We start from the raw sequence: 100,687 nt of genomic DNA, 5'->3' as shown, positions 1-100,687 counted from the left end.
GTCTCGAGTTTAAGAAGCAGAGATCTTTGGCAAAGATCCCGTATTCAGAGAGATCCACTCACCACTTAGCGCTGCAGGTAAAAGATCATGAGTAGGGCATCAACAAAAAAACCGCCGCAGCGGTTTTTTTCATAAGGTATAGCCTTCCTACTTGGCGTTGCAGCTCCAAGTAGGAAGGCTATATAACGATAAACGGGAAGAGCTACTTCGCACTCCATTGATAAAATAGCGTCGCGAGCGGCGGCACACTCAATAGCAGCGATTGATCCAAACCTTCACTGCTGATCGCTTCCGTACTCACATCCTGCAATACCGGATAATCACTGCCGTTGTACTGCTTGGCATCGGTATTGAGCAACAAGCGGTACTTCCCTGTTTTAGGAACACCTAAGCGAAATGCCTGCTGTGGAACAGGCGTGAAGTTGGTGATCACTAACACACGATTACCGGCTTCATCCATCCGTTCATGGGCGATCACGCTGAGATCGGCATTATCTTGTAAGCGCCATTCGAAGCCGCGCGGATCGCAATCAAGCTGATGCAACGCGGTTTGGGCTTGGTAAAGATGGTTCAAATCACGCACCAAACGCTGGATCCCGGCATGGCGCTCAAATTGCGTTAAGAACCACTGCAACTGACCATCGTGATCCCACTCCGCAGTCTGTCCTAACTCGGTACCCATAAAGTTGAGTTTTTTGCCCGGCTGTCCATACATATAACCCAAGTAGGCGCGTAAGTTGGCGGTTTGCTGCCACTCATCACCCGGCATTTTGTACATAAGTGAGCGCTTACCATACACCACTTCATCGTGTGATAAAGAGAGCACATAGTTTTCACTAAACGCGTAAATCAGCGGGAAAGTCAGGGTATTGTGGTGGTATTTGCGATGCACCGGATCCTCTTTGATGTACGACAAGCTATCGTGCATCCAGCCCATGTTCCACTTAAAACCAAACCCGAGGCCGCCCATAAAGGTCGGTGCAGAAACACCGGGAAACGCGGTCGACTCTTCGGCAATCGTCATCGCATTCGGGAAGTGTTTGTACACCTCCTCGTTCATCCATTTGAAGGTAGCAATCGCATCGTAGTTTTCGCGTCCACCATCAACATTCGGGATCCATTGATCATGGCTACGCGAATAATCGAGATAGAGCATCGATGCGACCGCATCAACACGAATGCCATCGATATGGAACATCTCAAACCAATACAGCGCATTAGCGACTAAGAAACGGCGCACATGCTCGCGACCAAGATCGTAGATGTAAGAGTTCCAGTCTTGATGCCAACCGCGACGTGGATCCGGATCATGGAATAAGGGCGTGCCATCAAAATTGGCCAGACCGTGAGAATCCGACGGGAAGTGCGCAGGCACCCAATCGAGCACCACACCAATCCCCGCTTGGTGGCACAAATCGACAAAATATTTGAAATCATCCGGCGAGCCGTAACGGCTAGTGGGCGCAAACAGACCAACCGGTTGATAGCCCCAAGAACCATAAAATGGGTGCTCAGCGACAGGCATTAACTCAACATGGGTATAACCCATCTCAACCAGATAAGGCACCAATTGATCGGCCAATTCACGATAATTGAGGAATTCACCGTTTTCGCCTCGCTTCCATGAGCCAACGTGCAGCTCATAAAACGAGAGCGCTTGTTTACGCTTTTCAGTCACAGGGCGCTGCTGCCAAGCCGTATCTTGCCACTGATAACGACGATGATCATAAGTCACAGAAGCAAAAGAAGGGTATTGCTCAGCATAAAAACCCCACGGATCCGCTTTATGCGGCAGACCTTCTCCATGTGGACCTTTCAGCTCAAATTTGTATTGCGTGCCTTCCGGCAAGCCGGGGATAAAAATTCCCCAAATACCGTAATCGAGACGCTGCATCGGATGGCGACGCCCATCCCAATGGTTAAAAGCGCCAATCAAACTGCACGCCGCCGCGTGAGGGGCATACACTAGAAAACGTACGCCAGAGACCATTTTTCCATCACGCTCTAGGGTGACAAACTGCGCCCCCATATGGTGATACATCTGCTTTGGCGTATGCAGATCTTCATATTCAGCGTAGAGGCCGTGATATTGATACGGATCATCGAGTAACTGCTCGGTACCCGCCCAATCGACAGCCAATTGGTAGTGCGTAAAACGCAGATTACGGCCATCTTTCAGCACAAAGCCGCCCTCGCCTTCACGCTCTAACGCCACACGAGCTTGCCCTTCAACCACCAACGCGACGTTGTCAGCACCCGGCATCCACACTCGCAGCGCACCTTGTTCAGCGGGAATGTAAGGGCCTAGAAATGAAAAGGGATCAGCAAACGCTGCACGCGCCAACTGATCATAAAATTGTTGAACCTTGGATGGTTTTTTTGTGATCTTCAAACCTAACTCCTAACCTAACTAGCGAATATCCCCTTCCGGCTTAAAGATCGGCGTGTTAGCGCCTCTTCAAGGTATTTGGGTATAACAGAAAGCCCGCAAGGCGCGGGCAAAGCGTGTGTCCATCTTACCGGACTTAGCAAGGAGGAAAGAGTGACCAACCCGAAACTTCTTTTGGTCATAGTTAAGAAATTGGTCACTGATTTCCTTATTGGCTGGCTTTGCTGCGCACTTCGGTCAGACGTGCCGCAATGCGGTTCACTTCTTCACGCGCAAAAATCTCGTCCAGATTCATCGATAACTTACGTCGCCAGTTCGGGTATTCGTTGACCGTTCCCGGAATATTGACCGGCTTATCCATCTCTAGCCAATCTTCCAACTGCACGCTCAGTAACGCGGAAGAGCCTGCCGCCACATGCAATTGCAGTGCTTCGCTCAAGTAGGAATCCATCGGAACCTGAGTCGCATCACGTCCAACGCCATCCGGCAAATAGCCGTGCCACGCCACTGAATCGAGAATGCCCTGTTTGGATTTCAGGCGATCATCAAACAAACCTTGCAGCTGCTCTTCATCGGGATAGAGGCCTATTTCACGTCCCATTTTAAGATCATCACAGTGCCAGAAGCCGCGCAGGGTTGGCATATCATGAGTACAGAGTGCGGCCATGGATTGCTCTGCGTAATGCGCCGGAGAAACGTAACCGCCATCTTCCTTAGACGTTTCGAAGAAGAACACTTTGTACGAATGCACGCCCGCATCGCGCAGCAGCTCAACAATTTCATCCGGTACGGTTCCCAGATCTTCGCCAATTACGCTGCACTGGTGACGGTGAGATTCGAGCGCCAAAATCGCCAACATATCTTTGACTGGGTAGTAAATGTACGCGCCTTTCGTCGCGTTTTCGCCTTTCGGGATCCACCATAAACGCAGCAAACCCAGTACATGGTCGATGCGCAAGGCTCCGCAGTGCTTCATGTTGGCACGTAGAAGTTTGATGTACGCGTCATACGCCGTGGCTTGAAGCGCCTGTGGGTTGAGAGGCGGTAAGCCCCAGTTTTGACCCAAAGGCCCCAATACATCCGGCGGTGCACCAATGCTGACATCTTGCAACAAGTTACCGTGATCGGCCCACGTTTCACTACCAGAATCAGCGACGCCAACGGCGAGATCGCGGTATAAGCCAACTGCCATACCTTTTTCTTCGGCCAGTGATTGCACTTCGTGGATCTGTGTATCGGCAATCCACTGTAAGTACATGTAGATGTGCACCGCATCTTGATGATCTTCAATAAATTTTTGTACCGCACTGTTATCAAAACGGCGATATTTCTCTGGGAAAACAGGCCAGCCCCACACCGACGCATCTTGTGCATGTAAATCGGCATGCAGCGCATCAAACGCCGCTTGATGCAGCAAGCTTTCTCCGCCCTCTTCCACAAACTTTAAGAACGCGTGCGCACGATCGGTCTGCTTATCCAGATGACGTTTTTTAAATTCGGCAAACAGCAGAGGTAAGACGCTCATTTTAAGCTCAGCCACTTCGCTGTAGTTTACCCAATGGGCATCACGCACTTTTTGTAGGCGCTGCTGGAATTCTGGGCTACCCACTTTTTGCTGCGCTTCGGCGCTGAGTGCAAATTCAGGTACTGAGCTCACATCAATGTACAGAATGTTGAGCCAACGACGAGAGGATGGGCTGTACGGGCTTGCGCCCTCTGGGTTGGCTGGAAACAGCGCATGGATCGGGTTTAAGCCAACAAAATCGCCGCCGCGTGATGCAATATCCGCCACGAGTTGTTTCAAATCACCAAAGTCTCCCATACCCCAGTTGTGCTGGGTACGCAGGGTATAAAGTTGAACGCTCGGTCCCCACAGCTTTTTGCCTTGTGCCAAGGCTGGTTGCTTGTAGCAAGCTTGTGGCGTGACAATCAGGGTCATTTCGTACGGTGCTTTGCGACGCTTACGGGCAATCAATAAGGTGTGATAACCGAGCGGCAGATCATTCGGCAACGCAAACACCAGTGGGCCGCCTTCGGCACGTTCATCACGTACAATTTGTGATTGCAGATAGCCTTCCAGTACCTCGCCTTGCTCGGTCTGCAAGCGCCAATCAAATTCGCTTTCGCGCGCACTCACGCCAAGGTAGAGCGGGACTTCGATCGCCGAACCTTGGTGAACCACGAGTACCGGATCCACCACATCTTTTTTGTGTTTCTTCTCTGCCGATTGCAGCAAGGCTTCATCGCTACTGGTGTCATAGCCAAGAGACGCCAAAAGACGACGGATCGTGTCGTCTTCCACTTGAGCTTCACTGCCCCACGCGCTGACATATCGATCGGCAATTTTTGCCATTGCAGCGACTTGTTTTAATGCATTGTCTTGATTCATCGCTCTCTCCGAAGGGACTGCTTTCCCCTTCCGTGTAGGGTATGTAAAAAAGGTGAGCCAGAGGGGTCTGACTCACCAAAGGGGCTTAACGCTGTACAGCGCTCAGTTTCCAAATGTTATTCACGTAGTCGCGGATACTGCGGTCGGAGCTGAATTTGCCCACTAACGCGGTATTAAGGATGGCTTTTTTCGCCCAGCCCGCTTGGTCACGATACTGTTTGTCGATCGCTTCATGCGCTTTCACGTAAGAGGCGAAATCTGCCAGCACCAGATATGGGTCACCGCCATCGAGCAAGCTGTCATAGGTCGCGCGCAGTTTGCCCGGAGCACCCGGCGTAAACTCTTCACCCACCAGCAGATCCAGCGATGCTTTGAGGAGCGGATCAGCATGATAGAAATCGTATGGGTTATAACCACGCGCTTTCAGTGCTTCTACGCCATCCACTTCAAGACCGAAGATGTAGATGTTGTCATCGCCCACTTCTTCACGGATCTCGACGTTCGCGCCATCCATCGTACCTATGGTCAGCGCACCGTTGAGCGCCATCTTCATGTTGCCGGTACCGGATGCTTCTTTACCTGCGGTCGAGATCTGCTCAGACACATCTGCCGCTGGAATGATGATTTCGGCCATGCTGACGCGATAGTCAGGGATGAATACCACTTTCAGCTTGTTGCCGACCCGCGGATCGTTATTGACTTTCTGCGCGATCATGTTGATGGCATAGATGATCTCTTTCGCCAAGTGGTAGCCCGGCGCCGCTTTTGCCGCGAAGAATACCACTCGTGGATGCATGTCAAAGCTTGGATCATTGATGAGGCGGTGATAGAGCGACAAAATGTGCAGCATATTGAGATGCTGACGCTTGTACTCATGCAGACGTTTGATCTGCACATCAAAAATCGCATTGGTATCGAGCTCGATGCCCATGTGATCTTTCACCCACTCAGCCAGACGCGCTTTGTTGGCTTTTTTCACTTCCATAAAACGTTTTTGGAACGCCGCATCTTCGGCGTACTGCGCCACTTTGGTCAGTTGATCCAGCTTCGCAGGCCACTCATGGCCAATCTTCTCTGAAATCAGCGCCGATAAACCTGGGTTACAGAACTTCAGCCAGCGACGTGGGGTGATACCGTTAGTCACGTTCTGGATTTTGCCCGGATAGAGCTCAACAAATTCAGGGAATAGGTCACGCTTCACCAATTCTGAGTGCAGCGCCGCTACACCGTTCACCGCATAAGAGCCGACCACACACAGGTTGGCCATGCGCACCATGCGGTGGAAGCCTTCTTCGATGATCGAGAGCTTTTGCTGTTTCGCGACATCACCCGGCCATTTGGCACGCACTTGTTGCAAGAAACGGTGGTTGATCTCGTAGATGATCTCCATGTGACGTGGCAGCAGGCGTTGGATCAGCGACTCACTCCACGTTTCCAGTGCTTCTGGCAGCAGAGTGTGGTTGGTGTAAGCAAAAGTGTGCGAACAGATCGCCCACGCCGCTTCCCACGACATCAGCTTTTCATCTATCAGAATGCGCATCAGCTCAGGAATCGCGATGGTTGGGTGCGTATCGTTAAGCTGAATGGTTTCGTATTTCGGCAGATCCGCCAACGCGTGCCCAGCAGCCTCGTGGCGACGCAGAATATCGCGCACCGACGCTGCACTGTGGAAATACTGCTGCATCAAACGCAGGGTTTTGCCTTTTTCGTGGTTGTCATTCGGATACAGGACTTTGGTGATGTTGCCTGCATCGATCAGCGCGTGCTGCGCTTCAAAGTAGTTACCGTTATTGAAGCTTTCTAACGAGAAAGGCGCGATTGCGCGACACTCCCACAAACGCAGCGGGTAAACCGTATCACTTTGGTAGCCGACAATCGGCAGATCCCACGGCATCGCTTGCACCAGCATGCCCGGTACCCAACGACGACGCTCTTTGCCATTTTCATTGACGACTTCAACGTGGCCGTAGAAACCGATTTCTTGTTTAAGCTCAGGACGCGCGACTTCCCACGGGTAGCCTTCGACTCCACACCATGCATCCGGCGCTTCTTTTTGACGGCCTTCTTCAAAAGACTGTTTAAACAAACCATATTCGTAATGCAGACCGTAACCCACGGTCGGGTATTCTTGCGCCGCGCAAGAATCCATAAAACAGGCGGCAAGACGGCCTAAACCACCGTTACCTAATGATGGGTCGCGCTCTTCTTCCAGCAAGTCGCTCAGGTTCTGGCCAAGCTCTTCCATCGCTTCTGCAACCGCTTCATACACGCCCATGCTGATCAAGTTATTGCCCGTTAAGCGGCCAATCAAAAACTCCAGCGATAGGTAGTTCAGGCTTTTGCTATTGAGGATGCGTTCATCCTGTTCGGTTTCCAGCAAATCAAACGTTGTAAATTCAGCAAGGGCACGTCCCATCGCCAAATACCAAGCACGCGCCGAAGCGTGCTCTACTGTTGTGGCATAAGTTGCGGTCAAATGACGCTTTATGTTTTCTTGGAACAACTTCTTGTCAAACTGTTTCTGTTGAGTAGGTTTCATTGTGAACTCTCACTGTTTGGTTCTAATCCATCTGAGCCCTATCCTGCCTCTACGACTTTTGCAAAACATCCTCCCACTTTTCTCATCAATTGGGAGGAGGAGCCAAGGCGTAGAGGCACAGGAGTCTGGTAGTGAGTGATCTAGCTCCCATCAATGCGCCGTTCAGCCAGAGATAGCAGTGATTCGGATCACACCACCTGCCGATTAACCATAGCTAGGCTTTATGAAAAGTCAGAAAACGAGCCATCACTCATTTGTCCACTCTGCTAAATAGATCACAATAATTTCGCAGTTGTTACCCATTTTTCACTAAATGGCGTAGAGGCTTGAACAATATCGTCCGTTTTATAAAGATTGATTAGTGATAAACATCACAAATATAGGGCGTAGTAACGTGCGAAACGTGAAGAAGACAAAAAACTCAGTATGGATCAATAAACGCACAGAATGACTTCAAGTAACATTCGCCCATCTGAGTGTGATGCGCCTCGCGTATTCACCTCCCCTTAGGCTTGGAACTTGCGTTTCAAGTTAAAAGAGCATGAGGCTCTGACTGGAATAGACGAGAGAAAGAAGATGTGGATCCCTTCGAAACTGACTCGCCCGGGACGTTTGCATAACGCCATCGTCCGCCCCCGTGTGCTGGATTTATTGCAGCACGCCACCTGTTATAAATTGGTGCTGTTTCGTTCCCCCGCCGGCTATGGCAAAACCACCATGGCCGCGCAGTGGCTTGCCGACAAGCCTAATCTGGGGTGGTACAGCATTGATGATAGCGATAACGATCCGTTCCGCTTTATGAACTATCTGCTGCAAGCGATTAATAAAGCAACCCATAACGCCTGCCCCAATGCGCAAAAATTGGCAGAGAAGCGTCAGTTTTCGTCATTGCATTCGCTGTTTAGTGAAGTGTTTGCCGAGATGGCCGACTACCACGGCGAATGTTATGTGGTGCTGGACGATTACCACCTGATCCATGATGAAACCATTCACGAAGCGATGCGCTTTTTCTTAAAGCACATGCCCGATAACTTAACCTTGGTGGTCACCAGCCGTTCAACTCCACCTTTGGGTACGGCTAACCTGCGCGTGCGTGATTTAATGATTGAGATCGGCAATGAGCTTTTGGCTTTTGATACCGAAGAGACGACCCGCTTTTTCAACCAACGCGTTTCCGATGGGATTGATGCGCTGACGGCGAATCACCTACGCGATTATGTGGAAGGTTGGCCTTCTGCGATGCAGCTCATCGCTCTCCAAGCGCAGCATCAGCACCGCACGCTCGCTCAAACCATCGAATCAGTTTCGCACTTTAACCATGCGCATCTTTGGGATTATCTGGTCGAAGAAGTGTTTGATCTGCTCGACGATGAAACCCGCTATTTCTTGATGCAGTGTTCGGTACTCGATCATTTTGACGATGCATTAGTCAGCAGCTTAACAGGGCGCGATGATGCACTGGCAATGATTGAGTCACTTAACCGCTTCGGGCTATTTATCTCACCGCTGGAAGGGGAAACTAACTGGTATCGCTTCCACAATCTGTTTGCTGAATTTTTAGCGCACCAACGTCAAGCGCGCATTCCGCAGCAAGAGCAAGATTTGCAACGCGCCGCCGCCAAAGCGTGGTTAGAAGCCGCGGCACCTCATCAAGCACTGCGTCATGCTCATTTAGCACAAGACACTGAGCTGCTGGCGAGCATTTTGAGCCAATATGGTTGGAAAATGTTTAACCAAGGCGAACTCGAAGTGTTGGAAGCGGCGATCAATCAACTCTCGCCGACCCAACTGTACCGCGAGCCTAAATTGTGCATGTTGCAAGCTTGGCTGGCGCAGAGCCAGCATAGATACAATGATGTCGGCGCACTGCTTGCCAAAGCGGCGAAAGAGATGAAAGCGCTCAACGTTGAACTCTCCACCAAAGAGCAAGGCGAATTTAACGCGCTGCGTGCCCAAGTCGCGATTAACCAAAACGAACCAGAAAAAGCGCTGGAACTGGCTGAACTCGCGTTAAGCCAGTTGGATCACACGACCTATCGCAGCCGCATTGTCGCGACCTCTGTCGTCGGTGAAGTGAACCACGTATTAGGTCATCTCAGCCGTGCGCTCTCCATGATGCAGCAGACCGAGAAACTGGCACGCCAATATCAGGTGTATCACCAAGCTTTATGGGCACTACTGCAACAGAGCGAAATTCTACTGGCGCAAGGGTATGTGCAAGCGGCTTACGAAGTTCAGGATAACGCGTTTAAGTTGATTGAAGAGCAGCAACTGCATCAAGTACCGCTGCATGAATTTTTGCTGCGGATTCGCGCGCAAATTTTATGGTGCTGGAACCGCTTAGATGAAGCCGAACAAGCCGCTTATAAGGGGCTGAGCGTGCTAGAAAACCATTCGCAAAGTAAGCACCTGCACTGTTATTCGATGCTGGCTAGAATTGCGATTGGCCGAGGTGAGCTGGATAAAGCCGGACGCTTTATTGAACAGATACAGCATCTACTCAAACAATCGACTTACCATGTGGATTGGACGGCGAATGCTTCGCTCTCTTTGCTGCTGTACTGGCAAGTCAAAGAAAACAGCACCGAGATCCGTCAGTGGCTACAGTCCAGCACTCGACCAGATAAAGCGTGCAACCACTTCTCCCAATTGCAGTGGCGTAATATCGCGCGCGCGCAGATCCAACTCGGTCAACTCAGCGAAGCACGCCATACCTTGAACTTTATTCAAGAGCAGGCGCAAAAATATCAACTCGTCACCGACACCAATCGCAATTTGATTGTGGAAGCGCTGCTGGCCATTACTGAAGGAGATGATCTGCACGCCTGCGACAAGCTCAAACAAGCACTGCGCCTCACCAACCAAACTGGCATGATTGGTAATTTCTTAATTGATGGCAGCAAGATTGGTTATCTGCTTGAAAAGCTGGTGCAAAGAGGTGAGCTAGGGGATTTGGAACGCCATCGTGCCCACCTGCTGCTCAAGGAGATCTCCACCACTCAGCGCAGCCGATCCATTCATTTTGATGAAGAGTTTGTCGAAAAGCTGGTGAATCACCCCAACATTCCAGAGTTAGTGCGCACTAGCCCACTCACGCAGCGTGAATGGCAAGTGCTTGGGCTCATCTACTCCGGTTTCAGTAATGAGCAGATTGCCCATGAGTTGGATGTGGCAGGTACCACCATCAAAACCCACATTCGTAATCTGTATCAGAAGCTCAATATCGCCAACCGTAAAGAAGCGGTCCAAACGGCCGAGCAGCTATTGCAGCTGATGGGCTACTAAATTGACCTGACAAACGCAAAAGAGCCAGCAAACGCTGGCTCTTTTCATCGCTATGCTTTGCCTAATTAGAAAGGCTTAGGCGCAAACCCAGTCATCACTTCGACACGCAATGCTTTGCCGATTTTGGTGGTCGGATGCACGATCACTAACCCTTTCACCGACTTTTTCAGCTTACCTAAATCCGCTTGCTCAAGCTTAGTCAGCTCACGAGAGAAAGGCATATCAGCAATGGTTTTACGCATTTTATTGAGATCGTAATCTTGCTTGCCTTTCACGCTATTCAAACGCTTAGTCAAGGCTTCTAATTCATCGGTAAACTTGCTGACCATCTCTGAATCGGCACGACTTTTTGCGGCATCCAACTTACGGCGGCAAGTATCGATGCGATTGTTGAGTTGTTGAATATCGGTTTTAAGGTTCATGATGGTCGCTCTATCGAACTGAAAGGGCGCAGAGTATAGCACGCTCTCTTTGCTTATACTCAAACATCTTCCGTCACTCACTACACAATATCCCTTTTTGGACTAGGATTATTAATAAAGTTCTCATATACCCAAACGACTTGGAGTTGCAGATAGGTGGCAAGCAAGTTGATCCCCATGAGCATAAGCAGACGATGTGATTGGGGTAAACGGACGTAGCCAACACCGCTACCGCTTCAAAGAGGAAGGGGACAACAACTAACGAAGTGAGCCACGACTATGAGCCTGACGATTCGACAACGCCTGTACATCCTTTCTTTGGTGCCTTTACTCACCATAGCATTAAGTATGATGTACGTTACCTTCAATGCAACCAGCAAACTTAGCCAGGAGCAGATGCGCAATACCCGTGAAGCCATGATGGAAATGAAGCAAACTGAGCTGAAATCCTATTTGCAAATCGCGGATACCGCGCTGAACGCTTTAAAATCACGCCAAGCACCTCTAGAAGAAGCATTAGCTATCCTTCGCGAGATCGAATTCGCCAATAGTGGCTATCTATTTGGTTATGATTCAAAAGGTACTCGCCTGTTATTAGGTAAAGCGACAAATGGCTTAGGCGATAACTTTATGAACATGCAAGACACCCAAGGCAACTATCTGATTCAAGATTTGCTGAAAAACGCCAAATTAAACCAATTCACAACCTATTATTTCCCCAAACCCGGCGAACAGACGCCCTTACCTAAACTGAGTTATTCGGTCTATCTCCCGCAGTGGGATCTCACTATAGGGACCGGTTTTTACACTGACGATGTCGATGCTGAAATTGCAGAGATGGAAGCGCGCGCAGAAGAGCAGCTCGAACAAGGACTATATACACTGGCTGGCATTACGCTGCTTATTGTCATTCTGGTTAGCGTGATGGCAATAATGATTAACCGAAGCATCATGCGCCCACTGGAGCTGTTTGATAATTCCATTAGTTCATTTGCCAGTGGCGATGCGGATTTAACCGCACGCATGGAAAAATTCAGTGTTCCTGAATTTCATAAATTGAGCCACAACTTCAACCGTTTTGTAGAGAGCTTGCAAAACATCATTAAACGGGTCAATCAAGTTGGGCAGCAAGTGGTTGAAGAGACCAATGCTATGAGCCAACGGGCGACTCAAGTTGACCATTTAGCGTCGAATCAAAGAGAAGAGACCGAACAAGTGGCCACTGCGATGACCGAGATGACAACGACCGCTCAAGAGATCTCTAACAACGCGAATAATGCCGCCCAGTCAGCCAAAGATGCTGAAGATAACGCGACCGACGTTCATAACATCGTTAACGCTGCGGCTCGCTCAGTCCAAGCTTTGGCCGAAGAAGTGGCCGATGCCAGCAGCGTCATTGCCAAACTTGAAGGCGATGTCAATAACATCACTAGCTCATTGGCCGTGATCCAAGATATTGCCGAACAGACTAACCTCCTCGCCCTCAACGCGGCAATTGAAGCCGCGCGTGCCGGAGAGCAAGGCCGCGGTTTTGCCGTGGTCGCCGATGAAGTCCGCAAGCTTGCTAGCCGTACCCAAGAAAGTACTCAGCAAATTCACACAATGATCCAACAGTTGAAAGCGGGCTCAGACGCAGCCGTAAAAGCCATGGAATCGAGCCAACAGCGCAGTATTACTACCGTGCGTGAAGCCAACGCGGCGGCCGAAGCGCTCCAAAAAATCCAAGCGTCAATTGGCACTATTATGGATATGAACGCCTTAATCGCGACAGCGACTGAAGAGCAGAGCATTGTCGGACAAGAGATCTCACAGCGTATTGTGGTAATTTCTGACCAAAGTAGCGAATCGGCGGATTTAGCGAACCAGAACCGTCAAGGTAGCCAGACATTAAATGGACGAGCTCACGAACTGTATGAGCTGGTGGCGCGCTTTAAAGTGTGAGTTGTTTACAGTGTAAATTGAACCGCTATACCACGAACTGCACCAAGGTCACTGATGACCCAAAGCGCCTCTTACACTGAGGCGCTTTTTGTGGTCAGCATGGCTATTTCTTAGCAGCTTCTTTTACCGCTTGAATCAGTACGGAAGTATCCATACGACCTAACCCCTGCGCAGAAAGGCGCTGGTAAGCGGTCATCGTGTTTTCTGTCATCGGTAATCTCAGGCCTAACTGCGCGGCTTCATCTAGGCAAAAACCCAAATCTTTGATCATCCAATCAATCGCAAAGCCAAAATCAAACTTCTCTTGGCTCATGGTGAGCGCGCGATTTTCCATCTGCCAAGAGCCAGCCGCCCCATTTTTCAAACACGCCACCAGATTCGGGATATCCAAACCGGCTTGCTCTGCCAACATCAGTCCTTCAGAGAGACCATTCAGCACACCGGCAATACAGATCTGATTGACCATCTTAGCGCGCTGGCCCTGCCCTGCCGCCCCCATCAAAACCGAAGATCGCCCGTAAGCGGCAAAGATAGGTTGCATCTTGGCAAAGAGTGCTTCGTCGCCACCACACATAATGGTCAAGACGCCATTTTCAGCGCCAGCCTGACCACCAGAAACAGGAGCATCCATAAAATGCAAACCCGCTTGCTGCGCCGCTGCCGACAATTCTTCAGCCAATAGTGCAGAGGTCGTGGTGTGATCGATCAATACTGCGCCCGGTTTCATCGCGGGAATAGCGCCAGTAGCTGCCGTGGTCATGCTGCGTACATCATCGTCATTACCTACGCAAGTGAGCACCACATCGGCGTTCTTGACACATTCTGCTACCGTTTCAGCATACTGCCCGCCAAACTGTTTCGCCCACGCCACCGCTTTCGCCTGAGTACGATTAAAAACCGTGACGTCAAAACCGGCTTTTTGTAGATGTCCCGCCATGGGATACCCCATCACGCCTAATCCAATAAAGCTGACTCTCATCTTGTTCTCCTTATGATTTTTGTTTTTATACCCAAACGACTTGGCGCTGAAGGTAGGACGCTGATATCCCAAAATGAAAAAGCCGAGCTTTCGCTCGGCTTTTTCAGATAACGATTATTCGATATCCGCGTTGTGGTAAACCTGCTGCACATCGTCGCAGTCATCCAGCATATCGAGGAACTTCTGGAATTTCTCTGCGTCTTCACCGCTTACAACAGTGCGGTTTTGTGGAACGAAAGTGATCTCTTCCACATCCAGAGTCAGATCTGGGAATGCTTCGTTCAGAGCAGTTTTCACTTTGAAGAATTCGGTGTTAGGTGCAAATACAGTGATCACACCATCTTCATGCTCGATGTCTGTCACTTCCGCGTCAGCCATCATCAGCGCTTCAAGAATCGCTTCTTCATCATCGCCTTGGAATTGGAAAACCGCTTGGTGATCAAACATGTGCGCAACCACACCTGGAGTACCAATTTTTGCGCCCGTTTTGACGAAGCATTGGCGCACGTCTTGGTAGGTACGGTTACCGTTGTCCGTTAGACAGTCAACGATCACGCTCGCGCCACCAGGGCCAAAACCTTCGTAACGTGCTGGTTGGTAATCTTCACCTGCACCACCGCTGGCTTTATCCAGTGCTTTTTCGATAACGTGTGCGGGTACTTGGTCTTTTTTCGCTTTCGTGATCAGATGACGCAGCGATAAGTTCATATCAGGGTCAGTACCGCCGTTTTTCGCACAAACGTAAATCTCTTTACCGTATTTTGAGTAAACCTTAATCTTTGCGCCTTGAGTTTTCGCCATTGAGGCTTTGCGCACTTCAAAACTTCTTCCCATTGGGATGTTCTCTCTAATTCAATGTGTTGCGACGGATTTTAGCAGAAGGCTTGCTGTTTGCAATTTGCCACCTGCTGAGCATAGACGCTACGCAACGCCCATCACTCTTTTGTACTTCTCTATCGACTGTTGAAACCACTGTTTTTCGCTTTCAGAAGCAATCTTGGCCATCTGCTTAGTGATCTCTTCCGGTCCCGCTTTTGCTTGCTTAAGTCGCCAAACAAGGTAAGAAGCTTGTTTATCAAGTTCTACTCTGTTTTTTTCTGCCGCAGTCAGTAATGCAAGGTTGAAAGACATTAGTAAGCCCACAGTCAATAAAATCGTGGGGCGAAATATAACATAGGAATGCGGAAAATTAAGAGTCAAAATGTTGCTTTGGGTGCTTCAAATCAACTAAAGCAATAAAAATAAGTAAGGGTGACCTAAGTCACCCTTCATCGATATCTCTGATACCAAAGGCTAGTGCAACAAACCCAGCTCTTTAGCTTCCTCGATAGTCAGGCCGCTTTCGCGTATCTCACGTAGCGTTTCAATACGGCGTCGAGCTTCCGCTGACTTCAAGTTCTTTGTTGGTCGCTGGGATTCAATTTCTTCAATTGAATCCCACTTGTTGGCAATGTTCGTCATGTCATCATGGTCAATAGAATTAATGGACATAGATACCTCCGAAAAACCATGCTAGGAACAGCTAATCTGTAGCAAAGGCACTGTGCTTTGTTAAGTAGATTTAATCCATATTGTGATTATGGCAATACTTCAGAAATCCTATCAATAAAACTATAGATATTCTTTTTGCTAATACCCAAACTCACCGCTAAATTAGCGCGTTATTTCGCAGTACAACGCCTCTCTTCTCGATCATTTTATTGATCTTCCCCTTTTCCTATCAAGAGTATATGGCAAACATTGCCTTCGTGAACCACACTACAGGAATGAAAGCGTGGCATCCGCCATATGGTTTGCTTCAGATCGTTGATCTTATGGGATCAACTCTTTTTTTGATGATCGAGACTTACGGTATGAATGAACTACAGCACTGGTTACACACCATTCATCACTGGTATCAACATAACGATTGTGCTGCCGTCGCTGAATTACAACCTTTGATTTTTGGCGCACCGCAAGCACTCTGGCAGCCTGAGCTCAATTCCACTCAAAGCAAAGCGATTGCCTGCTGGCTTGATGCCTGTTTGCGTCAATTTGAGTTTTATCGCGAGACGGATACCGAGAAGGCCTTGCAATATCTCAATTTGGCTTACGGTCGATTCCAGCTCTGCGCCGCTCAACCTGAGTGTGACTTGGAGTTGAAATCTTGGTGCTTGCTACGGATGCAACAGCTGATGGTGCTGAGTCTTGAACATCTCAACCATCAAGTGGGTGGAGAATCTCAATCTCACGCATTGATCGATGCGCATGTACGTTTTATGGCGTTTCATGCTTGGAACGATGATCAAGGAACTCGAGATCCGATGCGTGGATAGTCGGGATCGAAAGCACTGAGTCGGGATTTTGCCAAATCGTAGGCAAAAAAAGAGCGAGCTATTTAAACTCGCTTAAAACATATGAGCCAATCTACAATTCATCAGATAGGACAAAAGGTTGTCTATTCGTGAAGCAGTGTATCGGTGGTTATTCGGTTCAATGTCAGACTGTTGTCAGGTTTAAGTCACAAAACCAACGCCCAGCCTAATCCGTTTTGGTTAGGCTCCCGCGGCCATCTCATCTAAGGCTCGATACACCGTCTCGTCAATGTGCCCATCTTGAACCAATTTACAGACTTTACGGCGTACCGCTAAACCTGCGATCAATTTTTCGATCGACAGATGTTTACTCTCATTTTGGCTGTTGTAGAGCTCAAGCAGCTTGCTCAAGGTCGGGTATTGGATCACATCGTTTTCAACACGCAGCCAATCTAGCTTGTCTATGAGCTCTACACACTCTTCTTTGATTGATGAAGGGGCATGTCCAGTCATAGCCGCTAAAGCCGTTATACTGCGTTCTAGCGCTTCTGGAGAGGTATAACGCGATAGAGTAATGGTGATTTCATCAGCATTGATTTCGACCAGATGTTTACGTAGCTTCACGCGTCGACCTAAGCGGCCTCTCGGCGAAGGAGCTTTGCGCTGGATTGGTTCAAATTCACCATCGATGATGCTCGATAACTCAGCCAGTTTCTGCTTGGAAACCAGCTCGTTACGTAAAGGGTTAGGCAAGGTTGGAGCCATATTGCGTTTACCCGCGTTGGTGGTTTTGGCTCGTGAATAGCGCAGTACCTCTTCCACATCACATTTGATATCGACTTGGTAATCCACCACTTTGCCTTTCTCTCCGATACTTTTCACCGTCAAGTGGTAACCCCAGAGATTGACCACAAACAGATCTTCACTCCCCTTCCCTTCGGAGAGACGACGAAGTTCGCGGATCAGATCCATAGAAAACCGTCGCCATTCGATGTTTCTGGCCAATTTTTGGTTGAGTTCACTCAGCATCATTACATCGGTATGGCGACGAGACATTCGACTACGGAAATAGGAGTAGAGCTGAAATACCAAGGTATGTTGTTTCAAGATCTCCGGTGGAAACAGGAAGAAATAATCTCGCGTCAATAACTCTTCAAAAAACGAAGGCTCCCAAACCAAAATGTACAGATTGGGTTTGATGCGGATCTCGCCATCACTGCCTTCCACAGGTGCCTCTTCGGAAGCGGTGATGGTGCGCGCTAAAAAGCGAAAACGATCGCTTTTAAAGCCTTCAGGCATATTCTCACTGAGCCAACGACCCGTCAGTTCATGCAACTGAAAATCGGTAAATTCAATACGATCAATACTGTCACGGATCGAGTCACGTGCAGGGCCGCTGTCTTTTTTGCCACGTAAAGAGAGAATGTCGGTGATATACAGCGGCGTTTTGTTTGGTGCTTGTTTAGCATTGAAATGGTAATCATCTTGGTGATGATCATGGTACTGCACTGTTAAAGTGAATAAGGCAAACAAAGTCATCAGATCGTCGACCGTCATGATGTTTTTAGACGATCGTGTTTCAATCACAGCACGAGTACCCGATATCGAAACCATAGACTTTTGGTAGCTCTTGCGGGTTCTGGGTGGCGCTAACGCTTGATCAATGATCCCTGCCCAGTTAGTCGGTGAGACCACAAACTGATCCGCCTCATCTTTCATGGCTGGCGGTGTATTTAAACCATGCTCATGCAGTAAACGTTGATTGACTTGCGTCTGCGCTAATGCTTTTGAGCGCTTTTGCTTTTCATTTTGTTTAACCGATTCAGTGACTAAGCTGGTTGAGCCGAGTACCGAGATCAATTGGTTGGGGTTAATGAAACGATGGAGCATGGTTTTGCCAGCCAGCCCCTCTTCAAAACGCACTGGGATTTGTTTGAACAATCCAACAGCTACCGCTGCTCTCAACCGCTGCTGGATGGCTGCACGCGTCAGCTGCCCATCGGTTGCATCAATCAGTTCTGTGGTTGAAACTAAGCCATCTTTACTGCGTAATCCACGCAGTGAGATCAGATTCAAAAGTTCAACAATGCTTTTCGTGACACCTTTAAAGTGTTGATACTGTTCAATCCAGTCAATCGCGGCTTCAGAGACTTCAAAAAGATGACCATCTTTGTGAGTTCTTGGCAATTTGATCAATCGTTTTTCTTCTGAGCTCATGGTTAGATCCGTATCACACTTACCGTAATATCACTATAGTTCCAAGAGAATAAAGAAAAAGAGATCATAAATAAAGAAAAATTTGTTGTTTTTAAATAACTGATCTTTCTGATTTAAATGATTAAATATGATTAGAGTGATCTAATGATCTGTGACGATTTTTAGTTCTAATTTATTGTAATTAAAAGAGATTATTTTTAGCCATTCAGAAGCATGATCATGTATTGATGGAAACCATGATCAATACAAGATCGAAAGCATGATCATTTGTTCCTCTAAGCATGATCATCAGTCAACAGAATCAATGATCAACGTAAGCTTCTAAGCATGATCAAGGTGCTCACACAGTTTATCCACAACCTGAGTGGATGACATCAAAATAGGTCGTTGTATCTCCTTCCTCTCGTACTCTCATGACCACGGAAAGATGATCAAGAGAGGATGATTTCTTGACCATATCGCAATGAATACTTGTGACTTGTGCTTCCAATTGACATCTTAAGCGCCATATTGCGCTGGCTAAGGTGACGGAGCGGGATTACGAAAGCATGATCATGGCAGTTGTTCTGCTTATCTTGTTTTGATTGAGACTTGTTAGGATAGGCGGTTTTTCATCACTGACTAGCCAAAGCCTTACTCTGCCTGACATCGACCGTAAATTGATAATGAATTTACATGCTTCCGCGACGATTTGCCTCTTGATCATCGATCCGATTGAAGATCTTCAATTGTTAATTATCTTGCCTCGACTGATAGCCATTATGAGCTCTTGATCATGTTTCCTTAACCCCCTATTTTTTACGGAAGAATGATCAAGCTGCTGTTCTTGATCATCGTTTCGGTGATACCTATTCTCTGGAGGAAAGATAGGCATTTTCTCATCTTGCTTGAATCCTGCGCATCATTTCAATCAGAATGGCATTCACCGTAACTTAGTGGCTCGGTTTAATCGTTCCGCTTACTGCTCGCTTTTATTTATTCATCATCACTTCAAAACGTGGCTTTACATTGTAAATAAGTGACACTGTAATATTTAAAATGTTTTCTTCTTATCGAAGAATGTGTGGGTTATTTAAACGCGGTTTTATACCTAACTTTGTTTATTTGGTATCAATTTTCTGTTAATACTCCAATATGTGTGATTTTGATTCATTGTTTTTTGTTCACCTTTTTGTTGTTTTAAATAAACTATGCTGTACAATCTGTTTAAAGCCCTAATAACGGAAATTGGCAATGAAAAGAGAACAAACGATAGAGAATCTCTACCAGCTTGCACAACTTACCCAACAAGTGCAGGCCGATCGAATTGAGATTGTATTAGAGGAGCGCCGTGATGAGCATTTTCCTCCAATGTCTAAAGCCCTTATGGAAACTCGTTCAGGCTTAACACGTCGCAAGCTTGATGAAGCTATCGCTAAGATGGAAGAAGCGGGACATCAATTTACCAAAAATAACGCGAATCACTACTCTATCTCTCTTTCCGAAGCGCATATGTTGATGGATGCCGCTGGCGTGCCTAAATTCCATGAGCGCAAAAAAAATAATGAGAATAAACCGTGGATCATCAACGTGCAGAACCAAAAGGGTGGTACGGGGAAATCAATGACCGCGGTACACCTTGCCGCTTGTTTAGCGCTCAATTTGGATAAGCGTTACCGCATCTGCTTGATTGACTTAGACCCACAAGGTTCATTGCGCCTATTCTTGAATCCACAAATCAGTCTGGCTGAGCATACGAATATCTATTCCGCGGTTGATATCATGCTGGATAATGTGCCAGATGGGGTGCAAGTGGACACTGAGTTTTTGCGCAAAAACGTGATGTTGCCAACTCAATATCCGAATTTGAAAACCATTTCTGCGTTTCCTGAAGATGCGATGTTTAACGCAGAGGCGTGGCAATATCTCTCACAAAATCAATCATTAGATATTGTTCGCTTACTCAAAGAGAAGCTGATCGATAAAATTGCCAGCGATTTTGACATCATCATGATTGATACTGGTCCACACGTTGATCCACTGGTATGGAACGCGATGTATGCCTCGAATGCCTTACTGATCCCTTGTGCGGCGAAGCGACTGGACTGGGCTTCCACGGTCAATTTCTTCCAACATTTGCCCACGGTGTACGAGATGTTCCCTGAAGATTGGAAAGGGCTCGAATTTGTACGCCTGATGCCAACCATGTTTGAGGATGACAACAAGAAGCAGGTGTCGGTACTGACCGAAATGAATTATTTGTTGGGCGATCAAGTCATGATGGCCACGATCCCACGCAGCCGTGCGTTTGAAACCTGTGCGGATACTTACAGTACCGTCTTTGATTTGACCGTTAACGATTTCGAGGGCGGTAAAAAAACCTTGGCGACCGCTCAGGATGCGGTACAAAAAAGTGCTTTAGAGCTAGAGCGCGTACTTCATTCACATTGGTCTTCACTGAATCAGGGGTAAGTAACTTATGGCAATTAAAACTTCTGAACTGAACGCAAAGCTGTTTGGAAAGGCGGATAAGCGCCGTGCAACGACGCCTGCAGAAGCGCAATCTGCGGTGAAAGCACAAGCGCAGATGATTGAGTTGGCTGTAGCGGGTGAAGAGGTAGTGACCTTTGAACTGATGCGAATTCCGGCTGATGAAGTCGCGGAAAAAACTGTGGTGTTTGCTCAAAATGCCCGTGAACAGGCGTTTTTAACCGAACATGCCTTGGCTGATGTTCTGACCACATTGCGTGAGCGTGGACAGCAATACCCAGCCGTTGGCCGTAAAACCGCAGATGGCAAAATCGAAGTGCTCGATGGTAGCCGTCGTCGCATGTCTTGTATCTTGGCGGGCAAAGAGTTTTTGGTGTATGTGGCTGAAAATATCAATGCTGAGCACGCTAAGTTTTTGTCTGATGTCGCGAATGCGCATAAACCTCTTTCTCTGTATGAGAAAGGTAAAGAGATGCAAGCCAAGCTCGATAGTGGTGAAGCGGAAGACCAAAAAGCGCTTGCCAAAATGTTCCAGTGCAGCGAGGCATTGGTCAGTGGTGCCTTAAAAGCCGCCGCTTTACCGCTAGAGCTTTTGCAGGCGTATCCGAGTGTTGTCGAGCTGGGCCGCCCTACTATCGTTAAATTACATAAACAGTTTAACGAGCTGAATGAGGCTCAGCGTGAGCAATTATTAGCGAAATGCCATCAAGAAAATGGTTTTGTGTGGCAGCAATCTCAAGCTCAAGGGGTGGCGCGTATTACCAAAGAAGTCACGGAAACTATCGAAAGCTGGATTCAAGATGTGTTACCTCCTAAGCGCACCGAAACACCGAAGGTGGAGCTCATCAAAGGCCGCGCCAGCTATGCTCGTAAAGGCAATAATTTGGTGCTGAATTTGAAGAAAATTGATGATGAGCTGATGCAAGATATTCTTGATTTTGTGCAGCGTAAGCTAAACTGAGTCGACTCAAATAACAAAGCCCGCTGATGCGGGCTTTATGCGTTTTAGGGGGCTTAGCCTTATTGGTTTCTTAGGCGCTGCCAGTACTTTTCATAAATCGCCAGCGTTTCTGGGCCGACATCGTTGATGAACTCGCCTTTTTTCATATCTTCATCCGATGGGAAGATAGTCGGGTTATCACGTAGTTCTGCCGGTAGCAGCGCTCGACCGCCTTTGGTGGCAGAGGCATAACCTAAGCTTTGTACAATCTCAGCTTGGTTTTCTGGTTGGTACATAAAGTTAATAAACTTGTGCGCCAACGGAATGTTCTTGCTGCCTGAAGGAATGGTGAAGTTATCCATCCACAGTACCGCGCCTTCTTCTGGCATAACGAATTTCAGCTCAGGCATTTCCACTTGGCCTTGGTAGGCGTTGCCGTTCCACTGCATACCCAGTGTGGCTTCGCCAGAAACGTAAGGCACGTGTGGCGCATCTGAGTTATACAGCAATACGTTTTTCTTCAGTGCCACCAGAGATTCGTACGCTTTCTTGATTTCCTCTTCATTTTTGGTGTTGATGCTAAAGCCGTTAAGCTTTAGAGCCATACCAAACACGTCGCGGATATCGTCAATCAGCATGACTTGCTGTTCGTATTGCTTATCCCACAGATCTGCCCATTTTGTGATGCCGTTAGGCAGGGTAGACGAGTTGTAGTACAGACCCGTAATCCCCCAAATGTAAGGGAGTGAGAATTTGTTTTGAGGATCGTGCGCCAGTCCTAATACGGTTGGCATTGCATCTTTCATGTTCGGGATTTGGTTATGATCGATTTCTGCCAGTAGCCCTTCACGGCCCATCTTTTCGATAAAATAAGCGGACGCAAACACGACATCGTAACCAGTGCCTTTCAGAAGTTTGAGTTTGGTATACATTGACTCATTATTCTCAAAGGTTGAATAGTTAATAGTAACGCCTTCTTGTTGTTCAAAAGCTTTCAGCGACTTCTCTGGCAGATAGCCACCCCACGCATACACGTTTAGGGTTTGCTCTGCATAAACCTGAGAAGAGGCAACGACTGCAGAAAGTACCAATCCTTTAATGAAAGTTTTCATTGCATTTTGATTCCTTTTTAGCCCAGCCCAATGCCGGGGTTCGAGTGCATAATTAGTGAATTTTTTGCTGTGATAAAGCAAATATAATTTGTCGTTAAGAAAAAATATTTTAGCCTTCTGTTAACAAATGTTTCCTCCTTCTTACGATGCCTTTCAAGGCGTTACAGCGATCGGTTGGGCTTGTGCTAACATGGCGCATCATTTTTGAATATCGCTCGTTATGACTCAGCCAATCACCTATTTATTGCAACTTCAGCAGCTCGCCAAGCAAGGACAGACTCGCTTTGGCTGTTGGCTGCGTGGTGATGCACAGTGGCAGCATCACTTATTGAAAACACTTGTTCCGCACTTTGCCAAACAACCGATATTGATGTTAGGACAAACTGAGCTAGAGGGTGTGACTTGTGTCGACTATCGCCAAGGTCAGCAATGGTTAGGGCGAGAATGCCAACTCCTGATCGTAGATTTAACGCAAGGTTGGGATGCCAATAGCTTTAATGCGGTGCTGGGTACCTTGGTGGGCGGTGGATTACTGTTGGTGGTTGGCGAACCGACTACGCTCAACCATTGTGCACGAGTCTGGCTAGAGCGCGCTTGTCATCGCTTGCTTGTGATTACGCCACAAACGGTGCCGGCTTTACCCCATTCGGCTTCGGTTACGCGAACGAATACCGGACAAACTTATACCGAACAAAGATTGGCGATCGACAGCATCATTAAAGTCGTGACTGGGCATCGCAAGCGTCCTTTAGTGCTGACTGCCGATCGCGGGCGTGGAAAAACCAGCGCACTGGGATTGGCGGCCGCAGAGCTGATGTCATCGCGCTCTATGCATATTGTGGTGACTGCGCCTACTTTGGCTGCCGTGGAGCCGCTGTTTGTGCATGCCCAGCGCACATTACCGCAAGCCCATCGCCAGCGCGGTGAGGTGCAAACGGCACAGTCAAGCTTACGTTTTATGGCTCCGGATGAGCTACTGCGCACTCAACCTGAGTGTGATTTATTGTTGGTTGATGAAGCCGCTGCGCTGCCGTTGCCATTTTTAAAACGTTGGGTGGAGCGCTATCACCGCGTGGTATTTTCTTCGACCATTCATGGTTACGAAGGGTGTGGGCGTGGTTTTTCTCTAAAATTTCAGAGTTGGTTGCAAGTACAGCGCCCACAGATGCGCTCACTGCATCTTGAGCAGCCGATCCGCTGGGCGGCGGGAGATGCGCTGGAACAGTGGCAAAATCAGGTATTTCTTCTACAAAGTGAGTTGCCTGAAGTTGCCCTAGAGCAGGCGAGAGAACCGCTGTCTTTTTCTTTATTCAGTCAGCCTGAGTGTGTGGAGCAACCTGAGCGATTAGCACAAGTGTTTGCACTTTTGGTCAATGCGCATTATCAAACCTCGCCCAACGATCTCTTTGCTTTACTGCAAGATGAAGCGATGACGTTGTTCGTCGCTTATCAAGGAGAGGTGTGCGTCGGTTGCGTTTTGGCGGTCCGTGAAGGGGAGTTAGACGCGCCGACGATTGAGGCGATTCAACTGGGAACGCGGCGTCCGAAAGGGCATTTAACCCCTGTGACTTTGGCGAATCAATTAGGAATTAGCCAAGCGGCGCGCCAATCTTGCTGGCGAATATTACGCATTGCCGTCCATCCCGACTGCCAACGCCAAGGTATGGGTAGCCAATTGTTGACCCATTTTATTGCGCAGCATCACGCGGATTATTACGCCACCAGCTTCGGGGTGAGTGAAGATTTGTTGCCATTTTGGCTAGCTAACCACTTCGTACCAATAAAACTCGGTTCGCATCGAGATCAGGCGAGTGGTTGTTACTCTCTGTTGATGGTGCGCGGAGAGCATCTCGATTGGTTGGAGCAAGCCAAACAGCAGTTTAGTGCACATTGGATTTTTGAACTCAGTGATTCTCTGCAAGCGTTGGAGCCACAAATCATCCAACAGCTTTTACCTAGCACTGTCGCCTTGCCTCAACCTCAGATCCCTTTGGATTTGATCGAGCGTTACGCGCGAGGTGGAGCAAATTACGAAAGCGTGGCGGTGTGGCTTTATGCTTGGCTACTGGCAACGGCTCCATCACTAGAGAGCCCATCCCCTTTGTTGATCAGTAAAATTCTGCAGCGTAAAAGTTGGGCGGCCTGTGCCGAGCAGTTTCAGTTAAGTGGGAAGCGGCAAGTCGAGCAAGCGGTGCGAACGGAAATCTTGGCTTTGCTAGCGAATTTACAGTGTAAATATACTCTTCCTACTTGAAGCTGCAGCGGGGCTGGCTAGGTGTGTTTGCCTCAAGCATCGAACTTGTCTCTGCTCATCAGGATGAATGTACTGGCTGGCGAGCTGACACTTTAAGTCGTTTCGGTATATTAAGGGATTCTTAAGTTAGGTGGATTACTTTTGACTTACAGAGTAAGCAAAGGGAAACACCAATGAAACCTCTACCTTGTCTAGCCGATTTGACACTGGAAGTCATTACACCCACGCATCCACGTTGGAATGAGGCGATCAAACTGGTTGATGAGCGCTATCAACAAGCGTTTGATGCCCACCTCACCGCTTATATGCCAGCTTATTTAGCGCTACTTGATAAACAGGTCATGAAGTCTGTTTGTGGATACCGGATTGCAGAGCAAGAGCCGCTGTTTCTTGAACAATATCTCGATGAGCCTGCCGATCGTCTTCTTGCACAACGTTTTGCATGTCCGATACCTCGTGGCAAGTTGATTGAATTTGGCCATCTTGCTTCTTTTGGTCGCGGGCTTTCAGCGTTTCACTTTCGTTTGATGGCACAGCAGTTGGTCGCCATGGGGTTTGAGTGGTGCATTTTTACTGCAACCGATCCTCTGCATGCCCTGATGCGTCGTTTTGGCCTGCAACCCACCTTGATTGCCCAAGCTTCTCCAGCTCGTATTCCCAATGCTTCTCAAATCTGGGGAACTTACTATCAGCACCGTCCGCGTATTTTGGCGGGCAATTTAGTGCATGGTTGCACCCATCTCAATCAATTACACCTTAATCAAAAGCAAGCGTGAGTAGTCAAAGATGAATCGAATTCTCGCTGCGCTGCAGCAGCATGCCTTGCACCAACCGCAGAAAATGGCTTTTGTTGGCCATAACGCTCAGCAAGAGAGGATAGCTCTCAATTATTCTCAACTGTTAGAGCGAGTCGAGCTGATCGCCAATCAGCTGCAGCGGTTATCCGCAAACTGCATCGCATTACGTGCACAAAACAGTGTCGACTGGGTTGCGCTCGATTTAGCCGCGATGTGGTCACACATCGTTATAGTTCCTGTCCCGACCTTTTTTACATCAGAACAAGTCGCTCATTTACTGAATGAGGCGAATGTTGAACTCTGTGTTGGTGATTGGCCTGAGTTGGGTTCGCCTTCACTGACAGTCGGTGGCTTTGACGCTTGGCACTATCAGGGCAATAAACCGAGGAATAGACCCAATCGCGTTTTGGCGGGTACACAAAAAATCACGTTCACCTCTGGCTCAACAGGCACTCCGAAAGGGGTTTGTTTGAGTGAAGAAAATCTAGAGCGCGTTACGCTGGCCATCGCAGAGCAGATGAGCGCGCAAGTTGAGCAGCATTTGGTGATGTTGCCGCTCGCCACGCTGCTGGAAAATATCACAGGAATTTACGTGCCTTTATTGCTCGGGGTGACTTCAAGCGTACTGTTTGGTGAATCGGTAGGGCTGTCTGGCTCTAGTCAATTTTCTCCCACTCAGTTTGCCAACGTATTGAGCGTTTATCAGCCATCCAGTTTGGTTCTTACCCCAGCGTTATTGATGGCGCTGATTCAGGTGGTGAAACAGGCTCCCGAGTTGGCGAAGTCGCTGCAATGGGTGGCGGTAGGGGGCGCGCGCGTTGCGGCTGAACTTATCCATAGCGCACGAGCCCTGGGCATTCCTGCTTATGAAGGCTATGGACTTTCTGAATGCGCTTCGGTGGTTAGCATGAATACGCCGCAACATGACCAGCCCGGTAGTTGCGGCAAGCCGCTGAGCCATCTACAAATCCAATTGGCTGAAGATGGTGAGTTGTGGGTTCGTGGCAATAGTGCGCTGGGTTATATCGGCGAGCCATTGACCGACGAATGGCTTGCCACAGGTGATCTGGCGACACTCGATGAGCAGGGGTTTCTTTGTATCGTAGGGCGCAAAAAAAATCTCATCATTACTCCCTTTGGGCGCAACATCGCACCGGAATGGATTGAGTCTCACGCGCAAGTTTGGTTACCGCAATGTCGTTTCGTGGTGGTCGGCGATGATGAGGTGGGGTTAGTGGCGGTGATTGATCGCCTAATGCCCGATCTAGAGCAACGTGTGCAACAAATAAATCATCAGTTACCCGACTACGCACAGATCCAACAACTGCTTTTCGTCAATCAACCGAGCGCATGGCAGGCTTGGTTGACAGCCAATGGCCGACCCAAGCGAGCGTTGATTGAGAACGCGCAGCACACTTTTCGTCGAGTGCGTAATGCGCCCGACCTCAATTGGCAATACCTGTATCCCCTTCCGGCAAGAAGCGGTAGCGGTATTGGCGACATTTCACGGTAAGTCGTTCGGGCCTCTTTGAGGCTCACGATGAGGAGAACTCTCATGACAGGATTTTTTCAACGTTTACAAAAAGAGACGCAAGCGGCTCAGCAACAGATGTTACAAGCTCCAGTATTTGCAGCTTGTGCTCGCGGCGAGATCACGCTTGACATGTACTTAAGCTTTTTGACCCAAGCCTACCATCACGTCAAACATACCGTACCACTGTTAATGGCGTGTGGGGGACGATTGAGTGATCGTTATGAGTGGGTGCGTATTGCCATTGCCGACTATATCGATGAGGAAAAAGGTCACCAAGAATGGATCCTCAATGATATTCGAGTTTGTGGTGGTGATGCTCAAGCGGTGCGAAATAACCAAGGGGTGGGTCAAGTCAGTACACCGATTGAATTGATGGTCGCTTATCTCTACCACCAGATTGATCGAGCCAATCCGCTCGCGTTGTTTGGTATGGTCTGGGTGCTCGAAGGGACGAGTGTGGGCGTGGGCGGCAACATAGCGCGCTTGGTCAAACAGCAGCTCAATTTACCTGCTAAAGCCATGAGCTATCTCACCTCACACAGTGAACTGGATCAAGACCACATTCGCTTCTTCGAATCCTTAATGGACAAAATTACCGCGGAAGAGGATCAGCAAGCGATTATCCACTCGGCGAATCAGGTGTTTTATCTGTATGGGCAGATGTTGCGTGAATTACTGCCCCAGACCCAGCAACAGGCAGCTTAGGAAGCGTTTATGGACATTCATCAACAATATGTGTTGTTAACGGGCGCTTCAGGTGGCATTGGCGAGCCTATCGCTCATACTTTAGCGGCGCGTGGTGCGCGGTTAATCTTGTTAGCGCGTGATGCGCAAAAACTTGAAGCATTGCGTCAATCACTCCCCAAGCCAGAGCAGCATCGGGTTGTGAGCGCAGATTTAACCAGTGAAGCGGGAATGGAGCAACTGCAGGCTTTGGTGGAAGAATTAAACCGCGCCCAGCAGCGCATCGCCGTCGTGATCAATAATGCAGGGACCAATCAGTTCTGTTTACTGGCGCGTCGTTCGATGGAGTCGGTGCAGCGTGAGTTAGCTCTGAATTTAATGACGCCAATCCAAATCATGCACCACGTTTTGCAATGGAGCCATAAACCGCAGATGGTCATCAATATTGGTTCCAGTCTCGGGGCGATAGGGTATCCGGGCTATGCCAGCTATTGTGCCGCGAAAGCGGGATTGCACCGTTTTAGCGAAGCGATGAACCGAGAGCTCGCGGGGACGGGAATGAAAGTGCTCTATTTAGCGCCACGAGCCACCAATACTTCGCTCAACAGTGAGGCCGTTCAACAGCTCAATCGAGCATTGGGGAATCGCAGTGATGAGCCTTCCTTGGTTGCTGCGCAGGTGGCCAAAATGATTGAAACGGAGCAAAACGTCATGTGGATCGGTTGGCCGGAGAAACTTCTGGTGCGCCTTAACCAACTACTGCCGAGCTTGGTTTCTCGGGCAATTAGAAAGCAACAACCCGTCTTATTGTCATTTTTAAATCGCTAAAGCGTGATAATTCAAGGAGAAGAGTTTATGAACATTATGCTTAAATGGATGAGTCTTAGCGCACTGTTGCTCGGGTATGCCCACTCAAGTTACGCGATTACGCCTTTAGAACAAGTGCAGGCTGATTGGGCAAAATGCCAATACCGTACCGCTTCTGCTAAGGAGCAAGAGCGCTGTTTTGAACGCACGATCGCGCGTAATCGACTGGAGTTAACGATTTCGGGCGATAACCCTGAGTTGAAAGTGTGGCTGGCCATCAACCAATCTTCTTTAGCGGGAGTGAGGGGCGGATTGGGGGCTTTATCGCTGGTGAAAGAGGCCAAAAGTTTATTTGAAGAGGTCATTGCGCAAGCGCCAAATACTCTGGAAGGCTCCGCGTTGACCAGTTTGGGCACGCTATACTATAAAGTGCCGGGTTGGCCTGTCGCCTTTGGGGATAAAGAAAAAGCAGAGCAGCTGCTTAAACAAGCCTTGACCGTGAATCCCAATGGCATTGATGCCAACTATTTCTACGGAGATTTTTTGCTGCAAGAAGGCCGTAGCGCAGAGGCAAAGCGCTATTTGCTGCAAGCTCAGCATGCACCCGCAAGACCGAAACGAGAAATTGCGGATGCGGGACGTCAGGAAGAGATTGCGCACTTATTGGAGAGCATCAAGTAACCTTATGCGTTTATTATTAGTTGAAGATGACACGTTGCTCGGTGAATCAATGCAAGTAGCGTTAAGCCGACAAGGCTATACGGTTGACTGGCTGGAGCGGGGTGGTGGCGTCGTGACCGCCCTGAAAACCGAGCAATTTACAGCACTGATTTTGGACCTCACCTTGCCAGATATGGATGGCTTGGAAGTCCTGCGCCAAATTCGGCGAGCGGGTTACACATTGCCTGTCATGATACTCACGGCACGGGATGATATCAGTGATCGGGTCAAAGGGTTGGATGGCGGTGCAGATGAGTACATAGGTAAGCCGTTTGCGCTCGAAGAGCTGCTCGCACGTTTACGCTTGATCATTCGTCGTAGCTCAGGGAGCGCAGAGGAGCTCATCTCCGTGGGGGATCTTGACCTTTCGCTCTCTAAACAAGAAATTTACTACGCTCAGCAAGCTCTGAAATTAACGAGGAATGAGTACAAAATCCTCGCCAGTTTAATGACCCAAGCAGGAAGAGTGATGAGTAAAGAGCTTTTGCAGCAAGCATTGCACGGCTGGGAGGAAGGCAGCAGTGATAACGCAATCGAAGTACATATTCATAATCTGCGCAAAAAATTGCCGGATAATCTGGTTAAAAATGTACGAGGTGTGGGGTATATGATTGAAAAATAATCCTCTTTTTTCCATTAAACGCCGACTTACCCTGACTTCTGTTTTGCTGAGTACCGGTTTGATGCTGGTCTCGTTTGGGTTCAGTTATTCCAACGCCAAACATGAAGTAGGAGAAGTGTACGATGCCCGTCTTGGGCAGTCCGCCAAATTATTACTGATCGCCACTTCTGTTTCGGCCAATGAATTTGCAGATCGTAATCAGCATGAGCAGTTCAATCTGTGGATGCAGCATATTCAGCGCCTTTCCAAATCCAATGATGATGTCGCCACGCTCTTTGGCCACCCGTATGAACAGTATTTATTATTCCAGTTTTATCGAGATGGCGATCTTCTCTTTAGCTCTGATACTCACTTGCCTGCGCTGAGTCTTGGCCGTGATGCGAATGGTTTTAGTGATATCACGCTCAACGGCGAAAGCTGGCGTTATTTCCAGTTGAGTCTCCCTGATCAAGAAAAAGGTAAACAGTATGTTTTGGTTGCAGAAAAGCAAAGCATTCGTGATGAAGCGATTAATGAGATCGCTTTATCCACCGCACTTCCGCAATTAATTTTAATTCTGTGCTTGATTGTGGTTTTGGTGGTGCTGATTGAACGTAGCTTTCAGCCAATCCAAGCGCTGAAAGCAGCGATTGCTCTACGCAGCATCCATAAGCTAGATCGAATTTATGTCGAAAAACCCACGGTGGAACTTTTGCCTTTGGTGGAGACGTTGAATCAACTGCTCAATGAGCTAGAGCAAGCATGGCAGCGTGAGAAACGTTTTACTCGAATGGCGGCACATGAGTTAAAAACCCCGCTGACCGTTTTAAGATTGAATGCCGAAAATGCCCTGCGTAGCACCAATCCGGAACAGTTAAAGCAAGATTTAGAACGTATTTTCAAAGGTATAGAGCGCACCGATAGATTGATTCATCAGCTCTTAATGCTGGCCAAAGTAGAAAGTACACAAACCTTAGCGAAACAGCCGGTTGAGCTGGCAAACGTCATTAAACAAGTGATAGCGGATTTAGCACCTATCGCTTTTAAGCAGGATCAGCAGCTGAGTTTTCATGGCGAAAGTTCGCGTTTATGGGGAGATGAGTTACTCCTAGGCATTTTATTTAAAAATCTGCTGGATAATGCCATTCGTTATTCCGGCCACTCTAGCCAGATAGCGGTAGAGCTTAGCGACCACGATGGTGAGATTGAAGTGCGTGTGTCGGATACGGGGTCTGCGATTGACGATCTGACTCGTGAAAAAATGTTTGATAACTTCTATCGTGCCAACAGCCAAAAAGGCGATGGCGCAGGGCTTGGCATGTCGATTTGTCGTGATATTGCAGCGCTTCATGGCGGTCAAGTACTCTTGCTGCCACGTACTGATGAGCGCAATACCTTTGTTGTTCGTTTTCGCAATTGCGAATAACGTCCTAACTTATCATGTGACTTTATCCCCTTCCTGCTTAACGTTGTCGCGGTGTTGGCTACGTTCGTTTACCCCAAGCCATAGAGCTTGCCTATGCTCTTGGGGATGCACTCATTTGCCCGCTACCTAAGGCTAAGTTGTTTGGGTATGGCTAAGATTGGCTGGTTCTACACTTCGCAAACAGATCCAAATTGGCTTGGTACGCTTTGGTTGATACATCCATCACGCCGAGCAGTGAGTGAAACAGATTCTGGTGCGCATAAGGTAATTCACTGTTGCTGCGCAGGCATTCAACATTAATCCCTTTACTTTGGCTAAACCCAGAGGACATCCAGATGAGGAGAGGGACTCGAGTCTGGTACTCAGGCGCTAGGCTATAGGGCATGCCATGCAAAAACAGGCCATTTTCACCTAATGATTCACCATGATCGGAGATATAAATCAGCGCGGTATTATATCGGTCTTGCAGTGAGTCGAGCTTGGCGAGGAGTTGTGACATCACATAGTCGCTGTAGCGAATGGTGTTGTCATACGTGTTTACGATCTGCTCGACGCTACAGTTTTCAATATCTGCTCTTGGGCAGTCAGGCTGGTAAACTGCCATCTCTTTTGGGTAGCGTTTAAAGTAAGTGGGGCCGTGGCTACCGATGAAATGCATGAAAATCATTCGGTTGCCCTGCTGCGTGGCGATCTCCTGATCTAAATTCTCTAACATCGCAATGTCGTAACAGGTGTCGCCATCGCAAAGCCCTTCTCGGTTATCTCTAGCTAACTCTTTAAGCGGGATATTCTTCGCGACATTTTTATCGCCACCGTCATTTTCCTTCCAGAGCAGACTGATGCCCGCACGCTGCAGAATATCCAGCACATTGTCTTGGTTGTCCGCTCGAGAGCGATCAAAATTTTGGCGATTCATGTTGGAGAACATACAAGGCACAGAAACGGCGGTTGCTGTACCGCAACTCGCCACATCTTTAAAAAAGATCGGCTGGAAAGGGGCGGTATAAGCATTGGTATCGCGTGGATAACCAAAGTATTGGTAGTTTTGTACTCGTGCGGTTTCACCTAACACAAAAAACACTAAGGTCGGCTTTTGGGTTGCCTGACGAACGGCGCTTGGCTTTTGCTGCGCATCCTGACCGATCTCCTGATACACCATTGGCTCCGTGAAATAGCGCTGTTTGACTAACCCAAAGCTGCTGTAGAGAAAATGGGTCGGGATGATCATTTTTTTGAGTGAGCTGTTGTTGCGTCCAACGGACGAGTAATTCTGATAATAAAGCCCTGCGATCACGCCAATCACGACAACGGAAACCAGCATGGATAGCCCCTTTTTCATCAAAAAACGCAGGGCACTTTTTTCTGGGCGGATTGGGGTAAAAAGCAGAGCTAGCGCAGGCACGAGGCCAAACCCGAGCAACCAAAGTACAGAATAGATTGTGAGATAAGATCCCGCTTCGCCGCGGTCGGTTTCCAACACATTCACTAACATATCTTGATCGACAATCACACCGTATTGAAAGCCAGCGAAGCTGATTAAGGCCGACAGCACAAGTAACACAGCAAAAAAGGGCTTGAACAAGTAAGGCCAACTGAAAATCTGAAAGATAAAATTCAGCGCAAACAGGAAAAAAAGCGGAATAGAGAGGGCGAATCCCCAATCAAGGGACGTAGATTGGTTGAAAATATGCGCTAATTGAGCGTAAACCGGAAGATTGAGTGGCAGCGCAAAATAGGCAGCCAGCAAAAAGACTAATTGGAGATAGGAGAATGGCTTAATGTTGAATGTCGGCATGATGACCACGCTAAATTCTGTGAACGTTAAGCCATTTATAAATGGGGTTTCTTAATACTCGCTTAAGAAAACGGTATGAGATAAACCAAAGGGTTAATCCATGTGGATTATCGGTTTACCTGCACCATTGACTGTGTATCCCTTCCTATTTGCTGATTATCAGCCACTTTAAGTTGCTTGGGGTAATCGTATTTACACTGTAAACGAGGGTGAAACAAACGAATTCATGAGGCCATTCGGCCCCATGAATGACAAAGCTCATCTTACAAAGAGAGTACACGATGGCAGGTTTTCTCAAGGGCGAGCTTGTCGTGACTGATCAAGACCAAAGCGCAGCCGATCTCTTGAGTCAACTCGATGATTAATTGCAAGGTACTGGCCGCAGTGATGGGGTCAAGTCGCGAAGTTGGCTCATCGGCGACTAAGAGGGTTGGCCGCGTCAGTAAAGCGCGCAGAATTGCAAAACGTTGTAATTCTCCGCCTGAAACTTGATTGGCTTTGCGTGACAGTAAGCTGGGTGACAAAGCGAGGCGTTCCAGTAAACGAGGAATTTGGCGGCGTTCGACCGTATGCTGACGACACACATCTTCCAATAGTGTCTGTAAAGTGACGCTTTTTGCCAAGGCACTGGGCGGATCTTGATAGAGTTTCAGTGCCTTACCGAGAGGGATCGCTTGTGGGCGATGAATACGGCCTTGGCTGGGTTTAAGTAACCCGAGTAATAGATCGGCAAGAGTAGATTTTCCGCAGCCGCTATCACCACTGATGCCAAGAATTTCTCCGGCGCTGAGGGTGAAACTCAGCGAATCAAACAAGCACTTCTCCCCGCGATGCATGGCGATATTGTCCACGGTCAACAGGGGCTCTCCTGTTTTACTCTGCGGTGTTGTTGGCCAATATCTGGGGTCAGCGTTAATCAGCGCCTTGGTGTAATCTGATTGAGGATGACTCAGCACTTGTTGGGCTGGCCCTTGCTCTTGAATAACACCTTTGCGCATCACAATGATGGTTCCACCGAGCTTTTCGGCAACTTCGATATCGTGAGTGATGGTTAACAACGCGCCATGAGTTAATTGTGCTTGCAATAAGGCAATGATTTGATCGCGGCGGCTGGCATCTAAACCTTTGGTTGGTTCATCGGCGATAAGCAAAGGCGCCTGCGTTTGGGTGGCACACAAATAGGCGACGCGCTGCGCCATACCGCCAGAGAGCTGATGTGGGTACTTGCTCTGATCCTGATGAAGCGCCACTTGCTGAAAAGCGGAGTCGGTTAATGCTGCGCTAGCGGCGTGATTGCCCATCACCAAGCGATGCACCTCCGCCACTTGTTCGCCCGCGCGCATGATTGGGTTGAGTGCATGCCAAGGCTCTTGGGGCAAGACGGCAAGTTGTTTTCCCCATAGCGCTTCACGTTCTGCTTGAGTTCGCTGATGTTGATATTGGCCAAATAACGCAATCTTACCTTGGCTACGCAGCCCAGCGGGCAAATTGCCAATAATCGCGTTCGCCAACAAGCTTTTGCCCGAGCCCGTTTCACCTAATATCGTCAGCGCTTGGTGAGCATGCAGTTCAAAGGACAAGCTTTCAACTAAGGTTTCTTGCGCAGTAGAAATCGCGAGTTGTTGTACAGAGAGGAGCGCGGTCACGATATTTTTCCTTTGGCCAGCAGTTGAAAACTTAACACTAAAATAAACACCACTAAGATAGGTTGGGCGAGTACCCAAGGGGCTTGGTGATAGTAGCGAAAGAGCTCCACCATCATCATGCCTAATTCCGCTTGGGGTGGCTTAAGTCCAACATAAAGAAAACCGATGGAGGCGAGCGCTAAAATCGCGTTACCCGCACCAAAACAGGCCAGCGTGAAGAGATCTTCCCTTAGCTCAGGCCAAAGATGTCGGCGAAATAGATACCAAGCATTGAAGCCATACAATCGTGAGGCTTCAATTTGTGGCTGTTCAAGTAATGAGAGGGTTTTGCTGCGCACTACGCGGAAAAATTCCACCCATAACATTAAGGCAATAGCGAGATAGAGGATGAAAAAAGAGCCCGGTACCATAGCGCCAAACAGTAACACCAAGATTAAACCGGGCATGGCCAGCAACATGTTGAGTAGCCAAGAAAAGCCTCTATCCCACCAACCGCGTTTCCATGCTGCGACCACGCCAGTGACTAACCCCAGTAACGCGGAACTGCTTACGCAAGCGACGGCCATGGTTAACGAGGTCGCAATTGCAGAGCTTAAACGTGCGAAGTTACTGCGCCCATAGTGATCGGTACCCAGCGGTTCACCCCAACTGGGGGCGGCTAAAGCGCGATTGAGATCTTGTTTGGCCGGATCGCCGCCATACAGCAGATGTTCGATCAGCACGAGCATTACGAGCAAAATCAGCAGGCTCACTCCAAGCCATTGTGGTTTCGATAAGTGCAGTTTCATGTTAGGCCTCTGGTTGAACATGTCGGCTTAAACGTAGGCGAGGGTCTAATGCGTATTGGGCTAAGTCGACCAGCGTATTGAGCGCGACAAACAATAATCCCATCACCAGTGCAGAGCCTTGGATCATTGGAATATCGCGTTGGAAAATCGCATGTGACAAGGCATGTCCCACACCGGGCCAAGAGAACAGGGATTCAATCATCACTATCCCTTCTACTAAGCTCACCGCCTGAATGCCGACAAACGCCATAACAGGAAGGGCGATATTACGCTGTGCGTGGCGCTGAAAAGCTTGCTCGTGATTCAAACCTTTCAAACGCGCGAAAGTGTAATAAGGGGATTGCAGCACTTGTGCGGTCGAGTTACGGATCATGCGACTCGACATCGCTGCCATACCTAGTGCTAAAGCCAGCGCAGGCAGAATAAGGAATTTGGGATGACCATATCCAGCAACAGGCAACCAATTCAGTTGTAAGGCAAACAGGATGACAAGCCCCAGACCAATCAAAAATACTGGCTGCGCTTTAATCATGATTGAGGCGAGCAGGGCAAGGTTGTCTGCCCACCGATCTGTACGTTTGCCGCAATAGACCCCAATTGGGATCGCGATAAAGAGCGAGAGCAGTGTCGCAGCGCCCGCAAGTAAAAGGCTGTGTCCGAGATTATGCATAATCACATCAATGACGGGTTCACTGCTGACCAGAGAATGGCCTAAATTGAGATGCAGTAAATCCCATAGCCATTGCAAGTAAAGCTCAAAAGCGGAGCGATCCAGCCCTAGCTCAGCACGCACTGCAAGCGCGGCGTCGGCATTGACATAATCATAGCCATAGCGACCTGCTGCAATGCGATAAGCCACATCACCCGGAATAAAGCGCATCAAAATAAAGGTCAGTGTGCCAACGGACCAGGCCACAAAGAGGGCCTGGTAAAAACGGTGAACAAGAATCTTAGTCATTGAAACTCATCTGCGCGACGCGGTAGTTAATTTCAAAGGGATCAAACGAAAACCCAGCGATTCGTTTATTGACCGACACAATCTGGCGGTAATAAGTCACAGGGATGAGCGGCATCTCATCGGCCAGTAATTGAGAGGCTTGGGCGGCCAATTGCTGATAACGCGCATTGTCAGATTCGGTCGAAAGCTCAGCCAGTAGTTGGCTAAATTGAGGTGATGACCAATTGGTTGGGCCCCAATCCGATCCTTGATGCGTTGCAAAATCACTCAAAAGCAGTGGCAGCGGATCGGCAATCGTGCCGAAGTTGCGGGCAATCAAGGCCATTTCTAGGGTGCCATCATGATGTTTGGCGGGGATGGAACTTGAGTTATCAATCGCAATATCCACTTGAATGCCAATCTCTTTGAGCTGAGCTTGTAGCGCGGTGGCGATCAAAGGTAGTTCAGGGCGATCAGCATAAGTCAGCAATTGAACTCGGAACGCTTGGCCTTCTCGCTCCAGTAAACCTTGGTCATTGAGCGTCCAGCCTTGATTGGCTAGCAGGGTTTGCGCGGTGGTTAAATTACGTTGCGGCTGTGTTTTTCCTGCTAAGTACCAAGATCCGAGTGCGGGAGAAAAGAGTTGATACGCTTCTGATCCCGGTAACTTAAGTACCGATTGAGCAATACCTTCACGATGGATTGCCAAACTGATTGCTTGACGAACATCGGCGTGATTAAGCAAAGGGTGTTGGTTATTGAGTTTGATCAGAACCGTACGCGGCATCGACTCAATGTAGAGATCCAGATTGTGGCTCTGTTGCAAACTCGGGATGCTAATAGGGTCAAGGGTGTAGACCAGATCGGCTTGCCCAGTTTGTGCTAACAAAGCGCGGCTTTCTGAGCGGTGGCCTGCCAGATAATTGATGGTTTCGATACTGGCAGGTTTACCCCAGTAAGCGTTAAAGCGGGTAACACTGGCTTTATGAGGCGTTTGCAACTGTGCGATTTGATAAGGCCCTGTGCCTAAGAGCTGAATCACGTTACCACTGGCATCATAAGAGCTGGGGGAGGCAATCGCGAGCGAGTAGTGAGCAAGCACCGCCGCGAGCGGGCGATAGGCAGTATTAAGTTCAATCACTACCTGGTCGTTTTGCGCGGTAATCGCCTTGATCGGCACTTGTTTTATTACTCCCGGCTTACCTAGCGCATGATTAAGAGCCGTCGCCGCTGCTTGTGCCGTCAATTGGCTGCCATCGTGAAATTGTACTTCGGGACGTATTTGGAAACGCCAGACTAATCCATCATCACTTACCGTCCAGCTTTTGGCCAGCAAAGGGTATGGTTGTGAGTTCTCATTGATGCCAACCAAGGATTCAACCACTTGTAGACGCGAAAACAGGAATCCGTCCTTGGCTAAATCTTGGCTGTTAAACTCAAAGGGGCCTGAAATCTCCAGCGAACTCGTTGCAGGCTCCGTTTTCGTCAACCAAATCCCTGCGCCTCCTAGCGCTAAAATCAAACCGAATAACAACCTTTTTTTCATCAAAATGTCCTTAATTAAAACGTTATAACATAACATTTAATTAAAGCATGAGAATAAAAATCATGTCTATATGTGTCTGGTTGAAAAAATAAACAATCTTGAAACTCGGGATCCACTGGTATTTGTCGATTACTGCAGGCAGAGCACACGACGACTTTGGTGAGAGATATCCTTGTTGCATTTGATAATTGGCTGATCCCTCCTAAACTCAAAAACGGGAAGTAAGAAAATGGTTGACTATTCATTTCATCTTAAAGGTTTGGATTTCCATGTTGATACTGAATGAAGTTCTGGACATTGCGCATGTACAAGAGTGCAAGCAGCAGTTTTTGCCGTGGATGAGCCAAGAAGCACCGATAGTGATTGATGGTAGTTCCGTTGCTCGAGTGGATGCCGCGGGTGTTCAACTCTTAGCTTCCTTGTTTATCACCGCACAGCACAATGGGCAGCAGATCCATTTTGAACAATTATCTGACGTGTTAGCAGAAGGACTTGCCCTACTGGGGATGGCAGACCTGATGCAACTAAAGAGTGAATGAGGGAAACACTATGGCAAAAGTTTTGGCAGTAGATGATTCAATTTCGATTCGACAAATGGTTTCTCATACTTTGAAGGATGCGGGCTATGAGGTTGAAACAGCAGCCGATGGGCGTGAAGCTTTAGACAAAGCCCAGAAGTCTCGTTTTGACGTCATCATCTCTGATGTCAACATGCCAGTGATGACAGGTTTTGAGTTTGTGAAAGCGGTGCGCATGCAAAGCCAGTACAAGTTCACTCCCATTTTGATGTTAACCACTGAAACCAGCCCAGAAAAAAAACAAGAGGGCAAAGCAGTCGGTGCAACAGGATGGCTAGTTAAACCCTTCAACCCAGAAACCCTGCTAAAAACTTTGCAGCGGGTTTTGTAAAAAGCTGAACTCTAAAATAATCAAAACTAGTCAGTGGGCGGGTGAGTTATGGCTTTAGATATGGAACAACTGCGCAAGATTTTTCATGTTGAATGCCGTGAAAATCTTGAGACTTTGGAAGGGGAATTGTTGCAACTGGATCCTTCTCAGGTCGATCTTGAGGTGCTCAATACGATTTTTCGTGCGGCTCACTCGATCAAAGGGGGAGCCGGCACCTTCAATTTGCATGAGATCAGCGAATTTACTCATGCGGTCGAAACCTACCTCGATTTAATCCGCAACCAGAAAAAACAGCTCACCGCACAAGGCGTTGATACCTTGCTCAAAAGCTGCGATGTGATACGTAACATGCTGGATAGTCGGGAACAAGAGACAGCGATTGACGAAGCCTTGAAACAGCAAGTCGGGGCTGAACTGCAAGCCTTGTTAGCGGATCAGGGAGCCGATAGGGCAATGAGTCAAGCGCAGCCCGTATCATCCAATACGCACGCATCCAATACGCACGCCGATGCTATTGCAACCCCAGATGCGACGGCACAAGGCTGGCGCATCCGTTTTGTTCCTCATCAAACACTGTTTTATAGCGGTAATGACCCGCTGCGTATCTTACGTGAGCTGCGTGAGTTAGGTTCTGAATATCAAATAGAGCTAGACCATCAAGCCCTACCAGAGTTAGCCGAAATCGATCCTGAACTCTGTTATCTGAGTTGGACGATCCGGTTAACAGGAGATGTGTCGGAAAACGATGTGCGTGAGTTGTTCGACTGGGTTGAAGATGAGTGTGATTTGCACATCGCCCCAATACTCAGTGATGAGGCTAGCGCTCATGTAGAGGATGAGCAGGCTGCTCCTGCAGCGACGCTTCAAAGCAACCCCCAAACTCAGGTCGAGCCTGTTGCCATCGTTGACTTACCTGCGGTAGAACCGCCGGTTGCAACTGTCGCTCCTGTCATCGCTAACCCCAAAGAGTCCGCGACTAACAAGCCTGCGAAAACGGACTCAAGTGTCTCCTCTATCCGCGTCGATATCGAGAAAGTCGATAACCTGATTAATTTGGTCGGCGAGTTAGTGATTACCCAATCCATGCTCACCGAACTCGGTAATGACTTTTCAATGGACAAATTGGACAAGTTAAAAGCCGGTTTAGCGCAGCTGCTGCAAAACAGTAAAGATCTGCAAGAAAACGTACTCAATATTCGCATGCTACCGATGAGTTTTGCGTTTAGTCGTTTTCCCCGTTTAGTTCGGGATTTGTGTGGTCGTTTGGGGAAAAAAGTCGATTTACAAATCCAAGGTGAACAAACGGAGCTGGATAAAACTGTGCTCGAACGGATTGTGGATCCTCTCGTGCATTTGGTGCGCAACGGTATCGATCATGGTGTTGAAATGCCGGATGTCCGCCTTGCCAAAGGTAAGCCTGAAACGGGAGTGATCACGTTAAAAGCCTTTCATCAAGGTGGCTCGATCATTGTCGAAATCAGTGACGATGGGGCAGGGATTGATTGCGACAAGCTTTGGCGCAAAGCGGTGGAAAAGGGGGTGTTAGAGCCTCAGACCCAACGTAGCGATCTGACCGATAAACAGATCATCAGTTTAATTTTTGCCCCCGGGTTTTCTACCGCCGAGCAAGTCTCAGACATCTCAGGCCGTGGTGTCGGTATGGATGTGGTGAGACGCAACATTGAAGAGCTCGGTGGACAGATTGAAGTCGATTCCGAATTAGGCCGAGGAAGCCGTTTTACCATCAGTCTGCCTCTGACACTGGCGATTTTGGACGGTCAGTTGGTCAAAGTGGCCGATCAGGTTTATGTCATCCCGCTGCTGACGATCGTCGAATCGATTCAGATCAACACTGCTAGTGTCAAACATGCTGCAGGCGGGATCGAACTCTACCGATTGCGCGAAGAAAATATCCCAATTTTACGTTTGCAAGATGAGCTTGCGATGGGGCGCAGTGGCAGTTTAGAGAAACGCTTGATCTGTTTTGTCGAATCAGCAGGACATAGGGTAGGTTTGCTGGTGGATGATCTGCTTGATCAGCAGCAAGTGGTGATCAAAAGCCTAGAATCCAATTATGCGAAAGTGGCTGGGATCTCAGGAGCCACGATTTTGGGTGACGGCTCCGTCTCTTTGATCCTCGATATTCCTGGCTTGATCGCCCACTTTATGAAGCGCAGTTCATCTTCCACGACCAAAGGCAAAGCGGCATAGGAGCAGGTATGAATTCAGCGAATTTGACCACATCATCCAGTGCCGCTCTTGAGCCAATCTTGTCGATGGATATGGGGCTGACTGGGGGCGCAGATTTTTTAAGTTTTATGCTCGGAACTGAGCTTTACGGGGTGACCTTATCTCATGTCGAAGAGATCCGCGTTTGGGAAAAACCTACGCCGATCCCGAGAGCGCCGCATTTTGTTAAAGGCGTGATCAACTTGCGCGGCATGATTGTTCCCATTATCGATTTACGCCAACGCTTTGGACTCACCCAATACGAGTATTTGCCAACAACGGTTGTCTTGATCTTGAGTGCTCGCGAACAAGAGCAAAAACGCCTGATGGGTTTAGTGGTTGATTCCGTCAGCGATGTGATTGGCCAAGGCGATATGCCGCTGCATCCGGCAATCGGTGAGAGCATGGTGGTGCCTTTTCTAAGTGGCATTTTGAATGTCGGGGATGAGGTGATGTCTTTGCTAGACAGTGATGCATTGCTGGATATGGACCGAATCCTTAATGAGGGACAAGCATGATGCAGCGTGAATTTCTCAGTTTCGTTTTAGATGATGAAGAGTACGGTATCCCGATTCTGGAAGTGCGTGAAGTGCGTGGATGGAGTCCTGTGCGCATCCTGCCTAATGCGCCACCGTTTGTGATTGGCTTGCTGGATATTCGTGGCGAGTACATTCCGATTGTCGATCTGAAGCGTCGCTTAGGCTTAGTGCCGGTTGAAATTAACGCTACCACAGTGGTGGTGGTGATTAATGCGGCGAATCAGCAGCCTTTGGGGCTGATTGTGGATGCGGTCGCTGAGGTGTATGCCTTGTCTGAGCAAGAGATCAAACATGCGCCCAGTATTTCCACTGTGATCGGCAACCAATACGTGAAAGGAATTGCGGCAGTGAAAAGCAAACATCTGGTTCTTATTGATATTGATGCGCTGTTCGACGTTGAGGCGCTGCGCTTAAGCACCACTGCCGAAAGCATATAACGAGGGAAGACACATGGCATTTTGGAATCGTAAACAACAGGTTGTGCCCCAGTTTGTTGAGCCAGCCAAGGAGAGCGCCACGAGTGAATTTGACGAGTCGGAGACCCAAAGCGGTTTATCTAACTATCAATTGCTTTCCGCACTCAATGCGGCACAAACAGCACTGATGATGATAGATCGCGACTTTCGGATCACCTACTTCAATAATCAAACGCTCAAGCTGCTAAAACAACACGAAACGTTGTTTCGTAGTGTCTGGCCTGATTTTCGTGCCGAGGCCGATTTTTTACAGGGCTACTGCATTGACCATTTTCATCTTAATCCTCGCCATCAGCGCACCATGCTCGCGGATCCGAGCCATTTACCCTACACCACCGTCATCAACATCAAAGGGGTAAAAATAGAGCTGATTGTAGGTGCGATTATTGATGATCGCGGTTCTTACATTGGCAATACCTTGGAATGGCGTGATGTGACCGAAGAGCTCCTGCGTGAGCAGCAAATAGGTCGTTTAGCTTCGGCGGTCGAAGGCATGACGACCAACTTGATGATGGCGGATAAAGAGGGGATTATTCAATATCTTAACCCCGCACTGTTGCAACTGTTGACCCACCGTGAACCAGAACTCGCGCAGGCCTTTCCCGGCTTTAAAGCCGCTGAGTTGGTGGGGAAAAATATCGACATTTTCCATAAAAATCCTGCACATCAACGTTCGATCATTAGCAACCCAGAACGCTTGCCTTTCTCCTCCATGATAAAAGTTGGCTCTTTAGAGTTTAACCTGACTTGTATTGCGATGCGCGATACGAAAGGCGAATACATAGGCCCCGCTCTGCAGTGGATGGATATTACTGAGCAGCGTGATGGCCAGCGCCAAGTGGAGTCTTTGATCCAAAAAGCGATTAAAGGTGACCTGCATGACCGGATCAACACTAGTGGTTACAACGGTTTTATGCGTGAGTTGGGGGATGGTATCAATAACTTGCTTAACACGCTGGTGGAACCATTAGGGCAGTGTATTACGGTGATGAGCCGAGTGGCTGAAGGCGATCTCAATACCAGCATGTCTGAAGAGTACCAAGGCGAATTTGGTCGATTAGCCAGTGCGGTCAACGCTTCGATTGTGAACCTACGCAATATGGTCGACAAAATTACCGTTTCTTCTGCTCGAGTTGCGACCGCTTCTACAGAGATAGCGGATGGCAATAACGATCTCAGCCAGCGTGTGGAAGCTCAGGCTTCTAACTTGGAAGAAACTGCCGCCAGTATGGAAGAGATAACGGCAACTGTGCGTCAAAATGCGGATAACGCGAAAGATGCCAATCTACTTGCAACCGATGCGGCGAAAAAAGCTGCCCGAGGCGGAGAAGTGGTTGGTGAAGCCATCAGCGCGATGGGGGCAATCAATACCGCCAGTAAGAAAATTGCGGACATCATTAGCGTGATTGATGAAATCGCTTTCCAAACCAACTTGTTGGCTCTGAATGCTGCGGTAGAAGCGGCGCGGGCTGGTGAACAAGGTCGCGGCTTTGCCGTGGTTGCCGGAGAAGTGCGTAATCTCGCGCAGCGTAGTGCCGGAGCGGCGAAAGAGATTAAAGGTTTGATTAACGATAGTGTCGATAAGGTGAATGAAGGCTCACGCTTAGTCAATGAATCGGGATCGACACTTAAAGAAATTGTTGAAGCGGTAGTGAGAGTCTCGGATCTGATTGCACAGATCGCCGCTTCCAGTGTGGAGCAATCCACGGGTATTGATGAAATCAACCGAGCGATTGCTGCTATGGATGAAATGACCCAGCAGAACGCTTCGCTGGTGGAAGAAACATCAGCGGCGAGTCAGTCACTCAAAGATGAAGGAAAAGAGCTGCTTAATTTGATGAATTTCTTTGTCACCGAAAATAATGTCACCACTTTTGAGCGCAAACCTCGCCAATCAACGCCACCCAAAACTAAGCCTGTGGTTAGCATGCATAAAGCACCGATACATCAGGCTGTACATAAAATGCCAGCTCGGGCGGCAGAAGAAGGTGACGAATGGGAAGAATTCTAATCTAGGGATAACGTATGTTGGCGGTCAATGAGCAAGAATTTGAACTCACAGATAAAGATTTCAAATTTATTCAATGGTTTATGCATAAAACGGTCGGAATTTATCTCCCGGATTCCAAGCGTACCATGGTGTATGGCCGCTTGAGTCGGCAGATGCGCCGTAAGGGTTTACGCCGTTTTACACAATTTCGTGAGCTGATTGAAAGTGATGAGCAGGAGCGCATTCACTTCATTAATACCTTGACCACCAACAAAACAGAATTTTTCCGTGAGAGCCATCATTTTGAATTTATTGAAAAAGTATTGGTTCCAGAGTGGAGTAAAGAGCGGGTAGGCCAACTGCGTTTTTGGTCTGCGGGATGTTCGACCGGTGAAGAGCCTTACACTCTAGTCTCGGTTTTAGACCATGCAGGAGTCATGAATTTTTGTCCGGATGTCAAAATTTGGGCAACCGATCTGGATACGGCAGTGTTAGAGAAAGCGAGTTTGGGGATTTATCCCATTGAATCGCAAAGCTCGATTCCTGAACGGTATTTGCGTCGTTGTTTCGTCCGTGGGGTCAAAGATCAGCAAGGCAATATGAAGATTAAACAGAGTTTGCAACGCTACATCGACTTTCACCAATTGAATCTGATTCAGGAATGGCCGTTTAAACAGAAGCTGGATCTTATCTTGTGCCGTAATGTGATGATCTATTTTGATCGTCCGACCCAAGAACAGTTGATTGAACGTTTTCACCAGCAACTCAAGCCGGGTGGCGTACTGATGCTAGGGCATTCAGAGAGTGTTGGCCGTTGTAGCTCTCTTTTCCATCATCTGGGACATACTATTTATGTCAGACAGTAAACTTGCCACCAAGCGCAGATTAAAACAGGAAGAGGCGAAGGGGCATTACCATCGTTTCAACCATCCTAGCGATCATCGACATTGGGTCAAGGTGATGCCAGGAGGCGTTTATACAACCACAGATCAAGAAATTATCCATACCGGGTTGGGTTCTTGTGTTTCAGCTTGTGCTTGGGATATCGAAATGAAAGTGGGCGGAATGAACCATTTCCTACTGCCTTTTCATAACCAGTTTGAGAGCCATCATTGGCATCCGCAGGCTTTATTATCGGACACTTCTCGCTATGGATGTTATGCAATGGAACTTTTGATCAACCGCCTATTATCCATGGGAGCTGAGCGGGAGAGATTGAGTTTTAAGTTGTTTGGCGGTGCTCACTTAATGGGGTATCAGTCGCTGGTTGGGGAAAAAAACGTCGAGTTTGTGCTTGAGTATGCCAAGCGTGAAAAGTTAAACGTCGTGGCGCAAGACTTGGGAGGCGCTCAACCGCGAAAATTGTTGTTTGATCCACAGACCGGGCAGGCATGGGTAAAACGCATTGGATTTAGTTCGGCACATGCAATTAAACAGGACGAAGAACTCTATCAGCACAGCATAGATAGGCAAATTCCCTCTGACGATGTGGAGTTGTTTCAATGAAAAAAATCAAAGTCTTGATCGTGGATGATTCTCCGGTATTTCGGGCTTTATTAACCCAGTTGATTGATAGCGACCCCGCGTTGCAAGTGGTGGCCTGCGCAGAAGATCCTTATCAAGCTCGTGAGCTGATTAAGTATCATCAACCCGATGTGGTGACCTTAGATGTTGAAATGCCCAAAATGAATGGTGTGCAGTTTCTTAAAAATCTGATGCGCCTTCATCCATTACCTGTGGTGATGATCTCCACTTTAACCCAGCATGGGGCGGAAGCAACGTTGGCGGCTCTTGAGTTAGGCGCCGTGGATTATTTCCCCAAACCTTCTTCAGATAACCCAGCAGAGATGCTCAATTATAAAAACTTGGTGAATGAGAAAATCAAAATGGCGGCACAAGCCAATGTAGGGTTTGTGCAGAGTGCGACGGTTTCAACCCCCATTACGGAGCGAGTTTCCACCGATTACCAGTTGATTGCTATCGGCTCTTCTACTGGTGGTACGGAGGCTGTCAAACAAGTCCTCGCAGCATTACCTTCTGGCTTACCTCCTATCGTCATGACTCAGCATATTGGCGCGCAGTTTACGGCCTCCTTAGCGAAACGATTAAATGACAGCAGCGCTCTCCATGTACAAGAGGTGACACAACCAACGACAGCACTTGAGAGCAGCTGCGCCTATCTCGCTCCAGGCGATAAGCATATCGTAGTCGTGAAACGGGCTGGGAAACTGTATGTCGAGTTAGATGACAGACCTGCGGTGAATCGGCACAAACCTTCAGTGGATGTCATGTTTGATTCGATTGCTCAGCATGTAGGCAGTAAAGCGATGGGGATTTTATTGACCGGAATGGGACAAGATGGCGCGAAAGGCATGTTGGCGATGCATCAACAAGGAGCGGCGACCGCGGCTCAGGATGAACAATCAAGCGTGGTGTGGGGAATGCCGCGAGTGGCGATTGAGCTCGGCGCGACCGATGTGGTTAAGCCTTTAGGGGCAATGGCGGCTTGGATTGTTGAACAGCTACAAAGAAAGCGCGCATAACATCAGTACGCATAACACCAGAAAGACGTCGAGAGGCTTAGGATGATAACCAGAACACACAAAATAACGGCGGTACTGACAGGGCAACTCCTCTTGCTGCTGGTGCTTTTTCAATTTGGGCAGGATTGGTGGTTAGGATTGATCGCAGTTTGTAGCGCGTTACTGCCATGGTTGGTCGGTTTTATCCCGCAACCTAATGTCACAGCAGCTTTGCCAGCAGATGAAACTCAGTTATCTGCTGGGCATCAACAGGCGCTTAGTCTGATTGAGCAGATCTTAAAAGAGAATATTCAACGAATCACCGACCCTTTACAGAAGCAGCGCCAAGTCGTTAACACGTCTGCAGAAACCATCAACAGTAGTTTTATTGGTTTACAAAGAGTCAGTGAGGAGCAATCCGCCATCTCGACTCAATTGGTGGATAACTTACTGGCTAACCAAGGCAGTGCGTTTGATTTAATGCAGGTGTTACCAAAAACGGAAGAGATCATTCAGCAATTTGTGCAAATCTTGGTGGATGTGTCAGAAAAAAGTATTTCAGCGGTACATAGCATTCACGATATGTCGCAAAAGCTGGATATGGTTTTTAAACTGCTGAATCAAGTGCGCAGCTTGTCTGAGCAGACCAATTTACTGGCGCTGAACGCCGCCATTGAAGCGGCGCGAGCGGGCGAGGCAGGACGCGGTTTTGCCGTCGTGGCACAAGAAGTCCGTAATCTCTCTATTCAGGCCGCGAGTTTGAATACTCAGATTGAAGCTGAAATGAAAGTCGCCCAAGACACGGTGGATATTGCCAACCGTACAGTGGGTGAAATGGCTTCATTCGATATGACTCAAGCCATTGAGTCAAAAGAAAAAGTGGATTATATGCTGCGTGGCGTTCAGCAGTTGAATACGGAAATAGAGCAAGAAGTGAATAAACTTCAGCGACTAGGGCAACAACTGACCCAACAAGTTCGTGCAGGCACACGGGCATTGCAATTTACGGACATTGTTTCTCAACAAGGCGACTACGCACTGGGCTCAATGGCCTTTTTACAAGAAGCAACCAGCTTGTTAAAGGCAGTGCAATCCAACTCACGTGATGTGCAACCCGTGATTGAAAGTCTCGTGGCATTACAAGAGCGCTCACGTAATCGTGGGGCATTGGCTGCCAACCAGCACAGCATAGATGAAGGCGAAGTCGAGTTATTTTAGGAGATCACCATGAGTGTGCACACGAACATTGATAGCCACAACAAACACATCACCGTTTCGATTGAAGGGGCTTTTTGCTTCAACTTGGTTCACGACTTTCGTGCAAGTTATGCCAAACGGCATGATCATCGATTCACCATAGATTTACGCAAAGTCGACTATATCGATAGTGCTGGGCTGGGCATGTTGCTCAATATGCAGAAATACCTAGAGCAAGCGGACGGCGCGATTCGGATTGTCAATGTCTTACCCCAGGTGAGAAAAATCCTCCTGATATCACGCTTTAATAAGAAATTCGATATCGAATAAATCGCTCAAAGGAGAGATAGCGGTGAGAGTAATGATAGTGGATGACCACGGTACTAACCGTGAATTGTGCCGATTTATCTTGGCGCACATCGCATCACACATAGACACTTTTGAAGATGGGCAGCAAGCGATTGATGCGATGCGTGCAATGGAAATCCTGCCCGATGTGATTCTGCTTGATGTGATGATGCCGATTAAAGACGGATTTGTCACCGCTAAAGAGATCCGCCAAGCGTTTGTGAAGCACCATATTCCGATCATTTTTCTGACGGTATTAGACGATCGCGATTCGTTTGAAAAGTGTTTAGCACTGGGTGACGATTTCATCCTAAAGCCAGTAGAACGAAGTGTGCTCATTGCCAAAGTGCAGGCACATTATCGCATTGTGAAGATGCATAATGAGGTTATGGAACAACGTGATGAGCTGCGCCATTTCCGTGAGCAAGTCCAGTATGATTACGCGATTTCAGAATCAATTTTTACTAACCTGATGGAAGAAATGTGCCATCAAGTTGAGCACATTTTTGGTATCCACTATATCTCGACAGCATCGACCATTTTTAATGGTGATTTGATTGTGGTCGCGAATCGGCCTCACGGTGGAGTCTATGTGATGATTGCAGATGCCACAGGTCACGGTTTACCTGCGGCAATCTCGACGATTCCCGCAACCCGAACTTTCTTCTCTACTGCACAAAAAGGCCTTTCACTGGGGGAGATGGTCGTTGAGCTGAATCACTCTCTAGAGCGTTTTTTACCTATTGGAATGATGTTGGCTGCTAGCGTGTTTGAAGTACGTGCTAACGGCTTTGAAGTCTCTTGGTGGGGGGGAGGGTTACCTGAGGCATATTTACTCGATAACCATGGCAAGATAGTGAGCCGTTTAATCTCTAATCATATGCCACTTGGTGTACTGTCTTCCAATGAGTTTGAAGCGGATGTGCAGCATTTCAAACTCGAACCTAATCAAAAGCTGGTTTGTTATACCGATGGCATTATTGAAGCAATGAACGAACAAGGAGAATACTTCGGCCAAGAGCGTCTTGAACAAGTATTGACGCAAGCCTATTCCGAGGCTTTGATTCCGACTTTGTATGATGCGGTGAAAAAATTTTCGAATCGGGGCAAAGGGGATGATCTCTCTATTTTGACCATGACATTCCCTATCACCAACAGTAACCCGAGTGATAAAGCCCTACCTAAGGTGGTATTGAGCTGCATCCCCCTACAGACAGAATTGCATTTCCCCGCTGATGTTCTGCGTAAAATTTCCCTGATGAATGAAGTACGCCGTTTTTTAACCGGGATTGTCAGCGGTGGTGAGGATCTCGACTTACTCTGTTCAGTACTTTCAGAACTCTTTGCCAATGCTATAGAGCACGGGTTATTGGAGCTCGATTCCTCGTTGAAAGAAACACCAGACGGTTTCTTTGAGTTTTATCAGTTGCGCGATAAACGATTGAAAACCTTGCCTGAATACCACTGGTTAATCCTCAAGGTTAACTACCAGCCAGAAAATCAACGTATAGAAATCGATTTAGAGCACAGTGGTAAAGGCTTTGATTGCCAAGTTTTAAAAGATGCCAATAGTGAAAAAAGCTATGGGCGAGGTATTCTTCTTGCGACCCAGTTGTGTGAGTCTTTGGAGTATTCCAATCAAGGCCGCCGAGTGACTGCAGTATACTCCTTCGCTCGCAAAGACACTCTGCACTATTCTCTGCCTGGCTGACTTTATTGTTTGTTGGCATGGTTCGCTAGCCTTTGCCGTACGGTTTACAGTGTAAACGGTTGCTCGTTGACGATTCCGCGGACGAAAAAAAGTGCCCGCTTTCTCATCTACACACTTCCGCTTAGTTTATAAATGACTCTTTTGGGTGATTTACAGAGTGACCTAAGCCTGAATTTGCAGGCTGCGTAGTTTGGCAATCTGTATTCTTCTTATACACTCAATTCATGGATATTCTGTACCGTAAAAGATAAAGCGTTATGTGGAAAGAGATACTCGAACTCACGCCAGATAGACAGAAAGTGATCGCAAAATTAGGTGCGCAAGGTGCCGCTAAGGAGCTCAATCGCAGCGAATTGCCTATGGTGTTGGCACAAATTGGAGCGGGTAAACTGTTCATATTGGATGAGGAAGTCACTCGTTTTATCAATTGTGTGAAAGAAAGTAAGCGCGCTGCGTTTGAAGGTATCGTGATTGCTGAAGTGCGTAACGCGACAGTTTCTGTGGTACTTGGTGAGAAAGAAATGCTAGCCAGCATGGTCGTCACTGGAGCTTATGGCGGGCGCGGTCTACGCGGTAATGAACTGGTTCATGCTCTAGCACAAGCCAGCGTGCTGAAAGGAATTAACAAACTGGCATTGAAAAAAGTACTGCTGGTGAGTGGCCAATTAAAACCCGGTGAGGTGTTTACTCAGCCTGTCGCTCGTGGCAAGGAGCCCATTCAAGGGCGTGATACTCAATTTGTTCCATTAGTCGAAGACGTCTCGAAGCGCGTGCTGCGTCCTCAGCAGAAAGCGGGTGAAAATAAACTCGATATGCGCAATTTAGGAGAAACCATCACGGTTGGTGAAGATGATCCTGTGATGCGCCGTTTGCCTGCGACTAAAGGTGAGATGGGTTACACCGTTCAGGGTAAACAGATCCAACCTAAGCCTGGTAAAGAATCCGCGTTGGTGGCGGGTAAAGGTACCCATATCTCCCCGAATGACCCCAATTTGTTGCTTGCCAGTCAAGCGGGCATGCCCCTTATTAAAAAGAACACCATAGAAGTGGACAGTGCGCTTTGCCTAAATCATGTCAGTGTGGCCACTGGGCATATCCGCTTTAAAGGTAATGTCGTGATTGCTGGGGATATTGAACCGGGCATGATTGTTCGTGCGACGGGGTCGATTACGGTTGGCGGTTTTATTGAATCCGCTAACGTTCAAGCGCAAGGTGATATCGAGGTCGGTAAAGGTATCATTGGACACATGGTGACGGATGATGAAGAGCGTAGCTGCGTGGTGAAATCTGGCGGCAGTATTCGTGCTAACTACGCGCAGTATGTTGAGTTACAAGCGGCGGATTCTATCCATCTTGGCGTACACAGCATTGGCAATATTATCCGTTGTGGAAATGATTTGACGGTGCTCGACAGCAAAATGACCCAAGGCACACTCAGTGCAGGAAACGCCAAAGTGGGCGGGAAAGTGCTCTGCTTTAATCTCGGAGTGGAGGGCGACACGGCGACTCATGTTGAGGCTTTTGCGCGTTACCAAAGTTATAAAGAGAGAATCAACAAACACAAAGAACTCTATAAGCAAGCTCAAGACACGACAATGGCGTTGATTCGGCGTGAAATCGAGTTTAAAAAACGTCCGAAAGCAGAACGTAGCGATGAAGAAGCTCAAGAAATAGAAACCGCGAAAGCAGACGCGTCGACCCAGATGGAAAAAATCAAACTTGCTTTGGATATGCTCAATGAAGAGTTTGAGCAGCAGCTATTGGAAAATACGGTGGAAGCGAAAAATAAAGTATTTACCCATGTCACGATTCAGTTTGGTGATGAGAAAGTGCTGACCAAGCGAGAACACGGCGCCTCGATTTTCAAATTTAACCAATACGAAATTAAGCTCTCTTCACTATTGGAAGCGGAAGATATTGGTATTTAAGTCCGCTAACGGAAGCGGAGTCGTGCAATCTGTCTGTGGAGTAATAAATCTGCGGAATAATAAAAAAGGGAACGTTAAGTTCCCTTTTTCATCGCTTTCATCGCTAAACCGTGTGAGGGGTTCGTCTATTTAAAGACACCAAACTATTGCACTGCGCGTACATTACCTTGGCGCAGATCGTTCAGCACTTCGTGCTTTGGACCATCGGCAATAATGCAGCCTTTCTCCATCACAATAACGCGGTCAACCACATCCAGCATCGAGGTTTTGTGGGTGATAAGGATCAGCGTCTCACTTGGCTTGAGTTGGCTAAGTTGTTGCTTAATGTGCATTTCTGAGCGGTTATCCATCGCGCTGGTGGGTTCATCCATCAGTAAGACGGGAGGGCGGCCAAGGAAAGCGCGCGCAATCGACACAGATTGACGTTGACCACCCGAGAGCAGCATACCCCCTTCCCCCACTTGACGTTCTAGACCCGCAGGATCTTGTTGAGTAAAGACCGTAACCCCCGCTCGGTTGGCCGCATCCATTACCTCACGATCATCGGAAAGTGGGCGACCGAGCGTAATGTTGTCGCGGATCGAGCCATAAAACAGCACACTGTCTTGCGGTACACAACCAATATTGCGTCGAATATCGATGTGATGCAGCTGCGAGATGTCCGTATCATCAATTCGTACATGCCCTTCAGTTGGCTTGTACAGGCCCATGATCAAGCGCTCAAGCGTGGTTTTACCCGAACCAATTCGACCAATAATCGCCACTTTTTCACCCGGATGGATGGTAAGACTTAAATCACGGACGGAGGCGATAGGTGAATTTGGATAATGGAAAGTCACGCGGTCCAGCTCAATCTTGCCTTGAATGATGGGACGATGGATATAGCGTTTGCCTTCCTCCTGTTCATCAGGCATCGACATCACTTGTTCAATGATGGTCATAGAAGATTTGGCTTGGTTGTAACGGGTTGAAAGCAGTGAGAGCTGCACTAAGGGGCCAATCGCACGGCCACTGAGCATCGTTGCGGCAATCAGCCCACCCATGGTCAGGTCACCGTTGGAAATCAGGTAGACCCCGACAATGATCATGCCGATATTGGCGGCTTGCTGCACAAAACCGGCGGTGTTTTGAATACTATCGGTGATGCGGCGACTTTTAATGTTCCAATTCGCCATGTGCGCTACGGCTTCTTCCCATCGGTACTGGAATTGTCCTTGCGCGCCAAACAGCTTCACCGTTTCTAGTCCTGCTAAGCTTTCGATGAGGTTGGCGTACTTTTGTGAGGCGAGTCTTGAGCCTTCTTCAATTGCCCGTTTTAAGCGGCTTTGAATGAGAAATGAGTAAATCACCAAAATCAGGACACCGATCACAGGCACCCACACCAAATGTCCAGCCATTAACCAGATCAACACTAAAAAGAGCAGGGCGAATGGCAGATCAATCAGTGAAGAAATCGTCGCGGATGTAAAAAATTCACGAATCGATTCAAACTCTTGCAAATGGCGAGCAAAAGCACCAACCGAAGGTGGGCGAGCCTCCATGCGGATGCCCATCACTTTACTAAACAGTTTGGAAGAGATCAGAATGTCCGATTTTTTTCCTGCGACATCAATGAAGTAGCTGCGCAGCATTTTAAATACGAAATCGAACAAAAAGATCACTAAGATGCCGCTAGAGAGCACCCACAAGGTTTCAAAAGCCAAATTGGGGACGACTTTGTCGTACACAATCCGTGAAAACATCGGCGCTGCAACGGCAAACAAGTTAATCAGCAGTGACGCGATCAACACATCGCGATAAATATGCTTGGATTTATAGATGGTGCTCCAAAACCAGTGCCCATCTCTGGGTTTCAGGACTTCTGGTGAGCGTTCATCAAAGCGAAACTGCTTTTTGACCATAAAGTAACGGCCAATATACATCGCTTCTAAATCACTGAGCGAGTAAGCGACGGGGACTAACCCCGACTCTGCGGTAACAATTTCAGCCTCTTGCGTTTCCTGATTGATACTATTGAGTACGCAGGCCTCACCGCCTTTGAGCAGCAATACCACAGGAAACACCAGATGAGGAATTTGGTCTAACGGCGCGCGGTTTTCTTTTGCGATCAGCCCAGCTCTTTCCGCCGAGCGAGGAAACAGAAAAGGCGTGAGCTTGCCGTCAGCCAACGGTAAGCCGTTGATCAGTGCTTCAGGAGAATTCGCTAAACCATAATAACGGCTTACGTACACCAGCGAATTGAGTAACGTATCTTGCATGCCTCTGACCTTGGTTACTTATCAACAATGAAGCCTTGGAAGACTTCGATGAAATGTTCTGAAAGAAAATCGAGCTGAGTCTGTGTTTCAACCCGTGATGCGATGGTGGTGATCCCTAAGTTATGCGCGGTGCGCGAGATTGAGGTCAGGGTAAATTTCTGGCGTTCATCATCCAAATGGTGAGTAAACAGATAATCCAGTTTGACGTATTTAGGACGGAACTCGTTGATGTAGTCGAGAGATTGGAAGTTACGTCCGTAGTTGTCTACCCCAAAGTCCGCCCCTGCATTGCGTACTGCGTTACAAAATAGCGCAGTGTAATGCGGTTCATTGACGAAACAGCCTTCTGGGATCTCAAAATGCAGTAAGTTGGCCACAGAAAGATGTTTGCTTAAGGTTTGGCTGATCCAACGGATAAAGCTCGGTTGAGAGATACTGCCTTGTGCGATGTTGATCGCGAGTGGATCGGTCAGTTCGCCTTTTTCAAGCTGTTGAATCACTCGTTCAATCACGTACTGATCGAAGATATGGCTAGCATTGAGCTGTTCAAGGGCAAACAAGAATTGGTTTGCCGTGTAACGCACGCCGTCTTTCTCAAACGCAGAAAAGACCTCGCGATGGAATGTTTTTCCCCAGCTGCTGTTGGCGGCTTGGTAGCGGAAAGTAAACCAGTCGTTATGGATTGCCTCTTCGACCAGAGTTTTCCACTGCTGTTTGCCCAAGATGATTTTATCAGTATCACTGCTAATAAAGCCGTAGTTCAGCTCAGGATTGGATTTCGCTTTAGCCAACGCATTATCCAGCAGGGACAAGAGCGTTGTGGTGCTGGATTGACGCTTATTGCTTACCACGCCAAGCGATAAATTGGCTTTCGCCATACCAGTAGGATCAGGGTTAATGTCGTCCACACAAGTGATGATGCTCTCTGCCACGATTTTGAGCTCCGTTTCATCCATGTTAGGCATGATGATACCGAACTCGTAAGTGGAGATACGAGCGATAGAGATATCCTTGATGGTGATGGAGTTTTTAAGGCGATCCGCCAGTTCGCGCACCATGCCATCACCGGCTTCATAGCCCTTCTCTTCATAAAGCTCTTTGATGAATTCAGCTTGTAGAATGGCTACACCACCGATGCCGCTTTCAGAGAGCCAGCCACTCAATTGGCTCATGTAGTATGCTCGGTTGCCAAGATGAGAGACTGGGTCAAGATAAGCACGTTCACGCAGTTGTTGCGCCTCTTTGGCTTGGGCTTTAAACGCTTTCTCGACCTGTTCAGACATCTTATTGATGCCATCCACTACATAAATCAGATCTCGAGTATTGGGGCGCGGTAGAGGCTCACCAAATTGGTTGTTAGCAACCTGCTCCATTTTGTTGACGATGAGTTGTAGTGGTCTTAGAGAGCGCTTCAAAATGAAGGCGACGGCAAACATACCAATCACTAAGATCGCCAAAAACGCGATACTTAAACGAATTAATGCTTTCCAGAGTTGAGCGTAAGCCGCACCAGGATGGCTGACGATTTCCACTTCCGCCAATTGCATCCAACCACTGGTTACAACACGCCGATCATGGATGGGCTCAAATAGATTTAACTGAGTAAACCAAGCCGGCACATTATTGGGTTGGATAGGGTATGAGCGCAGGATTTCCGTGCCGTCATCGAGAAAAATCAGACGTACGATCGAGTAACTACTGCCATCAAACAGCGCATTGATGACTGACTCTACCGCAATGGTGTCTTTCTTCTCCAGATAAGGCGCTAAAGCCAAACCCACCGTATTGATGGTGTTGTTGACCTCAGAACGTTGTTGTTGTTCAAGACTGTTGCGAGTGGTGTTGAATTCGATAGTAAAAACCGAAATCAACAACAGAATAAACACCGCAATCATCCCTGCGACTAGTTGTTTGTATAGCGTCATAGTGCCTACTCATCATAGCTAACTAGAGGTTTATTTAATTTCAGTGAGCGCTCTCGTGCTCTTAAATCATTCCATAAACTGAGTCTCGAAGAGTCCCCAGCCAATTGACCGTTATTCGATTTCATTAACCACAAATTTTTACCGTTAAAGCTGTAGATAGGTAGTAAATCTTTGCGAGTGGACGCAGGTTTAATTTGTGGGTTGAGATTATCTAAAATCACCGGCTCGGAACTCGGAGTGGAGTAATACGCCAATACCATATGAAATTGATTTAATTCAATGGCTTTAACATACACGAGACGGAGTTTTTTATCTGGTACTCCGAGCTCTAACAGCGAGAAATACTTCGCAATTGTGAAGTCTTCGCAATCGCCCGCGTTGCTGCCGAGAAATTCTAATGGGGTCGCCCAGTAGTCTTTCGAACCCCATAGGTGAATATCGTTGACAAAGTTGAGCTGATTAAAAAAGGCATTCACTTCTTTTAATTGCTCTTGCTCTGAGGCAGAGGCAAGATCAGCCATCTTGCGACGCCATGTTTCGACGCGTTTGCCTGCTCGCTGGCCATACGTTGCCTTCACCGCATCTACCCACTGTTGCTCTTTGCTTGTGAGCGCTAGCGAGAGTGAGGAGGCACAGATAGCCAGAGACAGCACAATCCAACGTTTCATAGGGCGGGCTATTCCCTCAGCGCATTGCTTTGCGCACTTAAAATCGGTTTCAGCAGATAATCTAATACAGTTCTTTTACCGGTAATAATGTCGACAGAAGCGGTCATTCCCGGAATGATCGGCAAATTTTGATCATGCCCGAGAGTGGTTTCTTTAGTGCGTACGCGAACCAAATAGAAACTATTACCTTCCTCATCCTGTGTAGTGTCCGCACTGATGTGTTCGAGCGTGCCTTCTAAGCCACCATAGCGCGTGAAATCATAAGCACTAAACTTCACAATAGCTGGCAGATCTGGGCGCAGAAAGGCGATGTCTTGAGGCGCAATTTGAGCCTCGACCAATAGAGTGTCTTCAGTCGGTACGATTTCGATGATGTTCATTCCCGGTTGAATCACCCCACCTACCGTGTTCACATAAAGGGTTTTTACGGTACCTGTTACGGGGGAAACCACCACTGTACGGTTCACTTTATCCTCAAGGCCGACCGCCGATTCAGTGAGAGATGAGAGCTTATCTTGCGCTTGGTTGAGTTTATCTTGCTGCTCAGTTCGGAATTTTTGCGCGGCATTAATTCGACTGAGCATCGCTTCACGGACCGCGGATTTGAGTACGGGAATTTTTAGCTCAGTGGAGGTTAACTCTCGGCGAGTATCATTCAACTGGCGTTGTAGTTTCAGCAGTTCAATTCTCGGGACTACGCCTTCGTTGGCGAGAGGCTCAGTGATATCGAGTTCTTTTTTCGCGTAATCATAACTTTGGCGAAGGTTGATGATTCGCGCTTCGGCTTCAATCAAATCTTGCTGTTTCTGCTTGATTTGTTGAGAGAGAACGGACAATTGGTTGCGCAGGTTATCGAGATCTTGGCGATATTGATCTCGTTGGCGTTCAACCAAATCTGGCTGGCTGTCACTCAATACGGGAGGGAAAGCAAGCTTGCTGTAATCAAGTTGTACACTATTTGCCCAGTTCTTCTCTTCAAAATTCTCATCGATAATGACGCTTGAAATGGAAGCAGAAAGTTGTAGAACACTGGCGGTTAAGTTTGCAACTTGTTGCTCGCGCTCGCGAAAGTCGGAGCGAAAGCGTGTGTCGTCGATCAAAATAAGCTGTTGGCCTTTTTGGACTTGCTCACCTTCACGGACGAGGATCTGCTTGACCAGCCCACCTTCCAGGTTTTGGATCACTTGCACTTGTGAGGAGGGAACCACTTTACCTTGGCCGACCGTGACTTTATCGATTTCTGCCCATGACGCCCAAGCAATCGCTAGAATAAAAAATGCCACCATGACCCAGAGAATGATTCGTGCGCTGTGCGGCGTATTGAGTAGCAGTGCGGCGGTTTTATCGTCCACATAGTCTAATTCTTCGGCGGTGAGCTTGTTATAACTGCGATTGCTCATGAGTGGTTCCTGTTCATACCATTGGTAGTTGGTTGATTTTATTACGTGGGCCAATAATTGTTAAGGATATGCTATCTGCGGCGAAAGGCCTATTCAGCATTTTAATAAATTACTTAATTTTTAGAATTTGTGATCTTATTTTGTTGGCCTTGGCATCACTTTGCTCGCTTGAGTTATCAGCGGGATAGGCGCACAATCGGGCAAAAATCAGTGAGGAGCAGAAATGGATCTTTCAGATATTCGCCGCGAATACATTCATGGTGGTCTAAGAAGAAAAGATTTGCAGGCCAACCCAATTGACCAGTTCAATCTTTGGTTGCAGCAAGCAATTGACGCCAACTTGTCCGACCCAACCGCGATGACGGTTGCGACGGTAGATGAACACGGGCAACCTTTTCAGCGTATCGTGTTACTGAAAAATGTCGATGATGCCGGTTTTGTGTTTTACACCAACTTGGGCAGCCGCAAAGCGCAGCATATTGCGCACAATAACAAAATTAGCCTCCATTTCCCTTGGCATCCGCTAGAACGTCAAGTGCACATCACAGGTGTGGCGGAAAAACTGACCGCCATGGAAAACATGAAGTATTTCATGTCGCGCCCGAAAGAGAGCCAGATAGCAGCAATCGCTAGCCACCAAAGTAGCCGAATCTCTGCTCGTGGAGTATTGGAAGGCAAGTATCTTGAGCTTAAGCAGAAGTTTGCAAACGGTGAAATTCCTGTGCCTAGCTTCTGGGGCGGTTACCGCATCAGACCGGAAAGTCTGGAGTTTTGGCAGGGTGGTGAACATCGTCTGCATGATCGCTTCTTGTATTCGCGGCAAGATGACAATTGGACAGTCGATAGACTGGCGCCATAAGCCCAATCAATCAGCTTGACGTTGTTGCTTACTGGGCGACAACGTCAACTTTTTTGGGGATCGTGTGATCGCTCAGCACAACGGAAAGTTGTTTTCTAAGCAAGGTTTTCGGGATGACTGAGCCGAATCCCCGATCTAAAGCAAGGTCAATCAGTTGGTCTTTGCTCAATGCCCCAAATTTACTGCGTAGTTTGGCCTCATACCCTTCCACCGTTTTAATCGAAATCCCCATTACTCGTGCAATGTGCTGCGGCTTTTTACCATATAAGAGCAGAAATAGGACTTCTGATTCACGCGCGGTCAGTTTCAAGGTATCGCGATCGGCGACCGATTTAAATGTGGTGGAGGTGGATAACCCAGTTGCTCGGCAGACCCAATGACCAACTTCAAGAATCGCAGTGTCGGTTAAATCTTGCCCGAAGAAAATGGTGCCTTGGATCTTGCCTTGGCTATCACGCCACGGTGTCTTGGTAAAAATATGCGCATGCCAGTGGCCATCAGGGTAGGGATGAATATCGAGCACTTTGACGGAATGCCCCGTTTCAATCACATAGCGATCTTGCTGTTGAAATTCGGCAGCACAGGCCGCCGTTGGGCTGGGCATTTCGAAATCGGTGCGCCCGATGCAATCTTCAGCGCGCTTTAAGCCGATCAATTCGCCATAGGCTTGGTTGGCATACACAAAAACCGAGTTTAAGTCCTTGCATCCCCAATAACCGGGTAATTGTTTGAATAATGAAATCTGCTCTAATGTCAGATGGTTAGGCACGCCATATCCTCCACTGGAAATGCGGCGATATGATACCAAGAGCAGGGTCGATTGTAAGCTTATCTTGCCTATTCGGGGACTGTTTGGATGAAAAAAAGCCAGCCTGAAGACGGGCTGGCATAAATACAAGAAACATATCTTGTCGACGTGTAGAAGAGGTTCCATGAATCCAGCGAGGGTCTGCTGAACACACAGAGGTATCATATTGATACCAAGCATCAGTCATGCAACTCATGCTCTGGTTTGTACTTTACCGAACGCGGTACAAATGAAAAAGGGGGGAAATCCCCCCTTTATGCATAATTGTTTGAGTCAACATTACAGCTCGCGCAATACTCGGAAACCGACATAATTGGCCGCCGTTGTTGGGCCAACAAAAAGCTCGCTATAGGCTTTTGCCATTTCAGGCGAGAAGCTCCAAGCGCCACCTTTGGCTAAACCGCGTGAATCGCCAGTCCATTCCCAAACATTACCTACCATGTCGTAAAACCCTAATGCGTTAGGAGCGAAGGCTTTGACTGGGGAGGTACTTTTGTTAGACCAAGAGGTTCCTGCCCATCCCGTGTTGGCTTTACCAGCACCAAATTTATTGCCCCACCAGTAATCGGTTTTGCTGCCTGCACGAGCGGCGATTTCCCACTCTTCTTCCGTGGGTAAACGGTACGTAAAGCCCGTTTCTTTAGAAAGCCAACGAGCATAAGCTTTGGCATCATTCTGGCTGACGCACACAACGGGTGAATCTTTACTCTGTTTGAAACCTGGGTTGCGCCAATCGCTATCGGATACTGGAGCAATTTCCGATTCATTCACCGAAATACAGAGATTTTTGAGTTCCGCATCAGTTTTGTATTTGGTTTGAGTGACGAAGTTTTCAAACTGGCTAACTGTCACGGGCGTTGAGCTGAGTGCGAAAGCATGATCAAGGTTATATTGTTTGGCGGCATTTTCGCCTAACAGATATTGCCCCGGTAGAATGGTGATCACCTCTGGTGCGCTGACTTTACTTTTTCCCGAATCGGCAAATTTTTGTCCGACACGTAAAGGGTTCGCCTTTTCATGCAAGTTAACCCGAATGGTCTGATCGGAGGTGATGTTGACTTCTTGCTCAAAAGTGCGGAAGCCCTCTTTTTCAATTTTTATCTGATGTTTACCAACAGGCAGCAATACTTCAACCGGAGTACTGCCATAATTGACACCACCAATGGTCACCCGATCGCCATGTTGATTGGAGCGGATGGCTAAGTTAATCCAAGCCACTTCTTGTTGCTGCTGCGACATATCACCTTGACCGGGCGCGAAACAGTACTGCGAGTCAATATTCAAGAGCTTACAAGGAGCGTTTTCCGCGGGACGAGCTTCAAGTTGAGCATTCACTATGCTTCTAAACCGCATGCCGTCATAGAAACCAGAATCGACCACTTCATGTTTTAGCAAATGAATATTGAGCGAGACATTACTCAATTGTCCTTTGATCGCGTTGGACTCACTGCTTTCATCGATAAGCCAAAGTTGGAATTGGCTGACCGCTTTCTGCAACGCTAAATCTGTGGTCTGTTTGCTACATTGTGCAAATGTCATGTCCGAACTACACACATTGGTGAAGCTGACTTTTTGTTCACCAGAACGTTGCAACTCCTCGCGCAGTCTATCCACGCGGGCGCGCATTTTGTCTTGTTGGAGTAGGGCAATACTCTGCTCTATGGTCTGCTGTTGCACCTGGTATTGTGCCAATACCGACTGCATCTCTTGCAGTTTTTGTTCAGCATCCAAACGTGCGACTTGGTTCTGTTTGACCTGAGCCCATGCGGCTTGATACGCGTTTTGTGATGGCTGGATGTCGAGATCCGGCTCATCAATCATTTTTTGATAATCACGCTCAAGGTTGGTTTTGGCTGTTTTTAGCGCCGCATCCAAAGCTTTCGCTTGCTGAGTCAAGCGATTCAGCTCGGCCTGTTGGTTATCGACGGCCACTTTTTGAAGTTTGGTTGCATCCGTGGCATTTTGCAGCTCGGTATGTTTGCCAAACAGCGCATCGTCAATGGCAAGAACAGAAGAGGTGACTTCTTCTGCTAGCACTGGTGCTGCCATTAAGCAAGGTGAAAGTGCTAATAATAAAGCGGGAATCCCTTGTCGCATGGTGGTCTACTTCAAGTTAGGAAATTAAGTCTAAGTTATGAGCATTCTAAACGAAAACGCCATTTTGTCAGAAGTCATCTTTCAATAACTTAGTGACAAAATGGCGTTTTATCGACAGGTTTGTGAATTCCGACAAGAAATCGTTGGATTTTTGTGCGGCTAGCTGTCTTTGTTTGGTCTGAGTTTTACCCACACCGTGTCATTGCCATTGACCGTAATCACACGATTGTAGGTTTCATAACCTTCTTTCGATACGGTGACTTGGTGTTTACCCGCTGGTAATACGAGTTCAACGGGAGTACTACCATAGTTGACGCCATTAATGGTCACAGAATCATTGTATTGATCAGAGCGTACTGTCACGTTCGCCCACTGTTTATCTTGTTTCTTAGGAGCCGCTTGTTCTGACTCACCCTTTAAACAGTAACGGGTTTCCACATTCAGCAGTTTACACGCCGCGACAGCTTCTGGTTTGGCTTGTAGCTGAGCTTGCATTTGGGTGAAGTATTCGTTGTTACCTTCAAAACCTGAGCGGATCATTTGGCTTTCTTGAACGTGAATATTGAACTCAACGCCTTTCAAGTTTTGCTTCGCGATCGCGGATTCCGTGACATCATTGATGAGATTTTCACGGAAAGTTTTCACCGCTTTCTGCTTCGTCAGGTATTGGCCTTGATTAGCACATTCACCCAGTGTCATGGTGGTTGAACAGGTCGTCTTGAAGGTAGTTTCTAACACGCTACTTTCACGCAGTTCCGCCGCTAAACGCTTAACGCGAGCCTCAATTTTGGCTTCTTCCAAATTGGTCAGCTCAGTATCCAAACGCGCTTGTCGCTGTTTGATTTGCGACAGACGCATTTCAATTTCAGTCACCGCTTGTTCGTTGTCGAGTTTTTGTGATTGATTCGACTTGAGCGCATTCCACGCCTCTTGGTAGCGTTTTTGAAAGGTGACTAGGTCGGTGTCTGGATCTTCAAGAAGGCGAGTATACTGTTTGTCCAACTCAGACTTAGCACGATTACGCTTAGCATCTAGCTCTTCGCCTTCACGTTTTAATCGACTCTGCTCATTTTTCAGTTGTTGCAGTTTACCGCTTTCCACCTCGTAGTCGGTGAGAATCGCGTTGATTTCATTTTGTTTGTTACTCAATTTCTCATCGATAGCCGCAACGGGGTCAGCCTGAGTGACCTCCTCTGCGTACACCGATGCAGATACCCATAAAGGGGATAGCGCAAGCAATAGCGCTGGGATGCGACGTTTAATCATAGGTCCCTGCAACATATTTATGTTTAGCCACATAAAGTGGGAAAGACAAACTTTTGACAGCTTTGTAGATAGCTGAATTATTAATGCAAATTTTATTCCGCTTAGTCAGAAATCATCACAAACCTGTGGACTAGGTGACTGATTTTTTGAACTTTAGATCTAAGCATTTTCATTTTGAGCAGATTCGAGAAATATGCAAGCTGAGTTTTCCGATCTACTTTAACGTTTTTTAAATTGAGTACACATTGACCGTAATTTATGTGCACTTGATCATTGTTCCGAGATGAGAATTGAACCCAATTGCAGCCAAGATCTTTTATTAATATGTGCGTAATTGGTTATCAAAGCCTCTAAATGGGAGTGATTTCGTTTTGAAGTAATTTGAGATACCATGGCCGCGCAAATCCCACCTGATGAGGTTGAAATGGCTCAATCGCATGCTCCAGAGGCTGGCAAGGCTTCTTCCATTGCCAAAGTTTTGTCGCCTAAACCGGCAGAACTGATCACTTTGCCTTCACATATGGCTTGCCATGATCATAGTTACACGCAAATTGTGATTGGCTTGAAAGGGCAGGCTGAATTTGAAGTCCGTGGTATGGGGAATATTGTCGGGCCCGGGCAGGGGTGTGTGGTGACATCCGGTTCGGATCATGCATTTGGTGGTGTCGTGGGGCAATCGGATATTCTGGTGCTCAATATGCCAGTGCCGAGTGACGATGATCCGCTACTACTGCGCAAACTCAATGAACTCGCGGTTGGTGACGTTTATTTTCAACTCGATGGTCAGATCCAACGTTTAATTCAAATGTTGGTGCAGGAGATGCAAGCCAGCCCTGACGACTTGCTGCTTGGCCGAGCTTGTAACGATACAGTTGTTGCACTTTTGCAGCGCCACATCAGCGCGCTGGCCAGTGTCCATAAAGAGTCTCGCTTTGATATGGAAGTGGTGGATCGCTATATCGAGCAGCACTTAGCACACCGTATTTCCGTTGCACAGTTAGCAGGAAGTGTGTTCTTAAGTGAAAGCCAATTCCATGTCTTGTTCAAAGAGCAAATGGGGTTGACCCCACATCAATATGTGTTGAACAAACGCGTCGATATGGCGAAGAAGTTGATTGAGCAAGGTCGACTTAATTTGGGTCAGGTTGCGGAGCTGACGGGTTTTTCCAATCAAAGTACGTTCACGCATACTTTTTCTCGGTTACATGGTATTTCACCTTCGCAATATAAGCGGCGCTTTTCTTCTTCGATATAATGTTGAGTGATCCTTGAATTCCTCGTTTATTGAGCTCGCGAAGACTCAATCCTCAAGCCTTTTATCTCTTGATGACAAAACCCTAGTGACTACGCATCTGCCTGCTTATTGATGTAGAGTTGCTCACTTTTTGTCGTTGTTGAGTTGCAACAATTGCAAAATAATTGGCGATGAAACTTGCTTGAATTGGTGTGATCTTGTTTTTATTTTGTTAAAACTCAGAGTTATTGACAAAATACTAGGACTTTTTGACAAGTTTTCTTCTCACGCTCAAAATACACTGCCAGCCATTGCAGGAAACCTGACTCAATCTGTCAGGTATGAGATGAAGGAAACCACATGTTTACAGCAACCGATGTGTTGAACGCAGCGTTTATCGAGCAGCCGCTGGATAAACTATGGTCGCTGATCTCGCCACTGTATATGGTGGACGAATCCCAATGGCTGACCCAATTATTGCCTCTCGCAACGCCAAGCCATGCTGAAAAAGCAGCAATGGCGGAGAAAACCACGCGCTTAATTGAAGCGATCCGCAGCGATAAAAAAGCGGTGCAGATGATTGATGCACTGCTTTTGGAATACAGCTTGGATACCCAAGAAGGTATTTTGCTGATGTGTTTGGCCGAAGCTTTAATGCGTATTCCTGATGCGGAAACGGCCGATGCCTTCATTAAAGATCGCTTGGGTGTTGCCGATTGGAAATCCCACCTGAAAAATTCAGATTCTGTGTTCGTGAACGCTTCAACTTGGGGCTTGATGCTGACAGGTAAAGTGATTGGCCTGGCTGATGGTGATACCGCAAGCCCAGTGCAAGCGGTGAATCGCTTAGTGAATAAGCTGACTGAACCTGTGATCCGCAAAGCCATGCATCAAGCCATGAAGATCATGGGCCATCAATTTGTGCTTGGACGCACCATTGAAGAAGCGCAGAAAAATGGTCGCCCGATGCGCGATAAGGGTTATACCTATTCGTTTGATATGTTGGGTGAAGCGGCGCTGACTTCTGCCGATGCGCACAAGTATTTCAAAGATTACTTGATGGCGATTGAAGCGGTAGGCCGCGATAAATATGGTCTGGAGACCAGCCCTGCGCCGTCGGTCTCGATCAAACTTTCGGCTTTGCATCCTCGCTACCAAGTGGCGAATGCCGATCGCGTGATGACCGAGCTGTACAGCACACTTATTCAACTGCTTGAGCGTGCGAAAGAGCTGGATGTCGCCATCACGATTGATGCCGAAGAAGCGGATCGTTTAGAGCTGTCACTGCATCTGTTTGAAAAGCTCTATCGCAGCGACACGCTGCGTGGCTGGGGTAAGTTTGGTTTGGTGGTTCAAGCCTACTCCAAACGTGCGTTGCCAGTATTGGTTTGGCTGACGGCTCTCGCGAAAGAGCAGGGCGATCTCATTCCTGTGCGTTTAGTCAAAGGTGCGTATTGGGACAGCGAAATCAAGATGTCACAGCAACGAGGCTTTATTGGCTATCCGGTTTATACGCGCAAAGAAGCGACCGATGTTTCTTATCTGGCATGTGCTCGTTTCCTACTGAGCGAATCGGTACGCGGCAATCTGTTCCCGCAATTTGCTAGCCATAACGCGCAAACCGTTACCGCGATTGCGGTGATGGCACAACACAAAGATTTTGAATTCCAGCGCCTGCATGGCATGGGGGATGCGCTTTATCACCATGCTAAAGCCGCTTATCAGCAGTCGGTACGAATTTATGCCCCCGTGGGCAGCCATAAAGATCTGCTGCCCTATCTGGTGCGTCGATTACTAGAGAATGGTGCTAACAGCTCATTTGTCCATCGCTTGGTGGACTCGCGCTGTCCTGTGGGTGCGTTGACCCAGCATCCTGTCGATATGCTGCTTGCGTTTGAAACCTTAAATAACCGTAAGATCCCACTGCCAAAGGAGATTTTTGCCGAGCGCAAAAACTCATTGGGGATCAACATTGATATTGAGAGTGAAGCGAAGCCGTTTGAAGCTAAGATCCACGCTTGGTTAGATAAGACGTGGCAAGCGGCACCGATCATTGGCGGGCACTCTTATTACGAAAGCATGATCAAGGCTGATCACAGTGCAGAGCCCGTCACTGCGCCTTACGATCGCCGTATCCAAGTCGGTCAGGTGTTTCACGCTAACCTTGATCATGTTTCCGCAGCGATCGACTCTGCTCAACACGCCTTCCCAACGTGGAATGTGCTCGATGCCAAAGAGCGTGCGAGTAAATTGGATGCGCTGGCGGATCTGCTTGAACTGCATATGCCTGAGTTGGTGGCCTTGTGTCACCAAGAAGCGGGCAAAACCATTCATGACAGCATTGATGAAGTACGTGAAGCGGTCGATTTTTGCCGTTACTACGCCAAACAAGTCGATGTGCTGGGCGAGTTCAGTGTCGAAAGCTTTGATGGATCAACACGTCGTGTCAGCCGCCAAGGTCGCGGAGTGTTTGTGTGTATTAGCCCGTGGAACTTCCCGCTGGCGATTTTCCTTGGCCAAATCAGTGCCGCCTTGGTGGCCGGAAATACCGTGATTGCTAAACCTGCCGAGCAAACCAGTTTGATCGCGTATCGCACGGTTGAGCTGATGCAAGAAGCGGGTTTCCCTGCTGGAACCATCCAACTTTTACCGGGGCGCGGTGCAGACATCGGCAGCGCACTCACTTCTCATCCGGCTATCGCGGGTGTGGCGTTTACCGGTTCAACCGCCACGGCGCAACGTATTAATCAAACCCTCGCGCAACGTGAAGCGGCTCCGGTGCCATTTATTGCAGAAACCGGTGGCCAAAACGCCATGATTGTGGACAGTACCGCGCTGCCTGAGCAAGTGGTGCGTGATGTGCTGCGTTCCGCGTTTGCCTCTGCTGGCCAACGCTGTTCGGCACTGCGTGTGCTGTTTGTACAGCAGGATATTGCCGATCGCGTGATCACTTTGATTCAGGGCGCGATGCAAGAGCTGAAAGTCGGTGTGCCACATCTGCATCAAACCGATGTCGGTCCAGTGATTGATGAAAAAGCCAAACAGAAACTGTTGGCGCACATTGAACACATGAGCCAAACCCAGAAGAAAATCGCTCAGCTCACCTTGGGTGAAACTTGCCAACACGGCGACTTTGTTGCGCCAACCGCCTTTGAAATTGATGACATTGCCGCGCTGAGTGAAGAGCAATTTGGCCCGATCTTGCACATAGTGCGCTTTAAAGCGCGCGAATTGGCGCAGATCGTCGACAAAATCAACCAAACTGGTTTTGGTTTAACCATGGGCATTCATAGCCGTAACGAAACCACGTATCGCTGGATTGAAAAACATGCTCGAGTGGGCAACTGCTACATCAACCGCGATCAAGTCGGGGCTGTGGTGGGGGTACAACCGTTTGGCGGACAAGGCTTGTCAGGAACGGGGCCGAAAGCGGGCGGGCCTCACTATCTTTACCGCTTTACTCAAGTGCAATACCAATAACCCACAGCAAGGAGACGTATCATGGTGCATCAAGTAACCCGTTTTTCAGACGCCTTTTCTGCTTGGGAAAATTGGAATCTGACCGACTTTGACTCGAAATGTGAGTGTTTACTCGCGTTGAAATCTTTATTGGAAAATAGCATGCCCGGTGTGGCAAAAGTGATTTCCTACCATCTTCAACAGGCATCGACTTTGTTGGCGCATACGCACCAACTGATTGGGCCTACCGGAGAAACCAATGAGCTTTATACCGCAGGGCGTGGTGTTGCCCTGATCATCCAAGAGGATAACGGTATTCAAGCCAAACAAGCCGTAGTAGCTCAACTGACTGCTGCACTCGTAGCGGGGAACAGTGTCGTTTTTTGCAGTGACGATAAAGAGTTGAGTTCTGCGTTAGTGGCTGCTTACCAGCAGTCATCTCTTCCGGCAAATTTGTTGCAGTTTGCTTCTTTCGATGCGTATCACCAACTGATCGAATCAGACGTGAGATGCGTTGGATATGTCGGAACCCCGTCGGTTGAGGCTACGATCAACCGTCAGCTCGCGAAACGTACAGGCGCGATTGTCAGTCTCGTTTCAGAAACGGATCTGCTTACCTTGCCGGTGGCACATGATCCACATTTATCACTGCGCTTTATTACCGAGCGCACACGCACAATAAATATAACAGCAGTGGGTGGAAACGCGACGCTCTTGGAGCTAGGTGTGGATACTCATTAGTCCTTTCTGCGTTTGCCCCCTTTGGATAAGAGGGGGCATGAAAGGCGATCTTGAAAAAGAGGACAAAACACAATGGAAAATAGCTTCGCTATTACAACCACCTTTATCGTCTACCTCATTTTGATGTTGGCGATTGGGGTTTACGCTTATCAGCGAACGAAAAACTCAGCCGATTACTTTCTGGGTGGTCGTTCATTAGGGCCATGGCCGGCAGCACTCTCTGCTGGCGCATCCGACATGAGTGGCTGGTTACTGCTCGGTCTGCCGGGTTACGCGTATGCTGCCGGCATTGAATCATTCTGGTTGGCTGGCGGCTTGCTCGTCGGTACTTGGGCTAACTGGTTAGTGAACGCTAAGCGTCTGCGTACTTACAGTATTACTACCGATGCTTTGACTTTACCTGAGTTTTTATCACGCCGTTTTAACGATAATTCAAAACTCATCCAAACCATTTCTGCGTTCTTTATTCTGCTGTTCTTCCTCTTCTATACCAGTTCGGGTTTGGTGGCAGGCGGTAAACTGTTTGAAACCGTATTCGGCTTGGATTACTCCACCGCGGTGATCATAGGTACCGTTTGTGTGGTCTCGTACACCCTGTTTGGTGGCTTCTTAGCGGTCTCTTGGACGGACTTGGTGCAAGGCTTGCTCATGGCCGCAGCACTAATGATCGTGCCGATTGCGGCAATGAATGGTGGCTTTACTCAGCTTAATCACGATTTAGCCGCAATTAACCCAGAGTTACTGACCTTGTGGAATGACGCGAAAGGCGAACCTCTATCGGCGATTGCCATCATCTCTTTAGTGGCTTGGGGCTTGGGCTATTTTGGTCAGCCGCACATTCTGGCGCGTTTCAAAGCCTCACGTTCCAATAAAGATCTGACCACGGCGCGCCGTATCGCAGTGGTGTGGACTGGGCTTTCAATGGCTGGCGCGATTCTGGTCGGTTTAACGGGGCTGATTTTCGTTACTCAATCAGGCACGATTGGTCTAGATGATGGCGAAAAAATCTTCATGCTATTAGTGAACTCGCTGTTCCACCCAGTCATCGCCGGTATTTTGCTGGCCGCAATTTTGGCGGCAATCATGAGTACTGCGGATTCGCAGCTGCTGGTCTCTTCATCGGCACTCGCGGAAGATTTCTACAAGCAAGTGTTCAAGACCGATGCCAGCTCCGAAGACATTGTCCGCGTTGGTCGCATCGCGGTCATTTTTATCTCGCTGATTGCCCTGTTTTTGGCGATGACACCAGATAGCTCAGTGCTGGGTTTGGTGTCCTACGCTTGGGCTGGTTTTGGTGCGGCGTTTGGTCCTGCACTGGTCTTGAGCCTGTACTGGCCGCGTATGAACCGTCATGGTGCGCTATCGGGGATCATTGTCGGTGGTGTGACGATTGTGGTCTGGAAACAACTCTCTGGCGGTTGGTTTGATGTGTACGAAATCGTACCGGGAATTATCCTTTCAACCCTGTCGATTGTTGTGGTCAGCCTGCTCACCGGTGAACCGGATGAGAAGGTAAAAGCGCAACACGCCACCTTCAAAAAGCAGTTGATTGAACTGGAATAAGTGCATTTTACTCTACGGAACAAGCCTCGCTTTGCGAGGCTTTCTTTTTGCTCTGTCTGGGCATTATTGAGTAATTTTCAAATATAGGTCACGAAATTTGCACAACAAATTATGTCTTCATAACCTATCGCTGCAAAATACGTCGACTGTCAATAGTGACCAATCAGATAGGAGATCTCCGTCATGCCTAAAGCGTATTGTCGTAGTTGTGGTAAGCACACTGCACACAAAATGGTGATGAAACGTGTGCAGTCACAACCTGAAGGCTGGCAAGGTTTCCAACAATTTCTCACTATGCTTATGCAAGGCCAACACTACTATCAGATGGAGAAGCGCTACTTTTGCCGAGTCTGTAACCAGCAGAATGAGCGAGCAGCACAGCGTGATTTATTCGCGAGCGTATGAGTTTCCTCAGTCATGAATGGACTTTTATCGCAACCATAGTCTAGATTCCTACTTTTCATCGTATTCCAATTACTGCATGCTCATCGCATTGGATGTGAATGCATTGCCAATACTTCATTTCAATTTTCCCTAGATCTCTTTGCTTGCTGATTGAGCTGGCTAGTGGTTCTTGCTAGTTCTTGCGCACCATTATGGACAGAAGCTCACACTTTAGTCATTCCTTGTTATCACTCATTACGATTGTGGGAGTTTTCGCAAGGTAATTCTTCGTCATTTCGATAACTTGCTCCCATATCAGTGCAATTTGATATGAATGGAGTGTTGTTCATGAGATTGAGTTTAAAGAGAAAAATGGTTTTCTCTGTGGTCGTGGCGATTGCCGTGACGGCGGCGGCGTTAGTCGCCGCAGGGTATCAGACCTTTGAAAAGGACAGTTGGCGGGCGATTGAAAGTGAAAGTCGCAACACTTTACAAGCGCATGCCAAAGGGATTGGTGACTGGTTTTTAGGCAAGCAGCTCGCGCTTAAAGGGCTACGTGAAGAAATTGAACGCAATCCGCAGTTAGAGTTAGTCCCTCATTTAAGACAGACACTACAGTCTGGCTCTTTTGGATTGAGTTACTACGGTAATGAACAGGGCGAAATGTTCCGTCAAGATCCGTCACTCAATACCGCAGATTATGATCCTCGAGTCCGAGGTTGGTATAAAGAAGCAAAAGCAGCTGGCAAACCGATCACGACCGAGCCTTACGTAAGTGTCACCATGCAAACCTTAGTTGTGACCTTGGCGGAGCCTGTTCGCTATCAAGGTCAATTGATTGGGGTGGCCGCCTCCAACCTAGCGTTAGATAAGCTGATTAAAGATGTGCTAGCGATTGAAGTGCCAGGAAAAGGTTACGCGATTCTGGTGAACCAACAAGGCAAAATCGTTGCTCATCCAACTCAAGATTTGATCCTAAAACCGACGGAAGAGATTGCGGTAGATTTGACGCTGACTCAATTAAATCGAGCAGCGCAGCAACATACCCCGTTCAATTTGCGCATCAATGGACGTGATAGTGTACTGATGGCACAAGCGGTAGAGCATACTGACTGGTTACTGGTCATGGTGATGGATAAGGCAGTACTTGAAAAGCCGCTCAATGACATGTTGATGGTGCAGGTCGGGATTGGACTCGGTATCTTGCTTGTGATGGCACTGCTTACGTCTTGGTTTGTGGCTCGTCAGCTTAATGAGCTCGGTAATATCGCTAATGCTCTGGCGGATATTGCCGAAGGGGATGGCGATTTGACTCGTCGTTTGGATGTTCGTAGCCAAGATGAAGTCGGTTTGCTGGCGGATAAGTTCAACAAGTTCGTCGATCGCTTGCATCAAATGGTGAAAAATGTGCGTGAAGTGTCGGTGGCGCTGACTCAAGGGGCTGACCACGCGGCCGCCTCGGCGACGCAAGCCAGCAAACGCATTCGTACCCAGCAAGATGAAATCACTATGGTCGCGACAGCGGTGACGGAAATGGCGTCGGCGACAGCTGAGATCGCCAGCAATGCCGAAAATACCGCGAAAAACGCCACTCAATCGGTGCAATTGGGCGAAGATGGCTTTGCGCAAATGCAACAAAGTAAACAGTCGATTGACCAGCTTGCCCAAGAGTTAACTGGCGCGGTGCGCATCATCAGCGAGCTTGAAGTGCATGCCAATGAAATTTCCACCATCTTGTCGACCATTCGTGGCATCGCTGAACAGACCAATTTGCTGGCATTGAACGCCGCGATTGAAGCGGCGCGTGCCGGAGAGCAAGGACGCGGTTTTGCGGTGGTGGCGGATGAGGTCCGTGTGCTGTCACAGCGCACCCACGCATCGACGGAAGAGATCCAGACTAAGATTGCTGGCTTGCAGAAAGTCACTACCACTGCGGTATCGGTAATGACCGAAAGCCATAAGTTGGTGGAAACCAGTGTCGCGGATGTCAACCAAACCGGAGCAAGCTTGCAAGCGATCAGTGAAGCGATTCAGCAGATCAGCGATATGGCGACGCAAATCGCTTCAGCGGCGGAAGAGCAATCGTTAGTGACGGCGGATATCAATGTGAATACTGAATCCGTCCGTGAAGTGAGCGACCAGTTAGCCGAAGAAGCTCAGCAATCCGTACAGCAGGCGAAATCACTGCATGCGATGGCACAAGAGCTGAACAAGGAGATTTCACGCTTTAAGCTATAAGCTACAGCGGTGCAAAATCGCGTGATTTGGCTGGAAACGGGCGGACACGTTAGCCGCTTCAGTCGCAAGGAGAAAACCAAGGGCATCGTGAGATGCCCTTTTGCGTGAGGTACATCACGCCTTGCCGCACACTATTTCTGCCGATTGGGGGTTATCAGTATTGTATTCGGGTCTAAACAGTCAAAGGATGTTGCTGTATGAGTCTGGATCGAGTTGACCGCGATATTTTGCGGATCTTACATGCCAAAGGGCGTTTACCGGTCGTTGAGCTGGCCAAGTTGGTGAATCTCACGACATCGCCCTGTTCAGAGCGGGTAAAACGTTTAGAAAAAGAGGGATACATTCGCGGTTACCACGCGGATCTCGATCCGGGAAAGTTAGGCTTGGATGTGCAGGTCTTTATCCATATTCGGCTTGATCAAAGCAGCTTCTCAATTTTTGAACGTTTTGCTCATGCTGTTGCGGATATCCCAGAAATCGAAGCCTGTTACTCGCTCTCTGGTGATTTTGACACCATGATTAAAGTGCGCGTCAAAGACATGAAAGCGTATCAAGCGTTTATGTCGGGCAAGCTGGGCTCTTTACCCGGCGTGATTCAAACTCGTAGTGAGTTTGTGATTGAAGAGCACAAAACCAGTTTTGGTATCAACCCTGAGCTGATTTACAGCTTGCCAAGTTAAGATACTCTACGCCCGAGGGGGGCTTATCCCCTTCCTACTTGAAGCTGCAGCGGTGTTGGCTACGTTCGTTCACCCCAATCACATAGTGTATCTATGCTCATGGGGATGAACTCACTTTCCTTTAGGTATATTTTATTTCTGCGGAGTTTACTATGGTTCAACTCTCTGTGGTGTCTCGTGCTGAGTCACCAGAAATCTCGTCAGCAATCGAAGCTTTGCAGGCTGAATTTACGCGCCTAAAAAGGCAGTATGCCAATACGCCTTATCCGAGTTTGACCCACCGTTTGCAACGTTTAACCCAGCTCAAACAGGCTTTATTGCGTGAAAACGAAGCCCTGATTGCCGCAGTCAATCAAGATTATGGTTTCCGTAGTCGTTTTGATAGCGGTCTGTGCGATTTACTGCCAACGTTAAATCATCTCAATTACACGGCTAAGCAACTGAAAAAGTGGATGAAGCCGCAGCGGCGACATGCAGGATGGATGCTGCTGCCTTCGCGTGTTGAAGTGCAATTTCAGCCCTTGGGTGTGGTGGGGGTAATGGTACCTTGGAATTTTCCTATTTTGCTTAGTATTGCACCACTGATCACCGCTGTTGCTGCGGGGAATCAGGTGATGGTGAAATTGAGCGAGTACACACCTGCCACCAATCAGGTGTTAGCGCGTGTGATTGCCGCGTTAGGCGATATCGCGGTTTGCGTGCAAGGTGATGCGAAGGTTGCTGCGGCTTTTAGTGCCTTGCGATTTGATCATCTGCTGTTTACGGGTTCAACCGCAGTGGGCAAGTTAGTGGCGCAAGTGGCCGCGAAAAATTTAACACCTGTGACGTTAGAGTTGGGGGGCAAATCTCCAGTGATCATCGCTGACGATGCGGATCTCGCGCGCAGCGTGGATAACATCATGCTGGGTAAAACCACCAATGCCGGGCAGATCTGTGTTGCACCAGATTACGTCATGCTGCCGCAAGCGAAAGTCGCGACCTTCGTTGAGCTTTATTTGCAGCGTTTTGCGCGCCGTTTTATCCGTCATGGTCGTATGGATGTGACACAAATCATTAACCAAGCGCAGTTTGACCGATTACAGCACTGTTTGGACGATGCGCAGCAAAAAGGCGCCAAACTTAATACTGTGGTGGGCAAAACAGTAGAACTCGAAGCAAGGCAGATGCTGCCACATCTATTAACCGAAGTCAGTGATGACATGCTGGTGATGCAACAAGAGATCTTTGGCCCGATCCTGCCGGTGATCGGTTATCGCAATATTGAAGAAGCGATTGAGCGAGTCAATCAAGGCCCACGGCCATTGGCGCTGTACGTGATGACCAAAGAGAGCCATCTGGCTAATCATATTTTGCAGCGTACCCACAGTGGTGGTGCGTGTGTGAACGATACCTTAATGCATGTTGCGGCGGATGATGCGCCATTTGGCGGCATTGGTGAATCAGGGCTGGGGCATTACCACGGAATCGAAGGCTTTAAGACTTTTTCGCACAGTAAGACGGTGCTGCGTTCAGCCGCGTGGTTGCCACGTAGTGGTTGGCTGCTGACTTATCGTCAATCGATGTTACGCGTCCTCACTCGATTTTTTGGGCGCTAATCTTTCTGATGTCGCTCACTATATCAAGCCAGCCAGCGTCTGGCTTGATGCGATCCCCTTCCTACTTGAAGCTGCAGCGGTGTTGGCTACGTTCGTTCACCCCAATCACATAGTGTATCTATGCTCATGGGGATGAACTCACTTGCCGCCTACCTGCAACTCCAAGTAGTTTGGGTATAGCAGGATCTCACGTCAAATTGAAAAACAGCAGTGTTATTGAATGTCATTAAATATGTGGCATTTGTTGTTAATGTTGCATTTTATCCGGTTGGATTACGAGTGTTTGATAGTGCGTTGTTCTGTTTATTTTGTTCTCCGCTATATTATTTTCTTATAGTTTTGCTCAATTCCTAGGATATATATGGTAATACCTATTCTTGTTGGTAAATAAATCTAAAATATATATCTATGCGTATTAAGGTGTGATAATGGTCAAATTTTAATTTTTCCGTGGGGTATAGAATGCGCCTGCTTTGTAAGCAAAACGACGTAAACTGGTTTCTTGATTATTTGTAACGGAGTTGTATATGAAAAAGAAATCAAAAATCATGGCACACATTCGCAGGACTCGGCACATCATGATGCCGTCTCACCGTGACTACTTTGACTACTCTTTCTTTACCCAATCGACATCTCATCTGTAACGAGTGCTTTAGGCTGCTTGCCAGCTAAAGATTCGTCCTATACCTGCTTTCCTCATGTTGAGATATTAAGGCATATTCATGGATTTTTCACGCCCTTTGGCGTGATGTGAGATCATGTTGGTTTTGCCTGCTCTTACCGTAACTGAGCGAATTTTTAGGTATGCCCAAGAAAAAATATCATTATTAAGCAAAAGAATATTCACAGGTTCTTAGGCTGAGGCTCTCCATTATTTCTATCTCAGCCTTTGTGACGGCAATATTTATTTTGCTGAGCGATTTCCTGCACGCTAAAAATAATTTGGCTTGGAATTCGTTTAATCAAAAAAATAAGAAAGGCTAAATATGAATTCATTAAAAATTGCTACGAGTTTATCGGTTCGCTCTTGCTTCGTCACTCAACGAGAAGTGGTGGATGTACTGAAAACCGACTTCTGTGACATTGGTGCGGCGGTGGTTTCCGTCGAAGACGTACAAAACGGCATCATAGATAAAATGAATGCGACCGGTTTGAAACTGCCGATCTTTGTTGCTGTGTGCTGCGAAGACCAATTCCCAGATGATTTTTGCGCCGATATCACCGGGGTATTTGAGCTGTGTGATGCCAAAGTCGAGTTCTACGGTAAGCAAGTGGAAACTGCCGTGCGTCGTTATCAAGAAAGTTTGTTGCCACCTTTCTTTGGTACATTGAAAAAATACGTGGACATGGGTAACTCGACCTTTGCTTGCCCTGGTCATCAAGGCGGTCAGTTCTTCCGTAAGCACCCGGTTGGTCGGCAGTTCTTTGATTTCTTTGGTGAAACCTTGTTCCGCTCGGATATGTGTAACGCGGACGTACGTTTGGGTGACTTGCTGATCCATGAAGGCGCCCCACATGATGCGCAGGCTTATGCTGCGAAAGTGTACAACGCGGATAAAACCTACTTCGTACTCAACGGCACATCGGCCTCCAACAAAGTGGTGTGTAACGCGCTGCTGACACCGGGAGATCTGGTGCTGTTTGACCGCAACAACCATAAATCCAACCACCACGGTGCGTTAATTCAAGCGGGGGCTACTCCGGTTTACTTAGAAACGGCGCGTAACCCATTTGGTTTTATCGGCGGGATTGATGCACACTGCTTTAACGAATCTTACCTGCGTGATGCGGTACGTAATGTCGACCCAAGCCGCGCGGAAGCGAAACGCCCATTCCGTCTTGCCATCATTCAGCTCGGTACTTACGACGGCACGATTTACAACGCGCGTCAGGTGGTCAATCGCATCGGTCATCTGTGTGACTACATCCTGTTTGACTCTGCATGGGTGGGCTATGAACAGTTCATTCCCATGATGAAAGACTGCTCGCCACTTCTTCTCGATCTGAAGCCTGAAGATCCGGGCATCATCGTCACTCAGTCTGTACATAAACAGCAGGCAGGTTTCTCGCAAACTTCGCAAATTCACAAGAAAGATCACCACATCAAAGGCCAAGAGCGTTACTGCAACCATAAACGCTTTAACAATGCCTTTATGCTGCACGCTTCAACAAGCCCATTCTACCCGCTGTTTGCGGTGCTCGATGTGAACGCCAAGATGCATGAAGGGGATAGTGGCCGCTACCTATGGCGCGAAGCGGTGAAAACCGGTATCGAAGCCCGTAAGCTGTTGATGAAAAAATGCAAATACATCAAGCCGTTCATTCCACCAATGATCGACGGTAAACCTTGGCAATCTCACCCCACCGAGCAAATTGCCGATGATTTGCGTTTCTTTGAATTTGAACCGGGTCAGAAATGGCATGCGTTTGAAGGTTACGAACATGGTCAGTATTTCGTTGACCCTTGTAAGTTCCTGCTGACAACACCGGGGATTGACCCAGAAACCGGCGAATACGAGCACTTTGGTATTCCGGCCACCATACTGGCCAACTTCCTGCGTGAGAACAACATCATCCCAGAGAAGTGCGATTTGAACTCGATCCTCTTTTTGCTCACCCCAGCCGAAGATATGGCGAAGATGCAGCATTTAGTGGCACAAATTGCTCGTTTTGAACGCTTGATTGAAGAAGATGCACCACTGAGCGAAGTATTGCCGAACGTGTACCGTGCGAATCGCGAACGTTACAAAGGCTACACCATCCGTCAGTTGTGTCAGGAAATGCACGATCTGTATGTCAGCCATGATGTGAAACAGCTGCAAAAAGAGATGTTCCGCGCGCGTTATTTCCCACGTGCGGTAATGAACCCACAAGAAGCGAACTTGGCCTTTGTACGTGGTCAGGTTGAGCTAGTCCCACTGCGTGAAGTGGAAGGCCGTATCGCCGCTGAAGGCGCACTGCCTTACCCTCCGGGTGTGTTGTGTGTGGTTCCGGGAGAAATATGGGGCGGTTCAGTACAGCGTTACTTCCTCGCTCTAGAAGAAGGCATTAACTTGCTGCCGGGTTTTGCGCCTGAATTGCAAGGGGTGTATCTGGAGCCGACAGGCGAGGGACGAGTGCAAGCCATGGGCTATGTACTGAAACGTTAATCGGGGCATCGGGGCAGAGGTTTCTGCCCCGATGACAACACGAAAAGACCCATAGAAGGGGAATATCATGAGTAAATCCAATAACAAAATTGGTGTAGTGCAACTCACCATCCTGACCATCGTTAACATGATGGGGTCGGGCATCATTATGCTGCCGACTCAGCTTGCCCAAGTTGGCACCATTTCTATCTTATCTTGGTTAGTCACTGCCGCAGGTTCAACTGCCTTGGCGTTTGCCTTTGCAAAATGCGGTATGTTCAGTAAAAAATCCGGTGGTATGGGCGGTTACGCCGAATACGCGTTTGGCCGCAGCGGCAACTTTATGGCCAACTATACCTACGCGGTTTCCTTGTTGATTGCCAACGTGGCGATTGCTATTTCCGCTGTCGGTTATGCCGATGTGCTGTTTGATTTTCATCTCACGCCGATTGAAACCTGTATTGCGACTATTTTGGTATTGTGGGTCGCCACCGTGGCCAACTTTGGTGGTGCGCGCATTACTGGCCAAGTCTCCAGTGTTACCGTTTGGGGCATCATCATTCCGGTGATTGGGGTATCCATCATCGGTTGGTACTGGTTTGATTTTGAATTGTATCGCGCGGCATGGAACCCACATGGTTTGCCATTTTTCCAAGCGCTCGGCGGCTCAATTGCAATGACGTTGTGGGCATTCTTGGGTTTGGAATCGGCGTGTGCTAATGCTGATGCAGTGGAAAACCCAGAGAAAAACGTACCGATTGCGGTCATGGGCGGCACCTTGGGTGCTGCGGTGATTTACATCATCTCAACCAACGTGATTGCTGGGATTGTGCCAAACGCGGATCTGGCTAACTCGAACGCACCCTTTGGTCTGGCTTTCGCGCAGATGTTCAACCCAACCATGGGCGCGATTGTCATGGCGTGTGCGATTGTGTCTTGTACCGGTTCACTGCTTGGCTGGCAATTTACCATTGCGCAAGTGTTTAAAGCCTCGGCCGATGAAGGTTTCTTCCCTAAATTGTTCTCTAAAGTGACCAAAGCCGATGCCCCTGTACTAGGTATGCTGACCATCGTCTCGATTCAAACTGTGTTGAGTTTGATGACCATCAGTCCCTCACTCAATAAGCAGTTTGAGGCGTTAGTGAATTTGGCGGTTGTGACCAACATCATTCCGTACATCCTCTCTATGGCTGCGCTGGGTGTGATGCAAAAGCAGCTCAATGTACCGGTGAGTCAAGCGAAAGTCGCCAACGTAATGGCCTTTATTGGTGCCATGTACAGCTTCTACGCGCTGTACAGTTCCGGTGAAACCGCGGTCATGCTCGGCTCGATTGCCACCTTCTTCGGTTGGGTGCTGTACGGTGCGATCTCTCGCTCACAGCAAAATACCCCATTGAAACACGCCTGATCGGGTTTAAAGCTTAAGCTATCAGGTCAACAGCGCAGCGAGTCTGCGCTGTTTTTCTATCCGCGCGGTTTTCTCTCTGATGCTTCTGTTTCATCGACTTTTCTTGCTCAAAAACGGTGATATTCAAAACAAGTTTGTCCGTAACGCTTTTCACCGCTCGTTGAACTGACTACACTAGGCGGCGTTTCAGAATCGTCTGAAACACAACAATATTCTCAGGGCGGGGCGAAATTCCCCACCGGTGGTATGCCGCAAGGCGAGCCCACGAGCGCTCGATTCGTCGAGGTCAGCAGATCTGGTGAGAAGCCAGAGCCGACGGTTACAGTCCGGATGAGAGAGAATGACAAACACACTGAATCTCAAGGTGCGGCGTTGCTACATCTTTCGGTTTTCAGTGCTTTTCGTTTTGGATTTTGATCCCTCATAAGCCCTGATTCTGGTCATTTTTTGGAGTATTACCATGAATCAGTCCTCATTACTTGCCGAATTCGGCGACCCCATTACTCGTGTAGAAAACGCACTGCAAGCCTTACGTGAAGGGCGTGGTGTGCTGCTGCTCGATGATGAAGATCGCGAAAACGAAGGCGATATTATCTACGCAGTAGAATCTCTTACTACGGCGCAAATGGCGCTCATGATCCGTGAATGCAGCGGCATTGTCTGTTTGTGCCTAACGGAAACACAAGCCGATCGCTTAGCCCTGCCGCCTATGGTGGTCAACAACAACAGTGCGAACCAAACGGCGTTTACGGTATCGATTGAAGCCAAACATGGCGTAACCACGGGGGTTTCGGCGCAAGATCGCGTCACCACCATCAAAACCGCCGCCAACCCACAAGCAAAGCCAGAAGATTTGGCGCGTCCCGGCCATGTATTCCCACTACGTGCTCGTGCGGGTGGGGTATTGGCGCGTCGTGGTCATACCGAAGGTACGGTTGATTTGATGCAGATGGCAGGCTTACAGCCATCCGGTGTATTGTGTGAACTGACCAACCCAGATGGCAGCATGGCAAAAACGCCAGAAATCATCGCGTTTGGCAAACTGCACAATATGCCCGTATTGACCATTGAAGATATGGTGCAATACCGCATTCAGTTTGATCTGAAACTGGCTTAAGCGAAGAAAAAACAGCCCTGACGAACAGATTCATCAGGGCTGTTAATGATTGATGAAGGTTGGAATTACCACCCTGCTTCTTGGTGATCAATCTCGTTATGGATGAGGGTGACACACTGTGAAGCAAACAGCATTTTGGGGCCAAGGCTGATTTTTTCTACCCCAAGACGCTTCATCGAGTTTCCACTCTTTTTCGGCATTGGGATGTGATCGGTCAGAATAAAACACGGGTTCGGGCCAATCTTAATATCACGAATGGAATCGCCTTTTTTATCCATCATGTACAGCGAATGATGCTCCGCCAGCTCACCGAGTAGCGCTTCAAAGCTGATGGTGCGCACGGTTAAACCCGGCTGAACCACACGCGTTTGTTCTTTGCCCATGCCAACTGAGGCATCCAGCGCTTTCACCAATAGAGCAATCAACGCCGCTTCATGGAATCCGCCCACATCACTGATTTCATTCGCTTCGACGGTGATGGTGCGTGAATAATCGCGCGTGCTTTCCAATACCAGATGAATCACCACATCTTCACGATGTGACTGCGCGGTAAACAGGCTGTTCATCATGCAGTGCGCCAAAATTTCGGTATGGCATTTACCACCAATTTCGTCCAGTAGGCGTTGGCTATCGGTCGGTGCGGAGCGAGCTCGAAGGATAAAACTGCGCATGGTATTTCTCATTCGTTGTCATTCAAAGTGCGGTATTGTCGCTAAGCGCGCCGAACTTGACCAGTCTTTTATGCTGCCGTATTGCGAGAGTCATGACTCGCCGATTTATTCGATGACACTCTGCTCAAAATAACGCTTACTGAACTCAATAAACCGCTTTAAGCGTACTGGTTGATATTTGTCTTTATGGTAGATGAGGGAAAATTCAACGCTCGGGATATGCCAATCCTGAAACACTTCGACCAACTCGCCGCGAGCGATCTCTTGGTTGCAGTAGAAAGTGGGTACGCGAATGATGCCGTTATGCGCCAATGCCGCTCGAACTAACACTCGGCCGTTTTTACACTGTAAATCTCCATCGACTGGCACATCGAGAGTTTGCTTCGTCTCTTTGTGTTGGTAGCTCCAACGTTTTACCGAACCGGTTAAGCAGCGATGATCGGCGAGTTGCTTGGGATGTTGAGGTTGACCACACAGGGTAAAGTACGTGGGGCTTGCGAGTGTGCTCATACGGATTTCGGTGAGTTTACGCGCTACGAAGCTGGCATCTTCTAATTTTCCCATCCGAAATGCCACGTCAAAGCCTTCTTCAATCAAATCAACGCGATGACTACTGAAATCAAGGTGAATACGCACATCGGGGTTTTCCTGCATAAAAGCACTGCAAATGTCGGCAATTAACTCTTCCCCAATATGCCCGCCCACACTGTTGATGCGTAGCTCCCCGCGCGCTTCTTGCACATCATCTACAGCGGCTAACACGGCTTGTTCAATACTGCTCAAGGCTTGTTCACATTGACGATAGAAGAGTTCCCCAGCATCCGTGAGCGAAAGGCTGCGTGTGGTACGGATGACAAGAGTGACGCCCATGCTGTTTTCCAACTGGCTCAGCTGGCGGGAAACATGTGAGCGAGAAACCTCCAGCTCTTCCGCGGCTTTAGTGAAATTGCCGAGTTTGGCAATCAGTACAAAGGCGCGAATGTCGGCCAGATTGAGTTGGTTAAGTTGCATTGAGAGTCTCTTTTATTTGTCATCATTCGGCAACAGTTTGTGAACCTGTCGACTATATATCAACAATCTGCTTTCGCCTAGACTGCACGCATTGCAACGTACTCCTGTGTTCAGGAGACTTTTTTTAAGAATCAATAAGGTAATCCCATGAAATCATTAGTCGTTATTACAGGTGCAAGTTCTGGTATTGGTGAAGCTATCGCACGCCGTTTCAGTGAAGTGGGTCATCCACTGCTGTTGGTGGCACGCCGTGTGGAGCGTTTAGAAGCACTGAACCTGCCCAATACACTGTGTGAAAAAGTGGATGTGACAGAGGCGGCGACCTTAGTGGCTGCGATTGCGAAAGCCGAAGCGCTGTATGGCCCTGCGGATCTGCTGGTGAACAATGCCGGTGTCATGCTGCTTGGGCAGATTGATACTCAAGAAGCGAATGAATGGAAGCGCATGTTTGATGTGAATGTGCTAGGCCTGCTCAATGGTATGCACGCCGTGTTGGCCGATATGAAAGATCGCAACCACGGTACGATCGTGAACATCAGTTCTATTGCGGGTAAGAAAACTTTCCCGAATCATGCTGCTTACTGTGGAACTAAGTTTGCGGTACATGCGATTTCTGAAAACGTGCGTGAGGAAGTGGCCGCCAGCAATGTGCGCGTGACCACGATTGCTCCGGGAGCGGTAGAAACGGAACTGCTTTCACACACCACATCAAGCGAAATTAAAGAGGGCTACGATGCTTGGAAAGTGGATATGGGCGGTGTGTTGGCTGCGGATGATATGGCGCGTGCGGTGCTGTTTGCTTATCAGCAGCCACAAAGCGTGTGCATTCGTGAGATTGCGTTGGCACCGACCAAACAACAGCCCTAGTTAATCAAAAAAGTGCGATTAAGCCCCTATACCCAAACTACTTGGCGTTGCAGGTAGGCGGCAAATGAGTAATCCCCATGAGCATAGATAGATTATGTGAATGGGGGGGGCGAATGTTGCTAGCACCGCTGCAGCTTCAAGTAGGAAGGGTATATTTGAACAACATAATTGAGCGACCTGAAAGGGTCGCTTTTTTTGAACTATAATCAACTCGTTGACTATGGGTTGGCCGGATAACGACAATTTCTGCGGTATTTTTTGGTAGATGGAATAGGGGATGACTATGCTTGCAATGAGTCTTTATTCCTATAACAAAGAAGTTTTGGTTTTATGACGTATCGTTGGCGACTCTTTACCTCTATATCTGACTGAGTCTCTCAGGGGAAAAGCATGAAAATTGCCAACAAAATCGTATTGTCTATGACATTGCTGTCCATTTTTTCGGTCGTGATTGCAGGAGTGTGGGTGGGTTGGAGCGCCGCCACTCTGTCTAAACAAGCGATCTATGAACGAGCCTCGAACCAACTCCTTTCGGTTCGTGAAACCAAAAAAAGTGAGATTGAACGCTATTTAACACGAGTAGCGGGGCAACTTGTGACCTTAGCCAATATGGTCTCCACTGTGGAGGCAATGGAAGGCTTGACTCAAGCCTACCAAGCTTACCCCGTTGAACAGGTGCCAGCTTCTTCGCTCAGTGCCCTAAAAGACTATTACACCACTCAATTTGGTCAGAATTATCAGAAGTTAAACGACGGCCAAGATGCGAACCCGTTAGCGCGTTTGAATCTGTTATCCAGATCCGCGGCAGCGTTACAAGCCCGTTATATTGCCAGCAACCCTAACCCGCTTGGCGCTAAGCATGAGTGGGAGAGTGATTCGCTAGGTAACGCCTATGATGCTTTGCATCAGAAGTACCATCCTGGGATTAAGCAGTATCTAGAGCAGTTCGGTTTATATGATGTGTTTATGGTCGATAATGACGGTCATGTGGTGTACACCGTATTCAAAGAGCTTGATTTTGCGACCAATTTACTGAGCGGTCCATACAAAGAGAGCGGACTAGCAAGGGCTTATGTGCAAGCCAAGACCTTAGCCAATAATCAGTATTATCTTGACGATTTTGCACCTTACTATCCCTCTTATGAGGCGGCGGCTTCATTTATTTCGACCCCTATCTTTAACGGTAGCACTCGAGTTGGAGTACTGATCTTTCAAATGCCAGTGGATGAAATTAATAGCATTATGACGTTCGATTCCCGTTGGAAAGAAAACGGGCTTGGGAATACAGGCCAGAGCTATTTAGTGGGCAGTGATCACCTGATGCGTAGTCAGCCCCGTTTACTGTTGGAAGATGCTTCTGCCTTCATCGGGACATTGAATTCATTAACGGGTGATCGAGCGGCAATCAATCAGATCCGCAGTAAACAATCCGCGATTGGTTTGCTTAAGGTCAGTTCGCAAGCCGTGGATAAGGCTTTGAGAGGCGAGAGTGGATTAACGATGGAGAGTACGCATGCCAGTGTGCAGTTACTATCAGCATACACGCCGCTTGATGCATTAGGGTTACGCTGGGCGTTAGTCACTGAAATGCAGGCCGATGAAGCCTTAGCCGATATTGCGAAGCTTTCCGACGAACTGATTATGAAAGTGCTGATCGCCATCGTGATCGGCGCAGTCATTGCGACACTTGCGGCATGGATGGTGGGGAATGGAATTTCTAAACCGATTCGTGATTCGATAAGCCAAATTCAACGGATGAGTCGAGATAATGATTTAACGGTGCGGTTATCTGAGCAAGGCAGTGATGAGATCCGACAGTTGGCGCAAGCGCTTAACCGTATGCTGAGCCATCTGCAAGATACGATTTGTCAGTTCGCTCATACGACTGACAAACTCAACTCTCACACTCAAACCATTACACATAATATGACTGGAACGCGTAATTCGGTATCTGAGCAGCATCAGCGTACGGATTCGGTGGTAACGGCGGTAAATGAAATGAGCGCTTCGATTACCGAAGTGTCTGAATTTGCACAGCGAGCAGCCACTTTTGTGCAGGAAGCCAATCAAAAGGGCCACGGCGGTGTCTCGGTGGGCAATGAGCTTGCGCGCGATATGACATCAATAAACCAACAAATGGCCTCGGCCGTTGAAGCGATTGCACGGTTAAATCATGAAAGCCAATCTATCGCCTCGGTACTCGATGTGATCCAAGCCATTGCCGAGCAGACCAACTTGCTGGCGTTAAATGCCGCCATTGAGGCCGCTCGCGCTGGAGAACAAGGGCGAGGCTTTGCGGTGGTCGCGGATGAGGTGCGTAATCTTGCCGCAAAAACGCAAACTTCGACTGAAGAGATCCGAACCAAAATTGATCGCTTACAAAAAGAAACTCAGTCTGTCGTCAGCTGTATCGAAGAGGCGAATAATACGGTGGTTCGCGGTGTGGCTACCTGTCATAGCAATACCGATATGCTCAAACAGATTGTCGATATGCTCAATGAATTAAACGAGATGAATATCCAAATCGCGACTGCAACTGAGCAACAGCGTGGTGTTACTGAAGAAATTAACGCCAATATCACCTCAATTTCGGATGTTTCTGCGTCTGTGACGGTGCAAGTCGGCGAAGTGAACGCCATCGTGAATGAGTTATCCGACGAAGCGATGGAATTGAGCAAGCGAATGGGACAGTTCCGCTATTAATGCTTAGAAAGCATCCCCGATCGAATCGGGGATTGGCTTTTATGGCCAGAGCAAATCTTCTTGCCAACGCTCGGCGAGAAAATCAATAAACTGTCTGACCAAAGGTGTCTGATAACTGCGCGACAGATACACCGCCCAGATTGAACTGCTTGGCAGATAATAGTCCGGCAGTAACGCCTGCAGTTGTCCAGCTTGCAACAGCGGATTGGCCAAATCACAGGGGAGACGAATGATCCCTTTATGATTTAATGCGGCGCGGCATAAGGTGCCCATATCATTGGCGCGAATATTACCATTGACCAAAACGCTAAACTGCTCGTTATTTTTTACGAAATCCCATTTATTGCCACTGATATGCACTAAGCAGTTATGGTGTGTCAGATCTTGTGGTAATTCGATAGGCGCATGTTGTGCCAGATATTCCTGAGTGGCACACACCACCATGCCGACTTCAAGCAAGCGGCGCGCAATCAAATTTTCATCGGGCTGCTGCGTAAAGCGCAGCGCGATATCGACACGTTCATCGACCAATTGTGAAAAACGATCGGAGGCAAGCACATCAAAATGAACTTGTGGATGCAGGTCGGTAAAGGCCTGTACCGCATCCAGCAGCATGTTTTGCGTGAGACCTATCGGTGCAGAAATTCGAATGCTGCCGCGTAATGCTCCTGATTGCTCCAGTGCGCGCATTTCCAGCTCCATGGTCTGATGGAGAATTTGCTCACAGCGTTGTAGTGCTTCCTCACCCGCTGCGGTGAGGCTGACTCGGCGTGTCGTGCGATGCAGCAAGCGCTGCTTAAGCCAATCCTCAATCTCTTGAACATGGCGCGATACCTGTAAGCGGCTGAGGTTTAGGTTATCTGCCGCTTGGGTAAAACTGGCGGTATTGGCGACTTCAATAAAGCTGCGCATGGCAGTTAGGCGATCCATAAGTGCTCTCATTTGCAAACTAACTAGATACAATGTACATCATTTTTGCGCATTTATCGCTCGCGATGCGACAAACTATACTTATCCTCGTTGAACACACTCATCTAAATAGATTCAAGAGGAAGGTAAAAAATGAAAGTAGCAATTCTAGGTGCATCTGGTTGGATTGGTAGCCATTTAGCGGCTGAAGCGAAAATGCGCGGACATGAAGTGGTTGCTGTCGTTCGTGACCCAGTCAAAGTCACCCTCAAAGGGGTAGCGGTACAGCAACTGGATATCCTAAACCCAGAGAGCTCACTCAAATCTGTGCTAGAAGGCGTGGATGCTGTGATTGCCTCTATCGGCGGCCGTGCCGCAGGCAACCATGAAATGGTCGCGAAAACCGCGCAGCGTCTACTCAATGAGCTGCCACAAGCTGGCGTTGCTCGTTTGTTATGGGTTGGTGGTGCGGGTTCTCTGGAAGTGGCGCCGGGCGTGAAATTAGTCACCGTTCCGGGTTTCCCAGAAGAGTACAAAGGTGAAGCTCTAGCACAAGGTGAAGCGTTGGAAGTTTTCCGCGCAAGCAACAGCGATGTGAACTGGACTTTCGTAAGCCCAGCGGCCGAAATTTTCCCAGGCGACAAACAAGGCCAATACCGTGTGGGCGGCGATCAACTGCTGACCGACAGCGAAGGCAACAGCCGCATTTCGGTGGCAGATTATGCTGTCGCGCTGATTGATGAGCTTGAATACGCTGAGCATCCTCGCCAACGTATTGGTGTCGCGTACTAATCCACACAAGCGGTTTAATCATTAGATAACTCAGGAAGGTGCGCGGCATCTTTCTGAGTTTTGCTATTTCGGCGTTTACATTTGAGAGGGCGAAGTAAAACGCCGTCGGAACTCACTTGGGGTTAACCCCATGATTTTAGAAAACGTTTTTCGACAAGCTCCCGCATCGTCATAACCGACTTGGTGAGCAATCCATTCAAAAGAGTGGGTGGAGGATTCCAACCAATCACACACTTTTTGGATGCGTAAACGCTGCAAATACTGGATCGGATTGTAGCCTACGGCTTTTATAAACCGTCGCTGTAAAGTGCGTGGTGTGACATGAGCTTGTGCGGCTAACTCACTGATGCTGTGTGATTGGTGATAGTGATCATGCAACCAATGTTGAAGTTGGAGAACCACATCATCACCGTGCAGCATACCCGGTGAAAATTGCTGGTAATAACGTTGCTCACGAGCTCCGGTATCAATCACCAAAAGCTTACCTACCTGACGCATGATGGCAGGAGAGGTAAATTGTGCGACTAACTCCAGACCCAAATCCATCCAAGACATCATGCCACCTGCGGTAATGATATCGCCTTGGTTAATCAGAATTTCGTCACTCTTTAACGTTACGTCTGGGAAACGTTGTGAAAAAATTTGTGCCAATCCCCAATGCGTGGTCACACTTTTTTGGCGCAGTAATCCTGCAGTAGCCAGTAGAAAAACCCCTGCACATGCCGCACTAAGCAGGGCTCCTTTTTGATGTTGCCAAGTCAGCCAATCAAGCAAATTTTCCGAGAATGCTATGCTTTCAATCTGCTCACGGCTTGGCGGTAAAACGATGGCGGCATAAGACTGCTCAAGCAAAGCAGAGTGAGCATTTGGCCACTCCACAATCTGGCTTTCAAACTGAAATGTTTGATTAAGCTCTTGGCTGGCGCGGTTCGCCATCCAGAACATTTCATCCAAGCCATGAACCGCGGAGAGTAAACAACCCGGATAAGCCACAATAGCGATTGATATAGAGGTCATCGATGATTTGTCGTTTTTGAACCGTAAAGTGTCATTTTAGACTCTGCAGCGTAAGAAGAAAAACCGAGAAAATACGTCATAGATTCACTAAGGAGAACACTATGAACTCATCTGCACTGATTATCATCGATATTCAAAATGACTATTTCCCCAACGGCTTGTACCCACAATGGCAAGCGGAGCAAGTGCTCGATAACACTTTACAAGCGGTCGATATCGCGCAACGCCATCAAATGCCGATTATTCTTGTGCAGCATATTGCTGATCCAAAGCTAGGTAGTGCGCCATTTTTTAATGCTAATACCGAGGGTGCAGAGTTACATCCTAAATTAGTTGAAGCCGTTCCAGAAGGGATTGTGGTGGTCAAGGCACACGCTGATAGCTTTCTAAATACCGATTTAGCCGAGTATCTGCAGCGCTTTGGCGTGCGCCAACTCTATTTGTGTGGAATGATGACCCAAAACTGTATCACCCACACAGCTCTCTCTCCACAAGCCGCGCCATATCAAATTCGTGTGCTCCCACAAGCCTGCAGCTCAGTAGATGCGATGGTGCATGGTATTGCTTTGCACGCCTTATCCGATCGTGTCGCTATGCTGAATCTTGATGATTTTGCAACTGAAGTGGCGGTACGTTAACCGCTGTGGCACACTGCATGCTCATTAAACCGACAAGGAGAAGTCGAATGTCTAGTGCCGTATCTCGCGTGCCCGCAGCGTCCAGTGCCGATGCTCTGGCGCATTTTGAAGCGTTGTCGCAGTTTGAAACCGATTGTTGGGACGTGCACCACGCGATCACCAATGAAAGACAAGATTTTGTGTTACTCGATGTTCGCGGTGAAGCCCTGTATGCCGAAGGACATGTGCCATGCGCCATCAGCTTGCCGCACTCACGCTTGAACGAAAAAACCTTAGCCGATTACCCTATGGACACACTGTTTGTGGTCTATTGCGCGGGGCCTCACTGTAATGGCACTGAAAAAGCGGCGATTCGCTTAGCCAAATTAGGTCGCCCAGTGAAGAAAATGATTGGGGGTGTGACCGGTTGGTTGGACGAAGGTTTTACGTTGGTCACTGAGTAGCTTGCTTCGCCCCCCAACATTTGGATGCCATTAAGATAAGCGGTCGCCTTTGCAAGCGACCGCTTGTGTTTTTATTCTGCCAGCAAAATTTTTTTCAAAAGCTGCCCCAGTTGTTTTCTTTCTTGCTCAGTAAGCACACCCAGCATGCCATCCACATTAGCAACATGAGCATTCAGGGCTTGATCGACTAACTCTATTCCTTGTTCTGTTAAGGTGACTTTACAGCTTCGTCTGTCTTGTTCACTCGCGACGCGTTGTACCAAACCTCGTTGCACCAGTTGTTCAACTCGGGTGCTGATTGCGCCGGAAGAAAGCATCAAGGTTTGGTATAGCTCGGTTGGGGTGATCTCTCGGTCATTACGGCGGATAGTCGCTAAAATATCAAATTCAATGCAGCTTAATCCAAACCCATCAAACACTAGATCTAACTTGGTTTTCCAGATCCCATTTGTTTGGCGTAATCGACCCACGACCCCCATCGATGAGCAATCCAGATCCGGCCTGACACTGCGCCATTGCGCAAGAATGGCATCCACTTTGTCATTTGACATAGTGTTTTCTGATGACATGATATCGCTCCCCTAAAATATCTTTTCAAAAAGATACTTGATCGAAAACCATTCCTCCATTATTTTCTAAAAAGTATCTTTTTCAAGAGATACTTTTATCGAAGAAAAATTCCACTATATAGGGTAAATAATGAATACAACGTCAGGAATCAAAACGATACTGCTTACTGCCATCGCCCCTATCGTATGGGGCAGTACTTATATCGTAACTACCGAAGTTCTACCTCCACACTCACCACTCATGGCTTCTTTAGTACGAGCTTTACCAGCAGGAATATTGTTAGTCCTATTTGCTCGGACCTTACCAACCGGAAATTGGTGGTGGCGTTTGCCGGTATTGGGCTTTTTTAATATTGGTTTCTTCTTTTACTGTTTATTTTTTGCCGCCACTGAATTACCGGGAGGGATGGCAGCATTGGTGATGTCATTCCAACCTATGTTGGTGATGACAATGAGCTGGTTTTTACTGAGCACACGCATTACGCCTTTGCAGTGGATCGCAGGGGGCATTGGAGTCATTGGGATTGGACTACTGGTGCTTAACCAAACCGCAGCCTTGAGCATACAAGGTCTATTGATCGCCTGTTTAGGAACACTCAGTATGGCCTCTGGGGTCGTTCTGACCAAAAAATGGGGACGCCCTCAAGAGATGTCTACACTCGGTTTTACTGGCTGGCAATTATTGTTTGGTGGGATGCTCTTGCTGCCCATCACGCTGTGGATTGAAGGCATTCCTGAGCAAATTACCCCACTTAACTACCTTGGTTACGGATATCTGAGTGTGGTGGGCGCTATGCTCGCTTACTTTCTCTGGTTCCGTGGTATTGAGCAATTGCCAACGGTCACGGTGTCCTTTCTTGGCTTTTTAAGCAGTGTTTCGGCTTGCTTACTGGGTTATGTGATTCTTGATCAAGCGCTAACTTGGGGGCAGCTTTTAGGCGCGAGCGTAATTTTTCTCTCGATCGTGTTGGCTATTCCTCGTTCCTCCTCAGCCACTTATTCAACAACACCTTCTTTCAGTTTAAAAAGGAATTGATATGAAACTTACTCTCGTCTCTGGCAGCCAAAGAGCGCATTCATAAAGCTTGGGGCGCGCCAGTGCACCGTAGCAGGGTCAATTCTGGCGAAGCGTTTCTATTGCGAAATATTGCTGAACTGATACCGTCAGTGTCATTCGATACATCGCAGTACAAGGGAGCGAAATGGAATATTTAGGCGCGAGTGCGTGGATTGCCATGCTATTGGTTTTCATGGGTTCCTTTGTGCAGACCGCGATCGGCTTTGGGCTCGCGGTCGTTGCATCGCCGCTGCTGTTTCTTATTTCGCCGGACTATGTGCCATCACCGATCTGCTTAGTCGCGCTGTTTATTTCGGTGCTCAATGCGATGAAACATCGCGAGAGTATTTCGATTGGCGGCTTAAAAATGGCCTTAATTGGGCGCATTCCGGGATCGATTGTGGGTGGTTTGCTGCTGATGTGGATTTCCACGCAGGCGCTGGCGCTGTGGCTTGGCTTGTTGGTGCTGTTTGCGGTGGCAGTAAGTTTGCTGCCACTGCGCATTGAGCCGAACCCAACTCGGATGGGCATCGCGGGCTTTTTCTCCGGCGTATTTGGTACCAGCAGTGGCATCGGTGGTCCTCCAATGGCGCTCCTGCTTCAGCATCAAGAAGCTAATCAATTGCGCGGTAATTTGTCTGCCTTCTTCGTGTTTAGCTCGATCATCTCTTTGATGGTGCAGTGGCCGACGGGTTTTTTAACGTGGCACCATGTGCTACTGACTGTGCCGCTGATCCCCGCCGCATGGCTGGGCTATGTGTTAGCCCGTAAAACCACTCACTCATTGCCAAAAGAAAAAATTCGCTTTGCGGCGCTGGCGCTCTGTTTGGTGAGTGGTGCGACTGCGGTATGGCATGGATTTTTCTGATCATTCATTTTCTGTTCATGGTCGCCGCATTAGCGTTAGGCGCATGAAACACCGTCAACAACGAGAGGTAAGGTAATGTTAAGAACACTAGGCAACATTATTTGGTTTTTATGTGGCGGTATAGTGATGGGATTGGCTTGGTGGCTAGTTGGGGTACTGGCGTTTATTAGCATCATTGGCATTCCGTGGGGACGCGCTTGTTTTGTGATCGGCAATTTCTCATTTTGGCCTTTTGGTTATGAAGCGATTTCCCGTGATGAATTAACTGACCAAACCGACATTGGTACCAGCGGTTTTGGCGTTTTGGGCAATATCATTTGGTTTATTTTGGCCGGTTTTTGGTTGGCGGTGGGGCATATTTTGTCTGCGGTGGCCTGTTTTATCACCATCATCGGCATTCCGTTTGCCCTGCAGCATTTAAAGCTGGCGGTGATTTCATTGGCGCCGATTGGTAAAACTGTGGTGCCAATTGAAGAGGCCGCGCGTGCGCGTTATCGCACTCGTTAATACGCTTTAATGCCGAACTCACGCAATTTTGCGGGCAAAATGTCATCCAGTTGCGTGATCTCATGAGATTGGATCTCAATCAGTGCTAACCCGTGTGCTTGATAAAGTGCGCGGGTTTTTTGTTGTTCACTCGGGGCAATGTCACCTTCATCTGTTCCCCAAAATTGCAAATAGACCTTGCCGCTTGGCAGATAAAAATCACTGGTCACTTCCTCTTCAATCGGTAGTGGGCGCTGATAAGCGTGTACCACGCCAGCCAGATACAGCCAGTTATCAATCAGCAATTCACCTGTTGAACGCACATAGTGCCCATCCAAAGTGCGGTGTTTGGCAGCAAACTTCTGGCGAAAGCTGGAATAAGATTTATCTGTCGCGTGAGATTGTGCTTCTTGGCCGAGAAATTCCACTACAGATTGGCGTAAGTGGCGGTTACGCAGGATGGCTTCATGCCAGACCACAAATCCATTACCTGAGCTTTTTTCTTCACGCTGCTGCGCTCCGGCACGTAGGCCGCTCTCGGTGGCGTGCCACCCCGACTCGCTGCGCGCTATCCATCCTAATTCGCTGAATAACTGATTCATTTTCTTCGGGTTTAATTTGAAGTATTCCCCGACTTGCGTAGCGGTGAGTGTTTGGCCTGAAGTGGCGTGCAAGTCGATCAGCAAATTCTCAGGCCAGACAATAAAACGCCCATACTTAGGGTGCTGGGCATATTCTCCCCCAAATTTGGTACCGAGATCGGTCAATATCCACTGCTCATCATGGCGATGGATGTAACCGGCGGTTTTCAAATCCTGAAATAGCTGTTTGGCATCTTGCTGGCGCTTTTTTGCCAAGGCGGAGGTGGAAAGTTTGTCGGCCATACTGAAATTCCTCTGTGTCTGCGCTCCATTCAAACATAAGACGAGGAAGGGGCTCAATGTCAGTCAGCAAGAACGACCAAGAACTGTGAGGCTTTAGGCAATCCTGCGCAATTAGTTAACTGATTTGAATCAGTGATGTTCTTGTTTCGATCTATTTGTTCAGCTTAAAGCACAATAAACTGTAGCTCTATTGATGCACCACGGAGACCCCAGCATGAAACTTACTCGTACCCTTTTGACTTCAGCCCTGCTATTACCCGCGTTTTCAAGCTTAGCGGCTTTAGAGCTGCAAACGTATAACCCAGGTGAACATGGCATTTTCCCCGTCAGCTCAACCCTCATCAGTGACGAGAAACAAGCCATTCTCGTTGATGCTCAATTTGGCGTGAATGATGGTGCTAAGCTGGTCGACATGATCAAGCAATCAGGCAAAGAACTCACCGCTATTTACATCAGCGCGGGCGATCCGGATTACTATTTTGGCCTACAACCTCTGGTGGAAGCCTTTCCAAACGTTCCGGTTCTAGCCAGTGAAAGTGTGGTCAAACACATTGAAGCGACTAAAGACGCCAAAATCGAGTATTGGGGACCCATCCTCGCTGAAAATGCGCCGCAAAAAGTGATTGTACCTAAAGTCGATAATCGTACTGAGTTTGTGCTCAATGGCGGCAAAATTGAGATCAAACAGCTCAATCATCCGCAAGCCTATCTGTGGTTGCCTGCAGAGAAAACGATTTTGGGTGGTGTCGCAGTAATGAGTGATATGCATGTTTGGACTGCGGATAGCCAAACCAAGCAAGCACGTATGGAATGGGTAGAAACCTTAGATCGTATGCTCGAACTCAAACCCAAACAGGTGATCCCTGGTCATTATGGCCATGAAATCCCACAAGGTACGCAAGCCATCTCTTTCACGAAAGAGTATTTGGTGAAATTTGAACAAGCTTTGGATAGCTCGACGCACTCTTCACAAGTGATTGAGAAAATGCGTGCGCAGTATCCGGTCTTACCGGATGACGGTAGCTTACAGCTTAGCGCTGAAGTGAACATGGGCGAAAAAAGCTGGTAAGTCCCCCGTGCTCTCGACATCACAAGCATACTGACGAATGACAAAGCCCCCACCGTAGCGCTTCTCTCTATGGTGGGGGCAACGTTGGTGGGGACAACGTTTAGCCCTTGGTTACCTGCTGAGTGATCTGCTGGCAAATCGCTTCAGCCAGTTGGTGACTGGCTAAGTTACGTTCAATGATATGAGTGGGTAGTTTGCCTGCTGCTGCAACTTGCAACCAATCTTGCACCATAGCGTCAAAGCCTTTACTGGCGAGCATTGGTGTCCAATCTTTTAAGGCCACTCGACTTTCTTGGTTATCTCGCCACATTTTGCCTTGGGTAAAGGAATCAAACTGATAAGCCACATTGTCATAGCTCGCGGTCACCTGTTCAGTGGTGATGCCAAACTGACGGTTCATCGAAGCGTGCAATAAGGTATTGCCTGTTTGCCATTGAACATCAAGGCGGGCGAGGAGTCCTTCACTCATGTGATAGGTGAGATGGAGGTCATCTAAATTGCACTGACGCGAAAGGTTGACGCTATCTAGAGGATGAATGAAATCATCGAACACAAAGGTGCGAATATCGCCGGGTAGTGCGTGGCGATGTTTTTCCCAACGCAGTGAACGCAGCGCCCCACACTCTTGTTGAGCCAGCTCGGGCAGATGTTGGTTGTAGAGCGGAATATGATGGCGGTTAAACCCAACATAAAGTGGTTGACGATGTTTTTCCGCTAACTCATACAAGTCTTCACACTCTTGTGCGCTCGCGGCTAATGGTTTATCGACAAAGGTTGGGATCCCTAGATGCAGAAAAAACGCCGCAAGTGTGCTGTGTACATCGGTCGCCGCATGGATCATCACTGCATCCACACCATACTGCAACACATCACGGTAGTCGGTGCACGTCGCGCTGACTCGGTAACGCGTCGCTAGAGTCCCCAATACTTTCGGATTTCGGGTGCAGAGCACCAATTCAATATCTGGCCATTGAGCCAATACGGGAAGATAAGCTTTCTGGGCAATATCTCCCAGACCAATCATGGCGATTTTCATGCTTCACTCGTCTGTCATCAGAAATGAGTCTCAGGCTAACACGATACACAGACAAGATGAAAAATGGATGCGGGAGTTGAGCGGAGATCACGCGAAATCGGCGTGCACCTAAACGTTAAAACGGGCTGTCTTTATTGAGTGCATTACATATTTGAATGATGGCCAGAGAGAGACCAGATTTGATCACTTGTTGTTGGCGTTGCAATTGCAGGTGGTAAAAGCTGAGGTCAATATCGTCGTCTGGCTCCACGACGTTTAAATGCAACATGCCCATTTTTTTGACCAGATTGAGTGCTTTGATTGGCGCGAGAATTTGCGGGTCGGTGAATTGGTACTCGGTGGCATCATGATTGAGCTGATTACGCAGTTTGATCAGGTGTTCAATATCGTGGAAAACCTCATCTGGGATGACGCCCAAACCAAACAAAAGTTTTAGGCGAACCGTTAGGTCACCTAGCGGCCCTGTATCGTGCAAGAGTGGTTCAACTACGGATTTCACCGCGAAATTGTCTTTACGGAAAATACGTTGCATCAGTGCATCAATGGCTTCGGTTAGCACATCAACCGTTGTAATGAAGAATCCTCGTACCGTGTGGGTCTGATTCAAGCGCTCCAGAATGTCGGATTCGTTAATTTTTTCTGCCATAAACTGATCTGTTGTTGGGTTGAGTCGAGAGCGAGTGACAGCTCTCGACATTTTAAGACTACCGATAACCGCATTTTTTCAAACGGTTATCCTGATACTTCAATCCATCTGTTGGTAGAGAGCTTCAATTTGTTGTGCTTCCACACTCCCGGCGGCTAACCCGGTATAGCGGGCAAGTGTAGAGCGAACACCTTCTTTTTCAATACTTTGTTGTAATTCGACGGCTTGGGGATCACTGCTATTGCGATATTTCAGCGCTGCGGCAATCCCTTTCAATAACATGCCGTTTGGTAAGCCGTACTCAATTGTACCGAGTAAAGGTTTGATTAATCTATCATTTGCGCTAAGTTTTCTCAGCGGCTGACGACCAACGCGATCCACTTCATCCACCAGATAAGGATTGGCAAAACGGGTCAGGATTTTCTCGATGTAGGCGCTGTGCAGGGCGCGATCAAAACCATAGCGGCGGATCAGCACTTCGCCGCTCTCTTGCATCGCTTGTTTCACCTGTGCATGAATGCTCGGATCTTCAATCGCTTCACGGATGGTGCGGTGACCTTTTAAACAACCCAAGTAAGCGGTAATACAGTGACCTGTGTTGAGGGTAAACAGTTTGCGCTCGACAAACGCCATCAGGTTATCGGTTTTCTCCATTCCCTCAATCTGTGGGATCTCGCCTTTAAACTGCTGCTCATCCACAATCCATTCGCTAAAGCTTTCTACGGTCACTTCCAACGGATCGTCGTTAGCTGCTTGCAACGGTGGCACAATGCGATCGACCGCAGAATCCACAAAGCCCACTAAAGCATCGGCTTGTTGTTGCTCCTCGGTAGTGAGGAATTGATACACCTGCTGCTTAAGGTGAGTCGTACCGCGCACCATATTCTCACAGGCGATGATGTTGAGTGGTTGCGTATTACCTGCGGCAAAGCGAGCGCTCAAACCCTTGGCGATAGTTTTGGCAATGATATCCAGCACTGTTGGCCCAACCGCCGTAGTGACTAAATCGGTTTTGATAATCCGCTCGATCAAGGCTTCACTAGCACTGTTGACGGCGGTGACGTGGCTAACGGTTTCCATTTTGCATTCGCTACCGACCACTTTGACTTTGTATTCTTGTTGATGGCTCAGTTGATCCACAAGGGGTTCGTTGACATCGGCGAAGGTGACGGCAATGTCCGCATCCGCCAGAAGTTTGCCAATAAAGCCACGGCCAATGTTGCCAGCACCAAAATGAACTGCATTCTTTTTCATCTTTACCTCAATGTTGAATGTTTCTCTCACCGCCTGAGGTGAGGTCAGCCACATAGGGGGCGTTGCTGACCTCGTTTTGCCTCAGGAGCAAAAAGGTTATGCCGCTTGGCTGGTGGCCAAAATGCTCAATACATCACTCACATCCTTGGTGGAGGTGAGTTTATCGATAGCATTTGGGTCATCGAGGGCATTGGTAATGGTGGTAATGACTTGAATATGTTCATCATTCTTGGCAGCGATACCAATCACGAGTTTGGCGACATCGCCGCTGTCTTCACTAAAAGCGACGCCTTGTGGGTATTGGCAAATCACAATGCCGGTTTTAATCACGCGATCTTTGGCATCCACAGTACCGTGCGGTACGGCAATGGACTCACCAAGGTAGGTTGAAACCAGCTTTTCACGCTCGAACATGGCATCGACGTACTCTGGGTGGACGTAACCCAGTTCAACTAGTTTGTTACCCGCGAAGCGAATCGCCTCTTCTTTATTTTTAGCGTTAAGGCCAAGGTGAATGTTCTCTTTTTGCAGTTGGAATACGCTTGGCTGCTGTACTTCATAGCGGTCATCGTTAGCGGCCAAAATCGAAGCTTTGATCAGCTGACTATCGTTGGCCGCTTGGCGCTTTGCGGCCAGAAGTTGAGTCACTAACTGGTTGTACAACGCGCTATCTAGGAAATTATTGAGTGAAATATGCTCGGCATTCGGCGCGTGTTGACGTGCACGGTCCGTCAAATCTTGGTGGGTGATCACCATATCCACATGAGCAGGGAGTGAGTTGATGGCCATATTCGTTACCGTAACGGGCAAACCGACTTCCTGAATTTTTTTACGTAGCATGCTGGCACCCATGGCACTAGAGCCCATACCCGCATCACAAGCGACAATAATGCTTTGTACATTCGCCATGTCGATTTTTTTGCTTTGGGTCGCCGTCGGTGCCGCTTGACCTTTTGAGCCCGCTTTCATCTCTTGCATTTTCGAGGTGGCTTTCACCAACGCGTCTTTATCGCCATCTTGCTCGGTTGAAGTTTGTGCTTTCATCAGTAGGGCTGCGACGGTAAAAGAAACCGCTGCCGCTGCAAAGATGGAACACACTACACCTAAGATTGAGCCCTTATTGGTCATCAGCAGTACCGCGAAAATAGAGCCCGGAGATGCTGGAGATACCAGACCTGCATTAAATACGGTGAGCGTAAACACACCGGTCATACCACCCGCAATCGCCGCCAAAATCAGGCGTGGATTCATCAGGATGTAAGGGAAATAGATTTCGTGGATACCACCAAAGAAGTGGATGATGGTCGCGCCGCCCGCGGTTTGGCGAGCTGTCCCCTTACCAAACACCATGTACGCCAGCAAAATACCAAGGCCAGGACCTGGGTTAGCTTCAATTAAGAAGAAAATAGATTGACCCGTTTCACTGGCTTGCTGAATGCCCAGCGGTGAGAAAATACCGTGGTTAATCGCGTTGTTGAGGAACAAAATTTTGGCTGGCTCAACAAAAATGGACGTCAGAGGGAGTAGGTGAGCGGTCACGAGGAAGTTAACTCCAGCCGCTAATGCGCCTGACAGCACTTTCACAAATGGGCCAATCAGGAAGAAGGCGATAATGGCACACAGCATACCGATAATGCCGGCAGAAAAATTGTTGACCAACATTTCAAAGCCACTGCGCACTTTACCATCGATTTTTTTATCGAACGCTTTAATTGCCCAGCCACCCATAGGACCGACGATCATCGCGCCCATGAACATGGGAATGTCGGTACCGACAATCACGCCCATGGTGGTAATTGCACCCACTACCGCACCGCGCTCGCCACCTGCCAGTTTACCGCCGGTATAACCGATCAACAGTGGCAATAAGTAGGTAATCATAGGCCCAACCAAAGAGGCTAACGTCTCATTGGGTACCCAGCCTGTTGGAATAAAAAGCGCAGTAATAAAGCCCCACGCAATAAAAGCGCCGATATTCGGCATAACCATGTTTGATAAGAAACGGCCAAAATTTTGTATCTTGACCTTGGCGTCTGATGATATCATCGCGTCCCCCGTTGGATGTTCCGTTTGAATTTAATCGTAGTAACGGTTCGGCAAAAACCGTTGATTGCTTAGTACACAATCACTCTACCACACAAATTTCGAATGGAATCACCAACGGGTTTTTTGTGATCTTTGTAGCTAAAATGTTAGTTATATTCCAAATTTTTAGTGATCACTTTCAAATTTTCGTTATGTAAATTTAATACAAATTCCGCTTATTTATTTTGTCAATTGATTTTTAATGCTCAATATCTCAATTTTGTTATTTTAAATAAAAATAAAATAGCGACATTGTTTACAATTGTGAGTTGCCAATAGACGGAAAATAAGTCCGATGGTGATTCTTGTCACATTTGATGCCTATTCTTTGCGTGCTCATCCTATACCTTATTTTAATTATTATTCGTTTTGTAATTTAGCTACGAAATATACCCTTTAACTTTTAGCCTTGCAGCGTTAAACCGCTAGGTAATAGCACTGCGTTGTTGTCAAAAAGGAGAGGTTTTGGCCTCTCCTTCGCATTATGGATTATC

80 protein-coding genes, 1 pseudogene and 1 riboswitch are annotated in these 100,687 nt (G+C 48.1%); of the genes and pseudogenes, 48 read left to right on the top strand and 33 right to left on the bottom strand.

Annotated elements, in window-relative coordinates:
* Positions 1 to 202: 202 nt before the first annotated feature.
* The 3 genes from glgB to GOU96_RS00920 form a co-directional block, all read right to left on the bottom strand.
* On the bottom strand, positions 203 to 2,392 hold the full coding sequence (gene glgB, locus GOU96_RS00930; protein ID WP_000705041.1) for a 1,4-alpha-glucan branching protein GlgB: 2,190 nt from the start codon (positions 2,390 to 2,392) through the stop codon (positions 203 to 205).
* A gap of 205 nt (positions 2,393 to 2,597) precedes the next feature.
* On the bottom strand, positions 2,598 to 4,778 hold the full coding sequence (gene malQ / locus GOU96_RS00925) for a 4-alpha-glucanotransferase (RefSeq protein WP_001070792.1): 2,181 nt from the start codon (positions 4,776 to 4,778) through the stop codon (positions 2,598 to 2,600).
* A gap of 85 nt (positions 4,779 to 4,863) precedes the next feature.
* On the bottom strand, positions 4,864 to 7,317 hold the full coding sequence (locus tag GOU96_RS00920) for a glycogen/starch/alpha-glucan phosphorylase (RefSeq protein ID WP_000805361.1): 2,454 nt from the start codon (positions 7,315 to 7,317) through the stop codon (positions 4,864 to 4,866).
* Between the two features lie 576 nt (positions 7,318 to 7,893).
* Between GOU96_RS00920 and malT the strand changes: the two genes are divergently transcribed.
* Positions 7,894 to 10,602 (top strand): HTH-type transcriptional regulator MalT, encoded by a 2,709-nt coding sequence (malT, locus tag GOU96_RS00915; RefSeq protein WP_033931852.1) that lies wholly within the window; start codon positions 7,894 to 7,896, stop codon positions 10,600 to 10,602.
* A gap of 65 nt (positions 10,603 to 10,667) precedes the next feature.
* Here malT and GOU96_RS00910 read toward each other — a convergent pair whose 3' ends face one another.
* Positions 10,668 to 11,024, bottom strand: a complete 357-nt coding sequence (locus tag GOU96_RS00910) for a YibL family ribosome-associated protein (protein ID WP_001050212.1) — start codon at positions 11,022 to 11,024, stop codon at positions 10,668 to 10,670.
* 279 nt (positions 11,025 to 11,303) lie between these two features.
* Between GOU96_RS00910 and GOU96_RS00905 the strand changes: the two genes are divergently transcribed.
* Complete coding sequence (locus GOU96_RS00905; protein ID WP_174500043.1) at positions 11,304 to 12,965, top strand: methyl-accepting chemotaxis protein; 1,662 nt, start codon at positions 11,304 to 11,306, stop codon at positions 12,963 to 12,965.
* Between the two features lie 103 nt (positions 12,966 to 13,068).
* Here the strand turns inward: GOU96_RS00905 and GOU96_RS00900 are convergent, their stop codons facing one another.
* From GOU96_RS00900 to GOU96_RS00885, 4 genes are all read right to left on the bottom strand, one after another.
* The gene (locus tag GOU96_RS00900) at positions 13,069 to 14,016 is read right to left on the bottom strand and encodes an NAD(P)-dependent oxidoreductase (protein ID WP_001886547.1); all 948 of its coding nucleotides are present in this window, start codon (positions 14,014 to 14,016) and stop codon (positions 13,069 to 13,071) included.
* Between the two features lie 42 nt (positions 14,017 to 14,058).
* The gene (locus GOU96_RS00895) at positions 14,059 to 14,778 is read right to left on the bottom strand and encodes a YebC/PmpR family DNA-binding transcriptional regulator (RefSeq protein ID WP_000533705.1); all 720 of its coding nucleotides are present in this window, start codon (positions 14,776 to 14,778) and stop codon (positions 14,059 to 14,061) included.
* A gap of 87 nt (positions 14,779 to 14,865) precedes the next feature.
* On the bottom strand, positions 14,866 to 15,075 hold the full coding sequence (locus GOU96_RS00890; RefSeq protein ID WP_000009502.1) for a DUF3283 family protein: 210 nt from the start codon (positions 15,073 to 15,075) through the stop codon (positions 14,866 to 14,868).
* A gap of 162 nt (positions 15,076 to 15,237) precedes the next feature.
* Positions 15,238 to 15,435: a PA3496 family putative envelope integrity protein gene (locus tag GOU96_RS00885; RefSeq protein WP_000026548.1), complete on the bottom strand. Its 198-nt coding sequence runs from the start codon at positions 15,433 to 15,435 to the stop codon at positions 15,238 to 15,240.
* A gap of 362 nt (positions 15,436 to 15,797) precedes the next feature.
* Here GOU96_RS00885 and GOU96_RS00880 point away from each other — a divergent pair, with 362 nt between their 5' ends.
* Positions 15,798 to 16,259 carry a hypothetical protein gene (locus GOU96_RS00880; RefSeq protein ID WP_002052122.1) on the top strand — a complete coding sequence of 154 codons (462 nt, stop codon included), beginning with the start codon at positions 15,798 to 15,800 and terminating at the stop codon, positions 16,257 to 16,259.
* 219 nt (positions 16,260 to 16,478) lie between these two features.
* Here the strand turns inward: GOU96_RS00880 and GOU96_RS00875 are convergent, their stop codons facing one another.
* A complete protein-coding gene (locus GOU96_RS00875; RefSeq protein ID WP_000093512.1) occupies positions 16,479 to 18,455 on the bottom strand; it encodes a replication initiator protein RctB domain-containing protein in 1,977 nt (658 codons plus the stop codon).
* Between the two features lie 1,233 nt (positions 18,456 to 19,688).
* Between GOU96_RS00875 and GOU96_RS00870 the strand changes: the two genes are divergently transcribed.
* A complete protein-coding gene (locus tag GOU96_RS00870; RefSeq protein ID WP_000817997.1) occupies positions 19,689 to 20,906 on the top strand; it encodes an AAA family ATPase in 1,218 nt (405 codons plus the stop codon).
* A 7-nt stretch (positions 20,907 to 20,913) separates the two neighbouring features.
* Positions 20,914 to 21,885, top strand: a complete 972-nt coding sequence (locus GOU96_RS00865) for a ParB/RepB/Spo0J family partition protein (protein ID WP_000985780.1) — start codon at positions 20,914 to 20,916, stop codon at positions 21,883 to 21,885.
* A gap of 59 nt (positions 21,886 to 21,944) precedes the next feature.
* On the opposite strand, the gene GOU96_RS00860 is transcribed toward GOU96_RS00865, so the two are convergent.
* Entirely contained in the window at positions 21,945 to 22,976 is a 1,032-nt protein-coding gene (locus GOU96_RS00860; RefSeq protein WP_000846694.1) for an ABC transporter substrate-binding protein, read from the bottom strand.
* A 220-nt stretch (positions 22,977 to 23,196) separates the two neighbouring features.
* On the opposite strand from GOU96_RS00860, the gene GOU96_RS00855 reads away from it, so the two are divergent.
* The 8 genes from GOU96_RS00855 to GOU96_RS00820 all read left to right on the top strand — a co-directional run bounded on the left by GOU96_RS00855 (position 23,197) and on the right by GOU96_RS00820 (position 31,799).
* Positions 23,197 to 25,230, top strand: coding sequence for a GNAT family N-acetyltransferase (locus tag GOU96_RS00855; protein ID WP_267780919.1), 2,034 nt, complete (start codon positions 23,197 to 23,199; stop codon positions 25,228 to 25,230).
* A 173-nt stretch (positions 25,231 to 25,403) separates the two neighbouring features.
* Positions 25,404 to 26,006, top strand: coding sequence for a thermostable hemolysin (locus GOU96_RS00850; protein ID WP_000803565.1), 603 nt, complete (start codon positions 25,404 to 25,406; stop codon positions 26,004 to 26,006).
* A gap of 10 nt (positions 26,007 to 26,016) precedes the next feature.
* Positions 26,017 to 27,540 (top strand): AMP-dependent synthetase/ligase, encoded by a 1,524-nt coding sequence (locus GOU96_RS00845; RefSeq protein ID WP_134987399.1) that lies wholly within the window; start codon positions 26,017 to 26,019, stop codon positions 27,538 to 27,540.
* A 42-nt stretch (positions 27,541 to 27,582) separates the two neighbouring features.
* Complete coding sequence (locus GOU96_RS00840) at positions 27,583 to 28,266, top strand: TenA family transcriptional regulator (RefSeq protein ID WP_000145529.1); 684 nt, start codon at positions 27,583 to 27,585, stop codon at positions 28,264 to 28,266.
* 9 nt (positions 28,267 to 28,275) lie between these two features.
* A complete protein-coding gene (locus GOU96_RS00835) occupies positions 28,276 to 29,073 on the top strand; it encodes an SDR family oxidoreductase (RefSeq protein WP_000351198.1) in 798 nt (265 codons plus the stop codon).
* Positions 29,074 to 29,100: 27 nt separating this feature from the next.
* Positions 29,101 to 29,733 (top strand): tetratricopeptide repeat protein, encoded by a 633-nt coding sequence (locus GOU96_RS00830; RefSeq protein ID WP_001024363.1) that lies wholly within the window; start codon positions 29,101 to 29,103, stop codon positions 29,731 to 29,733.
* 4 nt (positions 29,734 to 29,737) lie between these two features.
* On the top strand, positions 29,738 to 30,394 hold the full coding sequence (locus GOU96_RS00825) for a response regulator (protein ID WP_001238036.1): 657 nt from the start codon (positions 29,738 to 29,740) through the stop codon (positions 30,392 to 30,394).
* A gap of 61 nt (positions 30,395 to 30,455) precedes the next feature.
* Complete coding sequence (locus GOU96_RS00820) at positions 30,456 to 31,799, top strand: sensor histidine kinase (RefSeq protein ID WP_230610508.1); 1,344 nt, start codon at positions 30,456 to 30,458, stop codon at positions 31,797 to 31,799.
* A 151-nt stretch (positions 31,800 to 31,950) separates the two neighbouring features.
* Here GOU96_RS00820 and GOU96_RS00815 read toward each other — a convergent pair whose 3' ends face one another.
* The 5 genes from GOU96_RS00815 to GOU96_RS00795 all read right to left on the bottom strand — a co-directional run bounded on the left by GOU96_RS00815 (position 31,951) and on the right by GOU96_RS00795 (position 38,511).
* A complete protein-coding gene (locus GOU96_RS00815; protein WP_032472176.1) occupies positions 31,951 to 33,594 on the bottom strand; it encodes a phosphoethanolamine transferase in 1,644 nt (547 codons plus the stop codon).
* A gap of 263 nt (positions 33,595 to 33,857) precedes the next feature.
* A complete protein-coding gene (locus GOU96_RS00810; RefSeq protein WP_174500039.1) occupies positions 33,858 to 35,240 on the bottom strand; it encodes an ABC transporter ATP-binding protein in 1,383 nt (460 codons plus the stop codon).
* A complete protein-coding gene (locus tag GOU96_RS00805) occupies positions 35,237 to 36,028 on the bottom strand; it encodes an ABC transporter permease (RefSeq protein WP_000766238.1) in 792 nt (263 codons plus the stop codon). The genes GOU96_RS00810 and GOU96_RS00805 overlap by 4 nt, the downstream gene beginning before the upstream one ends.
* A gap of 1 nt (position 36,029) precedes the next feature.
* Positions 36,030 to 36,986 (bottom strand): ABC transporter permease, encoded by a 957-nt coding sequence (locus GOU96_RS00800; protein WP_174500038.1) that lies wholly within the window; start codon positions 36,984 to 36,986, stop codon positions 36,030 to 36,032.
* A complete protein-coding gene (locus GOU96_RS00795; protein WP_174500037.1) occupies positions 36,979 to 38,511 on the bottom strand; it encodes an ABC transporter substrate-binding protein in 1,533 nt (510 codons plus the stop codon). Before GOU96_RS00795 ends, GOU96_RS00800 begins: the two co-directional genes overlap by 8 nt.
* A gap of 269 nt (positions 38,512 to 38,780) precedes the next feature.
* Between GOU96_RS00795 and GOU96_RS00790 the strand changes: the two genes are divergently transcribed.
* The 13 genes from GOU96_RS00790 (at position 38,781) to GOU96_RS00730 (ending at position 52,360) form a co-directional block, all read left to right on the top strand.
* The gene (locus GOU96_RS00790) at positions 38,781 to 39,050 is read left to right on the top strand and encodes an STAS domain-containing protein (protein WP_174500036.1); all 270 of its coding nucleotides are present in this window, start codon (positions 38,781 to 38,783) and stop codon (positions 39,048 to 39,050) included.
* A gap of 10 nt (positions 39,051 to 39,060) precedes the next feature.
* A complete protein-coding gene (locus GOU96_RS00785; protein ID WP_001151340.1) occupies positions 39,061 to 39,420 on the top strand; it encodes a response regulator in 360 nt (119 codons plus the stop codon).
* Positions 39,421 to 39,468: 48 nt separating this feature from the next.
* On the top strand, positions 39,469 to 41,631 hold the full coding sequence (locus GOU96_RS00780) for a chemotaxis protein CheA (protein ID WP_174500035.1): 2,163 nt from the start codon (positions 39,469 to 39,471) through the stop codon (positions 41,629 to 41,631).
* Positions 41,632 to 41,639: 8 nt separating this feature from the next.
* Positions 41,640 to 42,167 carry a chemotaxis protein CheW gene (locus GOU96_RS00775; protein ID WP_001083360.1) on the top strand — a complete coding sequence of 176 codons (528 nt, stop codon included), beginning with the start codon at positions 41,640 to 41,642 and terminating at the stop codon, positions 42,165 to 42,167.
* Entirely contained in the window at positions 42,164 to 42,625 is a 462-nt protein-coding gene (locus GOU96_RS00770) for a chemotaxis protein CheW (RefSeq protein WP_000983692.1), read from the top strand. The genes GOU96_RS00775 and GOU96_RS00770 overlap by 4 nt, the downstream gene beginning before the upstream one ends.
* A gap of 13 nt (positions 42,626 to 42,638) precedes the next feature.
* A complete protein-coding gene (locus GOU96_RS00765; RefSeq protein ID WP_000896398.1) occupies positions 42,639 to 44,675 on the top strand; it encodes a methyl-accepting chemotaxis protein in 2,037 nt (678 codons plus the stop codon).
* A gap of 14 nt (positions 44,676 to 44,689) precedes the next feature.
* A complete protein-coding gene (locus GOU96_RS00760; RefSeq protein WP_001961538.1) occupies positions 44,690 to 45,520 on the top strand; it encodes a CheR family methyltransferase in 831 nt (276 codons plus the stop codon).
* Positions 45,507 to 46,160, top strand: a complete 654-nt coding sequence (cheD, locus tag GOU96_RS00755) for a chemoreceptor glutamine deamidase CheD (protein ID WP_001284066.1) — start codon at positions 45,507 to 45,509, stop codon at positions 46,158 to 46,160. Before GOU96_RS00760 ends, cheD begins: the two co-directional genes overlap by 14 nt.
* On the top strand, positions 46,157 to 47,197 hold the full coding sequence (locus tag GOU96_RS00750) for a protein-glutamate methylesterase/protein-glutamine glutaminase (protein ID WP_042987977.1): 1,041 nt from the start codon (positions 46,157 to 46,159) through the stop codon (positions 47,195 to 47,197). The genes cheD and GOU96_RS00750 overlap by 4 nt, the downstream gene beginning before the upstream one ends.
* 42 nt (positions 47,198 to 47,239) lie before the next feature.
* The gene (locus tag GOU96_RS00745; protein ID WP_042987978.1) at positions 47,240 to 48,394 is read left to right on the top strand and encodes a methyl-accepting chemotaxis protein; all 1,155 of its coding nucleotides are present in this window, start codon (positions 47,240 to 47,242) and stop codon (positions 48,392 to 48,394) included.
* A gap of 9 nt (positions 48,395 to 48,403) precedes the next feature.
* Positions 48,404 to 48,703, top strand: a complete 300-nt coding sequence (locus tag GOU96_RS00740) for an STAS domain-containing protein (protein WP_000110730.1) — start codon at positions 48,404 to 48,406, stop codon at positions 48,701 to 48,703.
* Between the two features lie 31 nt (positions 48,704 to 48,734).
* Positions 48,735 to 50,432: an ATP-binding SpoIIE family protein phosphatase gene (locus GOU96_RS00735; protein WP_042987979.1), complete on the top strand. Its 1,698-nt coding sequence runs from the start codon at positions 48,735 to 48,737 to the stop codon at positions 50,430 to 50,432.
* Between the two features lie 257 nt (positions 50,433 to 50,689).
* Positions 50,690 to 52,360 carry a DUF342 domain-containing protein gene (locus GOU96_RS00730; protein ID WP_042987980.1) on the top strand — a complete coding sequence of 557 codons (1,671 nt, stop codon included), beginning with the start codon at positions 50,690 to 50,692 and terminating at the stop codon, positions 52,358 to 52,360.
* A gap of 143 nt (positions 52,361 to 52,503) precedes the next feature.
* Here the strand turns inward: GOU96_RS00730 and GOU96_RS00725 are convergent, their stop codons facing one another.
* The 4 genes from GOU96_RS00725 to GOU96_RS00710 are packed head-to-tail and all read right to left on the bottom strand — an operon-like array spanning position 52,504 to position 58,611.
* The gene (locus GOU96_RS00725) at positions 52,504 to 54,618 is read right to left on the bottom strand and encodes a type I secretion system permease/ATPase (protein WP_001154355.1); all 2,115 of its coding nucleotides are present in this window, start codon (positions 54,616 to 54,618) and stop codon (positions 52,504 to 52,506) included.
* 14 nt (positions 54,619 to 54,632) lie between these two features.
* Positions 54,633 to 56,543 (bottom strand): bifunctional diguanylate cyclase/phosphodiesterase, encoded by a 1,911-nt coding sequence (locus GOU96_RS00720; RefSeq protein WP_000177439.1) that lies wholly within the window; start codon positions 56,541 to 56,543, stop codon positions 54,633 to 54,635.
* Between the two features lie 5 nt (positions 56,544 to 56,548).
* Positions 56,549 to 57,211, bottom strand: a complete 663-nt coding sequence (locus tag GOU96_RS00715) for a transglutaminase-like cysteine peptidase (RefSeq protein WP_000832892.1) — start codon at positions 57,209 to 57,211, stop codon at positions 56,549 to 56,551.
* An 8-nt stretch (positions 57,212 to 57,219) separates the two neighbouring features.
* Positions 57,220 to 58,611, bottom strand: a complete 1,392-nt coding sequence (locus GOU96_RS00710; protein WP_000071262.1) for an HlyD family type I secretion periplasmic adaptor subunit — start codon at positions 58,609 to 58,611, stop codon at positions 57,220 to 57,222.
* Between the two features lie 223 nt (positions 58,612 to 58,834).
* Between GOU96_RS00710 and pdxH the strand changes: the two genes are divergently transcribed.
* Positions 58,835 to 59,470 (top strand): pyridoxamine 5'-phosphate oxidase, encoded by a 636-nt coding sequence (gene pdxH, locus GOU96_RS00705; protein WP_000365910.1) that lies wholly within the window; start codon positions 58,835 to 58,837, stop codon positions 59,468 to 59,470.
* A 28-nt stretch (positions 59,471 to 59,498) separates the two neighbouring features.
* Here the strand turns inward: pdxH and GOU96_RS00700 are convergent, their stop codons facing one another.
* The 3 genes from GOU96_RS00700 to GOU96_RS00690 all read right to left on the bottom strand — a co-directional run bounded on the left by GOU96_RS00700 (position 59,499) and on the right by GOU96_RS00690 (position 63,641).
* Entirely contained in the window at positions 59,499 to 60,239 is a 741-nt protein-coding gene (locus GOU96_RS00700) for a helix-turn-helix transcriptional regulator (protein WP_001132600.1), read from the bottom strand.
* Between the two features lie 318 nt (positions 60,240 to 60,557).
* Positions 60,558 to 62,375: an SUMF1/EgtB/PvdO family nonheme iron enzyme gene (locus tag GOU96_RS00695; RefSeq protein ID WP_001882860.1), complete on the bottom strand. Its 1,818-nt coding sequence runs from the start codon at positions 62,373 to 62,375 to the stop codon at positions 60,558 to 60,560.
* A 159-nt stretch (positions 62,376 to 62,534) separates the two neighbouring features.
* Positions 62,535 to 63,641, bottom strand: coding sequence for a PEGA domain-containing protein (locus tag GOU96_RS00690; RefSeq protein ID WP_000596058.1), 1,107 nt, complete (start codon positions 63,639 to 63,641; stop codon positions 62,535 to 62,537).
* Positions 63,642 to 64,032: 391 nt separating this feature from the next.
* Here GOU96_RS00690 and GOU96_RS00685 point away from each other — a divergent pair, with 391 nt between their 5' ends.
* The 11 genes from GOU96_RS00685 (at position 64,033) to potE (ending at position 80,071) form a co-directional block, all read left to right on the top strand.
* Entirely contained in the window at positions 64,033 to 64,896 is an 864-nt protein-coding gene (locus GOU96_RS00685; RefSeq protein ID WP_000741188.1) for an AraC family transcriptional regulator, read from the top strand.
* A 339-nt stretch (positions 64,897 to 65,235) separates the two neighbouring features.
* Positions 65,236 to 68,355: a bifunctional proline dehydrogenase/L-glutamate gamma-semialdehyde dehydrogenase PutA gene (putA, locus tag GOU96_RS00680; RefSeq protein WP_248430078.1), complete on the top strand. Its 3,120-nt coding sequence runs from the start codon at positions 65,236 to 65,238 to the stop codon at positions 68,353 to 68,355.
* A gap of 21 nt (positions 68,356 to 68,376) precedes the next feature.
* A complete protein-coding gene (locus GOU96_RS00675; RefSeq protein ID WP_000233685.1) occupies positions 68,377 to 69,075 on the top strand; it encodes a 1-pyrroline-5-carboxylate dehydrogenase in 699 nt (232 codons plus the stop codon).
* Positions 69,076 to 69,147: 72 nt separating this feature from the next.
* A complete protein-coding gene (gene putP, locus GOU96_RS00670) occupies positions 69,148 to 70,638 on the top strand; it encodes a sodium/proline symporter PutP (protein WP_258502951.1) in 1,491 nt (496 codons plus the stop codon).
* A gap of 183 nt (positions 70,639 to 70,821) precedes the next feature.
* Entirely contained in the window at positions 70,822 to 71,043 is a 222-nt protein-coding gene (locus tag GOU96_RS00665; RefSeq protein WP_001123608.1) for a hypothetical protein, read from the top strand.
* Positions 71,044 to 71,370: 327 nt separating this feature from the next.
* On the top strand, positions 71,371 to 73,260 hold the full coding sequence (locus GOU96_RS00660) for a methyl-accepting chemotaxis protein (RefSeq protein WP_267780929.1): 1,890 nt from the start codon (positions 71,371 to 71,373) through the stop codon (positions 73,258 to 73,260).
* A gap of 197 nt (positions 73,261 to 73,457) precedes the next feature.
* Positions 73,458 to 73,940 (top strand): Lrp/AsnC family transcriptional regulator, encoded by a 483-nt coding sequence (locus tag GOU96_RS00655; RefSeq protein WP_000050915.1) that lies wholly within the window; start codon positions 73,458 to 73,460, stop codon positions 73,938 to 73,940.
* A gap of 152 nt (positions 73,941 to 74,092) precedes the next feature.
* Positions 74,093 to 75,535: a coniferyl aldehyde dehydrogenase gene (locus tag GOU96_RS00650; protein ID WP_267780931.1), complete on the top strand. Its 1,443-nt coding sequence runs from the start codon at positions 74,093 to 74,095 to the stop codon at positions 75,533 to 75,535.
* Positions 75,536 to 76,062: 527 nt separating this feature from the next.
* Positions 76,063 to 76,179, top strand: a complete 117-nt coding sequence (gene speFL / locus GOU96_RS00645; RefSeq protein ID WP_001893294.1) for a leader peptide SpeFL — start codon at positions 76,063 to 76,065, stop codon at positions 76,177 to 76,179.
* Positions 76,180 to 76,521: 342 nt separating this feature from the next.
* Positions 76,522 to 78,684, top strand: a complete 2,163-nt coding sequence (speF, locus tag GOU96_RS00640) for an ornithine decarboxylase SpeF (protein WP_258502957.1) — start codon at positions 76,522 to 76,524, stop codon at positions 78,682 to 78,684.
* A 67-nt stretch (positions 78,685 to 78,751) separates the two neighbouring features.
* Complete coding sequence (gene potE, locus GOU96_RS00635; RefSeq protein WP_267780934.1) at positions 78,752 to 80,071, top strand: putrescine-ornithine antiporter; 1,320 nt, start codon at positions 78,752 to 78,754, stop codon at positions 80,069 to 80,071.
* A gap of 21 nt (positions 80,072 to 80,092) precedes the next feature.
* Here the strand turns inward: potE and GOU96_RS00630 are convergent.
* Positions 80,093 to 80,225, bottom strand: a pseudogene (locus GOU96_RS00630) (histidine kinase).
* 53 nt (positions 80,226 to 80,278) lie between these two features.
* Positions 80,279 to 80,417, top strand: a riboswitch (FMN riboswitch).
* A 114-nt stretch (positions 80,418 to 80,531) separates the two neighbouring features.
* Here GOU96_RS00630 and ribB point away from each other — a divergent pair.
* A complete protein-coding gene (gene ribB / locus GOU96_RS00625) occupies positions 80,532 to 81,188 on the top strand; it encodes a 3,4-dihydroxy-2-butanone-4-phosphate synthase (RefSeq protein WP_267780936.1) in 657 nt (218 codons plus the stop codon).
* Positions 81,189 to 81,253: 65 nt separating this feature from the next.
* Here ribB and trmY read toward each other — a convergent pair whose 3' ends face one another.
* Positions 81,254 to 81,859: a tRNA (pseudouridine(54)-N(1))-methyltransferase TrmY gene (gene trmY / locus GOU96_RS00620; RefSeq protein WP_001256106.1), complete on the bottom strand. Its 606-nt coding sequence runs from the start codon at positions 81,857 to 81,859 to the stop codon at positions 81,254 to 81,256.
* Positions 81,860 to 81,964: 105 nt separating this feature from the next.
* A complete protein-coding gene (locus GOU96_RS00615; protein ID WP_267780937.1) occupies positions 81,965 to 82,870 on the bottom strand; it encodes a LysR family transcriptional regulator in 906 nt (301 codons plus the stop codon).
* A gap of 147 nt (positions 82,871 to 83,017) precedes the next feature.
* On the opposite strand from GOU96_RS00615, the gene GOU96_RS00610 reads away from it, so the two are divergent.
* Positions 83,018 to 83,737, top strand: a complete 720-nt coding sequence (locus GOU96_RS00610) for an SDR family oxidoreductase (protein ID WP_267780939.1) — start codon at positions 83,018 to 83,020, stop codon at positions 83,735 to 83,737.
* A gap of 390 nt (positions 83,738 to 84,127) precedes the next feature.
* Positions 84,128 to 86,440 carry a methyl-accepting chemotaxis protein gene (locus GOU96_RS00605; RefSeq protein ID WP_267780942.1) on the top strand — a complete coding sequence of 771 codons (2,313 nt, stop codon included), beginning with the start codon at positions 84,128 to 84,130 and terminating at the stop codon, positions 86,438 to 86,440.
* 39 nt (positions 86,441 to 86,479) lie between these two features.
* Here the strand turns inward: GOU96_RS00605 and GOU96_RS00600 are convergent, their stop codons facing one another.
* The gene (locus GOU96_RS00600) at positions 86,480 to 87,370 is read right to left on the bottom strand and encodes a LysR family transcriptional regulator (protein WP_002052210.1); all 891 of its coding nucleotides are present in this window, start codon (positions 87,368 to 87,370) and stop codon (positions 86,480 to 86,482) included.
* Positions 87,371 to 87,502: 132 nt separating this feature from the next.
* Here GOU96_RS00600 and GOU96_RS00595 point away from each other — a divergent pair, with 132 nt between their 5' ends.
* Complete coding sequence (locus tag GOU96_RS00595) at positions 87,503 to 88,141, top strand: NAD(P)-dependent oxidoreductase (RefSeq protein WP_267780944.1); 639 nt, start codon at positions 87,503 to 87,505, stop codon at positions 88,139 to 88,141.
* A 75-nt stretch (positions 88,142 to 88,216) separates the two neighbouring features.
* Here the strand turns inward: GOU96_RS00595 and GOU96_RS00590 are convergent, their stop codons facing one another.
* Positions 88,217 to 89,158, bottom strand: coding sequence for a GlxA family transcriptional regulator (locus GOU96_RS00590; RefSeq protein ID WP_267780946.1), 942 nt, complete (start codon positions 89,156 to 89,158; stop codon positions 88,217 to 88,219).
* Between the two features lie 101 nt (positions 89,159 to 89,259).
* On the opposite strand from GOU96_RS00590, the gene GOU96_RS00585 reads away from it, so the two are divergent.
* Together GOU96_RS00585 and GOU96_RS00580 are read left to right on the top strand one after the other, a co-directional pair.
* Positions 89,260 to 89,796 (top strand): cysteine hydrolase family protein, encoded by a 537-nt coding sequence (locus GOU96_RS00585; protein WP_267780948.1) that lies wholly within the window; start codon positions 89,260 to 89,262, stop codon positions 89,794 to 89,796.
* Between the two features lie 47 nt (positions 89,797 to 89,843).
* Complete coding sequence (locus GOU96_RS00580) at positions 89,844 to 90,239, top strand: rhodanese-like domain-containing protein (protein ID WP_267780950.1); 396 nt, start codon at positions 89,844 to 89,846, stop codon at positions 90,237 to 90,239.
* A 71-nt stretch (positions 90,240 to 90,310) separates the two neighbouring features.
* Here GOU96_RS00580 and GOU96_RS00575 read toward each other — a convergent pair whose 3' ends face one another.
* The gene (locus GOU96_RS00575; protein ID WP_267780966.1) at positions 90,311 to 90,790 is read right to left on the bottom strand and encodes a MarR family winged helix-turn-helix transcriptional regulator; all 480 of its coding nucleotides are present in this window, start codon (positions 90,788 to 90,790) and stop codon (positions 90,311 to 90,313) included.
* A gap of 148 nt (positions 90,791 to 90,938) precedes the next feature.
* Between GOU96_RS00575 and GOU96_RS00570 the strand changes: the two genes are divergently transcribed.
* The 3 genes from GOU96_RS00570 to GOU96_RS00560 all read left to right on the top strand — a co-directional run bounded on the left by GOU96_RS00570 (position 90,939) and on the right by GOU96_RS00560 (position 93,240).
* Positions 90,939 to 91,844 carry an EamA family transporter gene (locus GOU96_RS00570; protein WP_267780952.1) on the top strand — a complete coding sequence of 302 codons (906 nt, stop codon included), beginning with the start codon at positions 90,939 to 90,941 and terminating at the stop codon, positions 91,842 to 91,844.
* A 166-nt stretch (positions 91,845 to 92,010) separates the two neighbouring features.
* Positions 92,011 to 92,733 (top strand): sulfite exporter TauE/SafE family protein, encoded by a 723-nt coding sequence (locus GOU96_RS00565; protein WP_000456112.1) that lies wholly within the window; start codon positions 92,011 to 92,013, stop codon positions 92,731 to 92,733.
* 75 nt (positions 92,734 to 92,808) lie between these two features.
* A complete protein-coding gene (locus GOU96_RS00560; protein ID WP_000946562.1) occupies positions 92,809 to 93,240 on the top strand; it encodes a YccF domain-containing protein in 432 nt (143 codons plus the stop codon).
* Here the strand turns inward: GOU96_RS00560 and GOU96_RS00555 are convergent.
* Complete coding sequence (locus GOU96_RS00555) at positions 93,237 to 94,103, bottom strand: hypothetical protein (protein ID WP_000764037.1); 867 nt, start codon at positions 94,101 to 94,103, stop codon at positions 93,237 to 93,239. The genes GOU96_RS00560 and GOU96_RS00555 overlap by 4 nt on opposite strands.
* A 214-nt stretch (positions 94,104 to 94,317) precedes the next feature.
* Between GOU96_RS00555 and GOU96_RS00550 the strand changes: the two genes are divergently transcribed.
* A complete protein-coding gene (locus GOU96_RS00550; RefSeq protein ID WP_000779374.1) occupies positions 94,318 to 95,172 on the top strand; it encodes a Vmh family MBL fold metallo-hydrolase in 855 nt (284 codons plus the stop codon).
* A gap of 100 nt (positions 95,173 to 95,272) precedes the next feature.
* On the opposite strand, the gene GOU96_RS00545 is transcribed toward GOU96_RS00550, so the two are convergent.
* The 4 genes from GOU96_RS00545 to GOU96_RS00530 all read right to left on the bottom strand — a co-directional run bounded on the left by GOU96_RS00545 (position 95,273) and on the right by GOU96_RS00530 (position 100,154).
* Positions 95,273 to 96,208: a Gfo/Idh/MocA family protein gene (locus GOU96_RS00545; RefSeq protein ID WP_267780954.1), complete on the bottom strand. Its 936-nt coding sequence runs from the start codon at positions 96,206 to 96,208 to the stop codon at positions 95,273 to 95,275.
* Positions 96,209 to 96,323: 115 nt separating this feature from the next.
* Positions 96,324 to 96,854 (bottom strand): MltR family transcriptional regulator, encoded by a 531-nt coding sequence (locus tag GOU96_RS00540; RefSeq protein ID WP_000818298.1) that lies wholly within the window; start codon positions 96,852 to 96,854, stop codon positions 96,324 to 96,326.
* Between the two features lie 99 nt (positions 96,855 to 96,953).
* Positions 96,954 to 98,108, bottom strand: coding sequence for a mannitol-1-phosphate 5-dehydrogenase (locus tag GOU96_RS00535; protein ID WP_258502970.1), 1,155 nt, complete (start codon positions 98,106 to 98,108; stop codon positions 96,954 to 96,956).
* A gap of 96 nt (positions 98,109 to 98,204) precedes the next feature.
* Entirely contained in the window at positions 98,205 to 100,154 is a 1,950-nt protein-coding gene (locus tag GOU96_RS00530; RefSeq protein ID WP_001897551.1) for a PTS mannitol transporter subunit IICBA, read from the bottom strand.
* Positions 100,155 to 100,687 lie beyond the last annotated feature (533 nt).

It is taken from the genome of Vibrio sp. R-1 (genome assembly GCF_035615595.1).
Lineage (GTDB): Bacteria > Pseudomonadota > Gammaproteobacteria > Enterobacterales > Vibrionaceae > Vibrio > Vibrio cholerae.
Note: the sequence above shows the minus strand (reverse complement) of the source record. Positions and strands in the feature narration are given on the sequence as shown.

What these genes read in the sequence shown, in the direction of transcription:
- potE (WP_267780934.1), top strand. Translation starts at nt 78,752, where the DNA reads ATGAGTAAATCCAATAACAAAATTGGTGTAGTGCAACTCACCATCCTG.
- GOU96_RS00875 (WP_000093512.1), bottom strand. Translation starts at nt 18,455, where the DNA reads ATGAGCTCAGAAGAAAAACGATTGATCAAATTGCCAAGAACTCACAAA.
- GOU96_RS00855 (WP_267780919.1), top strand. Translation starts at nt 23,197, where the DNA reads ATGACTCAGCCAATCACCTATTTATTGCAACTTCAGCAGCTCGCCAAG.
- GOU96_RS00790 (WP_174500036.1), top strand. Translation starts at nt 38,781, where the DNA reads ATGTTGATACTGAATGAAGTTCTGGACATTGCGCATGTACAAGAGTGC.
- GOU96_RS00740 (WP_000110730.1), top strand. Translation starts at nt 48,404, where the DNA reads ATGAGTGTGCACACGAACATTGATAGCCACAACAAACACATCACCGTT.
- GOU96_RS00760 (WP_001961538.1), top strand. Translation starts at nt 44,690, where the DNA reads ATGTTGGCGGTCAATGAGCAAGAATTTGAACTCACAGATAAAGATTTC.
- GOU96_RS00595 (WP_267780944.1), top strand. Translation starts at nt 87,503, where the DNA reads ATGAAAGTAGCAATTCTAGGTGCATCTGGTTGGATTGGTAGCCATTTA.
- GOU96_RS00895 (WP_000533705.1), bottom strand. Translation starts at nt 14,778, where the DNA reads ATGGGAAGAAGTTTTGAAGTGCGCAAAGCCTCAATGGCGAAAACTCAA.
- GOU96_RS00905 (WP_174500043.1), top strand. Translation starts at nt 11,304, where the DNA reads ATGAGCCTGACGATTCGACAACGCCTGTACATCCTTTCTTTGGTGCCT.
- GOU96_RS00730 (WP_042987980.1), top strand. Translation starts at nt 50,690, where the DNA reads ATGTGGAAAGAGATACTCGAACTCACGCCAGATAGACAGAAAGTGATC.
- GOU96_RS00825 (WP_001238036.1), top strand. Translation starts at nt 29,738, where the DNA reads ATGCGTTTATTATTAGTTGAAGATGACACGTTGCTCGGTGAATCAATG.
- GOU96_RS00805 (WP_000766238.1), bottom strand. Translation starts at nt 36,028, where the DNA reads ATGAAACTGCACTTATCGAAACCACAATGGCTTGGAGTGAGCCTGCTG.
- GOU96_RS00890 (WP_000009502.1), bottom strand. Translation starts at nt 15,075, where the DNA reads ATGTCTTTCAACCTTGCATTACTGACTGCGGCAGAAAAAAACAGAGTA.
- GOU96_RS00745 (WP_042987978.1), top strand. Translation starts at nt 47,240, where the DNA reads ATGATAACCAGAACACACAAAATAACGGCGGTACTGACAGGGCAACTC.
- GOU96_RS00770 (WP_000983692.1), top strand. Translation starts at nt 42,164, where the DNA reads ATGATGCAGCGTGAATTTCTCAGTTTCGTTTTAGATGATGAAGAGTAC.
- ribB (WP_267780936.1), top strand. Translation starts at nt 80,532, where the DNA reads ATGAATCAGTCCTCATTACTTGCCGAATTCGGCGACCCCATTACTCGT.
- GOU96_RS00820 (WP_230610508.1), top strand. Translation starts at nt 30,456, where the DNA reads ATGCTGGTCTCGTTTGGGTTCAGTTATTCCAACGCCAAACATGAAGTA.
- GOU96_RS00530 (WP_001897551.1), bottom strand. Translation starts at nt 100,154, where the DNA reads ATGATATCATCAGACGCCAAGGTCAAGATACAAAATTTTGGCCGTTTC.
- GOU96_RS00555 (WP_000764037.1), bottom strand. Translation starts at nt 94,103, where the DNA reads ATGGCCGACAAACTTTCCACCTCCGCCTTGGCAAAAAAGCGCCAGCAA.
- GOU96_RS00830 (WP_001024363.1), top strand. Translation starts at nt 29,101, where the DNA reads ATGAACATTATGCTTAAATGGATGAGTCTTAGCGCACTGTTGCTCGGG.
- speF (WP_258502957.1), top strand. Translation starts at nt 76,522, where the DNA reads ATGAATTCATTAAAAATTGCTACGAGTTTATCGGTTCGCTCTTGCTTC.
- GOU96_RS00800 (WP_174500038.1), bottom strand. Translation starts at nt 36,986, where the DNA reads ATGACTAAGATTCTTGTTCACCGTTTTTACCAGGCCCTCTTTGTGGCC.
- GOU96_RS00540 (WP_000818298.1), bottom strand. Translation starts at nt 96,854, where the DNA reads ATGGCAGAAAAAATTAACGAATCCGACATTCTGGAGCGCTTGAATCAG.
- GOU96_RS00910 (WP_001050212.1), bottom strand. Translation starts at nt 11,024, where the DNA reads ATGAACCTTAAAACCGATATTCAACAACTCAACAATCGCATCGATACT.
- pdxH (WP_000365910.1), top strand. Translation starts at nt 58,835, where the DNA reads ATGGATCTTTCAGATATTCGCCGCGAATACATTCATGGTGGTCTAAGA.
- GOU96_RS00870 (WP_000817997.1), top strand. Translation starts at nt 19,689, where the DNA reads ATGAAAAGAGAACAAACGATAGAGAATCTCTACCAGCTTGCACAACTT.
- GOU96_RS00535 (WP_258502970.1), bottom strand. Translation starts at nt 98,108, where the DNA reads ATGAAAAAGAATGCAGTTCATTTTGGTGCTGGCAACATTGGCCGTGGC.
- GOU96_RS00765 (WP_000896398.1), top strand. Translation starts at nt 42,639, where the DNA reads ATGGCATTTTGGAATCGTAAACAACAGGTTGTGCCCCAGTTTGTTGAG.
- GOU96_RS00715 (WP_000832892.1), bottom strand. Translation starts at nt 57,211, where the DNA reads ATGAAACGTTGGATTGTGCTGTCTCTGGCTATCTGTGCCTCCTCACTC.
- GOU96_RS00775 (WP_001083360.1), top strand. Translation starts at nt 41,640, where the DNA reads ATGAATTCAGCGAATTTGACCACATCATCCAGTGCCGCTCTTGAGCCA.
- malQ (WP_001070792.1), bottom strand. Translation starts at nt 4,778, where the DNA reads ATGAATCAAGACAATGCATTAAAACAAGTCGCTGCAATGGCAAAAATT.
- GOU96_RS00735 (WP_042987979.1), top strand. Translation starts at nt 48,735, where the DNA reads ATGATAGTGGATGACCACGGTACTAACCGTGAATTGTGCCGATTTATC.
- GOU96_RS00860 (WP_000846694.1), bottom strand. Translation starts at nt 22,976, where the DNA reads ATGAAAACTTTCATTAAAGGATTGGTACTTTCTGCAGTCGTTGCCTCT.
- GOU96_RS00685 (WP_000741188.1), top strand. Translation starts at nt 64,033, where the DNA reads ATGGCCGCGCAAATCCCACCTGATGAGGTTGAAATGGCTCAATCGCAT.
- GOU96_RS00575 (WP_267780966.1), bottom strand. Translation starts at nt 90,790, where the DNA reads ATGTCAAATGACAAAGTGGATGCCATTCTTGCGCAATGGCGCAGTGTC.
- GOU96_RS00580 (WP_267780950.1), top strand. Translation starts at nt 89,844, where the DNA reads ATGTCTAGTGCCGTATCTCGCGTGCCCGCAGCGTCCAGTGCCGATGCT.
- GOU96_RS00550 (WP_000779374.1), top strand. Translation starts at nt 94,318, where the DNA reads ATGAAACTTACTCGTACCCTTTTGACTTCAGCCCTGCTATTACCCGCG.
- GOU96_RS00675 (WP_000233685.1), top strand. Translation starts at nt 68,377, where the DNA reads ATGGTGCATCAAGTAACCCGTTTTTCAGACGCCTTTTCTGCTTGGGAA.
- GOU96_RS00605 (WP_267780942.1), top strand. Translation starts at nt 84,128, where the DNA reads ATGAAAATTGCCAACAAAATCGTATTGTCTATGACATTGCTGTCCATT.
- GOU96_RS00750 (WP_042987977.1), top strand. Translation starts at nt 46,157, where the DNA reads ATGAAAAAAATCAAAGTCTTGATCGTGGATGATTCTCCGGTATTTCGG.
- GOU96_RS00600 (WP_002052210.1), bottom strand. Translation starts at nt 87,370, where the DNA reads ATGGATCGCCTAACTGCCATGCGCAGCTTTATTGAAGTCGCCAATACC.
- GOU96_RS00690 (WP_000596058.1), bottom strand. Translation starts at nt 63,641, where the DNA reads ATGATTAAACGTCGCATCCCAGCGCTATTGCTTGCGCTATCCCCTTTA.
- GOU96_RS00845 (WP_134987399.1), top strand. Translation starts at nt 26,017, where the DNA reads ATGAATCGAATTCTCGCTGCGCTGCAGCAGCATGCCTTGCACCAACCG.
- GOU96_RS00590 (WP_267780946.1), bottom strand. Translation starts at nt 89,158, where the DNA reads ATGACCTCTATATCAATCGCTATTGTGGCTTATCCGGGTTGTTTACTC.
- GOU96_RS00570 (WP_267780952.1), top strand. Translation starts at nt 90,939, where the DNA reads ATGAATACAACGTCAGGAATCAAAACGATACTGCTTACTGCCATCGCC.
- GOU96_RS00560 (WP_000946562.1), top strand. Translation starts at nt 92,809, where the DNA reads ATGTTAAGAACACTAGGCAACATTATTTGGTTTTTATGTGGCGGTATA.
- GOU96_RS00920 (WP_000805361.1), bottom strand. Translation starts at nt 7,317, where the DNA reads ATGAAACCTACTCAACAGAAACAGTTTGACAAGAAGTTGTTCCAAGAA.
- putP (WP_258502951.1), top strand. Translation starts at nt 69,148, where the DNA reads ATGGAAAATAGCTTCGCTATTACAACCACCTTTATCGTCTACCTCATT.
- GOU96_RS00695 (WP_001882860.1), bottom strand. Translation starts at nt 62,375, where the DNA reads ATGCGACAAGGGATTCCCGCTTTATTATTAGCACTTTCACCTTGCTTA.
- GOU96_RS00710 (WP_000071262.1), bottom strand. Translation starts at nt 58,611, where the DNA reads ATGAGCAATCGCAGTTATAACAAGCTCACCGCCGAAGAATTAGACTAT.
- GOU96_RS00840 (WP_000145529.1), top strand. Translation starts at nt 27,583, where the DNA reads ATGACAGGATTTTTTCAACGTTTACAAAAAGAGACGCAAGCGGCTCAG.
- GOU96_RS00720 (WP_000177439.1), bottom strand. Translation starts at nt 56,543, where the DNA reads ATGACGCTATACAAACAACTAGTCGCAGGGATGATTGCGGTGTTTATT.
- GOU96_RS00865 (WP_000985780.1), top strand. Translation starts at nt 20,914, where the DNA reads ATGGCAATTAAAACTTCTGAACTGAACGCAAAGCTGTTTGGAAAGGCG.
- GOU96_RS00660 (WP_267780929.1), top strand. Translation starts at nt 71,371, where the DNA reads ATGAGATTGAGTTTAAAGAGAAAAATGGTTTTCTCTGTGGTCGTGGCG.
- GOU96_RS00785 (WP_001151340.1), top strand. Translation starts at nt 39,061, where the DNA reads ATGGCAAAAGTTTTGGCAGTAGATGATTCAATTTCGATTCGACAAATG.
- GOU96_RS00795 (WP_174500037.1), bottom strand. Translation starts at nt 38,511, where the DNA reads ATGAAAAAAAGGTTGTTATTCGGTTTGATTTTAGCGCTAGGAGGCGCA.
- speFL (WP_001893294.1), top strand. Translation starts at nt 76,063, where the DNA reads ATGAAAAAGAAATCAAAAATCATGGCACACATTCGCAGGACTCGGCAC.
- GOU96_RS00815 (WP_032472176.1), bottom strand. Translation starts at nt 33,594, where the DNA reads ATGCCGACATTCAACATTAAGCCATTCTCCTATCTCCAATTAGTCTTT.
- GOU96_RS00565 (WP_000456112.1), top strand. Translation starts at nt 92,011, where the DNA reads ATGGAATATTTAGGCGCGAGTGCGTGGATTGCCATGCTATTGGTTTTC.
- trmY (WP_001256106.1), bottom strand. Translation starts at nt 81,859, where the DNA reads ATGCGCAGTTTTATCCTTCGAGCTCGCTCCGCACCGACCGATAGCCAA.
- GOU96_RS00610 (WP_267780939.1), top strand. Translation starts at nt 83,018, where the DNA reads ATGAAATCATTAGTCGTTATTACAGGTGCAAGTTCTGGTATTGGTGAA.
- GOU96_RS00650 (WP_267780931.1), top strand. Translation starts at nt 74,093, where the DNA reads ATGGTTCAACTCTCTGTGGTGTCTCGTGCTGAGTCACCAGAAATCTCG.
- GOU96_RS00665 (WP_001123608.1), top strand. Translation starts at nt 70,822, where the DNA reads ATGCCTAAAGCGTATTGTCGTAGTTGTGGTAAGCACACTGCACACAAA.
- cheD (WP_001284066.1), top strand. Translation starts at nt 45,507, where the DNA reads ATGTCAGACAGTAAACTTGCCACCAAGCGCAGATTAAAACAGGAAGAG.
- malT (WP_033931852.1), top strand. Translation starts at nt 7,894, where the DNA reads ATGTGGATCCCTTCGAAACTGACTCGCCCGGGACGTTTGCATAACGCC.
- GOU96_RS00885 (WP_000026548.1), bottom strand. Translation starts at nt 15,435, where the DNA reads ATGTCCATTAATTCTATTGACCATGATGACATGACGAACATTGCCAAC.
- GOU96_RS00880 (WP_002052122.1), top strand. Translation starts at nt 15,798, where the DNA reads ATGAATGAACTACAGCACTGGTTACACACCATTCATCACTGGTATCAA.
- GOU96_RS00725 (WP_001154355.1), bottom strand. Translation starts at nt 54,618, where the DNA reads ATGCAAGATACGTTACTCAATTCGCTGGTGTACGTAAGCCGTTATTAT.
- GOU96_RS00615 (WP_267780937.1), bottom strand. Translation starts at nt 82,870, where the DNA reads ATGCAACTTAACCAACTCAATCTGGCCGACATTCGCGCCTTTGTACTG.
- putA (WP_248430078.1), top strand. Translation starts at nt 65,236, where the DNA reads ATGTTTACAGCAACCGATGTGTTGAACGCAGCGTTTATCGAGCAGCCG.
- GOU96_RS00585 (WP_267780948.1), top strand. Translation starts at nt 89,260, where the DNA reads ATGAACTCATCTGCACTGATTATCATCGATATTCAAAATGACTATTTC.
- GOU96_RS00655 (WP_000050915.1), top strand. Translation starts at nt 73,458, where the DNA reads ATGAGTCTGGATCGAGTTGACCGCGATATTTTGCGGATCTTACATGCC.
- GOU96_RS00780 (WP_174500035.1), top strand. Translation starts at nt 39,469, where the DNA reads ATGGCTTTAGATATGGAACAACTGCGCAAGATTTTTCATGTTGAATGC.
- GOU96_RS00835 (WP_000351198.1), top strand. Translation starts at nt 28,276, where the DNA reads ATGGACATTCATCAACAATATGTGTTGTTAACGGGCGCTTCAGGTGGC.
- GOU96_RS00545 (WP_267780954.1), bottom strand. Translation starts at nt 96,208, where the DNA reads ATGAAAATCGCCATGATTGGTCTGGGAGATATTGCCCAGAAAGCTTAT.
- GOU96_RS00850 (WP_000803565.1), top strand. Translation starts at nt 25,404, where the DNA reads ATGAAACCTCTACCTTGTCTAGCCGATTTGACACTGGAAGTCATTACA.